This window comes from Kribbella koreensis (genome assembly GCF_039525325.1).
In the GTDB taxonomy this organism is placed as follows: domain Bacteria; phylum Actinomycetota; class Actinomycetes; order Propionibacteriales; family Kribbellaceae; genus Kribbella; species Kribbella koreensis.
The window spans coordinates 55,682-169,775 of record NZ_BAAAHK010000014.1 but is presented as its reverse complement, the minus strand read 5'-3'; the positions used below and the strand labels follow the sequence as shown (position 1 = coordinate 169,775).

Below are 114,094 nucleotides of genomic sequence, written 5' to 3'. Positions count from 1 at the left end.
CTCGACCAGCGTGTTGTCCAGGCCGGCGACGGCCAGGGCGTCTTGGAAGCCTTGCAGTCTGGCCATGCCGGCGCCCTCGTCGAGGCGGCCGGTGATGGTGGCGATCCGGCGGCGGCCGGCCGCGACCAGGTGCTCGGTGGCGAGTCGGGCGCCACCGCGGTTGTCGGCGTCCACGTAGTACCGGGGTTCGAAGTTGAGCGGGTGGCCACCGAAGACGACTGGCACGGAGGCGTTGGCGGCCAGGGCGGCCAGGGGGTCGTCACCGTGGAGGGACATGAGCATGACGCCGTCGGCTTGCCTGGTGCGGAGCAACTGCTCCAACCTCGCCTGGCCGCGGGAGGAGGTGGCGAGCGAGAGCATCAGTTCGAGCTCGGTCTCCTCCAGGACGGAGTTGACGCCGACGACCACCTCGGCGAAGAACGGGTCGGCGAACATGCCCGGGTCGTCGCCGGAGATCGCGAGCACGACCGAGCCCGCTTGCTGAGTCGCCAGCGCACGAGCCGTGGCGTTGGGCACGTAGCCGAGATCGTCGACGGCCCGGCGTACCGCCTCGCGTTTGGCGCGGCTGACGTGCGGCGCGTTGTTGATCACCCGGGACGCCGCCGATCGCGACACCCCGGCCCGCTCGGCGACCTCGTCGAGCGTGGGTTGCCGTCTGGGAGTCTCGGTCGTCACCTGGTCGTTCTCCTTCGTCTTGCCTGGTCCAGACTTTAACTCGGTCACGACCGTACGGCTCCGTCCATGATGCCGCCGATGATCTGGCGGCCGAAGAGGATGAACACCAGCAGCAGCGGGACCGTCGCGATCAGCGTGCCGGAGAACATCAGCGTGTAGTCGGTGTAGTACTGCGTGGCGAGCTGGCTGAGCGAGAACTGCACCGTCGGGTTGTCCGCCTCGAGGATCGCGAGCGGCCAGAGGAACTCGTTCCAGGTGCTCATGAAGGTGAACAACCCCAGTACTGCGGCGCCAGGGCGCAGCGCCGGCGACACCACTCGGACGAACAGCCCGAAGGTGCTGCAGCCGTCGAGCCGGGCGGCCTCGATGAGCTCGTCGGGTACTGCGCGTTCGGCGTACTGGCGCATCAGGAACACCCCGAAGGCGGAGACCAGGAACGGCACGATCACCGCCTGGAGCTGGTTCTGCCAGCCGAGCTTCACCATCACCATGTACAGCGGCACGATGCCCATCTGGACCGGCACCATCATCGTCGCGAGCACCGCGATCAGGAGTGTGTTGCGGCCCCTGAACCGCAGCTTGGCGAACGCGAAGCCGGCCAGCGACGAGAAGAAAACGACCGAGATGGTGACCGCGACCGAGGCGACCATCGAGTTGACCAGCCCGCGGGCGAAGTGGGCCTCCTCGGCGTTGAAGAGCCGGCCGACGTTGTCGCCGAGGTTGCCGCCCGGGAGCAGCGGCGGTGGCATCTGGCCGACGACGTCGTTGGAGCGGGTGGCGACGACGAACAGCCAGTAGAGCGGGAAGACCGACAGCACGAGGCTGACGAGCAGGGTGAGGTAGACGAGGGAGTTGCCTCGGGTACGCCGTCCCAGTTGGTACTGCCGTCTCATTGGGTACTACCGCCTCTCCAGCGCCTGGCGATCAGCGCGTTGGCGACGCCGGCGAGCACGGTCAGCAGGAAGATCGCCCACGCGATCGCCGATCCGTAGCCGTAGTCGAAGTTCTGGAAGCTCTGCTCGAACATGTACATCGCGATCGTCTGGAACTGGCGCAGACTGCCGCCGGAGATGTCGCCCTGGCCGAACAGCAGCGGCTCGGTGAACAGCTGCATGCCGCCGATCGTCGACATCACCACCGTGAAGATCAGCGCCGGCCGGATCAGCGGCACGGTGATCGCCCGGAACTGCCGGATCGCGCCGGCCCCATCGAGCTGGGCCGCTTCGTACAGGTCGCGCGGGATCGACTGGATGGCCGCCAGGTAGATCAACGCGTTGTACCCCGTCCATCGCCAGTTGACCATGCTCGCGACCGCGACCCACGACGACGCCTTGCTCGCCTGCCAGTCGATCGGCCCGATTTCGACCAGCCCCAGCAGACCGTTGACCAACCCGGTGTCGCGTCCGTAGAGCTGCCCGAACACGATCGCCACGGCCGCCACGGAGGTGACGATCGGCGCCAGCACCCCCAGCCGGAACATCATCAACGCCCGGATCGGCCGGTTCAGCAACCCCGCGATCACCAACGCGAAACACAACTGCGGAACGGTCGACAACACGAACAATCCCAGCGTGTTCCCCATCGCGTTCCAGAAGTCCGGATCCCCCACCAGCCGCGAGTAGTTCCGCAGCCCCACGAACCCCGCGTCCCCGGTGAGATCCCAAGCCCGCAACGAAACCCATGCGGTGTAGACCAACGGAAACGCCCCGAAGAGCGCGAACAAGACAAAGAACGGAGTGATGAAGAAGTACGGCGACCCATGGAGGTCAAGGCGATTCCGCCAGGACGCCGCAGCCTCGCCTCTCCCGGTAGCGCGCCGCACGCGCGCGTGCCCGGGCGGCAGCCCGCCCCCGCCGCCCGCCGCCTTGACGGCGGGCGGCGGGCTCTTACGCGGCGAGCGATTGACTGTTGCGCTCACTTCTCCACAGCCCGCTTGGCGTCCGACATCGCCTTCGTCCAGGCCTCGTCGGGCTGCAACTTGCCTTGCTCCACCGCGGTGAGGGCGTCGCCGATGCCGTCGCCGACCACCTGGTTGTCGGGGCCGAGGTAGACCGGCTTGAGCTCCTTCGCCGACTGGCCGAAGATCTTGCCGACCGGCGCCTTGTTGAAGTAGTCGTTGACCGCGCTGGAGACCGACGGGTCGTCGATGGCCTGCGGTGCCGAGGGGAAGTTGTTCTTGGCCTTGAAGGCGCCGATCTGGCCGGCGGGGCTGGTCAGGAACTTGGCCAGCTCAGCGGCTTCCTTCGGGTGCTTGCTCTGGGCCGGTACGGCGAGGAACGACCCGCCGCGCACCGCGCCTTCACCGGGGACCCGGGCGACATCCCACTTGCCTGCGTTCTCCGGGCCCGCCTGGTCCTTGATGACGCCGAGCATCCACGCGGGGCACGGGATGGTGGCGAAGGTGCCCTTCTTGAAGCCCGCGTTCCACGCCGGGCTCCACATCTGCAGCTTGCCCGACAACCCGGCGCCGACCATCGCGACCGACTGGTCCCAAGCAGCCCGTACGCCGGGGTTGCTGTCCGCGATCAGTTTGTTCGAGCGATCGAAGTACGTCGTATCGCCCTGCTGCATGAGGATGTTCTGGTAGACGCCGCCGACGGTGTCGAAGTAGCTCGCGCCGGTGCCCGCGGCAACGAACTTCTTGCCGGTGGCCAGGTAGCCGTCCCACGTCGGCCACAACGCGCCGACCTTCGCCCGATCGGTCGGCAACCCGGCCTTCGCGAACAGGTCCGTCCGGTAACACATGCCCTGAGCACCGATATCGGTCCCGAGACCGACGAGCTTCTTGCCGTCCGGCGTCAGCGCCTGCTGCCACTTCCAGTCCAGGAAGTTGCCCTTCAGCTCACCGGCGCCCTGGTCGAGCAGATTGACGAACTGATCGGGCTTGCCCATCAGCTTGATCAGGATGCCCTCCTCCAGCGCGACCACGTCGCCGGCGCCGCTACCGGCGGTCAGCCACTGCTGCAGCTTGGGCGTGTAGTCGGCGAGCTTGGCGATGTTGTCCTGCTTGACCTGGATGCCCGGGTGCGACGACTCGTAGGTCTTGATCAGGTCCTCGTAGCCGAACTGCCCGAAGGTCTTGATCGTCAGCGTGACCTTGCCGTCCGCCGCCTGCTCACCGTCGCCGCCACCGCAACCGGCCGCCAGCAGCGCCACGCTCGCGCCGATCGCAAGCCCTACGGCAAGCGCTTTCCTCTTCGCCATGATGGTGCCTTTCCGATTCCGTGCGACTGATTTTGGAAGCGCTCCCAGTGCGATGGACGCCGAGGCCACGGTGACGCCGCTGAGCCAGCGTCGGACAAAAACTGGGAGCGCTTCCGGCCGACCATAGGGCACCGGAGGCCAGTTGTGAAGGGCAGATTTCCCGCCTGTTTCAGTCTTGACACGCCCCGGAGGCGTCGGCACCATGCACAGGGACGCCGCTGACCCTTTGGCCAAAATCTGAAAGCGCTCCCAGCGCGATCCCTCCGGAGGCAGCTGCATGACCACACTCCGAAGGCGCTCAGTGACCACCCTGACCGCCTTCCTCCTCGTCCCAGCGACCCTTGTCCCGGCGACCCTGGCCGTCCAGGCCGCGGCGGCCGACGGCCCGCAGTACGAACGGATCCTGAACGGGAACTTCGACAGCGGCGTGAAGGCGCCGTGGTGGACCAGCGGGAACACCCCGTCGACCGTCACCGACGGGCGGTTGTGCGCCCAGGTCCCCGGCGGCACGGTGAACGTGTGGGACTCGATGATCGGGCAGGACGACGTCCCGGTGGAGAACGGCCAGCCCTACACGCTGCGCTTCGAGGCGTCGGCCAGCCTCGCGACCACCTTCCGCGCCGTCGTGCAGACCTCGTCCAAGCCGATGGCGACGGTGATGAACAAGACGGTCAACGTCACCACCGGCACCCAGACCTTCACCTTCACCGGCACCTCGCCGACCACGTCCGAGCACACTCAGGTCAGCTTCCAGGCCGGCGGCGGCAGTACGCCGTACACGCTGTGCCTGGACAACATCTCGCTGGTCGGCGGTGTCGTACCACCTGGTGGGGTACGGGACTTCGGCTCTCCGGTCCGGGTCAACCAGCTCGGCTACCTGCAGAGTGGACCCAAGCGGGCCACCTATGTCACCGACGAGACCAGCCCGCTCGACTGGCGTCTGCTCGACGCTACGGACGCCGTCGTCGCCCATGGCAGAACCATGCCCTACGGTGCCGACGCGATGTCCGGAACCAGCGTCCAGCTGATCGACTTCAAGCGGTACGAGGGGTCCGGCGACGGTTACCGTCTCGCGGTCGGCGACCAGCTCAGCGAACCGTTTGCTATCGGCAACAACATCTACCAGTCGCTGTCGCAGGACGCGCTGGAGTACTTCTACAACAACCGCAGCGGCATCCCGATCGAGGCCCAGTACGTCGGCGCGGAGCGCGCGCGGGCAGCCGGCCATCTCGGCGTCGCGCCCAACAAGGGCGACACCTCGGTCCCCTGCCTGCCGGGGACGTGCACGTACAGCCTCGACGTACGGGGTGGTTGGTATGACGCGGGCGACCACGGCAAGTACGTGGTGAACGGCGCGCTGGCGGCGTGGCAGCTGCTCGATCAGTACGAGCAGTCCGGTGACGTGACGCTGAAGATTCCTGAAGCAGGCAACACGATTCCCGACCTGCTCGACGAGGCGAAGTGGGAGATCGACTTCCTGCTCCGGATGCAGGCGCCGTCGGGTTTGGTGCATCACAAGATCCACGACGAGAAGTGGACCGGCCTCCCGCTCAGGCCGGATGCCGACCCGCAGCAGCGTTACCTCTATCCGGTGTCGACCGCGGCCACGCTGAACCTCGCGGCGGTGGGCGCCCGCTGTGCACGGGTCTATGCGCAGTGGGACAAGGCGCTGGCCGGCCGTTGCCTGACCGCGGCCGAGAAGGCGTGGAAGGCAGCGGTGCAGAACCCGGCCATCTATGCGCCGGACGGCGGCGAAGGCGGCGGTGCGTACGACGACACCAAGGTGACCGACGAGTTCTCGTGGGCGGCGGCCGAGCTCCTCACCGCCACTGGTCAACAGTCCTACCGGAAGGCGATCACCACCCGCTTCGACGCTGCGGAGGGCTTCTCCTGGCGGGACACCGGTGGCCTGGCCGATCTCGCGCTCGCCAGAGTGCCGAGGGCCTTGCCCCGGGCGGAGTACAAAGCCGTGGTCGACCGGATCGCGCGGGCTGCGGGCGTGTACCTCGACGACCTGCAGGCGCAGGGATACCCCAACCCGTATCTCCCGGCGGACGGCAAGTACGTCTGGGGATCGAACAGCGCTGTCGCCAACAACGCGATGATCATGGGGCTGGCCTACACGCTGACCGATCGGAGCAGGTACCTCGAAGGGGCGCTGGAGTCGCTGGACTATCTGCTCGGGCGGAACGCGATCAATCAGTCGTACGTGACGGGGTACGGCGAGCGGGACAGCCACAACCAGCATCACCGGTTCTGGGCGAAGTCGCTCGACCCGACGCTGCCGTCGCCTGCTCCTGGATCGCTGGCCGGTGGGCCGAACTCCGGCCTGCAGGATCCGGTGGCTCAGCGCGGGTTGCAGGGGTGTGCGCCGGCGACCTGCTATCTCGACAACATCGGTTCGTACTCGACCAACGAGGTCGCGGTGAACTGGAACTCGGCGCTGGCGTGGATCACGGCGTTCGCTGACCGTCAGTCGCATGAGCAACTGAACACTCAGGCGTCGCCGGCGAGTCCGATCGATCTGACGAGTGGGTTCTACGTCAATCCGGACTCGACGCCCAAGGCCTGGGTGGACAGTCATGGGAGTGACTCGAGGGCCGCGACGATCACCACCAACATCGCGAGCAAGCCGACGGCCAAGTGGTTCGGCCAGCCGCCTTCCGGTACGACGATCGGCGCGATGGTCGGTGGGTACGTCGGGGCGGCCGACAATGCGGGCAAATTGCCGGTACTGGTCGCGTACAACCTGCCTGGGCGGGATGCGTGTGGCGGGCTCTCCGGCGGCGGGGCAGGGTCGCCTGCGGCGTACCGGTCGTGGATCTCGGCGTTCGCGGACTCGATCGGTACTCGCCCGGCAGTGGTGGTGATCGAGCCGGACGGGTTGGGTGACTTCGAGTGCATGACGGCGGATCAGATTGCCGAGCGCAACGGGATGCTTGCCTTCGCCACGCAGCAGTTCCACGATCGGGCGCCGAACACGTGGGCGTATCTCGATGCGGGTAACGCCGGCTGGGTGCCGGCGGCAACGATGGCCTCGCGACTGCAAGGCGCGGGGATCGCCACCGCACGCGGCTTCGCGGTGAACGTGTCCAACTACTACACGACCAGCGCTTCGGTCACCTACGCCGACAACGTCCGCAGCAGCCTCGGTACGGCGACACCGTTCGTCATCGACACCAGCCGCAACGGCAACGGCTCGAACGGCGAGTGGTGCAATCCAGCCGGCCGCAAACTGGGCACCCCCGCCCAAACCGGCGGCGGCGCCGAAATGCTCCTCTGGGTGAAGGTCCCCGGCAATTCAGATGGTCCCTGCGGGATTGCTCCAACCACCCCCGCAGGTCAGTTCGACCCCGACCTGGCAGTCCGTCTGATCAACGGCAGTTGATTACGGGAAGCGGGTGGCCAAGGCGATGCAGGCGCCGGCTGCCAGCAAGGTGAAGAGCATGGCGATGCCGGCGAAGCGGGAGGTGACCTCTTTGTTGACCTTGTCGTAGCCGACCGAGGAGCCGATGTCCTTGTAGACGTCTTCGAGTTCGCCGGCGGATTCGGCCGTGTAGGCCTCTCCGCCGGTGATCTCGGCGACGCTGCGGAGCTCGGCGCGGTCCGGAGGGACGCGCTGACGGATGCCGTCCATCTCGATGAAGCCTGAGTCGGTACCGAAGGTGATCGTGTAGACCGGCGTGTGCTTCGCTTTGGCGGCCTGCGCGCCTTCCTGGGCGGTCCGGCCGACAGTGCGCTTGCCGTCGGACAGCAACACAATGCGCGCCGGAGCGGGATCGTTCGGGTGCTCGGGATCAGCCGGTACCTGGGTAAGCGCCTGCAACGAGGTGAAGATCCCCTCGCCGGTAGCCGTCGACTCGGCCAGCTCCAGCCCGTCGATCGACCGCTGCACGGTGGCCCGGTCCGTCGTCGGCGGCACGATGATCGACGCGGTCCCCGCGAAGTTGACCACCGCCACGTTGAACTTGGCCGGCAACTGGCTGACGAAGTTCTTCGCCGACCGCTTCGCCGCCTCGAGCCGGTTCGGGTCGACGTCGGTCGCCATCATCGACAGCGACACGTCGATCGCGACGACGATGGTGGCCCGCTCGCGCGGCACCTTCACCTCGTCCTTCGGCTGCGCGAACGCGATGATGCACGACGCCGTCGCGAACAGCGCCAGGACGACCGCCAAGTGCCGGCGCCATTGCGGCCGGCGTGGTGCGACCCGGTCGAGCAGCGCGATGTTGGTGAACCGCAGCGCGTACTGCGCTCGCCGGTGCTGCAGGAAGATGTACCCGGCGACGACGACCGGGATGAAGAGCAGGAACCACAGTCTGGCCGGAGACAGGAACTCCATCAGCGAGCCACTCCCTTCGGCGGTTGGTGCAGGCGGGGCGCCATTCGCCGGTAGGCGAGGACGAACCGCACGGTGTCGGCGACCCAGTCTCGGTCGGTCCGCAGGACCAGGTGTCCGGCTCCTACCCTACGCAGGGCCGTCCTGGTTCGTTCCCGCTGCGCCAGCGCGGCGACGGCGAACTCCTCGCGCACCCGGCGCTTGCGGGTGTCGATCTCCCGGATCGCTCCGGTCTCCGGGTCGCCGATCATGACGACGCCGATGTTCGGCAGTTCGAGTTCGCGCGGGTCGACGATCTCGACCGCGAGCACCTGGTGCTGGGCGGTCAGCTTGCGCATCGACCGCTCCCAGGACGGCTCCATCCGGCTGTCGATCTCGCCGTCCTCGGGGGTGAGGAAGTCCGACACGATCACCCGGAGACCACGCTTGCGCTGGGTCCGGGCCATCGAGTCCAGGGCGCCGGCCAGGTCGCTGCGCGCCTGGTGCTCACCGTGATCGGTCTCCGCGAGCAACGCCCGCAGCAGGCCGTACAGGGCGAGCCGCCCCGACCGGGCCGGCCAGCGGCGCAGGGTCGAGTCGCGCAGCATCAGCCCGCCGAAGCGGTCACCGAGCCGGTGGGTCAGGAAGCCGACCGTGGCGACCGCGGCCACGGCAAGCTCCCGCTTCTCCAGCTGCGACGTACCGAAGTCCATCGAGGCCGACAGGTCGACCATCGCCCAGGTCTCCAGCTCGCGGTCCGCGATCAGGTCGCGGACGTGCGGGACCGTGGTCCGGGCGGTGACCGCCCAGTCCATCCGGCGGACGTCGTCGCCGACCTGGTACTCGCGGGCCTCGGCCAGCTCGGTACCCGGGCCGGGCAGCAGACCGAGATGTTCGCCGTGCAGGAACCCCTCGAGCCGCCGGACCACCGTGAGCTCGAGCCGGCGCAGCGCGCGCTCGGGCGCGAGCTGCGAGATCGTCATCGCAACCCGTGGGTCTGGTCGGTTGGCCATCTGGTTAGACGAACTCGGGGCGGCCGCTGCCGTCGCTGCCGTCGCGCCAGACCGGCTGCGGCGGTGGGACGGTGGCCAGGATCCGCTCGACCACCGCGCGCGGGTCGATGTTGTCGGCGACCGCGTCGAAGGTCAGGCCGAGCCGGTGGCCCATCACGTCGAGCGCGATCGTCTGGATGTCGCTGGGCAGCAAGTAGTCGCGGCCGTGGATCAGCGCCAGCGCCCGGCCGGCCGAGACCAGGCCGAGGGTCGCGCGCGGGCTGACGCCGAGCTCGATGATCGGCTCGAGGTCGGGCAGATGGAAGTCGGACGGCGTCCGGGTCGCCATCACCAGGCGGACCGCGTACTCCGCGACCAGGTTGTGCACGAAGACCTGCTCGGCCGAGCGCTGCAGCTCCATGATCGTCTCGGGCTTGAGCACCTGGCGGGCCTGCGGCGGGTCGACGCTCATCCGGCGGAGGATCTCGAACTCCTCGTGCCCACGCGGGTGCGGTACGTCGATCTTGACCAGGAACCGGTCCCGCTGCGCCTCGGGCAGCGGGTAGACGCCCTCGGACTCGATCGGGTTCTGGGTGGCGATCACGATGAACGGCTTCGGCATCGGGAAGGTCTGGCCGCCGATCGACACCTGCCGCTCGGCCATCAGCTCGAGCATCGCCGACTGCACCTTGGCCGGCGCCCGGTTGACCTCGTCGGCCAGGACGAAGTTCACGAAGGTCGGACCGAGCTCGATGTCGAACGCCTCGCGGGTCTGCCGGTAGATCCGGGTGCCGACGATGTCGGACGGGACCAGGTCGGGGGTGAACTGGATCCGGGCGAACGAACCACCGACCACCGACGCGAAGGTGCGGACCGCGAGCGTCTTGGCCACGCCGGGCACACCTTCGAGCAGGCAGTGCCCCTTGGCGAGCAGCGACACCATCAGCGTCTCGACCATGTGCTCCTGGCCGACGATCACCCGTTTGATCTCGCTGATCGCCTCGCTGACCAGGTGTGACTGCTGGGCCACCGACCCGGTCGGCACAGTGGTTTCGGTCATGCCTGTCCTTCCGGGGTCCGCGGTGGACCATGTCTGCGCACGGGAACTGCCGCCCATTCCATCAGATCGCCGACCCAGGGCACGCGCGCGCCCCGCCCTGCTCCCCTCCTATCCTGCCCAGCCGCTCAAATCCGAACACCCCGGTACGCCGGGCCGCGGCGCCCAACAGCACCCGGTACGCCGTACGCGGCGGGCGCGGGCGACATGGCTACCGGGGATGTGGTGGGATTGGAGGTGATGACCGCGACCGACTCCCAGACCGACACGGCGGCGCCGACCGAGCCTGAGGCTCCTGCCGAGGTGCCCGCCGAGGCTCCCGCGCGGGCCGTGCCGGACGCGTTGCCACTGCTGCCGGAGGACCCGCCGCGCGTCGGCGACTTCTGGCTCCGCGGCCGCCTGGGCGCCAATGCGGCCGGTTATCTCTACATCGCCGCCGACGAGACCGGCCGTGGCGCGGTCGTCGCGATGATGACGGAGGGCTCCTCCGACGACGCGGCCGCCCGCGACCGGTTCATCACCGCCGTCGACAAGCTGCCCGACGGCGCCGTGCTCGGTCACAACGACGAAGACGACGAGGACGTCGCGCTCTGGGCGGCCATCGGACCGGTCCGTGAGTACGACGGTTCGAGCGCCGCCGACGACGAGCAGCTGATCGCGGAGCGCCGCGGCGAGGACATCCTGTCGGCGGTCCTGATGGACCGGATCCCGCCGATCGGCCGCGTCCGCGGACCGGACTTCCGCCACTACTGGGAGAACCGCCGCCGTCCGGGCCTGTTCCGCATCTGGCCGCTCCCCTGGCCGTCCGCATTGCGGCCGGCCTCCTGGCTCGCGGTCGCGCTCTCGCTGCTGACCATGGCGGTACTGATGGCAGTGGCGATCCTGGTCGCCTGGCTGATGTTCCGGCACTCCCCCGAGCTGGAGCCCGACCCGCTCATTCCGCCGCCGACCAACACCTTCACGGTGACCGTCACCCCGACCACCCCGCCGCCCAACTCGAACAGCACGGAGAGCCCGACCACGCCCGGCGGATCCCCGCCGGACACCGTCACGGTTCCCCCGCCGGGCTCGCCTACTTCGGGTTCCCCCGGCACCCCGGAGCCAGGCGACCGCTTCTAACTCACCGTGGTGGGCTTGGCGGTCCGGAGCAGGCTCACCAACCCGATCAGGCTGACGATCCCCCAGCTGCCTTCTAGCAGCAGGAAGCCCCAGGAGCTCTCAGCGGCCGCGATCACGGCCAGTACGGCCGAACCGATCAGGTTCAGCAGCTGGTAGGACAGGGTCTTCTGCTCGAGCCGACCCGCCTGCGCGGCCGCGAAGGCCACCAGCACGGTCAGGGCACCGACGATCTCGATCACATCGACGACATGCATGGACTCGGCCCCTCCAGGGACCGGCGTCGTCTTGTCGTGAACCGGGTACGGCGCCTTCTCGTCCGGAGGCCCGCCGGATCAGCGGGCCTCCGTCCACAGTACCTACAGGGCGTGCCGGATCGCAGTTGCCTTCGTCACCAACTGGCTCGCGGCGGGCGCCGGGATCTTCGCGGGGGAATTGGCCTTCACCTCGACCACGAACGCGACCAGCAAGACCCTCGCGACCAGCTTGTTGTTCGCCTTCAGCGCGGTCCGGGCCTTCTCGAGCTTCAGCACCAGCGACGTCTCGAGCGCCTTCTGCAGGTGCAGCCCCTTCACCTCTGCGATCAGGTCGGTGAGCATCTTGTCCGGGCTCGGCGACTCGGCGAACTCGACCGACCCCGCGTCACAGTTGGCGCCCAGCGGGCGAGCCTGCAGGCGCTGGTCGTCCACGGTCGTGCAGCTGGCGACGGGTACCCGCCCACCGAGTGGGCTGGTCGCGGCGGGCAACCGGCCTTCGGGGTAGCCGTTCGACAAGGCGCCGAGTTGCGGGTCGGCGGCCGTGACCAAGTCGGAGGCGATTGTGCTGCAGGTGGCGTCGCGTAGTACGGAGAAACCGCCGGAGACGCCGTGGAAGGCGCCGCCGACGCCGGCGCACGCGGTACCGGTGATCGGCAGGACCAGGGCGCTGCGACTGATCGCGACCGTGGCGGACGGTACGGCGGCGATGTGCGCGCCTGTCGTCGCCTTGTCGTCGGCCATCGTCACGTGGGTGAGGTCGACGTGCGTCGCCGTGGTGAAGTTCAGGCCGCCACCGGTGGTCGCGGTGTTGCCGTTGACTGTGCTGTTCAGCATGCTCGCCGCGATCGCCGAGATCCGCGCGCCACCACCCGTGCCTGCGGCCGGTACGACGGAGTTGTCGTTGATCGTCGCCTTGTCGAACTTCACCGACTCCGCGGCCAGGTCGAGGCCGGCTCCGTTGGCCGCGTGGTTCCCGTAGTACTTGCCGCCGTCGAACGTGGCCTGGTAGGCGAAGCCGACCTTGACGCCACCGCCGTTTCCGGTCGCCGTGTTGGCGGAGATGATCGGCTGGAAGCCGCTGACCGATCCCGCGCTGAAGGCGTAGACACCGCCACCATCGGTACCGGCCGTGTTGTTGTTGACCTCCGTCGAGTCGAGCGACATCGATGACGTCGGCACCACGTCCGGTCCGACCGTGAGGAAGGCCAGACCGCCACCACGCTGAGCCGCCGTGTTGCCGATGAAGCTGCCCTTGTAGGCACTGAAGTCACCGACGCCGATCACCGCGCCACCGCCATCACCCGCCGAGATGTTGTTGTCGATCGGCGTCCGGTCGACGTACGTCGAAGCGGTGTTGCCGCCGTCCTCGACCAGGACCGGTGTGACGGACAGCCCGCCGCCGGACACGGTGCTCTTGTTGCCGGTGATGCCCGACAGCATGATGTTGATCCCCGATGCCGGGGTGCCGCTGCGCTGAGACATCGACATCGAGATGCCGCCGAGCGCGTCGACCGCGGTCAGCCCGTTGTTGGCGACGCTGGCGGAGTACAGGTTCAGCCGGCCGCAGTTGACGCAGCGGATGCCGACCCGGCCGTTGTTCTCGACCTGGCTGAAGTTGAGTTCGGTCTTGTTGGCCGGGAAGCCCTGGCCGGTGTTGCTGATCCCGGCCCGGGTGTTGTTCGAGATCGTCGAGTTGTCGACCAGCAGCGGGTAGCCGTCGACGAGCGAGATGCCCGAGCCGACGTTGTTCGAGATCGTCGTACCGTCCAAGTGCGCCGAGCAGTTGTCACAACTCACGATGCTGCCGGTGTTGTCGTGCAGGTTGCTGTTGTTCAGCGTCAGCCGGTACGGCGTGATCCCGTGGTCGAAGCTCGACCAGACGACCGTGCCGCCCGGCGAGAGCACGTTGCGGATCTCGACATTCGACAGCAGCAACTCGCTGTCCGAGCGGACCGCGGCACCTTCCAGCGCGACCGCTCCAGGGTTCGGGCCACCGTCGATGATCAGGTCCTGGAGCTCGAGCCGGCCCGCGTGGTTCGTGCTGTCGATGATGCCGACCGCGTTGCAGGACTGGTCGATCGTCGAATTGTTGCCCTGGACAATGAGTTCGTGGCCGTCGGCATGGGTCAGCGGACCGGCGCAGTTCGTCAGCGGGTAGGTCAGCCCGGCGCCCAGCGAGATCGTGTCGTCGGCACCGTTCGCACCGGCCGTCGTGAACGCCTCCCGCAGCGACGTCAGACCGTCGCCGCCGTTGACGACGTCGGCCGTCGTGGTGACCGTGATGGTGGCGGCCGAGGCGACCGGCGCGGCGACCGCGACCAGGCCGGAGCCGAGCAGCCCGGTCAGCACGGCGGCGCGCAGACAGGACGAAATGATTCTGGACATGTGCCATCCCCCCACAGGAATCGAACGACCAGAATCACCTAGCGGGAGGTCACTGACAAGAGGTTGCTAGTCGAGAAGCCGGAGGAGTTCCTTGTCACGCCAGAGGTCACCAGGAACCGATTGCCGGACCAGCGCCGCGTCGGCCCGGATCTCGGCCTGGCTGGCCGCGCCGATCAGGACCGAGGCGACCGCGGAATGCCTGCCGGGAAAGGCCAGCGCGGCCTGCGGCAGCGATACGCCGTACCGCTCGCAGACCGCCGAGATCCGGCGCGCGAGGATGATCGCGGGGTCAGTCGTTTGTTTGGATTGGTCGACCTGCAGCACTTGCTTGCTCAGTACGCCGGACACGATCGCCAGCACTCCCCTGGCCTGACAGCGGTCGAGCAATGGCGTCGCCGACCGATCCAGTAACGAGTACTGCCCGGCGAGCAAGACCGCGTCGAGTTCGGTGTCGCGGACGAGCCGATCGAGTAGTTGCCAGTCGCCGGCCGCCGCCCCAACAGCGCCGATGTCTCTTTGAGCCCGCATTTCGTCGAGGACCGGGTAGGCCTCCTCGATCGCCTGCTGCCAGTGCTCTCCCGGGTCGTGCAGCAGGACCAGATCGATGCTCAGGCCGAGCCGCTCGCGACTCTCGGCCAGCGACCGGCGGATGCCCTCGGCGGAGAAGTCGGGGGCGCCGTCGATCGTCCGGCCGACCTTGGTGGACAGCAGATACTCGTCTCGGGGGCGGCGGGCCAGCGCAGTACCGAAGCGCCTTTCGGAGCGGCCGGCGCCGTAGCTCGGTGCGGTGTCGAAGTACCGGATGCCGGCCTGGTACGCCGCATCGATGGTTGCCATCGCGACCGCGTCCCCGGCCGGGTCCGGCAGATCACCGATCGGCGATCCGCCGAGCCCGAACCGGGGCAACCGGAACTTGGTCGAGGTCAACGGGCTGAGAACGTGGCTCGGAGCGGTCATCTGACTGGCCCTCCCTGGTCGGCACCACTACCAGGATGCGTGGTTTGCGACCGCCTCGCATCTCGAATCCGTTGACCCGCTTCGATCAGCGCCCGGAGGCGTACAGCGCGCGCACCTCCGCATCGTCGAGGGCCCGGTCGAAGAAGTGCACCTGGTCGACGGTGCCGTCCAGGTAGTCGACCGAGTTGCCGCCGAACTTCGCCCGGCCGATCACCGCATGCCCGGTCGAGGTGGAGTCGAGGCTGCAAGCGCTCTTGGTCGCGGCCAGCTCGCCGTCGACGTACAACCGGAGCTCACCCTTCGCGGCATCCCGTACGCCGGTGAGGTGGTACCACTGGTCCGGGTTGGGCTTGGTCGGCGCGAGGGCGCGCTGGCCGGGGAAGCTCATCGCGAATCGCTGGTCGGCGCCGGAGTACTGCAGGAAGAAGGCGCTGTCGCGATCGCCGTCCTGACTGACCACGGTCTGGAACGATCCGTCGGCCTTGTTCAGCTTCACCCACGCCGTCGCGGTGTAGTTGCCGGACGTGTCGAGCAGCTGCGCGCCGGTGTCGATGAACTGGTTGGACCCGTTCAGGGCAACGGCTTCACCGGTCTTGCCCGGGGCGAAGACCGCGCCGTTCTGCAGCGTCGCGTCGTTGGTCCCGACAACATCATCCGCGTTTCCATCGAGCGGGTAGAAGTGGATGCCGTCGGCACCTGGCGTGCCCGGTGGGAGCTGCGGCCCACTCGTGCCGGTGCCGTCAGCGCCCTTGATGATCGCGGTGTTCACCGCCTTGACCTGGGCGAAGTCCATCTTGGGGATCTGCCGGTCGTAGGTGAAGAAGCCGTTCAGCTCGCCCTCGACGTCGGTGATCTGGGTGTACACCGAGCCGCTGATGCCACAGGAGTTGGCGGAGCGCAGGACGTCGCGCTGGTTCTCGACGTACCGGCGGGTGAGCGTCGCCTGGTCGGGCGTCATCTCATAGGCGAACCCGTCGCCGAACCACATGTGGTCGGTCGTCTTGAGGCCGAATCCGCCGTGCTCGCCGTCGACCGCCACCCGATCACCAGCCGGGGTGGACGTCGCCGGGCCGAGGTACGCGTGGTGGTCGATCATGTCGCCGCGACCGGAGTCGCCGAGCGAGTCGCAGCAGTTCATCCCGCTGTGCGCGTTGACGAGCCGGGACGGGTCCTGGGCCTTCACGCTGTCCGCGATCCGGCCGGTCTCGGCCAGGTCCCACTCACCCCAGCCCTCGTTGAACGGGATCCAGGTGGTGATCGAGGTGAAGCTCTTGTGCTCGTCGACCATCTCCCGCAGCTCGGCCTTGAACTGGTCACGCCACGGGCCGGCCGGGATCGGGTCCGGCTTGGCGGCCGGCATGTCCTGCCAGACCATCAGACCCAACTGGTCCGCGTGGTAGTACCAGCGGTCCGGCTCGACCTTGATGTGCTTGCGCACGGTGTTGAAGCCGAGTTTCTTGTGCTGGACGAGATCGAAGGCGAGCGCCTCGTCGGTCGGGGCGGTGTTGAGACCGTCCGGCCAGAAGCCCTGGTCGAGGGTCGACAGGTTGAAGAGGATCTTGCCGTTGAGGGCGAGCCGGAGCTTGCCGTCGGCACCCTTCACCTTGCCGACCGATCGCATCCCGGAGTACGAGCCGACCTCGTCCTGGGTCTTCCCGCGGTCGATCAGCTTGACCTTGAGCGTGTAGAGGAACGGGCTGTCCGGCGACCAGAGCTTGGGGTTCTTGATCGGCAGCTCGAGCTCGGTGTCGGCCTTGCCCGACACCCTGCCGACGAGCTTGCTGCCGTCGTACGCCGAGGCTTCCACGTCGAGGCCGGCAGGGCCGCTGGTGTCGGCGGTGATCTTGAGTGAACTGCTCGGCAGGTCGGGGGTGAGCTGCAGGCGGTCGATCGAGGAGGTGGCGACGGGCTCCATCCAGACGGTCCGCCAGATGCCGGAGCTGCCTTGGTAGAAGATGCCGTGGTCACTGACCTCGCGCTGCTTGCCGATCGGCTGGAACGTCTCGTCGGTGAGGTCCTCGGCCCAGACGATCAGCTCCTGCGGGCCGGACCGTTTGAGCACGCTCGTGACATCGACGTCGAAGCCGTCGTAGCCGCCGCGGTGGGTGGCGACCTGGCGGCCGTTCACCCAGACCTTCGCGTCGTAGTCGACGGCGCCGAAGTGCAGCAGCAGCCGCTGCCCCTTCCAGCTGCTCGGCACGGTGAAGGTCCGGCGGTACCACATCCGGTCCTCATGGCGCTGTACGCCGGACAGCGCCGACTCGATCGGGTACGGGACCAGCACCTGCTCGGCCAGCGTCTTGCCGAACGGCGGCGCCTCCCCCGTGGCCGCCGGGGCGAACTCCCAGAGTCCGTTGAGGTTCTGCCACTTCTTGCGGGTGAGCTGCGGCCTCGGGTACTCCGGGAGCGCGTTGGTGGGCGACACGTCGTCGGTCCACGGTGTGCTCAGCGGCGGGGTCCCCTTGTGCCAACCAGTTTGAGCGGCCGGTTGCCCGACTGCCTGCTGGGTGCCGGAGGCGAGCGCGGTCGCGGCCAGGAGGCCGGCGACCGCGGCTGCCACCGCGCGTCGTCTGAAATGCATGGGCTTACCTCTCGTGGGCGGAGAAAGGTCAGTCCACTGGAAACGCTTCCATGACGAAGCGTGACCGGGCGGACACGCTCGTCATTCAAGGCCGACGGGAACAAAAAGGCAAGAGTTCAGTCAGAATCAAACATCAGCTGACCGGTAGTGGTCAGCCTGGCAGGACGCAGACCGGGATGGGGGCGGTGAACGAGCTCTTCTGGGTCAGCCCGCCGGTCTGGACGTCGACCGCCAAGGTGGTGATGTTGTTCGATCGCTGATTGGAAACGAACATCAGCTTGCCGGTCGGGTCCAGCGTCACGTGGCGCGGCCAGTCGCCGCCGCAGGACGGCGTACCGATCCGCCGCAGGCTCGCTCCCCCGGACTCGACGGCGAAGATCGCGACGCTGTTGTGGCCGCGGTTGGTGAGGTAGACGAACCGGCCGTCCGGCGAAATGATCACCTCGCCCGGGTAGTTCGCCGGGCCTGCGGGGGCCGTGGCCTGGGCCGCCCCCGGGGTCACCTTGCCGGTCGCGCCGTCGTACTGGCAGACGGTGATCGTGCTGTTCAGTTCGGCGGCGACGTACGCGTAGCGGCCGTTGGGGTGGAAGGCGAGGTGGCGCGGGCCGGCGCCGGTCGTGAGCTTCGCCTGGCTCTTGAGGGCGAGCTTGCCATTGGCAATCGTGTAGGTGTAGATCGTGTCGGTGCCCAGGTCGACGGCCAGGACGTAGTTGCCGGTCGGGTCCTGCAGGACCTGGTGCGCATGCGGGGCCGAGCCCACATGCTTGACCAGGTCGGTCCGGGCGCCGAGGCTGCCGTCGGTCCTGACCGGGTGGACCGAGATGTCGCCGGAGCCGTAGTTCGCGCTCAGGAGGTACTTGCCGTTGGCAACGAGAGTCAGATGGCAGGGTGCGTTTCCACCGTTGGGCTGGCGATTGAGCACGCGCAGGTGGCCGGGTGAGTCGACAGCGATGGCGGTCACGCCGCCGGACGACTGCTCGTTCACGGCATACAGGTTGCGGCCTGACGGCGAGAGGATCAGGAATGACGGGTCCTGGACGCCGGCCAGTACGCCGGTCGAGGTGAGCTTGCCGGTCGTTGCGTCGTACGACGCGATCCCGATGCCGGTACCACCGCCCGACTCGGAGGTGTAGGTGCCGAGGTACAGCGTGCCCGTGGCCAGGCAACTGGCGGTTGCCTGAGCTGGGGTCGCTACACCGACTGCTGCGCTACCGACGGCAGCGGCGGTGAGTCCGAGGAACTGGCGGCGGCTCGTACCCATGACACATCCTCCGAGCAATTAGGTAATGATCCGACCACAAAGAGTGGCCTAGCTCGGCGGATGTGGCAATAGGCACAACCTAGGTTGCAAATTACGCAACTGGGACCGTCAGCGATGACGGGTTGCCGGCGGGCGAGCTGAAGGTGGCCGAGCTGCCGAGGCTGCTGTAGCCGAGATAGCGCGGATCGACGGTGTCGACGACGAGCACCAGGTGATGCCCGGCAGGCACCTCCCAGCTGGTCGCCTCGAGCCTCAGGTCGACGGTCTCGGGCTGCCCGGCCGTTGCCCCACGCAACGTGTACGGCTTGTGCGAGACGAGCGAGCCGACGCCGAGCGCGTCCACGTCGTACAGGTAGGCGAACAGCGAGGTGTCACTCGCGCTGGGCGTCACCGTCAGGTGCAGCTTCGGAGCACCGTTGACCACGGTTCTGCTGCTGTACGCCGGACCCGACCACACCCCGGCGAAGGTCCGATCGACGAGTGGCGTGGCGACGCCGACCGGGATCGAGAGCAGGCCTTGGAACGCACCCGAGAGCAGCGCGACGCCGCTGTCGGCGACCGTCGGAACGCCGGCGCCGATGCCGTTGGACCAGCCGGTGGAGGCCTGGGATTGCAGGGCTCCGGTCCGCGACAGGCCGGTCGGCTTGGTCAGGTACGAGGTCTTCTCGGTGCCGACCGACGCCCAGTCGGGGTAGCTCCGCCAGACGTTTCGCTGCGACTTCAGCTGGACCGGAGCCTCTTGGTCGGCGCCGTTGTCCGCGCCCGTGAGGAAGTGCCGCAGCCAGGGTGCGAGCTCGTCCCAGACCTCGTTGGGCAGGCCGATCGCGCCTGTCACCTCAGGGGTTGCGTGGTCGCCATGCGCGAGCAGAAGGCGCTTCGGCCCGGTCAACTGGGTGAAGAAGTCGGTGTACTGGCCGGGCGGGAAGATCGAGTCCTCGAAGGCGTTGGCCAGGAAGACCGCGGGGTGGTTCGCGTTGATCTGGCCGACCACGGTCTTGGCCGACCGGATGGGCGCGAGCGCCGTCGCGTCGGTGATCGCGCCGTCGAAGTCGCCGGTGATGAACTTCGTCTGCAGCGCCTGCATCTCCGGGCCCGGCCGGCCGGTGATGTTGCCGGCGGCAAGCAGACCGGCCACCGCTTGGAGACTGACGGTGTCGTTGGGGTGGATCGACGCGATCAGATCGGCCCAGCCGCTGAGTGCGCCGACCGCCTTGATCCGCGGATCGTGGGCGGCCGCGAGGAGCGAGACACCGGCGCCGTACGAGATACCGACGGAGGCGACCCGGCTGGTGTCGGCCGGCGTGTGGCCGGCCGCCCAGTCGATCACCTCGGTGACGTCGGCGACGGTCGGCGGGCCGGCGATGTCGATCCCGCCGGCGGAGTCCCAGAAGCCACGGCTGGTGTACGAGATGACCTGGAAGCCGGCCGTGGCGAGTTTGCTGCCCTGGCCGACGTACTCGAGGTTCGGCACGCCCCAGCTCGACGGCATCACCACGAGCGGGAACGGGCCGGCGCCCTGCCCGGTCGGGGTGAGCACGACGGCCCCGAGCTCGGTCCCGCCGGCTCCGGGGATGCGCTGGTACGACGTACTGAAACCGGCCGCTTGGGTCTGGGCCTGCGCCGGGGCGGGAGCGAGGCCGATGCTCGCGACGAGGACTGCTAGGGCGACCACGAGTCTGCGCATCGATGACCTCCGGGCGGGGTTACTCCTCGGTTTTACCGAAGGGTAACCACGAAGTTACCGGTGTGTCATTAGTTCGTTGCGTTGCGTCAGAACGCGTCGACTCCGGTGGCCTCGACCGACCAGGCCCAGAGTTGCTGGGCGAGTTGCGGGTCCTGGGCGGCCTTGCTGGGGTGCACCAGCTTGGGCTTGCCGCGGAACTCGAAGAAGGACGGGCCGTAGTACGACCCGGACGGTACGGGCGCCGTCGCGGCGTACAGGCTCGGCCAGGCGCCCGCGGCCGCGGACTGGGCGACGAGGCTGGTGCCGATCGCGAGGAGCCTTGCCTCCAGGTTGGCGCCGCCTAGTTGGGGGCCGGATGACTGCAGATGGGTGCGGGCGTAGCCGGGGTGGGAGCCGACGCTGACGAGGTTCGAGCCTGCGGCGCGGGCGCGGCGATCGAGCTCGCTCATGAAGAGCAGGTTGGCGAGCTTGGACCTGCCGTACGCGTCCCACTTGGCGTAGCCGTTCTCGGCGCGAAGGTCGGCCTGGCGGACCGTGTTGACGGTCTTGTGCATGAACGAGCTGACCGTGACGACCCTTGGATTCTTCGCCTTGTGGAGCAGCGGCAGCAGGCGGGCGGTGAGGGCGAAGTGGCCGAGATGGTTGGTGCCCAGCTGCAGCTCGAAGCCGTCGGCGGTCTGCCGGAAGGGCGGTGCCATCACGCCGGCGTTGTTGATCAAGAGGTCGAGGCTGTCTTGCGACGCGCTGAGGCTCTTGGCGGCGTCCTCGACACTGGCCAGATCGGCGAGGTCGAGCGCGAGGATGTCCGGCTCTTCGCCGGTGGCGGCCTTCAGCTTCGCGGCGGCCTGCTCGGACTTCTCCGGATTGCGGGCGGCGATCGTCACCTCGGCGCCGTGCTTCAGGAGCTCGAGGGCGGTCTCGTAGCCGAGCCCGCTGTTCGCGCCGGTGACGAGGGCGCGGCGGCCGGTCAGGTCAGGGATGTCCGAAGTGCTCCAGCTCATGCGCCCACAGTAGTCGTGGGCGCATGAGCCTCGGCTCGTACTGGTCGTACTAGAGGATCTTGCGCGCCTTGAAGGCGGTGGTCACCTGGGCGGCGGCCGCCTTGCCGTAGAGCAGGCGTGCGGACTGCACGGTCACCCGGGCAGCGTCGGCGAACGAGGTGTCGGGCGCGTAGAAGAACGTGCCCTGCAGGATCACCTTGTTGGCCTTGTTCCGGCCGAGTGCCTTCTGGATGTCCCAGAGCGCGTTCGACCAGATCTCGCCGTCGTCGTGCACCTCACCGTCGATGTCGTCGGTGGTCTTGCCGGTGTCGGTACGGCGCAGGCAGTGCTTCGGGCCATCCGTGTACGACGTCGCGTCCCAGTCCATCACGCACGGGATGTCGTAGCCCTTGCTGACCGGGATGGACTGCTGCACGGCCCAGTAGTCGCCGAAGCCCTCGCCGATCGCTCCCGCCTGCTCCGACTCGCCGAAGCCCGGGACGACGTCGTCCTGGATCGCGTGACCGTACTCGTGCCAGATCACCTCGGCGTCCTCGGCGTCGTCGACGCCACCCTCGCCCATCGTGATGACGTCGGTCGACGGGTCGTAGAAGGAGTTGTCGCCCTCGAAGGTGTTGATCGAGAAGTCCTGCGACTCGCTGTTCACGTCGCTGAAGCCGAGCGAGTGGATGTACTCCTGGGTCTGGTTGACCTGGTAGTACGCCATCACCTGCTCGAACTTGTCGTTGGCGCGCTGGTACACGAAGTGGTTGTTCTTGTTGACCGCCACCCCGCCCTTGGCCTCGGCGATGTTGACGTAGCTGCCGTTCAGCTTGCCCGAGCCGTCCAGGTTGCGCAGGATGACGTTCTTCTGCGCCAGGAACAAGGCGTTCTGGTTCTTGTCGTCCTGGTCGGTCAGGTCCTCGTTCTTCAGCGTGACGACCGGGTTCGGGTCGAAGACCGAGCCGGTGCCGTCGATGTTGTCGCTGATCACCTTCGACTCCACGACCGTACCGGTCTTGGCGTCGACCAGTGAGCGGCTGACGCCCTCGGTCGAGCGCGAGGTGACGTTCCAGACCAGCTTGGCGTTCGGTCCACCGAGCACGGCCAGCTGGGCCGCACCGGTGGCCGCGGCCGGTACCGGGGTGGCGTCCTTGCCGCCGGTGGTCCGGCTCCGCGCGGCGCGTGCGGTGACGGCGGTGTTGGCGCTCTTCGTCGCGGTGGCCGGGGCGACCTTCGCGCTGACGTCGAGGTTCGCCGGTACGGCGTCGCGGCCGTCGGTGATCTGCACCTTGCCCGACTTGTCGACGTGCTGCGCGTAGTACCCGCCGACGACCGGCAGGCCCTTGAAGGTCTGCTGGTACCAGTAGTGCTTGCCGAGCAACGAGGTCTTCGTCTTGATCAGCTTCAGGTTGCCCGGCACCGCGCTGGCGGCCGACGCGCTCGCCGGCGCTGCCCCCGCCGCGCTGGTGAACGACATCCCGAGTGCCAGCACCACTCCAGTGGTGGTGATGGCTGCGATCGCCTTCCGGCGACGCGACTGCTCACTCATACTCATTCCCTCCCAAGGTGGGCGAACGACCGTGGTGAAACGACTACGATCCGTCGCGACCCTAGTTCGCCCGGCACCGTCAGGGGAAGCAAAACTTTGCGTGATCCCGGCTCGGCAAGGGAAAACATCTAGCGGTTGCCTCCTGCCAGCAACCGGATGACTGCCGGCAGGACATCGATGCCGACGTCTGGGTCGATGGCTCGCTGGACGCCCAGGCCGACGCCGAGGCTGAGCAACGCCGTGGCGCAGTCCTCAGCGGGCATGGGGAGAGTGATGTCGAACTCCTCGGCGTGCGTCGTGAGCAGCTCGGTGACCGCGGCCCGGATCTGAGCGTTGCGCAGGGCAAGCTCCCGGCGGACCACGTCGTCCTGCCGGGCCCGGGTCGCGAACTCGACCTCGAAGACCGTCCAGGCCACGTCGCCGATCGTCTCGTCGGCCCAGCGCTGGAACCCGTTGAGCATGGCTTCCAGGGTGGCGGCGCCGTCCAGCGCCCGGGCCATCTTGTGCGCCTGGTCGAGGCGGATCGCGTCGACGACCGCCAGACAGAGCTCGTCCTTGTTGCGGAAGTTGGAGTAGACCGCGCCCTTGGAGAAGCCGGCCTCGTCGGCGACCTTCTCCAGGCTGGTCGCCGCGTACCCGTCCCGCAGGAACAGCTCGATGGCGGTCGCGACGAGCGTCTCGCGGGTGCGCGCCTGGCTCTCCGCGCGGGTCAGTCTCGGCATCTTCACCTTCCATTAGTATTCAGATACTACTAGTATTTGAAACATGGCTGACCACGAAGTACTCATCGTAGGAGCGGGCGCCTCCGGCATCGGAGCGGCGATCCGCCTTCGTCAGGCCGGGATCACCTCCTTCGCCGTACTGGAGAAAGCCACCGCCCTGGGTGGCACCTGGCGTGACAACACCTACCCCGGCTGCGCCTGCGACGTACCGTCGGCGCTCTACTCCTATTCGTTCGCGCCGAACCCGTCCTGGACCCGCGCCTTCGCCGGCCAGGCCGAGATCCAGGCGTATCTGGAGTCGACGGCCGCGCGGTACGGCGTGGTTCCGCATCTTCGTTTCGGTGTCGAGATGCTTCGCGCGTCCTGGTCGGATGCTGATCAGCATTGGGAGGTGTCGACGTCCTCGGGTCCGGTGACGGCACGTGCGTTGATCACTGGGACCGGGCCTTGGCATGAGCCGTTGATGCCGTCGGTACCCCTTGATTTCGACGGGCCTTTGTTTCACTCCTCCCGGTGGGATCACTCCGTCGATCTGCGCGGCAAGCGGGTCGCTGTGATCGGTACCGGAGCGTCCGCGGTGCAGTTCGTGCCGGCCATCCAGCCCTTGGTGTCGTCGCTGCAGCTGTATCAGCGGACGGCGCAGTGGGTGTTGCCGAAGCCCGATCACTACGTGCCCTCGGCCGAGCGGTGGCTGATGCGGCGGGTGCCTGCTGCTCAGCGTCTGCTGCGTGCTGTGGAGTATGGCGGCATGGAGGCGTTGGGGGTCGGCTTCCGGCATCCGGCGGTGATGCGGCAGATCCAACGGGTGGGTGCTTGGCACTTGCGCCGGTCGGTGCGTGATCCGTTGCTGCGGGCCGCGTTGACGCCGTCGTACACGCTGGGGTGTAAGCGGATTCTGATGTCCAACGACTACTACCCGGCGGTTGCTTCTTCCAACGTTTCTGTCCACCCATCTGGTGTCGCCTCTGTGTCTGGCTCCTCGGTGGTCGGGGTGGATGGGTCCGTGACCGATGTCGATGTCGTTGTGCTGGGCACCGGGTTCAAGATCCTCGATCTGCCGCTGGCCTCGCGCGTTTTCGATGCCGATGGCAAGAGTCTCGACGATCACTGGCAGGGGTCGCCGTCGGCGTACCTCGGTACGACGGTGAGTGGGTTCCCGAATCTGTTCAACCTGCTCGGGCCGAGTCTGGGGACCGGGCATACCTCGGCGTTCATGATCTTGGAGGCGCAACTCGAGCACACTGTTGCCGCCTTGACCTCTTTGCGCGATCGGGGGTGGTCGAGCATCTCTGTCCGGCCGTCGGTGCAGGCTGCCTTCAACTCGGCCGTGCAGTCCGCGCTGCCGTCGACGGTTTATGAGACCGGTGGCTGCGCGAGTTACTACCACGACGCGAATGGGCGGAACAGCTTCAACTGGCCGTGGTCGTCGCGGCGGCTGCGGGCTGAGGTCGGGCGGTTCTCGCCTGGTGACTATGCGATCCGTTCGGGTGTGGAGGTGGCGTCGTGAAGATCGATATCGCCCGGTCGGTGGTGGTGGTCACGGGTGGGGCGCGTGGGATCGGGGCGGCGACGGCGTCGGCCTTCTCGGCGCTGGGGGCCTCGGTCTATGTGGGTGATCTGGACGGTCCGCGGGTTCTGGATGTGACTTCGCGGTCGTCGTACGCGGGCTTCGTCGACGCGGTTGTCGGGGAGGCGGGGCGGATCGACGTACTGGTCAACAACGCGGGCGTGATGCCGCTCGGGCCGTTCCTCGACGAGCCGGACGAGATCAGCCGGGCGACGCTCGACGTCAACGTATGGGGGCTGATCCACGGGATGCGGCTGGTGGTGCCGGGGATGGTTGCCCGGGGCCACGGGCATGTGGTCAACATCGCTTCGATGGCGGGCAAGATTCCGTTCCCGGGGATGGCGGTTTACAACGCGTCGAAATTTGCTGCAGTGGGGCTCTCGGCAGCGGTGCGGCGGGAGTTGCATGGGACGGGGGTGAGCGTTATTGCTGTGTTGCCGAGCGCAGTACGGACGTCCTTGTCCTCCGGAGTGCGGTTGGGTGGGATCTTGCCGACGGTGGATCCGGAGGACGTCGCGGCGGCTGTCGTGCGGACCTGTCGCACTCGTCGCGCCGAGACGCCGGTACCGGGCTTCCTGACCGGATGGGGGCTGCTGGACGGATTGGTGCCTGCGCCGCTGATGGCCTGGTGCATGCGCCTACTTGGTGACGACCGGGGGCTGGCTGTGGATCCCGCGGCGCGGGCGGCGTACGCGGCCCGGATCGAGGCGTTCAGCCGCCGCGAGTAGCGGACTCGCCACGGCCTCTTCTGCTCCTAGTGTTGACCTCCCGCAAAGGAGAGGATCTGCCATGACCAAGCTGAGCCTGCGAGCCCAGAACCGGGCCACCCTGGACCGCCAATGGCTGATCTCCCGCCGGTCCGCCACTGCACTCGAAGCGATCGAGCACCTGGTCGGCATGCAGGCCCAGGCTCCCCAAGCCCCCTACGTCGGCCTCTGGACCCGCCTGGTCGACTTCGACCCGATGGAACTGGCCAACCTCCTCGAGACCCGCCAGGCCGTCCGCGGCTCCCTCATGCGAGCCACCATCCACCTGATGTCCAGCCGCGACTTCCTGGCCATCCGCGGCCTCATCCAGCCCCGCCTGGAACGCGAGGTCTACTCCAACACCACCTACGGCGGCAAACGCCTGGAAGGCCTGGACATGCAGTCCGTCCTAGCCGCCGGCACCGCCCGCCTCTCCGAGGCCCCAGCCACCGCCGCCGAACTCCGCGACCACCTGGCCCCCCTCTACCCAGACCGCGACGCCCCGTCCCTCGCCCACGCCGTCCGCTGCCTACTCCCCACCATCCAAATCCCACCCCGAGGCGTCTGGGGCAAATCCGGCAACCCCACCATGTCCACCGCCGACCTCTGGCTAGGCACCCCCATCACCCAAACCCCCGACGTAGACGCCCTAGTCCTCCGCTACCTAGCCGCCTACGGCCCCGCCACAGTCGCCGACGCCCAAACCTGGTCCGGCCTGACCCACCTGGCGGAAGTCTTCGACCGCCTAGACCTCCGCACCTACACAGACCCGGAAACCACCCGCCCCCTCTACGACCTCCCCGACCAGGCCCTCCCCGACGAGCAAACCGAAGTCCCCACCCGCTTCCTCCCCGAATACGACAACCTCCTCCTCTCCCACGCCAACCGCACCCGCTTCCACCCCACCCCCGCTCCCCCCACCCGCCCCCTCCTAGAAACCCTCAGCAAAGGCTCCATCCTCCACAATGGCTACCTAACCGCCCTCTGGCGCCGCCCCAAACAATCCAAGAAAACCGAGATCCTAGAAATAGAACCCCTCACCAAACTCACCCCATCCACCCGCACCGCCATAGAAACCGAAGCCCAAACCCTCCTAACCTTCACCTCCCCCACAGCCACCACAACCGACATCCGCTTCCTCCCCTAACGCACGAACAGCCCGACCCCAAGGGGTCGAGCTGCACGTGGCCAGCGCCTACGAGCGCCGAATCTGCAAAAGCAGAGCCGACACCGCAGCCACAAGCGGCAAAAGCCCCGGAGAGAACACCGCAACGGCGGCAACCACGATGAGGACGACCTGAACGGTCTGCCGAAGCAAACCAGTAAAGCTCGCAATCAACGAGGTCAGCGCAACCAAGTTGGTGTTCCAACGCTCAACTCTCTTGACGAAAGCAGTGCGCGTACGGCGAGTGTTTGCGGCAACCATAGGATCCGACTCCTGTGAACAGGTGAAAGATCGCCAAAGGTTGCGCGAACAACCACTCGGCGAATCGATCACGAATGAACGAAAGCACCGAGTAGTACTTTTGTCTGTAGCCCCAGGTTAACAAGCCTACGGAGTCACTGCCAGTCACTCGCCAGCTCTGGAGTCAGGTAAGATTGCAACGGTCGGCGGAGGTGCGCGAACACCGTTGAAGCTGATGAGACCGCGGCGCATTTTGGATCCGACTCCGTGCGCCGCGGTCTGCTTATGCTCTGAGGTTGACGAGAACCGGACCGACCCGAGCTCCGTTCGAGCGTGCCAGCGAAATCAGTGCGTGGCCGGCCGGGACACCCGTGATGATGTCTGACACGGTCCATCGCGCACGCTCAACCCTACGGATGCTGTAACCAGATGTCTGGCTGTTGCTGCGGCCGTCCGGCATCCCGCGCTGGTTGTACTGCGTTCCGGACTGGGCACTGCGACTGATGGTCGTCTCGTTGACGTACTGGTCGCCGAACCACTTCGAGAACACGTCGGCGTCCTGCGGGTCGATGCCGCCGAACACCGCCTTGCATCCGGTCGAACCGAAGACCGTCGCACGAACCTCGATCGGGAAGTCCGACATCGTCTGTGAGAGCAGGACGAGGCCCGCATTGTTCGACCTCAGCTTCTGGACCCCCCTCGCCACGTAGTCGTCGACGAACCGTCCGGCCTCGTCGATCACCAACGCCTTGAAGATCGAGCGATCGGTCTCAGAGGATGAGGTGATCTGAACGAACTGCGACACCACCAAACGCGCCAGGATCCGCGAGGCATCCGGATACTCCGCCTCAGGCAGTGAAACTCGGACTCTCACAGGCCTGTTGAGGTCGCGCATCTGGAACGTCGGGCCGGGGTGATCCAGCAGCCTCCGAAGCGCGGGGCGGTCGAGCAACGCAAATCGTTCCACCAGGCTCGCGGCGGGGTCGGCGGTTCGGAGGGTCTGGTTCTTCCGGGTATCGAGAAGCGCTTTCATCTCCTTCGCTCCCGGACCCTTGAGGCGTTCCTTCACGCGGTCGATCGAAGACTGCTCTGCACGGAGTAGACCAAGCAACTCGGGAACCGTGGGCCAACGCTCGTACGCCGCTTCGAACGGCGCCAAACACGCGTACAGAGCGTTCTTCGAAGCGTCGATGAAGTAGGCCTTGTCGTCGCTCACGGCAGGCGGGAGCAGAGCCGACGCAAGCCGGTCTGCCGCAACATCCGCCGTTCGCGAACCGCCGAAAAGGCTGAACCCGCACGTCGGGTTCAAAGGATCGATAGTGACGTCGAACCAGCCGTCGTAGGCGAAGTCCGTTCCCTTCGGGTCGACAACGACCATGCTCGCCTTGCCGGTGAGCGCCGCCAACGAGAGGTGCTCGACGATCGGCGTCGCGATACCGCGGGTCTTGCCCGAACCTGGAGGCCCGATCACCAGGAGGGAGGTCCTCAGCACATCGAGGTCAATGCCGAAGTCCCCGGTGATCTCGAAGTCCCCTCGGTGGTCCGGTACGACCTCGCCAAGTCGGACCTGGCCCGCCAAGAGGTTGTGGCGCGCGAACCGCCGGCCAGGAAGATCTCGCTGTTGCGATGGGTGGACCAAGGCAGCACTGCGATCACGCTCGATCGTCTGTGCCAGTCGTTCGAGCTCGGGCGGGTTAGCTACTTGACCACGGATCGCATTGATCAGGCGCGCGCGGTCGACGTCGTTGAAGTCGGCGCTCGCCGCAAGCTCGTCCAATTGCTCGGCAAGGCGGGGGTGCGTAACTCGAATCGACTCCCACGGGGGCGCGGCGGGTCCCGCCGGGGCCTGCTTCGGAGCATCAGCGGGGCGAGAAACCGACTCGGCGATCGCTGCCAGTTTCTTCTTCAGGTTGTCGAACTGCTCGCGGCGTTTGGTCATGGTCGACTGTTCTGGATGTAGCGCTCGAGTGCTCTGATGCGGTCTGCAACGGACGGGTGCCTCGAGTAAACAGCGCCTCTCCAACCGGCTGCTCGTCTTGCGACGTCTTCTCCCTGTGCCTGCAGCTCGTACAGGAAAGCGACGGTGTCACGTGCGTACCCGAGATCTGCTGCGACCTGGTCCGCCATCAGTTCGGACTTCCTGGTGAACCAGGCGAGTGGAATCGGAACCAGGAACGGCAGAACCGCATAGAAGGCCCAGCCCCAACTGCGATGGAAGATCCATGAATCGAGGGCCAGGCCGACAGCGCTGAGGAACAGAAAGGCGGCCACCAGACACCCGACGACCGGGTTGCTGCCGGAGATCGCCCGCACCAGCCCTGCTACCGACCGGCCAGGCAATGCGTACCAGAAGACCACCAGCGCCGTCCACGTGTTCCCGCCTCGATGATGACCAAGCTCGTGAGCCAGGACGGCCTGGAGCTGGCGCGGCGGTAGGGAGTTGAGAGCCCAGCGGGTCACCGCGATCGACTTCCCAGCCATGGCATAGCCATTGATGTCGTCCGACTCCTCGATCCACAGCTTGTAGTACTGGGGGTCGACGTGGACCTGCGAGCAGACCGCACGCCAGGCCACATCCAACTTCTGTTGTTCGAGCATCGTCGGCTGGCGAAGCCGGAAGAGATACCTGGCCAGATAGTCCTCGGTGTGGGGCCAGAAGATCACCAGTCCGGACAGGATCCAGATCACCACCGGGATCACGGTGGCGAAGCCGTCGAAGAACATCGCCGACAACGATGAGACGACTCCGAGACTCCAGATCACCCACGGAATACCGAGCAGCAGTTGAGCCGCCGCCGGAACCGTGATCCTTGGCCCATGAGGGGTGATGGGAGTCGACGAGACGGGATCACTGAAGGAGAAGGACCCGGGTGCATAGTCGGGCGCATCCGGCGCACCACCTTGAGGTCCCCCGGCCGGCGGTTGCCACTCGTCAGGTGAGAACCCACCCGGCTTGTCACCGTTGCCGTTAGAGCCGCTCATGGGATGCCTTCGATCCGCCGGACGGCTGCACAGTTGAGGATCCCTTCACTGAGTACGTTTCCATGTTCGTCGACCCGCCTGAGGGTTGCCAGTCGTCAGTACATCGACACATGCACGTGGTCGTAGTGACCACCAGTCGCATCCGTCGGATTGTAGACGCCGCCGCCGTTGTACGGCCGCCACTGGCCAGTTCTCGCGCTCCAGATCTTCCCGTACCAGATGACGTAACGAACTCCCGTGGTCGCCGCCGTCTGGAGAGTCCAGTTCGCTATCTGGTCGCCTTTGGCCTTGGCCGGCGGCGACTTGCGGGAATCGGCGCCGACCATCACGTCGCACGCCTTGCCCTTGGGATGGTCACTGGTCGGATTCCATACGTGGGCGTCCCAGCATGAGATGCTTGGATTCGGCAGCGCCGCCCTGGCCTTGGCCACCCAGGCTGCAGTTCTGGGTGTCACCATCCCGCCGGTGCCGGTCGGGTCTGGAACCGACTGCTCCTCTGGCGGCCAGACTCCACCGATGGGGCGCCCGCTGACGAGCCCACCACCGCACTGAGCCGCAGCATCCGCCGCCGATGGGACCGCGCGAACCGGAAGCGGGCCGGGGCGCCCGCGTCCTGCGTAAGGATCGCCGGCCCTGTTCAGATCGATACCGGCCTCTTCGGCGATGTCACGAGCGGTGTCCTCGTGACGGGCATAGGCGTCCGGAAACGCCGAGACCTGGACTGCCTGGGCCGCAACCGTGTACGGCATCGCATCCCATCCATTGATGTCCACCAGTCCTGGTGGGCTCGGCGGCTGAGAACCACCGAAGAAGGCCTGAGCAGCGTAAACAGGATCCATGATCTGTTCCACTGTCCCCCAGCCCGCGGCCGGCCGCTGCTGGAAAAGGCCAACGGAGTCCCGATCGCCGTAGGAGAGGTTCTGCAGCTGCGACTCTTGCAGGGCCGTCATCAGAGCAACCAGAGTGGCCTGTCCTGGAAGTCCTCGCGACACAGCTACGCCATCGATGATCTTCGCGTACGCGATCTGAGTGATCCGCAGCGGTCCATCCGGCATCGGATCACGAGCGCCTCCGGCGACTCCGGGGGGACAGGCAGCGTTGATCTGATCCCCTCTCGCCCCGAAAGGCGCCAGCATCACGACGACCATCAGAATCAACAGACCGCCGGCTGCCGCGACCTTGGTCGCGACTCCGCTCGAACTACCGAGTCCAGCGGCACCAGCCAGATCTCTTGCGCTATACATCGCGCTCACCAAGGGCGCTCATGGCCCGGTACCACCGTCCACGGCGCTGACCAGCCAGCGACCCGCGTCCGGAGTCATCGTCAGGAGAAGCGGAATCTCGAACTGCGAAGCGTCCTTGCCCGTGGTCGCAACCGTGACCGTGACTAGTCTGGTGATCCGGGTCGGGGTGTCGACCGGCGCGGTGTCCGGGTGTGGCGGACCAAGGGCGATGGATACGACCTTCGAGGTCCCATTCGAGGCTTTGAGCGCGTCATAAGTCGCGTCGCCCGTGCTCGAAAAGCTCGATTCCAGCTCCGACGTCGTGAACTCAGCCGCTCGACCCACCAACTGCCCATAAGTCTCGGTTGCTGGCGTACGCGTATAGAACAGCGCGGCCCATTTCTTCGCCGTGTCGTCCGCCGAAGTGGTCTCCAGCGCGCCGGGTCGCTGCGTCTGGATCGGTGGCGTGGTCATGGATTGCGTAGCGCCAGGGCTGCCACTGGACAGCGAACTGCCGGGATTCTGTGGTGCCTCCGTACCGGACCCACCAGGCGTCAGCACACCGATCGGTCCCTGTTCCTCCGAGCCACGGTGGAGCAGCCGAGGCAAACCGCCGCCGATGCCGAGGACCAAGACCGCAAGCAGCAGGATGACGACGATCACCCCAACTGGACTCGCGGGTTCGCTCGTTCGCCGATCGCGCAGTGTCGCACGTTGCCTGGCAAGATCTTCACGTCGGCGATCCCGCCGCGAACGACGGCCACCATCGCCGTCGGGAGAGCCTCCGCTGATCCACGGATCGTCGTCTTCAGGCCGATCCTGCCGGCTTCCCTCCCTACGCCCTGGCCCTGAGCCCACCTTGGATCACCGTCCGCCCGGGGAGCGATGGCTGGTCGGCCCACTGCTCCGCGCAGCCGAGTACTCCCGGTAATGCCGCTGGGAAGCCGCAACCCGGCGAACCTCCCTCGGCGCCTTCGGCGGGCCTTCCCGAAGACTTGCGGAATGGATGAGCCTTCTGGGCTCGTACCGTCCCTGACGCAACTGTGCGGCAGTCGACGACGCCTTCGCGTGCCGACCTGAACTGCGTTCGGTCGAGTTCTTGCTCGAATTCACAGTGACCGGCTTGGGCGCCTCGACGGTGCCACCTTGGAAGATGTCTCTGGACACCCGCTTCGTCGAGGGCTTCGGCCCGCCGGGCGCGGGAAGGCCGCCGGGCCGACTGGTCCCGTCGCGACGATCGCCAGGCTTCTTGGTACCAGGGCTGCTGATACCAGGCCTGTTCGGATCTCCCGGCCTGCCAACCCTCCGCTCCGAGGACGTGTCGGCCTGTCCCTCGGACTGCTGCCCACGACTCGATCCCGGGGCCGGCATCTTCCGGTAAACACGAGTCGTATCGGTGCGGCCGTCCGCTTCTTGCCCTCCTCCGCGCTGCGTCGTCGGACGACTTCTCTCGCCGTCCGCAGTAGCAGGCGCAGCGCCGCGGCTCCGGATAGCCGTGACTACGCGCCGTACCGCCTGTACCGCTCCCCGGCGGGCAAAAGAACCCATCATCATGCTGCCTACGCCGGGCCGCATCATTGTTGTCATCGACTCGAGCAAGCGCCGTAGCCGGAACGCAGCGATCAGCACCACCAAGGCCAACCCGGTAACAGGCAACCAGCCAAGACTCTGGCTCAGGCTGAAGACAGCCGTGAGCAGTGACAAAGCGACTCCGAATACCAGCATCGCCGCCACGGATTGCAGAACCAGTCCGAGTAACGCCTCCAGCCAGTTCATCCCCCACTGCCGAGACCTACCGGGAATGATGAAAAGGCAGGCGAAAACAACGCCGACGACAAGCATTATCAGACAGCCCACGAAGGCCATCAACGCGGTCGCGGCAAGCCCGATGTTGAGAAAGGCGAACAGCGTCGCGGCGACTGCCGCAATCAGCAGGACACCGATCCGCCCGAAAGGATTCTCACCCTTGGCCCACTTCACGGTCGGAGTGTCGCCACCGCCCTCGGCTTTCGCGATGTCGTTCTTCACGTAGTCCATACGCTTGTCTTTGTCGACCCCGACATCAAGCATCGCTTTGCCGTAGCGTCCGCACGCCTCCATCGATCCGAACTCCGCGATACACCACGGCGTGACGGCGAAACCTCGCCAGGCCGCGTCGCCGGATTTCCTCAGCATGGTGTCGCGAGGCGATCCTGGGAATGCAGGCTCCGGCATCTCGAAAGGTGTCTTCAGGGTCCCCCCGACTACCTGCCCAGATGCCCCCATGACAGTCTCAGCTCCGACCTGCCGAGCACCGTCCACGCCCTTCAGCCAGGTCGCCGGGCCGGCTGCCAAGCTGATCGCCAACAGGCCGGCCGCGAACACCCACACGAGCTGCCCGAGCGCGGAACCGCTCGACTTACGCTGAACGTAAGCCGCGACCGCCCCCAGGGCGAGCGCGGAGGGGAGCAACCAGCCGGACAACTGCGTGCTGACATCGCCGATGGCGCTCGACGTCGAATCCATCAGAGCGCGAACGTCGGTGAACGAGAACAGCCACCAACCGATCGCGATCGCCGCACGGGTGGCCGCGACGACATACAGCATCAGCAACTCGGCGAACGAGTTGAACACCGGCCGAAACGGATCGCTGAAGCTTCCCTCGAATTCGAGGCTGTAGGCCATCGGGTTGTACTGCTCGAACAGCGTCCGGGTATCCCCGTGGGTCAGATCGGGTGCCGGCAACAGGTCGCCGAAGCCTGTCGGCGTGGTCTGTTGCTGCGGATCTGCCGCCAGGGCGAGTTGAGCCGTGATGATCAGGGAGAACGTCAGGACGGTCAGCGCCGTTCTGATCCGGCGCGACCACTTCATGCGACGTGCTCCTTCTTGCCTGAACCATTGCTCGGGGACTTGTCCGGGTCGGGCTCGTTGGCGGGGTACATCGCTTCGTTGTAGGCGGCTTCGTCGGCTTCTTGGTCGTAGACCTCGTCGGGGCCGATTGGTTCTTCGTAGCGGGGTGGGTGGTGGTGGTCCACGCCGTTGGGGGCTGTGCCGTTCGACGGGGCGGGGGCGTCGGCGGGGGCGTGGTGGTTCGAGGTTTCTACTACTGGAACCGATGGGAGAGGGGTGTCCTGGACCGGTTCCTGGGTGTGGGCTTCTGCTTGGGAGGCGGCGGCCGCGGCTGGTTGGAGGGCGGCGTCGGCGCGGTCTTCGTCGTCTTCGGCGAAGGGGTCCGGGTCCTCGTAGGGCGGGAGGATCGGCTGGGTGGGTTCGAGGTCGTGCTCGGACTCCGGGGTGGTGCGGAGGAGTTCGGCTACGCGCTGGCTGGGGATGTCGATCTGGACGGTGGCGACCTCGTCCCAGCGGTCCCGCATGATGCAGTGGCCGTGGCGGATGGACTTGCCGTTGGCGGCGGTGTTGATGCCTCGGACGAGGGTTTGGTACGGCGCGGTCTGCGGCCGGCCCAGCAGTTCGAGGAGCGAGTCGACCTGTTCGCGGGAGCGGAGGCTGAAGGCGAACAGGGTGGTGATCTGCTCGACCAGGCCGGGGAGCTTCAGGATCGACGCCGGGTCCTGGGTGTCCAGCACGAGCGAGGCGCCGAGAGCACGGCCGACTCGGGCGATGTAGTCGAGGAACGATGCGCCGTCAGGCGTCTTGGTCAGCAGGTGGACCTCGGGGACGATGACGACCTTCGAGCGGCCGCGGAACTCGCGACGGCCGGTGGTACGGACCATCCAGGCGAGGCAGCCGCGGAGGCAGGCCATGCCGACGCGTTCGATCGGCGACCATGACTCGGGCGCCGACTCCGGCGAGGGCAGGGTGAGGCCGGGCATCTGTACGACCCAGAGGCCCGGGTTCGTCGTCAGTGAGGACAGGCCCGACGGCGGTCCGGCGACGACCGAGCCGAGGCCCGTCTCGACCAGGTCGCGCAGGGCGAAGCCGACGGTCCGGGTGGTCTCCGACTCGGCCGCGCACAGTCGCTGGATGACGCCCCACGAGGACGGATCGGGCGACTGGATCTCCGCCCGAGTCGCCGCCATGACCGGCGCTTCGGCTGCACCCCGCAGATGCGGCGGCAGCAGCAACATGAGCTGCGACGGCGCCTGCAGCAAAGCGTCGTCCACAGGCAGCACGCGCAGCAGGTCAGCAGCACCGGAGAACTGTGCGGTGATCTCGATGACAGCAGTCGGTACGCCGTACTCCGCGGCGACCGCCGACACCCCAGCAGCATCACCCTTCAAATCCAGCAGCGGAACCCAGGCCCCTGCGAAGGCAGAATCCAACCCGCCCAGCATCGCGGCAGTCGTCTTCCCTCGACCCGACCGCCCGAGGAACAGCGTCGTCGTCGCGTCACCCAACGCCGACCCAGCGGCCGCGTCGAAACGCACCAACCCAGGCGTGGACCCGGTCAGATACCCGATCGCCGGACCGGTCGCGTCACCGATCGACGCCCCGCCCCAGAACCACGAGCCGAAGAACGCCGTCGACTCGCGCACGTGCCCCAGATCGGGCACCCGGAGCTGGTCGCCTGGCAGCGATTCCAGCCACAGGTCCCGCTGCTCGTCCGCACCGGCGGCCACCGTGATGCCGCGGTCCGCGTAGTGCGCGATCACCGCGTCGACATACGCGTCGAGGTCCTCGCGAGTGTCCGCGCTGACCAGCAGTCGCGGGTGGTCCTCGACCAGCGTCAGGCCACTGCGGTTGATGTCCCGCTTGACCTCACGCATGATCCGCTCGGTCTCGACGATCTCGTCGGCCGTCTCCTCGGCGGTGCCCTTCGCGGCCGACCGGCGCTGCTCCTTGGCCGACTTGCGGGTCTCGTCGACGAGGTGCCGCGCGGTCTTCTTGGTCAGTACCCGGAACCGGACCGAGGCCTCGACGGTGACGTCGATCTCGTCGCCGTCGTCGTCGATCGCCTTGATCTCGGACAGCGTCCGCAGCCACTCCCCCGCGCCCGGGGTCTCGAGCTCCTCGGGGAAGTCGGTCATCGCCAGCACACTCGTGTACGCCGCGATCTGGCCGCGGGAGTCGTAGATGCGCAGGTGATCGGTGTAGGGCACGACCCGGCCGGACGTCAGCCGGGCCAGCGAGGCGCCGGTGATCAGGCCGCGACGCGGTGCGGCCACCGCGCCACGGTGCATCTCGCGGCTGATCAGCCAGGAGATCACCTCGGCCGGAGCCGTGTGCGCGCGCCAGACGGTCGAGCCGAGCTGACGGGCGAGCTTGTGGACGCGCTCGTCCAGGTGCGCGAGCTCGCGCGCGCTCACCCGCCACGAGGTCGTGCCGAGGGCGTCGCTGATCGAGCCGCGGACCTGCGCGGTCGCCCGCGGGTCGCGGTCGCTGAGGTGCACGCCGAGCGCGACGTACCGCTCCGGCATCCGCATCTCGTCGATCCGGTCGGCGCGGGTCTGCGCCCAGCCCTCGTGGTCGCCGATCCGGTAGTGGCCGGCCACGCTGTCGATGTAGTCCAGACCGGTCGAGCGGCCCCAGACCACCTTCAGGTGGCTGAGCCGGTCGCCGAGGATGGTCGCGGCGGCGCTGACCGCGGCGTCGAGCGCGGCGTCCTGCTCGCCCTCGGTGGCCAGGTCCGTGTTCGCGACCGAGATCAGGAACCACGCCTCGGCGCTGCGCTCGGTCACCAGCAGACCGTCGGCGATGGCGACCAGGCGAGGCGGCGGCAGGCCGCGCTCACGGCCGACACCGACCAGGTTCAGGAGCTTGTCCGCGATCTTCATCAGTGCCCCTTGTTCTTCGATCGGCTGAGCCCGGACGACGTCCTGCGACTGACCCTCTGCACGTGGTCAGCTCCGAGCAGGCGGGCTCGTTGGTTCACGGTGATCTCCGCGCCGGCCCGGACCTGTGGGTCGAGCTCCACCACGTCCTCGCGTTCCCATTCCGGCGTCAGTCTGGCCTTCGCCAGGTTGGCCACCTTCTGGGTCGCGACGCGCTCACGCCATGGCAGGTACTCCGTCTTGTCGGCGGCCCGGGCGCCGAGTCCGATCACCGGGCGATGGGCGCGCAACGCGTAGCGGACGGCGAGCGCCCACTCGGTCACGCGGCGGCGGCGTTCGTGGTGTTTGCCCGCCCGCCAGCCGAAGGCGGTGATCACGAACGGTGGAACGATGTACAGGCTGACGGTGGCCTTCTGGGGCACCCCGATGAACGGGACGAGCAGGGCGATCCAGACGATGATGATGACCGCGCCGAAGATGATCATCCGCCGGCGGGCGCCTTCTCCCAGATCGATTCCGAGCAGGTCGTACTGCCGGGTCTCGATCTCGAAGTGGTGGGTCAGGGTGCGGCCGACACGCATCAATTACCTCCGGCCAGCAATCCCCAGAAGCCCTTGAGCACGTTGATGGTCTGGTTGTTGGCGTAGATCAGCCCACCGACCAGCACGCCGGCCGCGATGTGACCGAACAGCTCGCCCCACTCGCGCTTGAAGTAGTGGCCGATCGCGCGCAGCACGAGGATCGCGATGAAGATGTTCCCCGCGATGACCAGGACCCAGTCCTTGAAATCCGCCCCGGTGGGGACGTTGCTGTCGGCCATCGGCGCGGTCAGCTCCACCACGCTCGCGACGAGTTGGTGCGTCATCATTGCGGTATCTCCCTTGGTGCTCTGGTCATCCGACGGCAGTCTGCTGTGGTCATCCGACGGCAGCCACTTGCCATCGCTGTGCCCCGTCCGCGGCGACAGTACGCCGAAGAGTGAGCGTGTAGGTCTGCTTGAGGGTCGCGTCCCCGGCCCCGTCCCAGGTAACGGCGGCCGTGGCCCGGCGCTCGTTGTCGTCTCCGGTGTAAACCTGCCACGATTCCAGGTCGTCCAGCTTGACGACCCCGTTCAGGCTGTGGATGGCGGCACCGGGCGCCGCCACCGCCTCGACCTTCTCGTCGGATTCGGCGTAGGCGCTGAAGAACGCCTCGGCGTCCTTCGAGGTGGCCGCGGTCAGGTCGTCGTCCGGCTGACCGGTCCCCGGCATGTTGTCGGGCAACGCTGCCCGCTCGTCGGCGACGAAGGTGGGCGGGCCGCTGGCGACGACCCGCGATGCCGTCCGCGCCACCGGCACGGAGACCCTTTGCCACGTGTAAGGGCCGGGCACGAACGTACGGCCCGACTTGGTGAACGCCCGGACCTGCACCCGGACGTCGACGACCGCCGTGACGCCGGACGGGTCGACCTTGACCTCACCCGGGTATGCCTTGTCGGCGGTCTGCTTGCCCTGACCGTTCCAGCCCGCCCGGGCGTCCAGCTTGTCGGCCAGGTCGAGGGCGATCGAGGCCGGCCGCGCGTCGGGGTTGGTCTCGTCCCAGTTCAGGTACGAGACCGCGTACCGGGTCGCGACCGCTCTGGCCTCGTCGGCCGGGAATCCGGATTGAGTGGTCTGGCCGCCGGTCGTGGTCGAGGTGTTCGGGCGGATCCAGGACCGCACGCCGCTGATCGCAGCGAGCAGCAGGACGGCCACCACCAGGCCGCGGAAGAACCGCCGCGCCCAGGTGGAGAAGGAGGACTCGGGCTCGGTCGCCCATGGAGTCTGGCTGGGCTCCAGGATCGGCTCGCGGACCGGGCCGGGCGCCGCGTGGGCGCCGTGCGGTGACCGCTGCCGGAGCCGCTCGGGCTGCCTGGTCCCGCCCTCCGGTGGCTGCCCGGTACTACGGGCTGCCGCCGACGACTGACCAGGAGGCGCACCCGGAGGCGCCTGGCCGGCCGGGGGCTGGGCGCCCGGCTGCTGCGGGCGACGCGGAGGGGCCATCACACCACCGGAGTTCGGCGGTTGGGGTTGGCTGTACTGCGCTGCCACCCCCTGCGCCTGGCGAGGCGTGGGTGACACCGGTCCATCGGGGTGGGACCACCACTCCGGTGCGGTGTTCTGCGGGCGTTGTCTGCCCGACCTCTTCGTGCGCCGTTGGTCCGCCCAATGCTCACCTTTTGGCGGCAGATTCAGCAACGTTCGCCACCAACTCATCGCTACCCGCCCCTCAGACAGCAGTTACGCGGACAGTAGCCGGGAGGATACGGCAAGCAACTGTCCACCGGGAGACCTGAGACCAGGATCCGGAAGCTCCATCGCTCCCCGCAGCCATACTGTTACCCGCTTCTGCGCTCGATGCACATCCACGGGTGAAGCGTGACACCTTCGGTACCGTCGCCATAACTCCTCTCTCATGCCCGACCCGATCGATCAGGCAGCGCAAACCATGCCACACGGAACCGACGTTCGAATATCCGTGCGAACAACCATGGTAAGCAGAACGATCCAACTGATCACAGATAGTAACCGATCACCCGGTGCGCCCTGTGGAAAACTCTCCCGTGGCGCGGGGTCAAAGTACTAGTGTTTGACGCATCCGAGGACCTTTGAGAGGACATGCGATGGAGACTCGTCGACTAGGGCGGCTGGAGCACCAGAGCTCGGTACTGATCTATGGCGCGGCATCACTGGGTGGGGTCGACCAAGATCGGGCCGACGCGTCGATCCAGGAGGCCCTTGACGCCGGGATCAACCATTTCGACGTGGCCGCTGACTACGGTGAGGCCGAGCTGCGGCTCGGGCCGCGGATGGCGGAGATCCGGGACCGGATCTTCCTGGCCACCAAGACCGGACGGCGCACGTACGACGAGGCCTGGGCGGAGATCAACCGGTCGCTCGAGCGGTTGCAGACCGATCACGTCGACCTGATCCAGATGCACGCCGTCTGCGATCTGGAGAACCTCGACCTGGTCACCGGCAAGGGTGGTTCGCTCGAGGCCGCGATCCGGGCCAAGGAAGAGGGCATGGTGTCGGCGATCGGCATCACCGGGCACACCGCCGAGGCACCGAGTGTTCATCTGGAGGGCCTGCGCCGGTTCGATTTCGACAGCGTGCTGACGCCGCTCAACTACAAGTTGTCCACCGATCCGAAGTACGCCGATGACTACGCTGCGCTGGTCGAGGCGGTCAGGGCCAGCGACGCCGCGCTGATGACGATCAAGATGATCGCCCGGCGGAACTGGCAGGACGGCGAGGAGAAGGCGTACGACACCTGGTACCGGCCGTTCGACGAGCAACGGTATGTGACGGCCGCCACAGCCTGGCTGCTGAACGGGCATCCGGAGATCACCGGCCTGGCGACGGCCGGCGAGACCCGGCTGCTGCGCCAGATGGTCCAGGCCGAGAAAGAGCGGGCCGAGCTCAGCCCGGACGACGCGGCTGCCATCCTGGACGAGGTGCAGGACTATCAGTCGCCGTTCGTCGACATGCCCATCTGATCCCCTGCGCGGCACCGCGCGCGGCCCCGGGAACACTCGCGGGGTCCACGCTGTTATGCATGACGAATTCGTCTAACTTCGGAGGTCGTAGTGGCAACGGTCGAGCTGTCCCAGGAGAACTTCGACAAGGTCGTCGGTTCCGACGGGCTCGTCCTGGTGGATTTCTGGGCGGAGTGGTGTGGTCCGTGCAAGATGTTCGGGCCGGTGTTCGAGAAGTCGTCCGAGAGGCATGAGGACATCACCTTCGGCAAGGTGGACACCGAGGCGCAGGTCGAGCTGGCCCAGGCGTTCCAGATCCAGTCCATCCCGACCCTGATGGCCGTTCGCGACGGCGTGGTCCTGTACTCGCAGCCGGGTGCCCTGCCGGCGCCGGCGCTGGAGGACCTGATCACCCAGCTCCGCGCGGTCGACATGGAAGAGGTTCGCGCCCAGATCGCGGCGCACGAGGCCGAGCACGGCACCGAGCCGCACACGCACTGAGTCAAACGCTCTATATATAAGGAAGCGGTCCAGACCCGTACTTCGGGTCCGGACCGCTTCTCTTTGCCCGTACTACGTACGCGGTGCTCAGGTCAGTGGGTAGGCGCGGTCGAGGGCGTCGAGGCCGGCACCGACGTTGGCGCGGATGGCGTCTTCGATGGTGGTGATGGGGTCGGCGGCTACCAGGCCGGTGACGAGTAGCTGGTGACGGAACGCGAGCAGGCCGACGAGCATGGCTGACCAGGCTGGTGAGTTGGTCACCGTGGCCAGCGGCGTAGCCCAGGAGTTGATGATGACCAGGCGGCGGGCCCTGAGGGTCGGGGAGTCGTTCTCGCAGCTGTGGAAGGCGCGGAGGCCTTCGTAGATGGTCTGGTCGACGACGGGCCAGGGGCAGTTGAGGTCGAGCATCGGGCCTTCGAGGAGCAGGGGGCGGACGGCGTTGGTCCAGGACTCGTCGGGGTGGTCGCGGAGGGCGGTCAGCAGGTTCTCGAGGGCTTGCGGCTCGGCGTCGAAGAACAGGTCTTCCTTGCTGCCGAAGTAGTTGAAGATCGTCTTCACCGAGACGTCGGCGGCGGCGGCGATCTCGCTCAGCGTGACTTGCTCGAAGCCGCGCTGCTCGAACAGGCGGGTGGCGGTGTCCGACATCGCTTGGCGAGCGGCCGCCTTCTTGCGCTCACGCAGATTGTTCATCGATTAAAACTTTACAACCATGCGATCTTTTGGGCAAGGTGGACGGCATGGATGCGAAGGATGGACGGAGTTGGCTGGTCACCGGGACGAGCAGCGGGCTCGGCCGGGCACTGGTCGAGGTGCTGGCCGCGCGAGGTGAGCGGGTGATGGCTACTGCTCGGGAAGTTGGCCGGATTGCTGAGCTGGAGGAGTTGGCGCCGGGGCGGGTGCGGGTGGCGCGGCTCGATGTGACGGATGGGGCGAGTGTTCGGGCGGCGGTGGCTGCGGCCGAGGAGGCGTTCGGCGGGATCGGCGTACTGGTGAACAACGCGGGGTCTGCCTTGCTCGGGGCGTTCGAGGAGCACGGGGACGAGGAGTTGCGGGCTGCGTTCGAGACGAATCTGTTCGGGGCGTTGGCGGTCACCCGGGCGGTGCTGCCGGGGATGCGGGCGCGGCGGTCGGGGCATCTGGTGCAGATGTCGTCGGTGGTGGGCGTGACGTCGGGTGCGGGCGGTTCGGCGTACGCGGGGCCGAAGGCTGCCTTGGAGGCGATGTCGGAGGCGCTGGCGGCGGAGGTTGCTGCGCTGGGGATCCGGGTGACGATCGTCGAGCCGGGGCCGTTCCGGACGGACTTCGGTGGGCGGTCGTTGAGTTGGGGGCAGCCGCTGCAGGACTACGCGGCGCTGATCGGGCCGGCTCGGGCTGCCTTCGAGGCGTCGCATGGGACGCAGAGTGGTGATCCGTTGCGCGCGGCCGAGGCGATCATCGAGGCCGTTGAGCGGGACGATTCGCCTTTGCGGTTGCCGCTGGGGGCTGAGGCGTACCAGTGGATCCGGGGTTATTTGAGCAGACGGCTCGACGAGCTTGAGATGGCTGAGCCGATCGGTGCGGACACGGCCCTGCGGAATTAGATAGAGCGTGGCTCCCTTGGGAGCCACGCTCTCTTCTGGCTCGGGCGTCATTGGCCGGGCCAGGCGGTGCAACGGTCCTCCCGCCCGAGGACCGCTGGTGCGCTGGCCGGAAGGTCCATTGCTGCTTCCGGGGCCTGCGCTGGTGGTGCGGCCGGCTCCCGCGCGGCATCGCGGGAGCCGGGTCTTGCGTTCACGGTCCCGTCAGGCGCTCGGGTGCTGGACCGCTACCGGGTTCCGGAGGTGAGGCTCCGCGGAATCCGGGTACTGCGCCGCGGTCTCCCAGCAGGGTGGGAGTCGCGGGTGGTGCTGCCGGTGTCCGCAGAGCAGGCGCCGTACGGATACCGGGTGGTGCCGGCGGATCTGCCGGTTGCTGCGGGAGATCCGCCGTGGTGCTGGCAGGTCCGCTGGGTTCTGAACGGGTCTGCCGGTGCGACTGGCCGGCCGTTGGATGCGGCCGCCGGTGGTGCTGACGACTTCCCGACAGGGGCCGGGACGTCGCCGGTACTGCTGGCCCGGGCCTGTGGTCCCGGGATGGTGCCGCCGGATCGCGGTGAGCAGTCCGGATAGAGCTGCCGGGTCCTGGAGCGATCCGGGTGATGCGCCGGGTCTTGGTGAAGGACCCGGGTGGTGCACCGGGCCTTGAGCGACCCGGGTGGTGCGCCGGGTCTTGGTGAGGGGCCCGGGGTGGTGCGCCCGGATCTGTGGTTCCGGGGTGGTGCTGCCGGGGCTGTGGGGTCACAGGCCCGGGTGGTGCTGCCGGGGACCGCGGAGCCGCGGGCCCGGGGTGGTGCTGCCGGAGCCCCGGGAGATAGCGGGGCCGGCCGGTGGTCTCCTGCAGGGTGGAGGCCGTCTGGTCCCGTCGCGGAAGAGGCGGCTGGGGTACGGCTCGGCCGCGACGGGAGTTCGTGGGTGGTCGGTGGGGAGGGAGCCCGGCTGCAGCTGGGCTCTTGAGTCTGGTCGGCTGGTATCTCCACGCAGCCGGCCGAGGATCTGCTGGCCGGTGGGTCAGCGGAGGGGGTTGAAGGGGGCCAGTTCGACCGGGGTGCGGCCGGTGGTGATGGTTTCGGCGAGGAGCTGGCCGGTGATCGGGCCGAGGGTGATGCCCCACATGCCGTGGCCGCCGGCGGCGAAGACGCGCGGGGACGAGGTCGCACCGATCAGGGGCAGGCCGTCCGGGGTGCAGGGGCGTGGTCCCACCCACTCGAAGGTGCGAGCGTCCAGGTCCGCGTCCCGCAGCAGCGGCCGGGCCGCTTCCACGATGGCGTCGATCCGGCGCGGGTCGAGCTTCGCGTCGGGCTTGCGGAACTCCATCATCCCGGCCACCCGGAGCCGGTCGCCCAGCGGCGTACAGGCGATCCGTTGCGCCGGGAAGTACACAGGTCCGGCCGGCACGTGCGCGATCGGGACGCTGAAGCTGTAGCCGCGTCCGGCCTGCACGACGGTCCGTACGCCGAACTGCCGCGCCAGATCGCCGAGCCAGGCGCCGGTCGCCATCACGACCGCGTCGTACGGCGTGCTCTCACCGTCCGCCGTGACGATCCGGACCCCGCGGATCTCGTCCACGATGTCCTTCACCGTCACGCCCGTGACGATGGTGCCGCCGCGGGCGCGGACCGAGTCGGCGAGCATGTTCACGTACTCGCCCGGGTTGATGAAGCGCTGGCCGTGCAGCCGGATCGCCGCGCCGATCTCGTCGGACAGCGACGGCTCGATCTCGCGGGCGTCGTCACCGGTGATGGCCTCGAACTCGATGCCCTGGCCGGCCGCGTGGATGTGCTCGATCTCCTCGAGCAGCACCGAGCGCTCGGCCTCGGTCCGGTACGCCGCCAGGAACGACTTGGCCTCGTACGTCTCGGCCTCGACCCCCGCCTTGGCGAGCGCGTCGAACCCGTTCAGCGCCTGCCGGTTGATCGGCACCAGCGCCTCCATCGCGGTCTTCCAGCGTCCGGCGGTGCTGTTGCGAGCGAAGCGGGTCAGGAACGAAATGAGCCGCGGGCTCGCCGTCGGCGGTACATAGACCGGCGAGGAGGGGCTCAGCACCGCACGGACGCCGTACTTGAGAACGGCCGGCTCCGGCAGCGGAGTCGCCAGGCCGGGGGTCAGCCAGCCCGCGTTGCCCCAGGAGGCACCCGCGGCGACGCCTTCGCGATCCAGCACGGTGACCTCGATGCCGGCCTCCTGGAGGAACCAGGCGGTGGCGAGACCGACCATGCCGGCGCCGACGACGGCGACCCGGTCCGGGACGATGTGAGTGCCTTGCACGGAAGCGACCATGTATCGATGGTGCGGCCGCCCGGAACCGCTGTCATGGTGCGATCGCACCACAGCTGGCACTGATGACAGTGGCAAGAGCACAATAACTTCATGATCACCGTCCCTGACCTGGTCGTCGCCGTCGGACCGGCCCTCTTCGAGATCGTCGTCGCCGGGCAGGGCGACGGTGAGGTGCGCGATGTTTTCCTCGCCGATCCGCAGGAGGCTTCGACCGGTCAGCCGGGCGACCTCGTCCTTGGCTTCGGCCTGGGCAGTCCGGAGGAGGCGGTAGAGCTAGTAGAGCGCTGTGCAGTCGGCAACGCCTCGGGGATCATCCTGCGGACGACACTGGCCCAGGACCCGGCCGTGATGGCTCATGCGGACAAGCGGCGACTCACCCTGGTCGCGCTGCAGCCGTCAGTCACCTGGGCCCACGTGGTGTGGCTACTGCGAGGTGTGATCGACAGGGCAGCCGCACCGGACTCCCCCACTGCCGGAGACGCCGGGGTGCACCAGGAGCTCTTCGCACTGGCCGATGCCGCTGCAGCCATCGTCGACGCGCCGGTGACCATCGAGGACAACCAGTCCCGGGTACTGGCGTACTCGAGCCTCCATGACGTCTCTGACACGGACCCGACCCGGGTGTCGACGATTGTCGGCCGCCGCGTACCTGCTGAGGTCATTGCGCACTTCCGGGCCCGAGGGATCTTCCGGCGGCTGGCCCGGTCGAGTGAGCCGTTCCTGGTGCCGGATGGGCCGAACGGCATTCGGCCGCGGCTAGTAGTACCCGTCAGGGCCGGTGGTGAGTGGTTGGGGTCTATCTGGGCCGTGGTGGATGGGCCGGTGAGCGCAGAGGTGACTACTGAGCTCAGCAACGCGGCGTCGGTGCTCGCGCTGCACATGCTGCGGCTCAGGGCTCAGGCGGACGTCGCCAGGCGCAGTGCGATCGACAGGCTGCGCACTGTCTTGCGGCAGTTCTCCCCTGACACTCCGCTGGACGTACGGCTGCCGCCTGCGCCGTGGCGGGTGGTAGCGCTGGGTTCGCCGGCCGCGTACGACGTACCGCAAGAGCTGGACCTCTGGGAGTCGACTGGTCGCCGCCATGGCTGGAGTGAGCCGCAGCTGGCCGACCTGGATGGGACCGTCCTGGCAGTCGTCTCGGATGGCGACGGACCTGGATCGTGGCGCTGGTTGCGCAAGCTGGTCATCGACCTGGCCAAAGACTTCCCCGGTACTACGGCCGCGGCCGGCGGGCGTGCCCGTGGCGCGGCGGACCTGCCGAGCTCTCGCGCCGAGGCGGTCGAGCTGCTGGGACTGGTACGGCGTGAGCTTGCGCCCGGCCCGGCATTGCGGGTCGAGCAGGCCTGGCACGTCCTCACTGTTCACCGAGCGGTCACCTCGCTCGACACGACGAAGCTGGATGGGCCGCTCGCGACTTTGTTACGGCATGACATCGAGCACGACACCGCGTTCGTCGACACCCTGCAGGCGTGGCTGAACTATCCCGGGCAGCCGCAGCAGGCGGCGCGAGAGCTGCATCTGCACACGAACACGCTGCGGCACCGGATGAAAAGGATCGGGGAGATCGCCCGGCTCGACCTGTCCAGCCCGCGCGAGCGGCTGGCTCTTCAGTTGCAGATCGCGGCCGTGCGGACCGAGCACTGAGACGTAGGTCACCGGGCTAAGTAACAAGGCTTCATATTCCGGCAACGGATGGGCAACATGCGGCTGGCAATCTTTAACTCAGAAACACCGAGAACTTGTCCCAGCCTTTCACCAGGAGGCTGGGGCCAGATCGTTCCAGCCTTTCACCAGGAGGCTGGAGCAACCCGAGCGAGCATTTCACCAGGATGCTCGGTCGCGTGTGGGCCCGGCGATTGTCTGAGCGATCGCCGGGCCAACGCGCGTTCTGGGGCAGGCGTTACGCGAGTTGGTTGACGATGGCACCGAAAACCTTCGGCAGTCGCGCCGCGGCCGGGACGATGCGGGGAGCCAGCAACGATCTGTTGCGGGCCCAGAGCAACGAACCCGTCAGGAACCGGCACTCCCAGGACACCCGCCGCCAGGCCGCGTCGTACGCCGCTGGGTCGTTCCGCTCGACGCACCGGACCAGTTCGGCACTGGTCCGCAGAGCCACGGCGATCCCCTCCCCGGTCAACGCGTCGACATACCCGGCCGCATCCCCAACCAACATCACCCGCCCGGCAACCCGCCCTCGGACCCGCTGGCGGAGCGGGCCGGCTCCCATGACGGAGGAGGCTTCGGAGGCACCCACCAGGCGGCGCTTCAAGGCGGGGAAGGCTTCCAGATGACTGTCGAAGGAGCCCCGCTCGGAGGTGAGGATGGCGACCCCCACGAGGTCGTCGGCCACCGGAGTCACGTAGGCCTCGCCGAGGCGAGACCAGTAGACCTCTACGAGGTCACACCAAGGCCGCACGCTGTAGTGCCGACGCAGCCCACGCCGCGGCTGCGCCGCGTCGCGGGCTGCGGAAAGGCGGGGCAGGGTCGGGAGCCTGGGCAGGTGGGGCAGGGCCCACGGTAGGCGGGGTGGGGCGATAGAGCCGGGCTCGCTGTCAGCGTCCTGCAGTCGGGCGTCGCCCGCCGCTGGGAACCGGGCTTGCTCGGCTGGACTCAGGCGCTGGCTGCTGCCAGCTCCTAGGCCGAGTTGGCGGCGGGTTGGGGAGTGGAGGCCGTCGGCGGCGGCTAGGTAGTGGGCGGTTAGGCCGGCGGCTGTTACCGAGTGCTGGTTTTGGGTGATGGTTGAGATCCGGGTGGGGATGACGGGGATGTTCAGGTCGGCCAGGCGGGTGGCCAGGGCGCGCTGGAGGGTTGTGCGGCGGACTCCGAGGCCTGGTCCCTGGCGGAAGCGGGCATCGACCACGTGCGACGAATCCAGGTAGCGGATGCCGTGGAACGGGCGGCCGTCCAGTTCCACGCCCAGCCGTCGAAGGTATCCGACAGCAGAAGAAGAGATGCCCTCGCCGCAGGCTTTGTCGATCGGCATCGAGCGAGGCTCCACGACGACGACGGAGAGGCCGGCCAGGGCGGCTCGGATGGCGGTGGCCGCGCCCGCCGGGCCGGCGCCGGCGACGAGGAGGTCGATCACTTCGTCAGCGCTGAGTCCAACGCTGCTTCCTCCGCGCGGATCCGGACCGTCAGCAGCGGGATGTTCAGCAGCAGGAACAAGACCGCCGTCACCCACGCCGTGTGCACCAGCGGCAGCGCGATCCCCTCCGCGACCACCGCCACGTAGTTAGGATGACGCAACCACTTATAGGGGCCAGCAGCAACCAACGAGAGCCCCGGTACGACGATCACGCGCGTGTTCCACTGATGTCCGAGCACCGAGATGCACCACCACCGCAACCCCTGCGCCAGCACCACGACAGCAAGCATCGTCCACCCGAGCGCCGGGATGAACGGCCGATCCGCCACGATCGCCTCGACCAGACACCCCGCCAGGAACCCAGTGTGCAGCACCACCATGAACGGGTAGTGCCCCTTGCCCGACTCCACCCCACCCTGCTTGAAGCTCCAAGCGGCATTGCGCAACGAGACGACCAGCTCGGCCACTCGCTCGAGCCCCACCACGAGCACCAGCGCGACGTACCACCACAACGACGAGTCCATCACCACTCCAGGAGTACGAGCTCGGAACAGAAGCCTGGGCCCATCGCGAGCAACACGCCCATACCCGAAGGATCCAGCCGGAGGGTGTCACCGAGCACGTGCAGTACCGACGACGACGACAAGTTGCCGACCGCGTCGAGCGATTTCCACGTCAGGTCGAGGGCCCCCGGCCGCAACGACAGCGTCTCCGCGACCGCCTCGAGCACCTTCGGCCCACCCGGGTGGCTCACCCAGGTACCGATCTCCGGAATCGTCAGCCCATGCGCGGCCAGAAAGGCAGTGACGTCACCACCGAGGTACTGCCGAACCACCTGCGGTACGTCGGCCCCGAGCACGATCCGAAACCCACCGGACCCGACGTCCCACCCCATCACCCGCTCCGAGTCCGGATAGAGCCGCGACCGCGTAGCCACCACAGATGGCCCGGCCGCAGCTGGATGCTCCGACCCAGTCAGCACCACTGCCGCTGCCCCGTCACCGAACAGAGCGCCGCCAACCAGGTTGGGCAGCGACGAGTCATCCCGCTGGAGCGTCAGGGAACACAGCTCCACCGACAGCAGTACTGCGACATGCCCCGGCCAGGCCTTGAGATAGTCATGCAGGCGCGCAACCCCAGCCGCTCCCCCGACGCACCCCAGCCCGAACAACGGCATCCGCTTCACGTCCTGCCGCAGCCCGAGCCGTACGGCGACCCGCGCGTCGATCGACGGCGCCGCGACCCCCGTCACGGTGGTGAACATCAGCACGTCGACGTCATCCACCGTCAGCCCGGCCGCCGCCAGTGCCCCCGACACCGCTTCGGCGCCCAGGTCGACCGCCACCGAGATCCACGCGTCGTTGGCCTCGCCGAAGTCCTTCAGCGCGGCGTACCGCTCCAACGGGAGCGCCAGATGGCGATGGGACACGCCGGCGTTGGCATGCAGCCGGCGGAGCAGACCGATCCCCTTGCCGTCCGGGAGACAGATCTCGGCGAACGCGTCGGTGAGCTCGTGTTGGGCGTATCGGTTGGGCGGCAACGCGGCCTGCACCGCGGCGATCCGCGTCATCGTGGCATCGTTGGGTCGGTGAGCGGGCTGAGAGTTCTCAAGGGGCTCGCGATGGCGAGCCATCCCGGCCCGACCGTTGCCGTCACCACCCTGGTCACCGTCGTCGCCTGGTCGGCAGGCAGGAACGCCTCCGGATGCCTCTTAGTCGCCGCAGCAATCCTCACCGGCCACCTCTCGATCGGCTGGAGCAATGACGCGATTGACGCACCCCGCGACACCAGTGTCCACCGGAACGACAAACCAATCGTGCTCGGACTGGTGAGTCGGCGGACCCTGTGGATCGGCGCGATCTCGATGGTAGTTGCCTGCGTCCCACTCTCGCTCGCCAGCGGCGTGCTGGCCGGCCTCGCACACCTGATCGGCGTGGGCGCCGCCTGGGGCTACAACCTCGGCCTGAAGTCGACCCGGATCTCCTGGCTCCCGTACGCCGTGGCCTTCGGTCTGCTCCCGTCGTTCGTCACCCTCGGTACCGCCGGCACCTGGGCCCCTTGGTGGGCCACCGCCGCCACCGCCCTCCTCGGCGTCGGCGCCCACCTCGCCAACGTAGTCCCCGACTTAGCCGACGACCTGGCCACCGGCGTAACCGGCTGGCCCCAACGCCTGGGCAAGCTAGCCCGGTACGCCGCGCCGCTCCCCCTCGCGATCGCCACAGCCCTCCTGGTCGTCGCCCCACCCGGTCCGTTGGGCGCAATCGGCTGGCTCACCCTGCTCGTGGTCGCCGCACTGCTCACCCTGATCGTCCTGTGGAAGAAGGCACCCTTTCTCCTGACCATCGGCGTAGCCGCGATCAGCATCCTCACCCTGGTCGCCCGCGGCGACGCCCTAATCCGCTAGCGCGAGCGCGGAGCGTAGCCCCTGGGGCGCGCACGGGATGGGCGCGCTCAGTCGGCTGGTTTGAGGGGGGCGTTGTTGCTGAGGATTGCGGAGGTCAGGGCCTCGGCGGGTTCCTTGGCTGCTCTTGGGTTGGTGATCAGCACCAGATCGATGGCCGGCAACTCTGGCAGTCCCGCACTGGGCGGCGGCTCGACCAGGTCAGCCGGCATCAAAGACCGCGCGAAGATGGCTATGCCTAGGCCGGCCCGGACCGCGGCGAGGACTCCGTTGACGCCTCGGACGATGCAGGTGATGCGGCAGGAGCGGCCGGCCTGCTCGAGGGTTTGGACGCCTAGGGAGCGGCTGAGGCTGGGGGCTTGGTAGGCGACCAGCGGGACCGGGCCGTCGGGGGCGATCCTGGTGCCGGCGATGCCGGCCCAGACGAGCGGGTCCCGCCGGACGACCCGGCCGTTCGGTTCGTAGCCGCCACCAAGGCTGTGCTTGACGTAGGCCAGATCCAGATGACCCGACTCGACCCGCCGCAGCAGATTGGGGCTCTGGGCAACGGTCAGTTCGAGATCGATCCGCGGATACAACTGCCGGAAGTCCCGCAGGATCCGCGGCAACGGCGTCAGCGCAAGGTCATCCGTCACCCCGAAGCGCAGCCGCCCACGCAACTCCGACCCGGTGAAGTACCCAGCAGCCTCTTCGTGCGCCGCCAGGATCGTCCGGGCAAAACCCGCCATCGCCTCCCCGTCAGCGGTCAGCGTGACGGTCCGCGTGTCGCGGACGAAAAGCGGCCGCCCGACCGCCCCCTCGAGTTTGCGGACGTGCTGGCTGACCGTCGGCTGGCGGATGCCCAGCCGTTCCGCGGCCTGGGTGAAGCTCAGCGACTGCGCGACCGCCAGGAACGTGCGCAACTGGTCCGGATCGTAGGTCACCAGAACCCCTCTCATTGCGGGACGCAATAAGACTAATAGGAGTAATTCGCTGTCAGAATCCACCCCCGGCCGGTGAGGATGGAGGAGACCTCCCCTGACACAAACTTCCGTAGGGATGACTCTTGACCACCCGGGCCACCGGTTCTGTCCACCCCGTCCCCGACTTCCACACCCATCGCAGCACCCCGATCGACCCGCACGCCGCGCTCAAACGGCCGGGCTTCCGCGACACCTTCAGTGCTCTGCAGGTCCGTAACTTCCGCCTCCTGGTGAGCGGATTGTTCGTCAGTTCGACCGGCGGCTGGGTCCAGCGGATCGCCCAGGACTGGCTGGTCCTGACACTGACCGGCAGTGCCACCGCGGTCGGCATCACCACCGCCCTGCAGTTCCTCCCGACCCTCCTGCTCGGCCTGTACGGCGGCGTGATCGCCGACCGTTTCCCCAAGCGCAAGGTCCTGCTCGTCACCCAGTCCACGATGGGCCTGGCCGCCGCGATCCTCGCCACCCTCGCGTTCACCGGCAGCGTCCAGGTCTGGCAGGTCTACTCGCTCGCTCTCTTCCTCGGCCTCGCGACCGCCGTCGACAACCCCACCCGGCAGTCCTTCGTCACCGAGCTCGTCGGCAAGCAGCGACTGCGCAACGCGATCAGCATGGTCTCGTCGACGTTCCAGCTCGGCAGCCTGATCGGCCCGGCGCTCGGCGGCGCGCTGCTCGGCACGGTCGGCACCGGCTGGGCCTTCGCACTCAACGCGATCACCTTCTTCGGCTCGATCACCGCGCTGACGATGATGCGCGAGAGCGAGATGCCCGGCCTGCAGGCTGCCCGTAAGGCCGGCGCCGGGATCAAGATCCGCGATGGGCTGAAGGACGGCGTGAAGTACGCGTTCCACGAGCCGGCCGTGCGCTGGGCGATCGCGCTGGTCGGCGTCTACGGCATGTTCACGATCAGCCTGCCGGTCACGTTGACCGCCTTCGCGGATCGCGTCTTCCACACCGGCGCCACCGGGTACGGCGTACTGAACTCCGTCGTTGCGGTCGGCTCACTCGCGGGGGCGTTGCTCTCGGCAAGGAGAGTGCGCCCGACCCGGCTGCGCAACCTCGTCGCGATCGCCTCGATCCTCGCGGTGACCGAGATGGTGGCCGCGATCCAGCCGTCGCTGTGGACGTTCCTCCCGCTGCTCGCCGCGCTCGGCATGGCGACGCTGATGTTCCTCACCGCCGCCCAGTCGATGGTCCAGCTCACCACTCCCGACGGACTCCGCGGCCGGGTCGCCGGGATCTACAACCTGGTCTTCATCGGCGGCGGCGCGATCGGCGGACCGACCGTCGGCTGGATCGCCCAGCATTGGGGTGCCCGCTTCGGGCTGCTGCTGGCCGGGATGATCCCGGCCGTGGCGACGATCGCGATCGGGATCAAGCTCGCCCGGACCGGCCGGTTCCGCGTGGTCGTGGTCCGCTCGGACACCCGCTCACCGTGGCTGCAGCCGCCGCGACTCGGGCTGACGCAGACCGAGGTACGGGTCGAACGGCCGGCGGCACCGCGGATCGAGCGGCCACGCACGATCGCCCGGCGGCATCACCAGCGCGACGTCAATCACCCGCACCCCCGGCGTACCAGGAAGAAGCCCTTGCACTACTGAGTCAGGTAGAACTCGGTCAGCCAGGATTGCCAAGCGTCCTCGAGGCGCTTGGCGTCCTGGCCAGGTCCGTAGTAATGGTGGCCGAGGGCAACGGGCATGCCGAGCAGGCTGCGGTTGTGGAAGCGGAGCAGCGCGTACTCCGTGGTGATGCCGAAATGGCTCGGCCCGTCGTAGTCGACCTCGCCGACCACCACACCCAGCCCGTAGACATCCAGCTCGACCTTCGTGCCGACCTCACCGCCGACCGCCTCGCGCAGTTTCTGCCAGGCCTCCGCGGTCCCAGACCATGCGGGGCCCTCGGCAACCACATAGGTAGCAGGCGCGCCATGGAAGCCGGACACATACAGCTGCAGCGTGTGGAAGTACAGGTCCCAGCCGCGCGCGGTCGCCTCGTACTCCGCCTCCCAGTCGTCCCCGAGAAAACCGGTCTGGACGAAGCGCAGGATCGACGAGCCGTCGTCCTGCTCCTCGATCAGGTACTCGAAGGCACTCGTCTCGGTCTGAATGGCGTAGCCGAGACCAGGCTCCCAGCGCAGCACGACGCCGTCGGCGGACAGTCCGTTCTCGTCCGGCGCCGGGTCCATCGGCGCGAACCACGCGGTCAGGCCGGGCTCCGTCGCGATCGCGTCCCACACCTCGGCGGGGGTCGCGTCCAGCGGGATCTCCGCCTCGATCCGGCGTTCCTCGGTCATCGTCGCTCCAGGGGTGTCGGCTACTGCCATTCCACCACCCGTACCCAGAACCCGGGCAACGCAAAGGCGGCCCTCCCCCAGGAAGGGCCGCCCATGCATTCAGCAACTAACGGATCACGGAACGTCGATCAGACCGACCGGCGGAACCTTGACCGTGCGGTGGTGCGCGGTGCCGCCCAGGATCACCTTGCGGAGGGCGACGTTGTTCGTGGTGCTCGACTCGATCAGCCGCTTCTCCGGGTTGGCCTGCACCTGGATGTAGTACGTGCCGTTCGCCAGGCCGGTGATGTCGAAGGACTGGCCGGGACGGAACTGCTCGTAGGTGTCGCCGGACCCGACGTCCAGCACCTCGCGGACCGACAGCGATCCGTGGTTGCCGCACGCGGTGTGCAGGTCGGTGTTGGACGGGTGCCAGTTGGCGTTCTTCACCGTGTAGTCGATGGCGTCGGTCGCGGCCAGGCAGAAGGCTTCCTTCTGGCTGCGGACGACCTCGGTCTGCTTTGCGCTCAGCAGGCTGTAGCGGGCGAAGTCGGTGAAGTGCCAGTGGGTGTGGCCTTCCCGCGGGTCCCACTCCATCGTGCCCGTGTTCTGGTACCCGACCTCCTTGCCGTTCGCGTCGTAGAAGTACTGGTACGCGTCCATCAGGTCCTTGCCCTGCTGCCGGAAACCGTCCAGCACCAGCGGCGACGGACCCGCGTTCCACACAGTTGCCGAGAACGCCAGGTAGTCCTTGTCGGCCTCCGGCGTGCCTTCCTCGCCGGTGGTGACCTGGATTCCCCAGGCCGGCACCGACCGCAGGTCCGGCTTCGGACCGGCCGGAACCGACGCCTTGCCGACCGGCCGCTGCGCGTGCGGCTTGGCCTGGATCTTGGCCGGCTTCGGCGCGACACCGGTCTTGGTGAGCGCCTTCGCCTGCGCCTTCGCGAAGGCCTGCTTGCAGCCCTCAGCGACCCCGTGGCCGCAGTCCTCGACGTTCTTGACCGTCACCTTCAGCGTCACGGCCGAGTCGTACGCGCCGATCTTGAAGAAGTCCTTGTACACCTTGTTGACGGTCAGTTTCGCGGTGTACTTGCCCTCCGGCAGGTCGACGTTCTCGTCGTTGCCGTAGTAGCTCGTGGTGTTCGACGACCAGCCGGCCTGCAGACCCCAGACCGCGCCGAGCGTGAACGGATTCGCGCTGCAGCCCTCCGGGTACGGCGAGGTGGCCGGCGCGTCCGGCCGGGTCCGCGAGCCTTCGCCGTTCAGGCAGAAGGTGCGGTCCTTGTCGTAGACCTTCTTGCCGGTGGCATCGGTGATGGTCAGGTGCAGGAACTTGGCCAGGCCGCCGAAGTCCGTCACCGAGCCGGCCGGCAGTGCCTTGGGTTTGCCGTTGACGATCTGCACGCCGACGACCGGGTCCTTGTACGACTTGCGCGTCGCCCGGACCTCGATCGGGTTCTTGCCCGCCACCAGGTGGGTGCCGAGGTCGAGCACGATGCCACCCCCTTCGGGATAGCGGTCGAGCGTCACGTCGGTACTGCCCGCCACCAGCTTCAGCTGCGGCTGGGCCGCCGCCTGCCGGCTCGAGGTCGCTGCTCCCGCGGCCCCCGCCGCGAGCGCGACGAGTGTCGCCGCTCCGGTCACGGCCACCGCCGTACGACCGAACTTCCGTGAAATGTTGATGATCAATCCCCTCCCGTTCGGGCAGACCCGCCTCACACGGGTCATCGATCCCTTACGTGAATAGAGACCCCCAGCCCCCTGCCAAGGTTGATCTCAGTTGGATGGCAATCGTGTTACAGCACTTACTCACGGTTATTGAGGCTTGTTACTTGACCTAGTAAATTAACCGGTCCTAGGCTCGGCGCACGTTCCGCCCACAACGGAGGACTCCTATGTCTGTACGCCGTATTGGCATTACTCTGCTGGCCGCCGTCGCCCTGGTGTCGGCAGCGGCCTGGATCGCGCCCGCGAGTGCCACCGTCCCGATCGAGGTGCCGACCGCCAAGGCGCCGGTACCAGCGAAGTACCCGCAGATCGCCGCGAAGCCCTACCTGGGCTGGAGCAGCTGGAGCCTGCAGTCCACCAACTACCCCGGCGTGAACCCCGACGGCCCGGGCAGCTTCATCAACGAGAAGAACATCCTCACCCAGGCCAACGCGCTGGCCACCAAGCTGAAGCCCTACGGCTACGAGTACATCAACGTCGACGCCGGCTGGCAGGGCGGCGGTGACGAGTACGGCCGGCCGATCGCGAACCCGGCCCGCTTCCCCCGCGGCATGAAGGCGGTCGGCGACGACATCCACAAGCTCGGGCTGAAGTTCGGCATCTACACGGTCGTCGGCCTCGGCTTCGACGTCTACCGCGAGGGCAACACCCCGATCTTCGACGCGCCCGGCTGCTTCACCCGCGACATCGTCTACCCGGATCTGCGCACGACGAACGGCTGGGACCAGGCGTACAAGATCAACTACGCCAGCCCGTGCGCGCAGAAGTACGCGGACTCGATCGCCAGGACCTTCGCGAGCTGGGGCGTCGACTTCATCAAGATGGACGGCGTCGGCCCCGGCTCCTGGAAGGGCTCGCCGGACGACCCGAACCACAACAACACCGAGGACGTCGAGTCCTGGTGGCGCGCGGTCCAGAACGCCGGCCGCCCGATGCAGTACACGCTGTCGTGGTCACTGAGCCACCGGTACGCCGAGACCTGGAAGGCGAACTCGAACGGCTGGCGGATCGACACCGACGTCGAGTGCTACTGCGACACGATCGTCCGCTGGACCGGCTCCGTCGTCCAGCGCTGGTGGGACGTCGCGCAGTGGGTCGACGACGCCGGACCGGGGCACTGGAACAACCTCGACGCGCTGAACGTCGGCGTCGGCGCGATGGACGGCATCAGCGAGACCGAGCGCCAGTCGTACATGACGTTCTGGGCGATCAACTCGGCGCCGCTGTTCGCCGGCGACGACCTGACCAAGCTCGACGCGTACGGGCTCAAGCTGCTCACCAACCGCGAGGTGATCGCGATCGACCAGGCCGGCGTCCCGGCCCGGCCGCTGAACCAGGACCAGCTGCGGCAGACCTGGTTCGCCAAGAACACCGACGGGTCCGTCACCGTCGGGCTGTTCAACCTGGGCGAGGAGCCCGCCACGGTGACCGGGAAGTTCGACGAGCTCGGGATCACCGGCAAGGCGCGGGTGCGGGACGTCTGGGCGGCGCAGAACACGAACAACGTGAGCGGCCAGGTCAGCGCGGTGCTGCCGGCGCACGGGTCGAAGCTGTACAAGATCTTCCCGAACAGCCTCGGCTCGGTCAGCAAGCCGGCCAACGTCAAGGCGACCGATGTCAGCCGGACCACGGTCTCGCTGGCGTGGCAGCCGAGCACCGGCGCCAAGTCGTACAAGGTCTTCGCCAACGGCAAGCAGGTGGCGACCAGCACTGGGCCGAGTGTTGTGGTGACCGGCTTGCTGCCGCAGACGCAGTACAAGTTCGAGGTGAAGGGTGTCAACGGCAACAAGTCGTCCGAGGCGAGCGCTCCGGTCACGATGTTCACTTCGAAGTCGGGTGGGCCGGTCCGCTACGAGGCTGAGGCCGCCAACAGCACCCTCACCGGCAACGCCAGCGCCAACGGCTGCACACTCTGCTCCGGCGGCAAGAAGATCGGCAACATCGGCTACGACGCCTCGGTGACCCTCAACGACATCACCGTGCCCACCACCGGCACCTACCTGGTGAAGATCGCCTACACCGACGGCGACACCAGCCGCCAGAGCATGCTGACGATCAACAACGCCGACACCTACTGGGTCAACTACCACGGCCTGGGCGACAACGACTGGGGCACACCCCAGGTCGTCTACCTCCCGATCAAACTCACCGCAGGCACCAACTCCATCAAGGTCTCCAACCCGTCCGGCTACATCGCCGACATCGACTGGATCGCCGTCTGACCCAAAGCCGTGCGAGGGGGACGGACCACCTGCCCGGGGCCCGTCCCCTTCTCACGCCCCCTGCGCACCTGAGGCCACTCCGCACACTCGAACCTGGCGGCGCTCTGTGCTTTCCCCGCTCTTGAACCGGTCGAGGTGACGCGAAGCGTCATGGGGCCTAGATGACGGAGGCGACGCCGCCATCCATGGGGATGACGGCGCCGGTGATGTAGCTGGCTCTGGGTGAGGCCAGGAAGACTGCTAGGTCGGCTACCTCGGCCGGCTCCGCCGCCCGGCCGAGCGGGATGTCGGCGACCATCTCGGCGAGTAGTTCTTCCTTCGGGCGGCCGGTGGAGCGGACTGCCGCTTCGAGGCCTTCGTCGACGCGGCCGGTGCGGGTCATGCCGGGGTTGATCACGTTCACCCGTACGCCGCGATCGGCGTACGCCTTCGCATAGCCGACCGACGCGAGCATCAGCGCCGCGTTGGCCGCCCCACCGCCGATGTGCAGCGGGTTCGCCGCGCGACCACCCTGCCCGACGATGTTCACGATCGCCCCCGTCCCCCGCTCAGCCATCCCACGCACGACCGCCTCGGTCGCGTGCATGTACGTGAAGTACTTGGCCTCCATGGCCGCATGCAACGCCTTGCTGTCCAACTCTGCCACCGGCGTACGCCGTGCCGCCCCCGCACAGTTGATCAGAATGTCCGGAATCCCGATCCGCGAGAACACCTCCGCCGAAGCCTCCGGATCCGTCAGATCCACGGCCTCGACATCGAACCCCAGCCCCTTCTCCGCCAGCACCTTCTGAGCTGTCGCGAGGTTGCCCGGATCCCGCGAGATCCCGACCACCTGCACCCCCTCCCGGGCCAGCGCCTCGACACAGGCCAGCCCGATCCCCTTGCTGGCTCCCGTGACCACCGCGATCTTCCCGGACAGTTGCAGATCCACTCGTCGTCCTCCCAGGACCTCGTGCTGCGCGTTTGTGTGCCGATCGCGAGCCTAGCTCCCACTAACGGAGCCCCAGGCAACGAATTCGAATTACTGCTCGTCTGCCCTTGATCGCCCGGCTACTATGAGTGCTCAGATCGACACTCTTTGTTTCGACGTTCTGTTGCTGTCAGCACCCAACGCCGGAGGACCCGTGCCGACCATCTCACCCAACCACTCACCGCCTCCGTCCGAGGCTGCGCCCGAGCGCAGCTCGTGGAGGTCCATCGTCCGACATGACGTACCGGCCTCGCTGGTCGTCTTCCTGATCGCGATCCCTTTGTCACTGGGGATCGCAGCCGCTTCCGGGGCCCCGCTGATCGCCGGGCTCGTCGCCGCCGTCGTCGGTGGCATCGTCGCCGGCGCGCTCGGCGGCTCCCCCTTGCAGGTCAGCGGTCCCGCGGCCGGTCTCACGGTCGTCGTGGCCGGGCTGGCCACGCAGTTCGGCTGGGCCGCCACCGCGGCGATCACCTGCGCGGCCGGCCTGCTCCAGATCCTGCTGGGCGTCACCCGCATCGGCAGGCTCGCGCTCTCCCTGTCCCCCGCCGTGGTGCACGGCATGCTGGCCGGTATCGGCATCACCATCGCCGTCCAGCAGCTGCACGTGGTGCTCGGCGGGCAGGCCCAGAGCTCCCTGATCGCCAACGTGGCAGGGCTTCCCGCGCAGTTGCTGGCGCACCATGCCGGCTCCGTGCTGATCGGCATCCTGACCGTGGCGATCCTGCTCGTCTGGCCGAAGATCCCCAAGGCCAGGATGGTCCCCGCGCCGCTGGTCGCGGTGGTCACCGCCACCGCGGCGGCCGCCGTCTTCATGGTCAACGTCACCCGCGTCAACCTGCCGGACGCGCCACTGAAGGAACTCATCCCACCCGCGCTGCCCGGTGGCGGCCCGCTCGAGATCGCGACGGCCATCCTGACCGTCGCCCTCGTCGCCAGCGTCGAGTCCCTGCTCTCGGCCGTTGCCGTGGACAAGCTTCACCGCGGCAAGCGCAGCAACCTCGATCGCGAACTGATCGGCCAAGGCGCCGCCAACGCGATCTCCGGTGCCCTGGGCGGGATGCCCGTCACCGGCGTGATCGTGCGCAGCTCCACCAACGTGGCCGCCGGTGCCCGCACCCGGGCATCAGCGATCCTGCACGGCGTCTGGATCGCGGTCTTCGTGCTCGCAGCGGGCGCGATGCTCGAGCTGATCCCGATGGCCGCCCTGGCCGGCGTGCTCCTCGTCACCGGCCTGCGGTTGGTCCAGCTGGCCCACATCCGCACCCTCCGCAGACACGACGAACTTCTCGTGTACGTCGTGACAGCGGCAGGCGTCGCCACCCTCGGACTGGCCGAGGGCGTGCTCGCCGGGCTCATCCTCGCGCTCGGCCGGGTGCTCTATCGGTTGGCCAGGGCAACGGTCACCACGGCCGAGGAGGACGGCGTGTGGATCGTCCGGATCCGCGGCACGCTGGTCTTCCTCGGGGTGGCGTCGCTGGTCCGGACACTGCGCACCATCCCGGTCGGCGCGCCCGTCCGGGTGGATCTCCAGGTCGATCACCTGGACCACGCGGCGTACGAGGCGATCGAGGACTGGCGACGCGGGCACATCGCGCGCGGCGGTTCGGTCGTCCTCAACCGGGCGGCGTTCCGGGCCGCGATGCGTGGCGACACGGGCCGCCGGCTCATCCCCTGGCAGCCACAACGCCAGTTGGTGGCCGAGGTCGACCAGCGGGCCGCGATGCTCGACGGGATCCTCGAGTTCGAGGCGTCCGCCGATCCGATCCGGCCGATGATGGCGCGGCTCGCGGCCGACGGCCAGCAGCCGACGCAGCTGTTCATCACCTGTGCCGACTCGCGGATCGTGCCGAACATGATCACGACGACCGGACCGGGCGACCAGTTCTGCGTTCGCAATGTCGGCAACCTCGTCCCGCCGTACGGGTCGAACAGCAACTCCGTCGACGCGGCGGTCGAGTACGCGGTCGACATCCTCGGCGTCGCGCAGATCGTGGTCTGCGGTCACTCGCACTGCGGTGCGGCCGCGGCGGCGCTGGATGCCTCGACCGACAACGGTTCCGCGTTGCACACCTGGCTGAAGCATCTGGAGGTGTCGGTACGCCGGTCCGCCGCGCTGCCCGACATCGTCGACCCGGTGACCGGCATCAAACTGTCACCGGCCGACAAGTTGTCCGTCACCAACGTGGCGGTCCAGCTGGAGAACCTGCGCAGCTTCGCCTGCGTCCGCAAGGCCGAGGAGGCCGGCCGGCTCGAACTCGTCGGCCTGTACTTCGACATCGGCGCGGCCGCCGCCCGGCTGGTCGTCGAACGCGAGCCCTACCTGGTCCGCGCCGACGAGGAACTGGCCACCACGGCGAGACCGCCGGCCGACAACTGAGACAGGTCGGCGGGTGTGCTGTCCCGGCGCACCCGCCGGCTGTCGAAGATCAGCACCAACGGGACCGCCAGCGCGAGCGCGACGAGCCCGTCGAGCCAGTAGTGGTTGGCCGTCACGACGACCACCGCGAAGGTGATCACCGGATGCGCGATCCACAACCACCGCCACCGCGACTTCGTGGCACGAATCAGGAACACGGCGACCATGAACGCCCACCCGACGTGCAGGCTCGGCATCGCCGCGAACTGGTTGGCCAGCCCGCTCTCGGCATCGGCGCTGTAGACCGACTGGCCGAGTAGTTGCGCGGTGTCGACCAGCCCGTACTGCGGGAACATCCGCGGCGGCGCGAGCGGGAAGACCAGGTGCCCGATCAGGGCCAGACCGGTCAGCGATGCGAGAGCCCACCGTGCTTTCGCGTACTCCGCCGGCCGGCGGATCAGCAGCCAGATCAGCACCGCGGCCGTCAGCGGGAAGTGGACCATCGCGTAGTACCGGTTGGCCGTTCGCGCCAGGTCGGGGATCTGCAAGGCGACGTGCTGGACCTGCGCCTCGGTCGGCAGGCCGAGCCAGGCCTGGAAGTGCCGCACCTCGTCCGCGTGGATGAAGGCCGAGCCGGCGTGATGCGCCGAGATCAGCCGGCCGAGGTTGTAGATGCCGAAGAGCACCGCCAGCAGGGCGATCTCGCGGACGACACGCTTCAGCTTCGCGTGGTGCTCGGCGGGCGGGGACAGCGACGGCAGGTCCTCCAGTGGTCGACTCAGAGTCACCTGCGCCATGTCGCCCTCCCCAGAAACCGAACGCTCGTTCTCTACCGTCCAGCCTGCGCCCGCGAGCCCGTGGAGATCAAGAACGGTCATTCGTTTTAGCTTGTGATCTGACTTACATCTTCGAAATTATCGCAATCTGCTGATAGTTGCGAAGAATATGAAGGAGATCACACCGGCACTGCCCTTTCAGACCACCGAGCGGCGGGAAGCGGTCAGGGTGCTGGCTGAGTAGCCGTCGGCGCGGAGGAGTTGGCCGGGAGTGACGTCGACGATGTCGATGCTGATGGGGTCGCCGGCCAGGTCTTCGGAGCTGATCGGGCGGTCGTCGAGGTAGAGGTCGACGCGGTCGAGACCGTCCACGCCCAGCTCGACGGTCAGCGTCGTGCCGGTGAGCTTGGTGGTGACGTCGAGGCGGCGGTTGGGCATCGCCGCGAGGAGGGCACCGGCCGCGTCGAGCAGGTCGACGTTGCCTTCGAGGAGGTCTCGCCGGGTCATCTGGTGGGTCGAATCAGGCCGTACGCCGAGGTCTTCGACCGGCGTGCCGGCCAGGTCGCCGACGCGGAGGGTGCGGCGGATCGCGACGCGGAGGTTGGCGCCGTTGGGCAACGCGACGTACGGCGAGGTCTCGTCGGGTGGCGGCGGCTCATTGAGCAAGGTGGCGAGCAGGCCGTGGGTCCAGACGTTCGCACCACCGGCGCCGGTGTTCTCGTCGACGCCGAGGATCCGGCCGATCTGGTGATCCGCGAATCCGGCGGTGAAGATGTCTGTCGCCGAGTACACGCGGGCGTCGGTGATGAGTACGACCGGGCCGTAGTAGGTCTGGCCGATCGCGTTCGCGCCGTCCTCGGGGGTGATCGGCTTCGCAGCGGAGTACGCGGCGCCGGTCTCGGTGGCGAGGTCGAGCGAGTCGAACCAGGGACCGAGGTCGATGCCGGCCGGGTTGTCCTTGTGGCGACGGCAGATGCGCAGGTTGAGCGGCGTACTGATGAACTGCACGGGCTCGGGCGAGATGTGCCGGGGCGTCAACGTCTGCAGGGTGAACTCGCTCGCATAGATGTGCCCGCCGCCGTTGTCGCGGACGTCGACGATCAGGCCGTTCTGCGGCAGTGCGGCGGCAAGCCGGACGAACTCGTCGCGGAAGGCGATCGGGTCGGTGACGCTGAAGGTGAAGATCCGCAGGTGGCCGAAGGTGCCGCTCGCGGTGACCACCTCGCGGGCGCGGAACACACCGGGCATCGTCGTCGGCAGGTCGTCGCCACCGACTGCTTTGGGGTTCTTGAGCTCGGCCGAGCTCTGGCCGCGTTCCAGGTCGACGACCTCACGGACATACAGGGCCTTCTTGGCTCGCGACTTCTCGTCCGAGTCCAGGTCGAGGCCCATGGAGGCCGAGGCTGGAGTGAGCGCGTCGAGGTCGGTCATCGGCGGCAGGTTGGTCGTCACCTTCCATTGCTCGCGCAGTTCCTGGGAGGAGCCGTCGAGGCCGACATAGGTCAAGGTCACCCAGTCCTCGTCGGGCGGCGACTGGATCACCAATGGGCGCAGCGTCAGGGATTCCAGTCCGCGGGCGAGGTTCGCGGCGTCGTTGCTGCCGGCGAACTGGGCTCCGTTGAGGGCGACGGCGCGAGCGATCGGCGTACCGTTCCAGTGCGTCACCTCGGCGCCGGCCCCGAACTGCGGCGCGGTGTAGCCGGTGACGGTCCGGGTGATCAGGTACTGCTCGCCGCCCGCCTCGTCGACGCACTTCTCGATCATGAACGGCAGGAACGCGATCTTGCCCGCGAACGGCGCCGGCAGCAGGTAGTTGGTGTGCAGGTCCCGGACCGAGTGGAAGATGCTCGACATCTGCCGATGGAACAGCCACTCGGCCTCCATCGTCTCGGCGGTCTGCCGCTCCATCCGTGCGCGCATCACCCGCAGCCGTTGCAGCGGATTGACCGCGTGCATCGCGACCTTGAGCTGCAGATGCACATAGTTCTGCTCGAGCAACAACAACGACTGATCGACGAGCAACTTCCGCTGATCGAGCGTCAGCGTCCCCGCCGAGTCGAGAAACTGCGACAACGGTACGACGGCAGCAGCCTTCATCATCTCCCCCTTGCCCTCACCGTCCTGCGCGACCGGATCGCTGTCAACGCCTCGTTGTCCAGATGGCCAACGGCGCGCGGCTCGACCACCATCGGGTGATGAGGATCAGACGTTTGTTGCTGGCCATCGCGGTGGTGACGGGCGTCTGTACGGCGCCGGCCGGGGCTGCCGCTTCGTTTCCGAGGATCGACGCGAGCGGGATGCAGCTCGTCGCGGGCGACACGTTCGCGACGTACGGCGGGCGGATCGCGGCGTTGGAGCAGAAGCCGTCGCTCGCGCCGGTCGGCGTCAGCGAAGTACTGGCTGCCTCCAACCGGACCGGGCGGAACCTGTGTCATCCGACGTACCTGACCGCGTCGCTCAATCCGCAAGGGTTCTGCTGGCAGGACGGCGAGGACGATGACGAGAACGTCTGGATCCCGCAGGGTGTCACCGGGTCTGGCGACGCGCAGCCCGGCGGTGGAGCGCGGAGGGTGGTCGCCGCGACCTGGCACAACGGCAACGACAGCGCGATCCGGGTGTCGTTCCTGGACCTGGCGACCAACAAGTACCGGCAGGTGTTGCTCGTCGAGCCGACCAGCAACGGCAACTTCGCCGCGATCGCCGGTCATGGGCACGGTATGTATTGGTCGGGCAACACCCTCGTCGTCGCCACGGGCGGATCGGTACTGCGAACCTTCGACCTGCGGCACATCTGGCGCACCGACACCAGCACCGGCGAGGTCGGATTAGGTGCCGACGGCAAGTACCACGCACTGTGGCATGCGTTCGCGCTGCCGCAGACGGGCGCCTACTGGTACGCCGGTGGCGGGTGTGCCAACACGACCGGCATCAAACCGTGCTTCGCGAGTCTCGGGCTCGACCACACCGGATCCTTCGTGGCGGCCGAGCACACTGAGCGCGGCGGCGGGCGAATCGTCCGGTGGCCGGTCGACCTCGCGACTGGGCTCCCGCCGGTGAATGCGGCTGGCGTAGTACCGGCTGTCGAGGCGTTCAACTCGCCGGTGTGGGGAATGCAGGGCGCGGTCTCGTACGGCGGGAAGTTCGTGATCACCGGGGTCTGTCCGGAGTACGCCGACAACATCGGCGACGGCGTCGACTACCCGAGCTGCCTCCACCGTGGCACCGCCGGAGTCTCCACTACGGTCTGGACCAAAGCGCCCAAGAACACCGAGAACCTCTCCTACTGGCCGGCCACCAACGAACTCTGGCTGCTCAGCGAACAGCTGCGGGAGCGGGTGACCGTCCACATCCCCTGGAGCTGACCTCACCGGGTGCCTGCAAGGATGGGGTGATGGGCGAGGTTTGGGACAACATCACGAGCACCCAGCCGGGTGCTTCGGGCACGGTCGTGATCGTGACCGGCATCGTCGCGTTGCTGCTGATCGCCTGGCGGCCGGTCTGGCGGCAGGCGCGGCAGGTGGTGACGATCGCGCACGAGGGCGCGCACGGGTTGATCGCGTTGCTCGTCGGGCGGCAGCTGGCCGGGATCCGGTTGCACTCGGATACGTCCGGCGTCACCGTCTCGCGCGGCAAGCCGGATGGTGTCGGGATGATCGCCGTGTTGCTGGTCGGGTATCCGGGGCCGGCGCTGTTCGGGATCGCGGCGGCTTTCGTGCTGAAGCAGGGGTATGCCGTGGCGTTGCTGTGGGGACTCCTCGCGACGCTGCTTCTGCTGTTGCTGCAGATCCGCAACCTGTTCGGGCTCTGGTCGGTGCTGGCGTTCGGTGCGATCGTGTTCGGTGTGTCGTGGTGGGGCTCGGAGCAGGTGCAGTCCGGGTTCGCGCACTTGCTGACCTGGTTCCTCTTGCTTGCGGCGCCGCGCGCGGTGCTGGAGTTGCAGCGGTCGCGGCGGCATGGCGGCGGGCGGAGCTCGGACGCTGATCAGTTGCGGCGGCTTACCGGCGTACCGGCGATTCTGTGGGTCGGGTTCTTCGGCATTCTCACTCTTGCTTGCCTCGCGCTCGGGGTGGCCTGGTCCGGAATCCTGCCGAGCTGATGAGCGGGCCGCGGTCCTTCGATCCTGTCGTGGTGGGAAACCGCGAGACGGATGCCTGGGTCGCGTACTACCGGCACGACTGGATCAAGTTCCTGCGGAGCTCGGTCGGGATGGTCGCGGCGGGGTTCGGGATGAGTCGGGCGCGGACGCTTGCCGGCGCTTGGTACGTGCTCAAGGCCAACCAGCTCTGGGCGCCCTTCCCGGACAACCAGCCGGATGGGGCGCGGGCGTATATGCGTCGCTTCTACGAATTGGTGGCCGACTCGGAGCACTTCGATCCGGCCGAGGCGGCGCGGCTCGAGGTCGAGTGGTGGCGGATCCATCGGGCGCATCAGCACGACTCCTCGGTGACCCGCGTGCAACTCGAAGACGCGCTGGTGGAGCTCTATTCCTATGTCTACAAAGCCGACAAGGAAGCGGTACGGCCGGCTGCGGCGCATCGCGTCGACGCGATGGACTACTCGGACCGCTGGGTCGCGGCAGGCTGCAAGCTCGACGACCGGTTGCTGGTCGAAGAGCGGCGCGCGCTCGTTGCGTCGTACGCCGCTCTTCGAATCGCAGTCGAGGATTAGGCGCGGCCGCCGGTGATTGGGCGGTCGCGTTGGTCGACGCCTGGACCGCCGTACGGGTAGTCGGCCGCGCCCGGGTCGCTCGCCTCGTCGAGGCGCTGGGTCTCCTCGGGGGTGAGGTGCAGACCGGCCGCGGCGAGGTTGTCGTCGAGTTGCTTCATGGTGCGGGCGCCGAGGATGACCGAGGTGATCGCCGGCCGATCCACCAGCCACGCCAGCGCGACCTGCGCCATCGAGACACCCCGCGCCTCCGCGATCGCGCGGACCGCCTCGACCACATCCCGTACGCGCTGGTTCTTGCTCCGCCGGAACCAGGACTCGACACCGCGGTTCGGATCGTCGCCCAGCCGCGTGTCGCCCGTCGGCTCCTCGTCGAAGGAGTACTTGCCGGTCAGCCAGCCACCACCGAGCGGCGACCAGGGCAGCAGCCCGAGACCGTTCTCCTGCGCGGCCGGGATGATCTCCCACTCGATCTCCCGCACCAGCAGGTTGTACTGCGGCTGCAGCGTGACCAGTGGCGACCACCCGCGCCGGTCGATCAGGTCGCACGCCTTCTGCAACTGCCAGCCGGTGAAGTTCGACAGGCCGCCGTACAGGATCTTCCCGGCCCGTACTGCGTCCTCCAGGAAGCTCAGGCTCTCCTGCAGCGGCGTGATCGGGTCCCAGGCATGGAGCTGGTACAGGTCGACGTGATCGACACCGAGCCGGGTCAGCGACGCGTCGAGCGCCTGCCGCAGGTGCCGCCGCGACGTACCGAGATCGTTCGGCCCGTCGCCCATCGGGAAGCGTCCCTTGGTCGCGAGTACGACGTCGTCGCGCGCGCCGGACTTGGCCAGCCAGTGCCCGATGATGTTCTCCGAGGCGCCGGCCGTGTACACGTCGGCGGTGTCGACGAAGTTGCCGCCGGCCTCGACGTACCGGTCGAGCTGCTCGTGCGCGCCGTCCTCGTCGGTCTCGTTGCCGAACGTCATCGTGCCCAGCGCGTACGTCGACACGACCGTGCCGCTGCTGCCCAGAGTGCGGTATTCCACGACTGCTCCTCGCTCGAGAACCAATGTCCTGACCAGACTAGACTCCCCGTGACGAAGGACAGCGCTTGATGGAAGGCAGCTGATGAACACCAGTGAACTGTTGCTCGACGCCTTCGGCCGGATCCAGGAGGTCGTGCACGAAGCCGTCGAAGGGCTCGACGACCTGACGCTCGGGACGCGACCCGAGGAGACCGGCAACTCGATGGGGTGGCTGGTCTGGCATCTGACCCGGATCCAGGACGATCACCTCGCGGACGCGGGCGGGTACGAGCAGACCTACACGGCTGATGGCTGGCACGATCGGCTCGGCCTTCCGTTCGACGCGGCCGACACCGGCTACGGGCACTCGGCAGAAGACGTCGCCGCGGTCAAGCTGTCGGGCGAGCAGTTGCTCGGGTACTACGACGCCGTACACGCCCGCAGCCTCGAGTATCTGAAGACGCTGACCGCCGACGACCTCGACCGGATCGTCGACAAGCGCTGGAACCCGCCGGTGACGCTCGGGGTCCGCCTGATCAGCGTCTTGTCCGACGACCTCCAGCACGCCGGCCAAGCGGCTTACGTCCGCGGCCTGATCAGCTGAAGCCGGCAGCTCCGGTCAGGGCGCTCAGTTGAGGGTGGTCTTCCAGAGGGATGCCGGCTTGTCGGCAGGACCAGCGAGCAGGTAGAGGGTCTTGCCGACCAGCGCGGCGTCTTTCACCACGCCCTCGGGACCGGTCGACTCCTGCACCGTCCAGGTGCCGTCGTGCCCGCTGACCACCTTCACCTTGTTGCCCTCGGCAATGAGCTGGTAGGTCCGCCCGTCGGCGACCACCGGCGGCGGCAGCTTGTCCTTGTCGCCGACCGGGATCGCCGGCACGTTCGCCAGCCGCTTGCCCCGGTCACCGTCGAGCTGCCAGATCGCGAGCTTGCCGTCGACGAATCCGGAGATCGTGCAGGCCGTCGCGCTGGTACAGGTCGCCGTGTTGCCCTGACTGCGATCGCCCAGCTCCGGGAGCTCGATCCGGCTCCACCCTTCGTTGACCTTCGCCGAACGCCAGACCGCGGTCTCCTGCTTGACCTTCGAATCCAACCGGACCTGTGATCCGACCAGCAGAATCCCGTCGCCGGCCGCGGTGCCGTAGCTCGGGCTCAGCAGCAGCGTCTTCACGCTCTCCAACGGAGTCTTCGCCGACGACTGCCGCACCCACTTGCTCGTCCCCTGCGGCAACCAGATGGCACCATCGAGCCCGGTGTTCGCACTTCCCCACGTACCAGCGAGCGCTTCACCTGCCGGCGTGATGATCGCCGAGTACAGCCCGCCAGCGTTCTGCCCGCCGAACGTGTTGAACTCCTGCGGGTACTCCGTCAGCGTCTTCCCCGACCCCGTCCACACCGTCCACCGCGTGTTGGAGTGCGCCCCACCCGAAGCCCCGCCGAGCGCCAGCAGCCGCTTCCCGTCATACGCAACGGATTGCCAGGTCGCGAGGAGCGCGTACGGACTCTTGGCCTCGACCTTGATCTCCTGCCGGCTCCCATCCGCCTGCTGGAGCAGCAACCTCGGCACAACCTTCGCACTGCGATCCCGCAGCCCGATGAGCAACTCGTCGCCATGCCCAGTCAGGACCACAGGCTCAGCCGGCAACTCGACCTGCGTCCACCCCACCGCCTGCGGGGGCGACGCACCCTTGTCCTCCGAACACCCCACGACAAGAACTGAGAGTGCACTGACAAGTGCAACCAGGCGGAGGCCGTTCATTCAGCGGTTCTGGGGGAGCTTGGTGGTCTTCTTCTTCGCGCCGCGTGGTGCCGACGGCGGCGGTACGACCGGACCGATGTCGCCATCGGGCGCAGTGTCCAGATCGATGATCACCGGCGCGTGGTCGCTCGGCCCGGTCCCCTTCCGCGCCTTGCGGTCGATCCACGCCGCCTTGACCCGCTCGGCCACCGGCTCCGACGTCAGCATCAGATCGATCCGCATGCCGAGGTCTTGGTGGAACATCCCGGCGCGGTAGTCCCAGTAGCTGAACACCCGCTCGGTCGGCCATCGATCGCGAACGACATCGTGCAATCCAGTCGACATCAGATCTGCCAGCGCCTGCCGCTCCGGTGCCGTGACATGCGTCGACCCGACAAAGGCAGCGGGATCGAAGACGTCCGCATCGGTCGGCGCGATGTTCATGTCGCCACAGACGATCTGCTCAGCCGGCCCCGCCGCGACGACATCCTTCAACGCGGCAAGCCACGCCAACTTGTACTGGTAGTGATCCGAGTCAGGCTCCCGCCCGTTCGGCACGTACAGCGAGTGGATCCGAACCCCGCCACACGTCGCGGCGATCGCCCGCGCCTCCGGGTCCGGGAATCCCGGCGCTCCGGCAACTCCAGTGACGACGTCCTCCAGCCCGACCTTCGACAGCAGCGCGACACCGTTCCACTGCGCCTGCCCATAGACAGCGGACTCATACCCGCGCCCCGACAGCTCGTCCCCCAGCAACTTCGTGAAGGCATCGTCCGCCAGCTTGGTCTCCTGCAAACAGACGACATCAGGCTGCCGCTCGTCCAGCCACTCCAACAACCGCGGCATCCGCTGCTTGACCGAGTTCACGTTCCAGGTAGCTACTCGCACCCGCCTACGTTAGCTCCCGTTCAGCTCGCCGAGAGCATGGAACACCTGCTTCGGCCGCCACCCGCCGTCCGGATCCACCGCGACCAGCCCGTACGCCGACAAGTCCAGGTCATGCATCGGGTCGTCAGCACGGTGTGGCAACTCGTACCCAGCGAAGCTGAACCAGAACGCCGCCTCAACCCCCACCTCCTCGAACGTCGCCGCCAGCTCCCGGAGGTACCGCACCTGCTCGCCCTCGTCGCGGACGTACTCCCCCTTGATCGCCGGCGGATCCACCGAACGGTCGACGATCAGCCACCCCGTCCCACCCTGATCCGCCGCACCCCGGAACGTGCAGCAGCCGAACTCGGTGACCACCAGCGGCTTCCCCCACTTCAACCGCCCAGCGAGCTCATCGCGGAAGGTCGCCGCGTTCTGCGCATCGCGATAGGCATCGACCGCGACGAAATCGAAGAGATCCCAGTTCACCTCTTCCCACATCCCCGCCGCATAGGTGATCCGCCCACCGAAGACCTCACGAGCCGCCGCGGCCAGCTGCTCCTGCACAACACCCCAACGCTGCAGCCCCGCCATCATCCGGCCCATCATCACCGGATCACTCCAGGTGCCCGGATCCATCATCGTCGCAATCCGCTCACCCATCGTCTCCCCCGGCACGAACCCCTTGCAGGACAAGGAGATCTCGAAGCCCAGAATCAGCACAACCTCGAGCCCGGCACCTTCCCCGACCCCTTGCGCGGCGTGCTGCTCTGCCTCTACCCGCAACCGCTCGGCGTCCACTGCAGCGCCGGTCAGGAACGTAACCAGCTCGTCGGGTTCCAGATCCATCGCGATCGGCGAGTACCAGAGCTCCAGCCCTGCCTCCAGCGCCTCCGCTCCGGCGACCGCCAGCCGCTCCGGATGGCTTCCCGTCACCCGGACGGCCTCCGCGTGCAACTCCCCCGCGATCGTCCGCAGCTCGCGCCGCGCCGTCTCCCGATCGAAGACCGAGCGGGTCGAGCGCCCTTCCAGGTCGAGTCCGGTGTCGTAGTTCACCCCGATGCTGCGCATGCCGTCACGATAGCAAACAAACTCATACCCAGTATGTCTTTTGTCCGAGTAAGCTTTCTGTATGAGTCAACCTGGTCTGCGCGAACGCAAGAAGGTGGCGATCCGGACCCACATCTCCGACGTCGCCACCGCGCTCTTCCTCGAGCACGGCTTCGACGAGGTGTCCGTCTCCCAGATCGCCGAGGCAGCCGACGTCGCCCGCCCGACCGTCTTCGCCCACTTCCCGCGCAAAGAGGACCTGCTCTTCGACCGCTACCCCGAGGCCGAAGCCCTCGTCGTCGCGGCAGTCGCCAATCGCTCGCCCCGCACCACCGCCACCCGAGCCCTGACCACCCTCCTCGTCACTCTGGCCGAGCAAGGCCACCCGCTGTCGGCCATCAGCGCCGACTTCGCCCCCTTCTGGCGGCTGGTCACCGGCTCCCGCGCCCTCCAGGCCCGCGCCCGCGAACTCCTGGAAATGCTGGAGAACGCAATCGCCACCGCGATGGCAGCAACAGCAGTACCGGAGCCCAAGCTGACCGCGGCCCTGGTGGTGGCGGCCTACCGGACCGTGCACGTCGAGTCGATCCGCCGGATCCTGGCGGGCGAAGACGGTCCGACGGTCGCCGCCGACCACCTGGTCCGGATCCGCCGTACCCTCGCGCAACTCGACTGAGGACAATGGGCCGGTGCCCAGACTTCCAGGACTTGTCGTCACCGACCACGTGTTCACCGTGCCGCTCGACCACTCGCAGCCGGACGGGCCGACCATCGAGGTGTTGGCCCGTGAGGTCGTCGCAGCGGCCAAGGTCGACGCGGACCTTCCCTGGCTCATCTACCTGCAGGGCGGCCCGGGTGGCGCGTCACCGCGACCCATGAGCGCCAGCGGCTGGATCGGCCGCGCCGCCAAGGACTACCGGGTGCTGCTGCTCGACCAGCGCGGCACAGGTCGCAGTACCGCGGTAACAGCCCGTACGGCGTCCAGCCGAACGCCGGCGGAGCTAGCGGCGTACCTGCGGCACTTCCGCGCCGACTCGATCGTGCGGGACGCCGAACTCATCAGGGCACAGCTCAGCCCCGACAAGCCGTGGACGACGCTGGGCACGAGCTACGGCGGCTTCATCACCCTCACCTACCTGTCACTCGCCCCCGAGGGTCTCAAGACCTGCCTGATCACCGGCGGACTGCCCGGCCTCGACACGATCGCCGACGACGTCTACAGCCGGACCTATCCGCGGGTCCGCGCCAAGGTGGAGGCGTTCTACCAGCGCTATCCAGAAGACGTCGAGCGGGTACGCCGGATCGTGGATCACCTGCGCGACAACGACGTACGACTTCCCGACGGCGACCCACTGACCGTCCGGCGCTTCCAGACGCTCGGCCTCAACCTCGGCATGGGCGACTACGCCGAGACCCTGCACTGGCTGATCGACGGAGCCTGGGACGACGGCGAGCTGGGCGCTGAATTCCTCTACGGCGTGATGGAGCGGACGCAGTTCGGCACCGGCCCGCTCTTCAGCGTCCTGCACGAGAGCATCTACGGACAGGACGACCGCCCGACCAACTGGGCCGCTGACCGCCTGCGCCCGGCCGAGTTCGACGGCGACGCCGAGCACATCCTGTTCACCGGCGAGATGATCTATCCCTGGATGTTCGACGAGATCGCGCTGCTCGAGCCGTTCAAGGAAGCCGCCGAGCTACTCGCGACAGCGACCGACTGGACTCCCCTGTACGACGTACCGAAACTGCAGGCCAATCGAGTGCCGGTCGCGGCTGCCGTCTGGCACGACGACATGTACGTCGACGCAGGGCTCTCGCTGCAGACCGCTGCTCGCGTCGGCAACCTCAAGACCTGGATCACCAACGAGTGGGAGCACGACGGCGGCCGCGCGTCCGGCGGCTCGGTCCTCGACCGGCTCCTCACCATCGCCGCAGACCTGCCGCCCGCATGAGCCCGGGTTCGCCGCTGAAGGTCAGCGCCGAGGAGCTCAACCGGGCGACGCTTGCGCGACAGTTGTTGCTCGAGCGGGAGGCGCTGGATCCGGTCGAAGGGACGCGGCGAATCGTCGCCATCCAGGCGCAGCAGGCGGCATCGCCGTACATCGCGCTCTGGAACCGGCTCGCCGACTTCAAGGCGGCCGATCTCGACACGGCGTTCACCGAGGGCCAGCTGGTCAAGGCGACGCTGATGCGTTTCACCTTGCACGCGGTGCATCGCGACGATCACCTGCCGCTGCACACCGCCATGCAGGCGACCTTGCGCGGTCGTCTGACGCAATCCCGCGCCGGCGGCCTGCCGCTCGGCGACGCGCACGACCTGATCCCCGGGCTACTCGAGTTCACCAAGGAGCCGCGCACCAACGCGGAGATCGAGCAGTGGCTCGGCGAGCAGGGCGATGTCCCCGGCAAGGACGTGTGGTGGGGACTCCGCAGCTTCGTCCCCGTCGTGCACGCACCGACCGGCGGCCCCTGGTCCTTCGGCCAACGCCCCCTGTACGTCGCCTCGCCACAACCTTTTCCGTACTCCGAGGAGCTGGCGACCGCAGCGCTCGAGACCCTCGTCTGGCGCTACCTCGAAGGATTCGGCCCGGCGTCGATGGCCGACGTGGCCCAGTTCGCCTCCGTCCACCGCACCCGCGCCAAGGCTGCCATCGCGTCGCTCCTCGACAAGCTGATCGTCCTCGAAGGACCGGCCGGCGAGCAGCTGTACGACGTACCGGACGCACCACGCCCGCCGGCCAAAACGCCCGCTCCCCCACGCCTGATGGCGATGTGGGACAGCACCCTGCTCGCCTACGCGGACCGCTCGCGCATCGTGCCGACGGAGTACAAGTCCATCGTCACCCGCACCAACGGCGACGTACTGCCGACCATCCTGGTAGACGGCCACGTAGCCGGCCTCTGGCGCCCAACCCCCGCAGGCATAGAAGCCATAGCCTTCCGCCGCCAACCCGCCAAGGTCTGGAAGGCCTTACGCGCCGAGGCTGAGTCCCTCACCGCGCTCCTCGCCGACCGCGACCCAGCCGTCTACTCCCGCTACAACAACTGGTGGTCCAAACTCCCCGCCGGCCACCACCGCATGCTGACCAGCTAGTCGACCTGAGCTGGTCGACTCCCCAGCTAGTCGACGCAGAGGCAGAACGGGTGGCCGGCCGGGTCGAGGAAGACGCGGAACGTCGTACCGGGCTGGTGCTCGGGCTTGGTCGCACCGAGTTCGAGCACGGCGGCCTCGCCGGCGTCGAGGTCCTCGACCATGATGTCGTGGTGCATCTGCTGCGGCACGTCCTGCCCCGGCCATGCGGGCGCACGGTAGTCCTCGACGCGCTGGAAACCGATGCAGTGCCCGTAGTCCGCCCGGATCTCACTCCAGCCGTCTCTGTTCTCCACCTTCCAGTCCAGGATCGCGCCGTAGAACGCGGCCAGCGCCGCAGGATCCGGGCAGTCGAGAACGACACTGGGAAACTGTCCAATAGCCATGCCCAGCACGGTACCCAGCTACCCGGACGAAGCGCGTCCGGATAGCTGGGTGGGTCATCACCAATAGGTGTTGAGGTCCGCGAGCAGGTTGCGGACGGCTCCGCCTTCGGGTTTCTGGTAGAAGTCGAGGGCTACGTAGTTGGGTTTGCGGCCGGCGGCGGGGCCGCAGATGCGGCGGATGCGGTCGGCCAGCTTGGTGCCGTTGTCGCTGCCGGCGGAGCCTTCGGACGGGATGTCGCGGTAGTGGTTCATCGAGTAGAGGCGGCGGAAGCCGGGCTCTTCCTTCGCGAGCGGGACCTCGTCCCAGCGGCTGTAGCACTGGACGTCGTTGCCGCTCGAGCCGAGCGACCAGTAGTTCTCGGCGGTCCAGTCGCGGTCGAACATCACGCCGTACGAGTCGCGCCCGGAGCGTTGCGAGAAGACCAGCAGGCGGCGGTTCTGGGCGACCAGCTCGGAGACGCGCGGCCAGCCGGTCTGCCGTACGCCGGCCTGCGCGGGATTGAGGACGCGATCCGCGAACCCGTTGACCCGGGCAACGGCCGCGCGCAGCTCCTCGACGCTCGTGTAGTCCTCGATGAACACCGTGACGATCGCGTCGCGGTTCGCGTTGAGGAAGTCGACCACGTCCTGCAGGCCCGCGGTCAGCGTCCGTTCGTTGCCCCAGCAACTGCCGTGGCACATGCGGACGTCACCCTGGTACGGGTAGGCATCGATCTGCAGCCCGCGCACTCCTTGGCTGAGCTGGTCCTTCAGACGATATGACTGGTTGGGGAACCGGCCCCAGAAGCCCTCGTCCGTGTTGGCCATCGCGTTGTGCGCGGCCAGGAAGGTGACCTGGTCGAGCCGCGGGTCAGCCGGCATCGGGCGACGCGGTACGTCGATGCCGTTGAGGTACCACTCGGCGCCGGCCCCCGAGTCGGCGCTGGTGACCAGCTCGCGACCGTTCGACGGACCCGTGGCGACGACGTGCAGGTAGCCGCCGGCTAGGTCCTTGAGCCGGAAACGGCCGCCGAGGTCTTCGACATCCCAGGCAGAGGAGTTGTTAGTGCAACTGCGAAGTACGACCCTGGCCTGGTCCCGCGACAAGCACCAGGCGTGGTTGCTCTCGAGTCTGATCTTGTAGTGATCGCCATCCCGCTGCACCAGCCATTGCTGGGCGACCGAGCCGTTCGCGGGCCACTCCTGGATCTTGTGGCCTTCGTCGACTCCGCCGCCGTCCAGGTCGGCGACCCGGCCGTTCGGCACGCTGACGATGAAGACTGGCCAGCTCGGCGGCTCGGCGTCCTGCTTCGCCTCGGCCTGCGTGGAACCCAGAACACTGGTTCCCAGGGCGCAGGCCCCGGCGAGCAGGACAGCCGTCAACAGTCGGACCGTTCGAAGAACCATCTCAGGTACCTCCGGCGTCTCGCCTGGATCCGGCTGGGCGGTGCGGATCCGAGGCGTCCCGCACACAGCGTGCCCAACCATGCGCACCCCGTCAAAACGACCCGGTCAGTCGCGCTTGCGGTCGTACAGGAGGCAGAGGGCTCCGCTGTCCGTCGGGGTCGAGTCGACGAGCGCCCAGGAGCCTCGCGTGACCGTCTCGTCGAAAAGCTGGACGCCTCCGCCAACCAGCTCCGGGCACAGTGTCACCGACAGCCGGTCGACCTCGTCCGCCGCGAGCAGCGCCTTGATCACGCTCGTGCTCGCCAGGACGACGATGTCACCGCCGCGCTGCCCACGCAGTTCCTTCACCGTCGTGACCGGGTCGCTGGTCGCAATCCGGCTGTTCTGCCAGGCGGCGTTGCGCAGCGTGGTCGAGAAGACGACCTTGTCGACCTCGTTGAGCCAGCGCGAGAACTCCCGGCACTCGGCCGGCGCGGTCTCGTCGTCGGCGACGGTCGGCCAGTAGCCGCCGAAGCCTTCGTAGTTCTTCCGGCCGAGCAGCGCGGTGGTCGCCGGCCCGGTCACCCGGGTCATGTGGCTCAGCGCGACCTGGCTGACCGCATGCGGCACGACCCAGCTCTGGTCGTAGTCGCCACCGGGGCCGTTCACCCGTCCGTCCAGGGTCAAGGAGATGTTCGCTACGACGGTACGGTGCGAAGTGTCGGTCATTTCGGGTTCCTCCATCACGGGTTGTCGTTCCGATGGCTCAACCCTGGCTGTCGACCCCTGGTCCGGTCGTCACTTGATCTGATGACATCCGATCCCGATCCCTCCGGGTGCGACCATGGGCGGCATGCCGACGACAATCGTCAGTCCGGAGCTGGTCGGGCGCAGCGACGAGCTGGCCGAGATCCTGGCGGCGTACGAGAAGGCCGCCGGAGGCGAATCGGTGACGGTGCTCGTCTCGGGTGAGGCCGGCATCGGCAAATCGCGCCTGACGTCGACCGCGCTGGCGTCCTTGCCGGGCGATCCGCTCGTCCTGTCCGGCGGCTGCCTCGAGCTCGGCGCCAGTGGTACGCCGTGGGTCCCGTTCGTCGCCGTACTCCGTGACCTCCTGCGCACTTGGGGGGCTGAGCGATTGCGTGCGCAGCTCCCGTCGGACGGTACGGCGCTGGCGGCCTGGCTTCCGGAGCTCGGATTGACGCCTGCTGACGGCGGGCAGATCCGGCTGTTCGAGGAGCTGGTGGCGCTGCTCGACCTGGCGGCGCGCGACCGGGCTGTCGTCGTACTGATCGAAGATCTGCAGTGGGCTGATGCGTCGAGTCGGGAGTTGTTCGTCTACCTGGCGCGCAACCTCGGGCCGCGGGCTGTGCTGTTGGTGGGCACGGTTCGTACTGGCGACCTGGCGGCTGCGCACCCCACTCGGCAGCTGCTCGGCGAGCTTGGGCGACGCGCCGAGATCGTCCAACTGGAGTTGCAACCGCTGAGCCGCCAGCAGGTCGGCGCGCTGCTCTCCGCGATCGAGGGCCAGCCGGCACATCCGGTGGTCAGCGCCGAGATCCACCGACGCAGCGCCGGAAACCCCTTGTTCGTAGAGGCTCTCAGAGCTTCCGGTACTTCGCCCGCCGGGCTCGCCAACCTCACCACGCTGCTGCTCGACCGTGTGGCGGACCTGTCATCGGATGCTCGCCAGTTGCTGGAGACCATCGCGGTTGCCGGTGCCGAAGTGACCGACGAACTGCTGTCCGAGGTCTGCGACGGCCCGCCCGACAACGCGTTGCGCGAACTGATCGAACGCAACCAGCTGATCGCCACGACCGACGGCTACGCGATCCGGCACGACCTGATCCGCGAAGCTGTCTACGGCTCACTTCTTCCCGGGCAACGGCGTCGACTCCATGCGCGCTACGCACATGTGCTTGGGGACCGCACGAATCCGTCGGCAGCGCTGGCGGAGCATTGGGCAGCGGCTGGTGAACCGGCTTTGTCCCTGGCAGCGGCCTGGCAGGCAGCGGCGGTCGCTTCGCAGCAGCATGCCTACGACGAACAACTGCATTTGCTCGAACGCGTCCTGACCTTGTGGTCGGCGGCTTCTGCCGCCCACATCGAAGCCGATCGAGTCGACGTACTCCTGGCGGCGGTCGAAGCTGCCTATGCCGCCGGTCGATCGACCTCCGGCGTCGCCTACGCGACCGAGGCGCTGGCCGACCTCGATGCCTCGTCAGCGCCCGCGCAGGCAGCTCGGCTTCTGGGGCTCAGAGGGCTGCTGCGGAACCGGATCGACAACAGCGGGATCGAGGACCTGACCGCCGCTGTCGAACTCGTACCGGCAGGCGCGGACGACGTACTGCGAAGCCGCTTGCTGTCTTCACTCGCCTACTTGCACTGCATCGACGGACTGCAGTCGCGCGCCCAAGCCTGCGCCACGGAGGCCTATGAGCTCGCGCGCGGAGACGACAGCCTGCGAGCGGCGGCGCTGCTGGTGTTCGGCTGGGTCGACGACCGCAACGGCGACGTACCGTCCGCCTTGCAGCAGTACGCCGATTGCCGCGCGGCGGCGGAGGCGGGCGGCGACCACTACACCTATCTGACTGCCGTGCAATGGGCCGGCCTGACCCTCAACAAGAACGGTCATCGCGAGGAGGCGGTCGCCCTCATCGCGGCCGCGCAACAGTCAGCCGAACGCTGGGGGCTCGGTCGCGCCCGAGGCAGCATGCTCGCTCAGAACCGTGCCTACGCGTTGTTCTACCTCGGCCGCTGGGACGAGGCCCTCGACGTCGTCGACGACGCCCTCGCGGACGGCCCACCGCCGCGCCACGACGCTGCTCTGCGATTCCTGGTCGCCCAGATCGCCTGCAGGCGTGGAGATCTCGACTATGCCGGCGAGTTGATCAGCATCGCTTCGGACACCTTCGGCGAGCGCCGCCCGGCCGCCTTCGAGCACTTCTTCACCAGCCTGCGAGTGCTCGTTCTGGCCGGCCAGGGTGACCTCGACGCCGCCGAGAAGGTCCTCGCCGACCACTTCGACAAGGTCCTCACGAGCACCGACGTCCTGTACTACGAAACGGCATGGGTACTCCTCGTCGGCGTCTACTTCGAGCGGCTCTCCCGCTCCCATCGCAGACAACCCGCCACGCGGCTGCCCGAAGTACGGGCTCTACTGGCCGACGGCGAATCCCGCTGGCCGACGGTCGCCGCCGCCCTCCGCACCGCCGAGGCGGCCGAATCCAACACTCTCAAGTCCTGGGATGCTGCCGTGGCTGCGTGGCGCGCCCTCTCCGAGCCCTACGAACTCGCGATGACCCTCACCGCCGCCGCCTCGGCAGCCCTTGCCACCAGCAACAAACCTGGCGCCCGCCTCCGCCTGACCGAAGCCCAGGCGCTGGCCACCGACCTCTCCGCCACTCCCCTGCTGACGGAGATCGCCGCCCTGACCACTCGCGCCGGGCTGGCCGAGGCTCCCGTCGTGGCCAACGCGTACGGCCTGACCGCGCGAGAACTCGTCGTTCTGAAGGTCCTTGCCCGCGGCCTGTCCAACGCCGAGATCGCCCGCGAACTCTTCGTCTCCTCCAACACCGTCGCCACCCACGTCGCCCGGATCCTGCGCAAGCTCTCCGTCACGACGCGCACCGAGGCAGTCGCGTCAGCGCACGGCAACGGGCTGTTGACGCCCTAGCCGGATCGCCGAGACGAGGAAGAAGATTCCACCGAGTACGGCGTACCCGGCGATGTTGGTCAGCTTCGGGTCGTCCGCGGAAGCGCCGGCGACGAACGAGAGCCCTGCCAGGATGGAGATTCCACCGCTCAGCATCATCGGCCACTGGCCACCCAGCTTGCGACGGCCGGCGCCGACGATCAACTGGATCAACCCGGAGACGACCGCCCAGGCACCCCACACGCGCAGTACGGCCGGTACACCGGAAATGCCGGCGATCGCCAGACCGATCGCGGCCAGCAGGCTGATCGCGATGTTGATGTAGAGCCCGCGGGCCGGGCCGGTGGTGCGGATGTCGACTACTGCTGCCGCGACGTCGAACAAGGGGTAGATGACGATCAACGCGACGCCGAGCGGGCCGAGGTCGGACTTGGTGGCGAACATCAGTCCGGCCCAGACGATGGCGAACGCGAAGCGTCCGAAGTACAGGCGGCGCAAGGCCGGGGCGATCCCGGCGGTGGTGGCTTCGATCGTGGTCATTGGGGTGAGCCTTTCAAAAGAGACCGAACGTTCTACCTCTCTCAACCATGGGTGACGGTCGACTCCTTGTCAAGACAGAACGTTCTACCTATCTGCTACGCTCGGTCAGATGGTGAAGGTTTCCGAAGCACGTCTGCGCCTGCTCGACACCGCGACGCGGGTCTTCTACACCGAGGGCATCCACTCCGTCGGCATCGATCGCATCGTCGCCGAGGCCTCGGTCACCCGCGCGACCCTCTACCGCCACTTCACCGGCAAGGAAGAACTGGTCGTCGCCTACCTGGAGGGCGCGGCTCAGCTCGAGCGCGACCAGCTCAACCAGGCCATCGCCGGCGCCGACTCAGCCGCCGACAGCATCCGCGCCGTAGCCAAAGCAATCACCACCACCATCACCTCCGACGGCTTCCGCGGCTGCGCCTTCCTCAACGCCGCCGCCGAATACCCAGACCCCGACCACCCCGTCCACCAAGCAGTCCTGACCCACCGCGCCTGGTTCGCCACCACCATCGCGACTCTCTTCACCGACCTGGGCGACGCCGACCCCCACCCCCCAGCGCGCCACTTCATCATGCTCCGAGACGGAGCCATGTCCGCCGGCTGCCTCGGCAACCCCACCGAGGTCTGCAACACCTTCCTCCAAGGAGTAGAAGGCCTACTCACCTACCGAACAGCCCAACCCCGCTGACCCTGCGGCACTCTGCCAGCTGCCCGGCGGACGCCCTACCGTGGGATGAGGCGCATCCCCGGCGATGAGGTGAGGGATCAGCATGCGGATCGGTGACATCGACATCCAGCCGCTCACCGACGGAACCTTCCGCGCCTCACCGGCGTACTTCGGTGAGCATGTTCGACCCGACGGGCACGAGGACCTCTTCCAGCAGCGGGACGGAATGGCCTGGTTGCCCATCGGGTCGTTCCTGGTGCGTACCGGCGAACGCGTGATCCTCGTCGACGCCGGCATGGGTCCTGCGCTGAACGACACGGACCCACGCCGGCTCCTGGTCGGTGGCCAACTCCCACTCGGCCTGCGAGCGATCGGGGTCGCGCCCGCCGACATCACCGACGTCGTCTGCACGCATCTGCATTCGGACCACTGCGGCTGGCTTTTCGACTTCGACGCAGTACCGGTCTTCCCGAACGCCACCATCTGGTTCGGTACCGCCGACTGGACCCATTTCGTCGACGGCCCGCACGCCCGCATGGCCGAGCACCTCCGGCAAGGCCTCCGTACCGCCGCCGAAACCGGCGACCACCTCAACCTGCTCACCCAGGACACCACCATCGCGCCCGGCCTCACCCTGATCATGACCGCAGGCCATACGCCCGGCCATCTCTGCGTCATCATCTCGTCCGGCGACCGGCGCGCCCTGCTCCTCGGCGACGCGATCATCTGCCCGGTCCAGCTCGACGAGCCGACCTGGAGCTCGCTGGGCGACGTCGACCCCGCGCTCGCCCAGACGGTCCGCGACCGCCTGTTCCGCGAACTCGAAGACCCACGAACCGTCGGCGTCGGCTCCCACTTCCCCGAGCTCGCCTTCGGCCGCGTCCTCACCGGAGAAGGCCGTCGCTGGTACACCTGACTGCATGCCCGCAACCGTCTACCTGATCGTCGGCCTCCCAGGCGCCGGCAAAACAACCCACGCCAGACACCTGGAACTCACCGCCCCGGCCCTGCGCCTCACCCCCGACGAATGGCAGATCGCCCTCTTCGGCGACGAGAACCCAGAAGACAAACGCGACCTGGTCGAAGGCAAACTCATCCAGCTAGGCATGCGAGCCGCCCAACTCGGCACCGACGTCGTCCTCGACTTCGGCTTCTGGAGCCAAGCCGAGCGCTCATCCCTCCGCTGGATCGCCTCCACCGTCGGCGCTCACAGCCAAGTCATCTACCTCCCGATAACCCCCACCGAACAACGCCGCCGCGTAACCCACCGCTTCGCCACCACCCCCGACCAGACGTTCCAGATGACCGACGCAGAGCTCGAGCACTGGAGCACTCTGTTCGAGACGCCGGACGACGAAGAGCTTCTGGGTACCGACCTCCCGCCCGCCCCTGCCGGCTACCCAACCTGGTCGACCTGGGCCTCCCAACGCTGGCCATCCCTACCCGACCAGTACGTGGCCCCATAGGATCCGACCCGTGGATGATCCGAATCTGGTGACCTGGCTGGGAGATCTGCAGGAAGCGTCGTTCAGCAAAGGCGGGGCCGTACGCACGGCATACCCACCGGAACGAAGGCTGACCGGGGCGCAGGTGGCTGTCTATCTGGACCGCCGGAGCTATGCGCTCGCCTCCACCACCCGAGCCGACGGCCGGGCCCACGCCGCCCCGACGCTCTTCACGACCTATGCAGAGTCCTTCTGGCTCCCCACCCTGGGCAACGCGATCCGCGTCCGCAACGTACAAGCCAATCCCTGGCTGGCCCTCTCAGTCCTGGAAGGCGAACACGAAACCCACGCCGCCGTCCTCACCGAAGGCCCCGCCGAGGTCCTCACCGAAGCCCCTCCCGAAGTCATCGACCTCACCAACCAACGCAACAAAGGCGGCACCCTCGACTGGGCAACAGCCTGGCTGCGCATGACCCCCCACCGCCTCTTCAGCTTCGCCGAACACGCTTGGCGGGAAGCCCCCTAGCGCAAGGACCTCAGTCCGGTTCACGAAGCCGGCGGCGTCGCAACCGGGCGGGGCCTGACAGGGGTACAGGCTCCCTCGGCGCCTCACCTCGGCGGAGGTACTCGACCGTTTGCTGTACCGCTTCGTGCAGGTCCTCGATCGAGGTCACTCCGGCCGTGTACAGCTCCACCTCGCGGTCCAGACGGCTCTCGACCTCAGCGGGCACATACGCCGCTCGCAGCATCAGCCGAATCGTGTCGATCCGCCGCATGATGTCTTGGGAGTACAGGTGTTCGGCTCTGATCCGTCGCCGCCTCAATTGCCACGCATCGATACTTCGCTTGACGCCGAGCGCACCGGTCGCCGCGGTGATGCCCACGACGCCGGGAGACATGAAGCCGACCAGACTCAGCCCGGCCTCGGCGACGAACCCAGCCGTTCCCGCCAGCAGCACAACGGCCATGTCGGCCGGGTTCGAGGCCTGTTTGAGCAGTGTCTCGAGGTCGTCGATCACGGGCGGTCCCCGACCAGGTACGACAACAGAACCCGCTGCGACCTCGTAGCGATGGCGATCTCCGACATCAGCCGGGCAACCTGATCGGGGGTCCAGAGTTCAGTACTCTCCAGCAGTTGCTTCATCCCCCGCTGCCGGTCCTCCGGCGGAACGGAGTCCCATCTCAGCAGCAGGTCCACCAGGCTGTCGACGCCGTCATCGGTGAGGTCGTTCCGGAAACCCACGATCTGATCGGCCAGCCGGGTGAACACGAAGTCTTCCAGCTTTTCGTCGCGCTCCGGCGAGTGGCTGTTGCGGTTGTCCACCGCGACGGCGACGAGCAGAACCAGGACGACGAGAGCGACGAGGCCGCCCGCGCCGATCCAGAAGCCTTGCGGGCCGGTCAGTCCGTTCGGCAACGCCTCGGTCAGCAGGAACAGCAACAACCCCACGGTGATCGCCAGCCCGAGCACGTCGGGACGCCGCCCAGGCAGCTCCAGGCGCTGCCCGTACGTCGCGTGTACCTCAGCCATCTCGCTCCTGGCCGACTCCTCCCAACCACTCACCACCTGCACCGGCTGGCGACGGTGACGGTCGCGGGAGCGTTGCCAGCCGTACAAGAGCACACCGACGATCGTCAGGGCGGTCACCGCTACGCCGACGTACGAGGTGGTTCCCATGGAGACATTCTGGCAGGTGAACAAGGCCCTTGCGCCGCGTGTCGTCCGTGCGCGGAACGCCAACCGGCGGGTCCGATCGGAACTCGGCGGGGATGGCGGCCGTTGGCGAATTGTGGACACGCCTGGGCCGGAGGTCGTCGCGCGAGCCTTCGATCTCGGGCGGACGCTGACGGACCTGGTGCTCGTCAGGCGGGGTTCGACAGAGACTTGGCGACTCGACACGGATCGGGGCAGCTACTTCGTGAAGGGCGCCTGGGACGGGCTGGGCCTGCAGTTCACACCTGGTGGGGTGCCCGATCAGCTTTCCGCGGCGATGGCTTTCGAGCGCCGCGCCCTCGAAGCCGGCATCGCCATGCCGGAGCCGATCTCACCGGTCGATCCATGGCTGGATTCGGTTGCCCGAATCAACGATCGCCTCTTCCGTGTCTACCGGTGGATCGACCACCGCCCGCTGCGCCCCGACGACGACCTCACCGACTGGATCGGCCGGACGATGGCGCGGATCCACCAACTGGAACCGATGGTCGGCGTCGGCCTTCCGGACTGGTGGCGAGGTCCGGTCTGGCCCCGAACGTACTGGGAAGAATGGATCGACGAAGCCCAGCACCTCGATCGCCCTTGGTCGTCGCTCGCCCGGGAGCGCCTGGCCGGTGTACTTGACCTGTCGAACCGGATAGCGGAGCTCTGCGAAGTCGCGCCCGACCCAGTGACGACCCATGGCGACTTCAAGACCCACAACCTGCTGATGACCCCCACCGGCCCGGTTCTGATCGACTGGGACAGCGTCCGCATCGACAGCGCCGCCCTCGAAGCCGGCCGGGTCGCCCACATCTTCGCCGCCGGCGACCCAGCTCAGCTCACCCGAATCCTCACTGCCTACACGGCCGCAGGCGGCGACATCTCCTGGCCCGGCCCGGACCTCTTCATCAGCGTGCTCAGACACGACCTACAAGTCCTGTACGACCGGGTCCTCGTCTCCCTCAACCGAAACCCACCCACCTGGTGGATGGGCGACAACCACGCAATCGAGTCGAGCATCGAGCAACTGCTGAACCAACTGCCCATCCGAGTCGACGAGCTCCGCCGCCTCGCCCTCTCAATCAACAGCGGCTGACCTGAGCTCAGTCGCGCGCGTAACACCCAGGGCATCGATCCGAACATATGTTCGATTGAAATGTAGAAACGACACCCCCACCTCTGGACTGCCGGTGGCTGCGGCGTCACCCTGGAGAGGTGGATGTGACTCGGGTAGCCGTCGAGCTGTACGGCCTGACACCAGAAGAGTTCACCCCTGCGCGCACCCGGCTGGCCAAGAGCGCCGACGCCACGACCGCGGCCGCGATCAAGGCCCTGCAGAAGCCGACTCGGGCGGCATGGCTGGCCAATCTGCTCGTCCGGACCGACCCCGACGGGGTCAACGACCTCACCGAACTCGGCGAGGAACTGCGTGCTGCCCACCTGTCCGCGGACGGCCCCCGGCTGCGCGCTCTGACCCGGAAACGACATGCCCTGGTCAGACAACTGGTCGCTTCCGCCCGAAGGGAGGCCAAACAGTTAGGCCGGACCGTGACCCCTACGGTCGCCGACCGCCTCACCGAGACCCTCGACGCAGCGCTCGTCGATCCCGGTTCGGCTCAACTCCTCCGCAGCGGCCAGCTGACGAGCGCTCTACGACACATCGGCTTCGGCGTCATCGACGAAACCGGCCAGCCGGCCAAACTCCCTCCAACGAAGCCCCGCGCCGTACGCAGCACGCCGGCCAAGAAGACGAGGACCGCCCGGACAGAGGCCGGCCCAGACCACTCCGGAGCCGAGCATGCGCTGCAGCGCCGCCGGGCAGAACTGCAAACTCGCGCGAACGAGGTCGAGACCGACTACCGCGAAGCCGAACAGAAGCGCTCCGAAGCCGAAGCCGCGCTCGACGCCAACCAGCACCACGTCGCAGACCTCCAAGCCACGCTCCAACGGCTGACCGACGAACTCGACCACACCAGGCAGCAGTTGCAGTCCACCCAGCGCGAAACCTCAAAACTGGAACGCGCACTCGACAAAGCCACCCGCGCCGCCGCTTCGGCCGAACGCCGAAGAAACGCGCACCAGCAGCGACTCACCGCCCTGACCCAGTGAGGTCGGCGCCCGCGTGCCGAGCACAACAGTCCGGGCCGGGCCGCCTCCTCATCGTCCGCCGCTTGCCGGTCAGGGCGCCTCCGGGCGGACGGTCCGGACCGTCCCGTTCACTCGTACCTGGACGGGACGGCGCGAGGCTGCACGGTCGGCCGTGATCCGGAACGACTGAACCCTGCCTGCGGCCCACCTGCAGTCGACCCGATAGCCACCGCGGGCACGAAGGCCGCGGAACGACCCGTCGGCCCACGAGGCCGGCAGTGCGGGCAGGAGCGAGATCTCGCCAGTGTGGCTCTGCAGCAGCATCTCCGTCATCGCACCGGACACGCCCAGGTTGCCGTCGATCTGGAACGGAGGATGGGTCGCGAACAGGTTCTGGAGGGTGTTGAAGGTCAGCAGCCCACGGAGCATGATCGCCGCACGCTCGCCGTCCCCAAGACGTGCGAACAGCGCACATCGCCACGGCCAGGTCCACGAACGACGGCTGTCCCCGGACACCGTGGCCGCGGTGAACGGCTCACCTTCCTTCTCGCCGCAGCGCGCCTTCAGCGACACCAGGGCCGCCGCGGCGAGCTCCGGCGAACCAGCCGGCGTGATCTGCCGACCTGGGTAGACAGCGAACAGGTGGGAGGTGTGCCGGTGGATATCGGCCGGATCGTCACGGTCGGTCTGCCATTCCTGAAGCTGCCCCCAGCGGCCGACCTTGTTGGGCGCCAGCCGGGCCTGCAGGTCCGTGACCGTCCGGCGATACTGCCCATCGACACCCAGAACTCCCGCGGCGTCGATGTAGTTCTGGAACAGATCCCAGATGATCTGCTGGTCGTACATCACGCCGTCCTCACGCGGGCCGTGCTCCGGCGACCACCCGTCGGGCGAGACCAGCCGGCCGTCGGCGTTCTCGACCAGCCGGTCCTCCCAGAATTCGCAGATCTCCTTGATCAGCGGATAGGCGTCCTTGCGCAGATAATCGAGATCCTGGGTGAAGGCGAAGTGCTCCCAGAGATGCTGCGCGTACCAGGCACTCGCGACCGTGTTCCATTCCCAGGCGTTGCCGCCGAACACACTCTGGCTGGTTCGGGCCGTCCACCCCCGGGCGTTCGCGCCGAACGCGTGTCTGGTGGCGACTCGGCTCGGAACCGCGACCTGACCGATGAAGCGGGTGAGGGCTTGATGCGAATCCGGCAGATCCGTCGTCTCCGCACCCCAGTAGTTCATCTGCACGTTGATGTTCGTGTGATAGTCCGACGCCCACGCAGGCTGGTCCTGGTCGTTCCACAGTCCCTGCAGATTCGCCGGCAGTCCGTCCGGCCGCGACGAGGAGGTCAGCAGATAGCGGCTGTAGGTGAACAGAGTCTGCTCGAGTGAGGGATCTGCCGCACCGTCGGCGTACCGGGTGAGTCGCTGGTCTGTCGGAAGTGCGGCGATGTCGGCAGACGTGGTCCCCCAGTCCACGGCGACGCGGTTCATCCGCGCACTGAAGTCCTCCTGATGCTTGCTCAACAGGGCATCCGCGCCTCGCCGGACAGCAGTCGCAACGGACTGCTGCACCGCAGGTCCTGGGGCGCTCCCACGCCACCCGTTCGCCGCGGACATCGCGTAGTCGGTGCGGCCGTCCACGTAGAGCACCAGCTCCCGGCAGTCCTGTACTTCGATCGAGGTGCCATCTGTCGTCACCGACCCACCCCGCGGTACAACGCGCACCTCGCAGGCGTACCGCAGTCCGTTGCCCATGGCACCACTGAATCTCAGCGTCGTCCGGTCCGCGGTCGTTCGCGCGCCTTGCCCGGCCAGCAACGTCACCCGGCCCGACAGCTGCCCGACGTACCGCAGCACGAGTACATCACCGGCAAACGCAGTACTGCGGAACCGCACACCACGCTCGTCGACGTACTCGGTGCTGTGCACACCACTCACCAGATCCAGCGAACGCCGGTACTGCGTGACGTGCGGCGTGTCGTGCGGATCCACACCGTCAAGTGCGATCTCAGCGACCTGGAAGTGGCTTACCCCGGCGACCGGTGTGAACGTGAAACGGTAGAGCCGGTATGACGCGGGGGCCGCGACGCCGAAGTGTCTGGTCTCCAGCCGCGCGCCGAACGGACCAGCCAACTGCTGCCGATCCAGCACTGTCCAGACCCGGCCGTCGTTCGATCCCTCGAGCACCCATGCCTGCGGGTCCCGTTCCGGGACGTCGTTCGCACTCGTCAGGCTGTAGCCGCTGACGCTGGCCGCCGACCGCAACGCCAACTGCCAGACCACCGTCGCCGGCGGTGAGATCACGCACCATTTGGTCTCCTTCCGGCCGTCGATCGTATGCTGCACCGTCTCGGCGGCGGACGTCTCGTACGGCCCGCCCGGCGCGGTCAGCTCGGTGACTCCACCGCCCAGCTCGACGTACAGGTCACCGAAGTTCCGGTACGAGCCGAAGCCACTCATCGACGTGTCGAACGCGTCGTCGCCGACTCCGGCCAGACCGTTGTCGTAGTCGTTGACGCCACCCCACAAGCTCTGTTCGCTCAACTGGACGCGATCGCGGCCAACGCCCCCGAAGAGCATCGCTCCCAGCCGGCCGTTGCCGATCGGCAGCGCCCCCGACTCCCACGCCCGAGCCGGCCCGTCGTACTCGAGCCGCCCTGGCCGAACCGTCGGCAACACCGGTCGAGCCGACGCCACGCCCACCCCACCCGCCCAGGCCGCGCTCGCCAGACCACCAGCAGCAAGAACAGCACGACGACTTAACTCAGGCATGGCGGCCTCTCCAGGAGATCGGGTGAATCTGCCCATTTCTGCACAGATCCCAGACTTCCGAGCGAGAATGCCGAATCCGAGATCGGATGTCTACCCTTCACCGACACTTTCCCGACCTCCTCCGCCGCCGCGGTGTGGTGGGTCAGAGCTAGCAACAGACCGAGGAACCGAGCAATGCCGACGGCGAGTCATGGCAAGGCGACGTCGACCTCACCTACGTCAAACAGCACAAGGACACCTAACGAACGGCTGCCTGGGCCTTGCGGCTTGTGGTTCCGAGATTCGCTTGCCCGTCAACATCGGCCACATCCAAGCACCACTCGATGAGCAGGGCGACCGTTGCCATGTCGAACCGCTTGTTGTTCAAGGGATCCCAGCCCGAGTGCACGCGGACGCGTAGCGAACCCGATTGGGGTGAGCCGGTATCGCGAGGTACCAGACCGTGCCGTAGTCACCGCGACGGAGAAGCGGCAAGAAACGGGCGGGCGGGAGCGACCGGAGCGGGGGGCGACGTAGGAGCCTGCGGCGGAGGGCGCGTGGGGTCTTTGGCTGGGGGGTGCTCTGAGTGGGTGGTGCTGGTGGGGCGGGTGGGACTCGAACCCACGACCCAGGGATTATGAGTCCCTTGCTCTAACCGGCTGAGCTACCGCCCCCGTGCGTGGTGATGGTATCGGATTCCAGGGGTAGGTCAGGGGGATGACGGAGGGGTTTTGGGGTGGGGGTGCGGGATGATGGGGGCTAGGTCCGATGGAAGGAAGTTCGATGGGCTTTTTCATCTTGCTGGTGGTTGTGGTGGTTGCGGTGGCGGCCTACAAGTTCCGGGTGCCGTTGATCGCGAAGCTGACCGGGCAGCCGCAGCACCGGATTCAGCGGGCGATTGAGCGGCGTAAGGAGAACAAGCGGCGCTGACCAAAGAGCACCGCGACATCGGGCAGGTTGCTGCGTAGCCGGCAGGTTGCTCCGCGGAGGGCTGCGGCAGCGTGCTGCAGCGGCGGGGTCAGCGCGGGTTGCGATGTGAGCAGAGCGCAGTAGACATGCGAAAGGCCGGTTCCTGGTGTGGAACCGGCCTTGATTGTTGCTCCCGCGACTGGACTCGAACCAGTAACCTGCCGGTTAACAGCCGGCTGCTCTGCCAATTGAGCTACGCGGGATCGTGGTGCTTCTTTGTGCTCGATCCCGAGGACTTGAGTAGGTTAGCAGGACTGGGACGAAGTACAAAAATGGGATTTGGGGTGGCTTCCGGGTCAGACTCCGAACTCGTCCCGGACTGCCGCCAGGGCGGCTTCGGCGCTGTCGACGAGGCCGGGCTGGGTGGGCTCCAATCCCTTGTCCAGAACGAAGTTCCAGCTCACGGGGGCGTTGGGGTCGGAGGGGTTGCGGCGGCCTACTACGCGGACGCCCTTCTTGCCGGCCAGTGGGACGTGGCGCTGGACCAGGACGCTGGCGTCGATGCGTTCGCGCAGCAGCTGGCCGAAGCGGCCTGGGTCTTCGACCTTGAGTTCGGTGGCGCGTAGCGGCGTACCGAAGGAGGTGGTCTCGTAGACGCGCAGGACTGATTCCTCGGAGTCCCAGCCGGCTCGCTCGATCTTTTCCCAGCCGACGCGGCGTACTGCGCCTTCGGTCTCGGTCGGCAGGTAGAGGGCCGCACGGCTGCCGGCGACCCAGTTGCCGTCGATCAGCTGGACGGCGGCCAGGACGTCCTCCTTGCCGCCCGGAGAATGCCTGGAGGCGACTGCAACCGCTTCGGTCAGCTCGCGCGGCCATGACGTACGACGAAGTCTCAGCACACCGCCATGATCGCAGCCCGCTCCAACCACCGGACAGAACCGTCCCATCAGGCGGCGTAGTCGCGCAGGCCGATCGCGCAGCGGGGGCGAAGAGCGCGGAGGGCTTCGGCCTCGAGGGTGTGCACCTCCTCAGGGGTGATTCCAAGGGCCAGGGCTGTCTCCTCGACTGAGGCGGCGGTTGGGCGGGTGAGGCCGAAGCGGAGGGTCAGGACCTCCCGTTGCAGGTCGTCCAGGAACTCCAGTTGGTAATGCAGATCACGTCGGAGCGCGGCTTGCAGGACGATCGCCTCGTCGTCGACGTACTGGTCGGTCTCCTCCAGGTCGAGGACCTCGGGGCGGACCTTCCAGGCGTACGCGCGCTCCACGCGTGCGACGGTGAGGCAGGCGCCGGCGGCTACCTCGGCGGTCGTCGGTTCGCGGCCGAGCCGTTGGGTGAGGTCGCGTTGGACGGCGATCACGCGGCCGGCGTCGGTGTAGGCCTGGGCGGGCATGCGGACGAGTCTGGAGCGGTCGGAGATGGCTCGGCCGATGGCTTGCCGGATCCACCAGATCGCGTACGTCGAGAAGCGGTGGCCCAGTTTGTGGTCGAACCGTTCCACCGCGCGCATCAGCCCGAGGTTGCCTTCTTGGATCAGGTCGAGCAACGACATGCCCTTGTTCGTGTATCGCTTTGCGAGTGACACCACGAGGCGCAGATTGCCCTCGATCATGCGCCGGCGTGCCTGCTCTCCCAGCACGACGATGGCTTGCAAGTCATCGCGCAGCTCGGCCGAGGGCGTGAGGTGGTCCAGGCGGTCGGCGGCCAGGAGGCCGGCTTCTATCCAGGTGGCGTGGTCGGTGACCTCCTCGGTGGTCAGCAGTTCGTGGCGGCCGATGTCGCGGAGGTAAGCGATCAAGGCGTGCAGGTCGGCCGGGTCGCAGTCCAGGTCAGGCATGGCAGTCTCCCTCTGTCACTAGGGATAGTGCCGTGATCACCGGGGGTGACCGGCTTGTAATTCAGAAGCTGTGGATAACAGCCCGCCGACGAAGCTCAGATCGCGCCGCTGATCGCCTGTTCGCGGAGCTCGGCGCGGTACCGCTCCAAAGCGATCAGCTCGCCGAACATCCGGTTGTAATCGTCGGCCCGGTCGATCGGGTTCGTTCGCTGCAGCTTCGACTTCAGGTCGGCGATCCGCCGCAGACAGGTGAGCTCCTGCAGCCGCGCCAGATGCGCCCGCGCGTAGATCTCGTCCGGGTCGCGATCCAGACGTACCGGATCGACAGCGAGCGCGCTGACCACGGCCGCCGCGGGATCGATCCCCATCGCCTCGCGGACCGCGACCACCCACGCCTCCCCCGGCGCCGCGTTCGCCGGCCCACCGGTCTTGGCCATCGCACCACGCACGGCCGCGAGCCACGGATGGGTGAAGTCCTGGTCGTCCAGCTCGTCGAAAGCAGTCCCCATCAAGTGCGGATACTGCATCGCGATCTTCAGCACGTCCCACTCGATCACGAACCGCTGGTCCCGCGGCGACGGCAGATCCACCCGAGGCGGCGCGACCGGCGCCTCGCTCGTCGTCTGCACCGGCCCACGGTCGACCACGGCAGCCGGAGCCGGGGCAGGACGAGAAGCAGCACGATGTACTTCGGTACGCACCTGATCCACCTCCATCCCCAGATGCCCGGCCAGTTCGCGCGTGAACGCGTCCACCTTCGACCGGTCCCGAATGCTCACCACAAGCCGTGCCGCGTCCCGCAGCGCATCGATCCGGGTATCCGCCCGATCCAGGTCGTACTTCGACAGCACGTTGGACAGTACGAACCGATACAGCGGCACCCGTCGCCCGATCAGCTCCCGCACCGCCGCGTCGCCCTTCTGCAGCCGCAGATCGCACGGGTCCAGCCCGTCCGGCTCCACCGCCACATAGGTCTGCGACGCGAACGCCTGATCCCCCTCGAAGGCCTTCAACGCGGCCCGCTGCCCCGCGCTGTCCCCGTCGAAGGTGAAGATCACCTCGCCACGGAACTGGTCATGATCCAGCAACAGCTGCCGCAGCACCCGCGAGTGATCCTCACCGAACGACGTGCCACACGTAGCGACAGCGGTCTGTACTCCGGCCAGGTGGCAAGCCATCACGTCGGTGTACCCCTCGACGACGACCGCCTGCTTGCCCTTCGCGATCTCCCGGCGCGCGAGGTCCACGCCGTACAGGACCTTCGACTTCTTGTAGATCGCGGTCTCACCCGTGTTGAGGTACTTCGCCTCGATCTTGTCGTCGTCGAACAGCCGCCGCGCCCCGAACCCGATCACGTCCCCGCCGGCGTCGCGGATCGGCCACATCAGCCGGCCGCGGAACCGGTCGTACAACCCGCGTTGACCGTCCGAGCAAAGACCCGACGCGAGCAGCTCGGTGTTGGTGAAGCCGCGACCGCGCAGATGCGCCACCAGCGACTCCCCGCCGCGCGGCGAGAAGCCGACGCCGAAGGTCGCCGCAGCGTCGCGGTCGAAGCCGCGCTTGTCGAGGAACTGCCGCCCGGGCATCGCCTCGGGTGCGGTGAAGAGTTGCTCGGCGTAGTACTCCGCGGCGACCTTGTGTGCCTCGACTAGCCGTGGCCGCTGGTTGTTCTGCGAGCGCTGGATCGGCGCGCCGGATTCGTCGTACCGGAGCTGGATGCCGACCTTGGCGGCCAGTGTCTCGACGGCCTCGTGGAAGCTGATCTGATCGATCTTCTGGATGAAGTCGATCACGTCGCCGCCCTCTTGGCAGCCGAAGCAGTAGAAGAAGCCGCGGGCCGGGGTGACGTTGAACGACGGCGACTTCTCGTCGTGGAACGGGCACAGCCCCTTGAGCGATCCGCCACCCGCGTTCTTCAGGGTCACGTAGGAGCCGACGATCTCGTCGATCCGAGCCCGCTCGCGCACCAGCGCGATGTCCTCTTCCTTGATCCTGCCCGCCACGCGCCGAGTCTACGGTCCACCGGAAGCCGGTGACACAACGGAGGTACAACGACGGTACGACGACCACCCGAAAAGCAGTTCGGATCGCGGGCCGACCAAGAGATACTCGCCTGCGAGGTGAGGTGGAACCGGATGAAGACGAGACTACGGACGCTGCGGATCGGCGCTCGACGGTGTGCCTGGACCGCCCGGATCACGCATGCGGCCGGCGAGCACGACTGTCATCGAGCCATTCGGCTGCGGGTCTGGGGCAACGGCACGAACAGCCGCACGCTGCAAGTGGACCTGCTGTCCACCACACCACCCGGGCCGTGGGGTGCCTGCGCGACGGACACCGCCTATCCGACGTCCGGGGATGTCCGGGCGATCGTCGACTACGCACTGGTCAACGGCTGGGAGACGGACGAGGTCGGCGGAACCTTCGTACTAACCGAGCACGAGCATGCCGCGGCGTTCGAACTGCCGGACTTCCTGATCACCGATCGACTGAACAACCCCAGCGCGCCGGACCCGACTGAGCGGGTCCGGGCGGCAGGGGAACGGTCAGATGTCGGCGAGTTCCACTGAGGTGTCCGCGAGGCGCGCCGGGTCGACGGGCTTCTTGGAGCGGATCAGGGCCTTGATGGGGTCGATGACATCCCAGCCGCTGTTCATCTGCAGGCCGGCCAGGACGTGGTTGTCGTCGGCCAGCCAGAACGCCAGGTAGGCGCCAGAGGCGGGGTCGCCGCGCAGGACGACCTGGTACGACGTATCGCGCGGCACGTCACCCGTGTACTCCATGCTGACGTCGTACTGGTCGCTGAAGAAGTAGGGCAGCGCGTCCTGCGACACGTCCTGACCGAGCATCGCCTTCGCGGCCGCCTTGCCGCTGTCCATCGCGTTCTGCCAGTGCTCGACGCGGATCGACCGGCCCAGGAACGGGTGGTCCCAGCGGACCACGTCGCCGGCGGCGTACACACCCGGTACGGAGGTCTGCAGGTCCGGGCCGGTGAGGATGCCCAGCCCCTCCTCGCGGCTGGCCACCTTGATCCCGGCGGCCTCCGCGAGCTCGGTGTTGGGCTGGATGCCGACACCCACGACCACCAGATCCGCGGGCAGTACCTCACCGCTCGAGAGCCGGACGCCGCTGACCTTGTCATCGCCTTCGAAGCCCTCGACGCCGGTGTCGAACCGCAACTCCACGCCGTGGCTGCGGTGCAGTTCGGCGAAAAGGTCGCCGACCTGCCGGCCCAGCACGGAGGCGAGGGCAGTCGGCTGGGGCTCGACGACGGTGACCTCGCAGCCCCGCTCCCGCGCGGTCGCGGCGGTCTCCAACCCGATCCATCCGGCGCCGACGACGACCACCCGCGGCTTCGCGGCGTACGCCTCGGCGAGCGCCTTCGACTCCGCCACGGTCCGCAGGTAGTGCACGCCGGTCAGCTCGCCACCCGGTACGTCGAGCTTGCGCACCCGGCTTCCGGTTGCGATCAGCAGCTTGTCGTATCCGGCCTCGGTCCCGTCGGCCAAGGTGACCTTGTGCGCGGCGGTGTCGATCGCCGTCGCCGCGACACCCAGGCGGAGTTCGATGTTCCGTTCGTCGTACCAGGCCTGGTCGTGCAGCTGGGAGACCTCGGGCTGCTCCTTGCCGAGCAGAACCGTCTTGGACAGCGGCGGGCGTTCGTAGGGGAGCTCAGGCTCGTCGCCGATCAAGACGATCTGCCCGGTCCAGCCCTCCTTGCGCAGGGTGTCCGCAACCCTGGCGCCGGCCAGGCTCGCTCCGATGATGACAATGCGTTCCGAGTCGGTCATGGCACTGAGATTAAGCCTTCCGGCTCGCTCGCGTCAGGCAGCCGCGTCGGCGTACATGTCCGGTATGTGAGCGGTGACGGCAGGCGCCGGACATAGGATGAATCGGCCGGGGTTCGGCGTACTACGGGAGGCGCGATGCGGGTGCGGGCGGGGGCTGCTCTGGAGGAGCGGATCATCGAGCTGATCCATGAGCGCGAGCTGGCGCCGGGGGCCGCGATGCCGACCGAGCCGCAGCTGATGGAGTTGCTCGGCGCGAGCCGGAACAGCGTGCGGGAGGCGATCCGGGCGCTGCAGGCGTTGGGGATCGTGGATATCCGGCACGGGTACGGGACTTTCGTCGGGCAGGCGTCGCTGACCGGGTTGACGACTTCGCTGGCATTTCGGGTGCGGTCCAGTGATGGGATCCGGGCGATCCGCGATCTGGTGGAGGTCCGGGAGTTGCTGGAGACCGGGCTGATCGGCGAGGTTGCGAAGGCTCGTACCAGCGAGCCGAAGCTGTCGGCGCTGGAGGCGCTGGTGACGGCGATCGCGCACGACTCGGGGGCTGACCGGGCCTTTCATGCATTGCTTTACGAGAACTGCGGCAACGAGTTGGTGCTGCAGTTGATCGGGCTGTTCTGGGACACGTACCACGAGGTCGAGCATCTGCTCGGCGAGCCGGCCGACCGCACCGGTGACCTGATCGCCAACCATCGGCGGATCGTTGACGCCTTGCGTGATCGCGACTCGAAGGCTGCTCGTGATGCGATGCGGCTGCATTTCCGTGATGTCCGGGCGCGGATCAGCCGGGCAGAGGAAGAGGCTGCGGCCGCGAGCACCACGGCGTCCTGACGTCGAGGCGCGGGCTCAGCGCTTTGGGCCGACCAACCTGGTGTGCCAGCTGAGAGCGGACGGGTCGGTCAGGGAGGCGACCTGGTCGATGATGACGCGGAGGCGGGCGTCGTCGTCGGGGGCGTCCTTGAAGTCGGCGGCGAAGGCGACGTCCAGGTCCCGGGGTGCTGAGTCCCAGAGGGCCTCGACCAGTTCGGTGAGCAGCTCGCGTTGGCTGGCGCGGCGGGCTTGGCGTTCGGGCGAGTTGAGGACGTGGAACATACCGATGCTCTTCAGCAACGCGATCTGTGTGCGTACGCCGTCGGGAACGACCAGGTCCGCCTCGTAGCGGATCAGCCGCGATCGCCCGAACCGCGCGTGCGTCGCCTGCTCCGCCGCCGTGACGAGCCGGCCGATCAGTTGGCTGGTCAAGTCCTTCAGCCCGCCGAGCGCGCGGCGGCTGTCGTCGAAGGCAGCGCGCGGCCAGTACGGCAGGGCGGTCAGTCGCTCCCAGCTGTCGTCCAGCTCCGCGTCGGTTGCCTCCGGCAAGTAGATCCGCCGGACGGTCTCCCAGTACGGCGCCCGCTCGGCGTCCACCTGGCCGAGGTCGATGTGGTGCGCGACGATCCCGTCCTCGACGTCGTGCACCGAGTACGCGACGTCGTCGGCGAAGTCCATCACCTGCGCCTCGAGACAGCGCCGCTCGCCGCCCGGGTCCCGCCCGGATCGCGCGCCGGCTTCGCCAGAATCGCGTCGTTGTGTTCCTTGCACGTCAGCCGCCGGCGCTGCGAAGGTGACCGACGTCGACCCGCCCGCCTCGACGCCTTGTCGCAGCCAGTCGAAGACCGCCGCGTCGTCGTCGTACACGCCGAACTTCCGTTGCCCCGGCTGCCGCAGCCACGGGTACTTCGTCGCTGCGTCGAGTGTCGCGCGACTGAGATTCAGCCCGACGCTTCGACCGGCCGCGTCGAACGTCTTGGACTCCAGCCGAGTCAGCAGCCGCAGCGTCTGCGCGTTGCCCTCGAATCCGCCGATCTTCTCGGCGAGCTGGTCGAGCGCCCGCTCCCCGTTGTGCCCGTACGGCGGGTGGCCAAGGTCGTGCGCGAGGCAGGCCGCGTCGACGATGTCCGGATCGCAGCCGAGCGTGCTGGCCAGCTCGCGGCCGATCTGGGCGACCTCGAGACTGTGGGTCAGCCTGTTCCGGACGAAGTCGTCGCTCCCGGCGGTCGCGACCTGGGTCTTGGCCGCCAGCCGGCGCAGGGCGGCACTGTGCAGCACGCGCGCTCGATCACGCGCGAACGCGGTCCGGCCCGGCCGCTTGACCGGCTCCGCGACCCAGCGCTCGGCGTCGTGCTCGTCGTACCACTCGTGCTGCTTTCTCATTACTAGTCACACTAGCCATCGCCACCGACAGTTTCGCCAACTTCGACGGAACTCTCGGCCACGCAGTACCGGAGCCAGGTGACGCCGGGGAGGAAGGTCTCGACGTTCGCCAGTGAGAGGTCGAGGTGGCGGGTGAAGGAGTCGTGCCAGCGCGGCGCGTCGCCGATCAGGACGGGATGGACGAGCAGGCAGAGCTCGTCGACGAGGCGTTGGTCGATCATTGCCCCGAGCAACCCGCCACCGCTGTCGACGCGGACGAGCTTGGCGCCTCGGCGGCCGAGATGGTCGAGGCACTCGGCCAGGTCGACGTGGTCATAGCCGGTGACGAGCTCGCGGATCAGGCTGTCGGCTCGATGGGCCGGTGTCAGCTCGGAGTACAGGGCCAGTACGTCGGACCAGTAGCCGAGCTCGCGAAGCGCTTCGAGGTTGTGGACTCGGTGCCTGCTGTCGACGACTGCGAGGAGTGGGCCGGCGTCGCGGGGGCCGGGGCGTAGCGCAGTACGGACTGAGCTCTCTTGGGCGAGCAAGGTGTCTGCCCCGATGAGGGTGACGTCCTCTTGCCAGAGGGTCGCCAGGGCATACAGGCGCGCGTGATCGGCCTCGAAGCCGGTTGTCGCGCCGTCGAGTGAGACCGCCAGTTGAGCCACCACGTGAGGTCGCATGTCTTCGACGCTAGGAGTGACCACCGACAGAAATGTTTACAGAGGAGTCTTTGCAGAGGAGTCTCTGCATGTTAGCGTCGCGGGCATGGAGAAGCCGATGCGCAGGATCGACGCGCGGAGTCTGCGAGGGCTCGCGCATCCGTTGCGGATGCGGATCATCGAGGCGCTCGAGCTGGATGGGGCAGCAACGTCGACCGGTTTGTCGGCGCGGCTGGGTGAGAGCACGGGGACGATCAGCTGGCATCTGCGGTTGCTCGCTGAGCACGGGTACATCGAGGAGGAGGTCGAGCGCGGCACCAAGCGGGAGCGTTGGTGGCGGATCCCGCCGGGTCGTACGGTCCTCAATCCGGCCGACTTCCGCGACGATCCCGAGACGAGCGGCGCGCTGAAGGTCTATCTGGAGGATCTGGTCGAGCGCTACTACGACCGGGTACGCCGGTACGTCGACGAGAACTGGCCCGGCGAATGGCAACACGCCGCCGCGCTGTCCGACTGGCGCGACCTCAAGCTCACCCCCGAACAACTCTTCGCCCTCAACGAAGAACTCGGCCAGGTCATCGACCGCTACACCGAAACAGCACCCAGCGATGACGCCCTTCCAGTCATAGTCCAGCTCCAGTCCTTCCCCCGGCGCCCGGCATGAACAGCCTGCTGACCAGGCATCGGGATTTTCGCTGGTTCTGGGTTGGGGAGACGGTCAATCGGTTCGGTAGCGCGGTGTCGACGGTGGCGTTGCCGTTGATTGCGGTTTCGGTGCTTCAGGCAACGACATTCCAGGTCGGGCTGTTGAGTGCGGCCGCCTGGCTTCCGTGGTTGCTGATCGGGCTGCCGGTCGGCGCCTGGGTCGATCGCTGGTCGCGTCGGCCGATCATGCGGCTCAGCTCGGCGACCTCGTTGGTCCTCTTCGCAAGCATTCCGATCGCCGCGCATACCGGCGTACTGACGATCGAGTTGCTGCTCGCCATCGCAGTACTGACCGGTGCTGCCGCCGTCTTCTTCCAGACCGCCTACACCGCCTACCTGCCCAACCTCATCCCCCACGCGGATCAGGCCGAGGGCAACGCCAAACTCCACGGCAGCGCCTCGGCCGCACAGATCGCCGGAGTCGGCTGCGGTGGCGTGATCGTGCAGGCAGCCGGCGCCGTCAACGGTATGTACGTCGACGCCTCGACCTTCCTGATCGCATTGCTCTGCATCTCCGCGATCCGGTACCGCGAACCGCGCCGCCCCGACGTCGCCCACACCCCACTCGCCACCGAGGTGCTGGCCGGCCTGCGACTCGTCGCCGGTGACGTCTGGCTCCGTACGCTCACCATCTTCGGCGGCATCTCCAACCTCGCGCTGATGGGATACCAGTCGATCATCGTCGTCTTCCTCGTCCGCGAGGTCGGCATCTCCCCCGGCGTCGTCGGCGCCCTGATCGCGATCGCCAGCAGCGGCGGAGTCGCCGGCGCGTTCCTCGGCCGCCGGGTCGCCACAGCCATCGGTACCGCCCGCGCAACCCTCTTCTTCGAGCTGGCCCTGCCGGCCCTCGCCCTGCTGGTCCCCTTGACCACAAGGGGTCCCGGCCTCGCCCTCTACACCGTCGGCGCCTTCTGCATCGGCGTCGGCGTGGTCGCCGGCAACACGATCAAGCAGACCTTCCACCAGTCCTACTGCCCACCCGAACTCCGCGGCCGCCTCGCCGCCAGCACCTCCTTCCTCAACTACGGCACGATCCCTTTAGGCGCGTTGCTCGGCGGCACCCTGGGCGAAGTACTGGGCCTCCGTACCGCCCTATGGATCACAACAGCCGGCATACCCCTCGCCGGCCTGATACTGCTCCTCTCCCCCATCCGCCATCAACGCGACCTGCCTGCCAGCGAGTTGGTCGCGGTCGGCTCAGCGAATCCGGGGTCGCCCAACTGAGGAACTGCGGATCCCGCGACCGGGCTGCATGAGTGTCCTGGACGACACGCAACTGAGAACCACCGCAACAAAGGAGCGACGGGTCGGCGTCCACCGCCCAGCGAGTCGGCGCCCATCGCCCAGCGAGTCGGCGTCCGGCGGGTCGGCGCCCGTCACCCAGCGAGTCGGCGTCCAGCAGGTCGGCGCCCGTCGCCCAGCGGACCCGCGCTACGGCCCTAGATGGGACGGCCGGCCCTGCGGGGACAGCGCGGACGGCAGCGCCCGGACCGCCATGCACGCACAACCCTCAGGAATAACCCCGCCACGCCGGGGGTAACCGCTCGCCCAGGGAGTTGTGCATGCACTGACAACCGTCAAGGCCCACATCAGGCCACGGCCCCGCGCGACAGCCCCGTCCCACCCCAGCCCCCTACCTCACCGTGCCCGATCCTTCGTGCCGGTGTGGCACTGGGCCCCGACGGCAACTTGGAGAGGATTATCTGGAAACCGGGGAGACAATTACCCCAATTCGAGAGCAAGACCCTCCCCAACCCCCTTACCCTGAAGGATTTTCCTCCCAACCCCCCGCGCCGCCCACCATCACCCCCGCAACCCGGCCGACCCCGCCATCGCCACCCTGCAACCCGGCCGATTTCGCCATCGCCACCCCGCCACCCATGCCGCCCTCACCCCGCAACCCGGCCAACCCCGCCATCGCCACCCCGCCGCGCTTGCCGCCCTCACCCCGCAACCCCGCCATCGCCACCCCGCCGCGCTTGCCGTCCTCACCCCGCGACCCGGCCTACCTTGCGATCGGCACCCCGGGACACGACCCGCCTCACCCAAGAGACCCTTGGGCCCAGACTCCTGCGCGGGATCCCGATAGCTGCGTCCTTCCCTGGTCGAGACAGTGCGGGTCAAGAGTCGAACTTGTTCGATCCCGAAGGGACGCGAAGCGCTCTTGACGCGCACCGTCTCGACTAGCACACTCCCGCAGCGGGAGCCCGCAACCACAGTCCCCTCAGCTCAGCACCACCCAATCCACAGCCCCTGGTGCTCAGTACCACCCAAACCACAGCCCCTGGTGCTCAGCACCACGCCATCCGCAGCCCCTCAGGCCCAGCACTCCACAACCACAGCACCCTCGGCTCAGCACCACGCAACCACAGCTCCTGGTCGCAACCGACGCTAGCTTCGACGGAGCCATCGGCCCGCCGTCCAGCCGACGCCGAACGATGCGCGGACAGCTACTCGCGATGACGGGGCACCCCAGGACCACGCTCAGCACCACGCAATCCACAGCCCCTTTGGCTCGGCACCACGCAAGCCGCAGCCCTCGGGCCCAGCACAATGCAACTCACGGCAGGTCGGCGGAGCTGGAATCACCACGGCAGTGGAGTGCCGGCTGTGGTGGCGGACTCGAGTCGGGCGCGGATCGAGTGACGGGCGCGCTGGTAGATGGCGCCGTCGTCAGTGCGGAGTAGTGAGGCGAGGTTCGCCGAGTCGTAGTAGGCGTTCAACTCGAAGGCGAGTTGGACCGGATCCGCCGCCAGCTCGCCCGCCGCGATCGCCTCGGAGATGGTCTGCTCGACCAATCCGATCCACTCGTGATTGACCTCGGCCAAGTAGTCGTGCACGGCTCCGGTCCGCGCGCCGTACTCATGGGAGGCCTTCGCGAAGAAGCAGCCGCCCGGGAAGACGCGGCGCTCGGAGTAGTCGAGCCAAGCCTCGCTCAACGCCCACACGCGACCAAGGCCCGGCTCAACCGCGAAGGCAGGCTCGACCACCGCTTCGGCATAGATCCGGCGAGCCGCGCGGACCGTCGCCAGTTGCAGCTCTTCCTTGGACCCGAAGTGAGCGAAAACCCCGCCCTTGCTGAGCTCCAGCTCCTTGGCCAGCCGTCCGATCGACAGGCCCTCCAGCCCGTCCACCGAGGCGATGTCGACTGCCTTGGCCAGCACGATCCGCCGGGTCTGGTCGCCACGCACCAGCCGTCCGTCGACACGCGTCTCCACCGCCACCTCCTGTGCCGGAGATCTTAGTTCGCTTGACGCCACCGCATTCACGATCTAATAATACGACCGTTCGTATAGTTTTCCTAGGATCGGACTTCCGATGACCTCTGTACTGCGTGACCTCGATCCCCGAAGCCTCGATCGAGCAGCCACCGACCTCTGCCTCACCCAGGTGAGCGCCGTCCGGCCCGCCCAGCTCTCCTATCCGACCCCCTGCGACGAGTGGAACCTCGGCGAACTGGTCGCCCACCTCGTGGCCGAGAACCGCGGCTTCGCGAGCAACGCCTCCGGGGTGGTCGACCGGCTCGCCTGGCAGCCGGGTCCGCCGGAGGTCGCGCTGGTCGAGTTCCCAGCATCAGTCGAACTGCTGGCGAAGGCGTTCGCCGATGACGAGGTGCTGCAGCGGATGGTCGAGGTGCGGGAGTTCGGCGTGTTCCCGGGGCCGGTCGCCGCGGCGATGCACCTCCTCGACTACCTCGTGCATGCCTGGGATGTGGCTCGGGCGATCGACCTGCCCAACCCGATTCCGGTTGAGCTGGCTGCCGCGGCGTTGAGGTTGAGCGCGCTGCTTCCGGCGGCGCGGCCCGTGGGTGGGGCGTTCGCGGCCGTAGTACCGGTGGGTGAAGGGGCTGGGGCGGTCGAGCGGTTGCTGGCGCTGACCGGGCGCGATCCGGAGTGGAGTGCGCGGTGATCGTCGAGGTGGTGCGGGCGAGTTTGAAGGTGTTGCCGCCGAGGATCGCGGGGCGGGTGGCGTTCGAGTTGTGGCGGCGGCCGTTGGCGCGGGGCAAGGTGCGGACGGTTGAGCGCGCGGTGAACGAGGCGGCGAAGACCCGAGTGGTCGACGGGGTAGTGACGTACGCGTGGGGTGATGGCGAGCGGCCGGTCCTGCTGGTGCATGGCTGGCGGTCGCGGGCTTCGCGGTACTACGCGTTCGTCGAGCGGTTGGTCGAGCTCGGCTACAGCCCCGTCTCGTACGACGCTCCCGGGCACGGCGACACCATGCTCAAGGCGGGCACGATCCTCGATCACCAGCGGATCATCAACAAGCTGGCCGACGAGTACGGGACCTTCGAGGGCGTGATCGCGCACTCGCTCGGCGTCCCGTTCGTCCTGTACGCGCTCCGCGAGGGGGTGCGGGCCAAGCGGGTAGTGACGATCAGCGGGCCGGCCGAGTTCGGGTATCTGGTCGATGCGTTCTGCCGCGAGCTCGAACTCGATGCCAAGGTCAACGCCGAGCTGAGGAAGGCGATCGAGCGCGGGCTGTTCGAGGGCGACGAGACGATCTGGACGAAGTACTCGGTATCGGAAGGCGCGACGGAGCTACTGGCGATCCACAACGACGAGGACGAGGTGGTCGATCCGGGTCAAGCGCCGATCCTGCTCGAGAGATACGGAGCGAAGGCGCACTTCCTGCAGACGAACGGCCTCGGCCACCGCCAGATCATGGTTGATCCAGAGGTCGTCACCGAGGCCGTCGCCTTCGTCCAGGACGAGCAGAGTGTGCAGGACTCAGATGTCGCGGAACGTCTCGATCTGGGCGCCTAGCGAGTTGAGCCGGGCGGCGAGTTCCTCGTAGCCGCGGTTGATCACGTAGACCGAGCGCAGCACCGACGTACCCTTCGCCGCCATCATCGCGATCAGCGTGACGACCGCCGGCCGCAGCGCCGGCGGGCACATGATCTCGGCGCCGGAGAAGTGCGTCGGGCCCTCGACCATCACCCGGTGCGGGTCGAGCAGCTTGACCCGGCCGCCGAGCTTGTTCAGGTCGGTCAGGTAGATCGCGCGGTTCTCGTAGACCCAGTCGTGGATCAGCGTCTGCCCGGTCGCCGTGGCCGCGATCACCGCGAAGAACGGCAGGTTGTCGATGTTCAGGCCCGGGAACGGCATCGGGTGGATCTTGTCGATCGGCGCGTGCAGCGTTGATGGCCGGGTGGTCAGGTCGACCAGCCGGGTCCGGCCGTTCTCGGCCAGGTACTCGTCGCTGCGGCTGTAGTCGAAGCCCATCTCCTCCAGCAGCGCCAGCTCGATCTCGAGGAACTCGATCGGCGCCCGCCGGATGGTGATCTCCGAGCTGGTCACGATCGCCGCGGTGAGCAGGCTCATCGCCTCGATCGGGTCCTCGGACGGCGCGTAGTCGACGTCGACGTCGATGTCCGGGGTGCCGTGCACGGTCAGCGTGGTCGAGCCGACGCCGTCGATCTTCACGCCGAGCAGGTCGAGGTAGAAGCACAGGTCCTGGACCATGTAGTTCGACGACGCGTTGCGGATCACCGTGACGCCGTCGTACCGGGCGGCGGCCATGATGGCGTTCTCGGTCACGGTGTCGCCGCGCTCGGTCAGGACGATCGGCTTGCCCGGCGTGATCGCCCGGTTGACCAGCGCGTGGTACTCCCCCGCGGTCGCCTTGATCTCCAGGCCGAACGGGCGCAGCGCCGACATGTGCGGCTCGACGGTCCGGGTGCCGAGGTCGCAGCCACCGGCGTACGGCAGGGCGAAGGTGTCCTCGCGGTGCAGCAACGGGCCGAGGAACATGATGATGCTGCGGGTCCGGCGGGCCGCCTCGGCGTCCATCCCGGCCAGGTCGAGGTGCGCCGGCGGCACGATCTCCAGGTCGCCGGCGTCGTTCAGCCAGGTCGTCTTCACGCCGATCGAGTTCAGTACTTCGAGCAGCCGGTTGACCTCCTCGATCCGCGCGACCTTGCGCAGCGTCGTGCGGCCCTTATTCAAAAGACTGGCGCAGAGCAGCGCCACACCGGCGTTCTTGGACGACTTCACGTCGATGGATCCGGACAGCCGGCGTCCACCGACGACACGGAGGTGGACCGGACCGCCACCGAGAGAGACAATCTCGGAGTCGAGTGCCTCGCCGATCCGGGCGAGCATCTCGAGAGTGAGGTTCTGATGACCCTTTTCGATCCGGTTCACCGCACTTTGACTGGTGCCCAGCACGTCGGCGAGCTGGGTCTGCGTCCAGCCACGGTGCTTGCGGGCGTCCCGGATGAGATTGCCGATCCGGCTCAGGTAGTCATCAGTCATGCGCCGGACCTTATCTCACATGTGAGATACCCCTGCACCGACCCGCCGCTCACAGCGTAGCCAACGTCACGACGCACCGCCCGCCAACCCCCGGTGCGTCCCCCGCGTCATAGTCTTAGCCATTCCGACCGCCCGGAGAGGAACACCAGTGTCCCGTCAGCGAGGTAGCTCGAACGATGGAGGTGTTCAGGTGCGTGCATCGCGGCGCTTGAGGAGCGTCCTCGATGCGGAGCATCGTGGATGCTGCTCAAGTGTCGCGAGGTGCGCGCCTGGGCGCCTCCAGCGTCGAGCTACCTCGCTGACGGGACACTAAGATGCCCGACGACGTTCACACCGCGGGTGTGACCGAGTTCGAGGCGGAGTCCTGGCCGCTGGAGGCAGCGGCCGAAGGCCTGCACCAAGTGATCGACGGTTTCCAGAACGGTGACACCCGGCCGCTGGTGATCGGTGACGGCGACCAGCCGGTGCTGGTCGTGCTGGCGATCGCCGATCTCGCCGACTTCCGGGCCCGGATCGCCGAACTGCTGGGCAACCCGGTCGACGCCGGCTGGTTGCGCTACTACCTCCGCTCCACCTTCGACATGAGCTCCGAGACCCTCGTCGAGCAGCTCGGGGTGGACGCCGACCACGGCCTGTCCTCCCTGGCCAGCCAGGTCAACGTCGAGCAGGCCGCGCTGCTGCTGCCCGACCACCTGCGACGGACCGAGGCCGGCGGCAACCCGCTGATGCTGATCGGCGACGGGATGCTCGCCACCGCGGCCCTGATCGCGTTCCCCGCGTTCTCGGTGCTGCTCGCGATGGAGAGCGACGGCAAGACCGAGGACGACTCCTGCGCGCACGACGAGGAGGAGAAGCCGACCACCCCGCTCGAGGTGCTGGCCGAGCGGCTCGGGCCGATCTCCACCCAGCTCGTCGCGCGGATCAACGCAGGACGCGAGCCGGGACTCCCGAAGTACGACCTGCACTTCGAGGACGACCTGGTCGAGCACCTGCGCGACCTGGAGAACCGGGCCCAGGCGGCTCCGGGCGGCGGCGCGTACGACGAGCTGAACGACCTGCTGCACTCGTTCGACCAGATGCGCAGCGGCGAGCTCGCCGAGGAAGAGGACGAGTACGAGGACGACGGGACCGAGGCGCCGTACATCGAGGTGAACGATCTGCCGGCCGCGTTCCCCGAGGTCCGGGACGCGTTCCGCTCGGGCGCCGACGACCCGTACCTGATCGGCATCGGCGGCAGCCCGCTGGCCGGCCTGATCTCCTACGACCTGTACGAGATGCTGCAGAAGGTCTCGGTCGAGATGGACGGTACCGACGAGGCGCCGGTCCTGCCGCTGCCCGCGCCGCTGTGGGACGACGGCCCGGAGATCGTGCCGTTCGACGCCGCCGTCGCGGTCTGCCCGGCCGTCGTCGAGGACATCTCGAACGGCGACGCGTCGATGCTGTTCGTCGCCGACGACGAGACGGGCGAGCCCGAGATGGTGCTCGCCCCGCTCGTCTGGCTGTGGGCCTACGTCGACTACCTCGAACTCGAGCCGACCGAGGTCTGAGGACCTGTACTACGTCCCGCCGGCCTTCAGGCCGGCGGGAACCTCTTGTCCCACTCCTGCAGCGTGACGACCTCGTAGACGTCGGCCGCGGTGTAGGGGTCGTTGGCGATGATCTCGCGGACCTCCGCCTCGTCGGCGACGTCGTAGATCAGCAGGGCGCCGCTCGCGTCGGCGAACGGTCCGGCGGCGTGCAGCTTGCCCGCGGCGTACAGCTCGGCGAGGTACTCGCGGTGGGTCGGCATCACCTCCAGCCGGCGGGCCGGGTCGGTGAACTTCAGCTGGAGCGCGAAAAGGGCCATGACCTCAACCCTACTCAGGGAGGTCACGGCCCGCTCGCCATCTCAACGTTGGTGCGGGAAGGGAGTCACGAGCCGCCACAGCGGCTGGTTCAGGTCGGACCCTAAAGTCGACGGTGATCGCCCTTCCCGCTCGGTTATTTTGACCACCGGATCAGCCGGATGCAAGAGGTTGGTTAAGGCGATTTGCAGCGGTCAGTCTCGTCAGGTAACCCTTCGTGATCGACCCCCCGGCGGCGTTGATGAGAGCGCTTACACACTCGTACAGTCCGTTACGCCGTTCAGATGTCAAGACCCGATGACCAGAATAAGAACTCAGCAGATCGAGGTACTCCGCGGCCGAATAGCGCTGTTCCCACTCGTACTGACGGACGACGACCGGCCCGAACCGCCCACTCGCGTCGATCTCGACGGTGTCCTCCTGCGGCACTTCGTCCGCCGTGAGCATCTCGACCTCGACCGGATCGTCGGTGAAGCGCCGATAGCAGTCCTGTACGTCGATCCAGAACTGTTCGGAGCCACCGGCGATGTGATGCGTCGAGACGATCGCGAGCAGCCCACCCGGCCGAAGCGCGTCGGCCGACTTCGGCACCCGGACGACCGGGTCGATCCAGTGGAACGCCGTCGCCGACAGCACCAGGTCGAACTTCTCGGCCGGCAACGGCCAGCTCTCGAAGGCGGCCGTGATCACCTCGAGTTCCGGCAGCTTCGTCCGCGCCACCCGGCCGAGCTCCGGGCTCAGCTCGACCGCCTTCACCGACCAGCCACGCTCCAGCATCGGCTTGGTCGCCTGACCGGTCCCACAGCCGATCTCCAGCACCCGCGGCCGCTGCGGCTCCTGCAGCAGGGTGGCGATGTCGTCGTACAGGCGAGGTGGGTACGTCGGCCGGACCCGGTCGTAGAGTTCCGCGTCCTCCCCGAACGTCTGGCGCAAGCTCTCCCGGCTCATTGCTGAAGGCTAGTGCGCCGTGTCGGGAGTAGCGCAACTGAACTTCCGACACGGCGCACTAGCACCCGACGTACGGAGAGGTGAGAGGTCAGTCCAGAGCCGCGCGGCCTGCTTCGAGGCGGGCGACCGGGATGCGGAAGGGCGAGCAGGAGACGTAGTCGAGCCCGGCCTCGTGGAAGAAGTGGATGCTGTCCGGGTCGCCGCCGTGCTCACCGCAGATGCCGAGCTTCAGGTCGGGGCGGGTCGTCCGGCCGCGCTCGGCGCCCATCTTGACCAGCGCGCCGACGCCTTCGCGGTCGATCGACTCGAACGGCGAGACCGCGAAGATGCCCTTCTCCAGGTACGTCGAGAAGAACGAGCCCTCGACGTCGTCACGGCTGAAGCCCCACGTCATCTGGGTCAGATCGTTCGTACCGAAGGAGAAGAACTCGGCTGCCTCCGCGATCTGCTCCGCCGTCACCGCCGCCCGGGGCAGCTCGATCATGGTGCCGATCGGTGTCGACCACTCGACGCCCTCGGCCGCGGCGACCTCGGTCAGCACCGCCTCGACCTCGTCGCGGCTGAACTGCAGCTCCTGGACCGCGGCGACCAGCGGGATCATGATCTCCGGCCGCGGATCCTTGCCGGCCTTCTTCAGCTCGGCGGCCGCCGACGCGATCGCCCGGACCTGCATCTTGAACAGACCGGGGATCACCAGCCCGAGCCGTACGCCGCGCAGACCCAGCATCGGGTTCTGCTCGTGCAGCCGCTCGACCGCGGTGAGCAGGAGGGCGTCGCGTCCCGGGTCCTCGCCGCGCTCCTTCGCCAGCGCGACCTTGACGGCCAGCTCGGTCAGCGGCGGCAGGAACTCGTGCAGCGGCGGGTCGATCAACCGGATCGTCACCGGCAGCCCGTCCATCGCGTCCAGCAGCTCGAGGAAGTCCTTACGCTGAAGGGGTTCCAGTACTGCGAGCGCCGCGTCGCTCTCCTCCGCCGAGTCCGCCAGGATCAGCCGCTCGACGGCCTCCCGGCGCTCACCCAGGAACATGTGCTCGGTCCGGCACAGACCGATGCCCTGGGCACCGAACCGGCGAGCCCGGGCCGCGTCCTCGGCGGTGTCGGCATTCGTCCGTACGTCGAGACGCCGGGTCTCATCGGCATGCGTGATCAGCCGGTCCACGGCCGCGACGAGCTCGTCGCCGGCGTCGGCCGCGAGCGTGCCCTCGAAGTACTGGACGACCGGCGACGGCACGACCGGTACCTCGCCGAGGAACACCTGACCGGTGGTGCCGTCGATCGAGATCATGTCGCCCTCGGCGATCGTCTTGCCGTTGACCTTGATCGAGCGCGCGGCGACGTCGACCTCGAGCTCGTCGGCGCCGCAGACACAGGTCTTTCCCATGCCCCGGGCAACGACTGCCGCGTGCGACGTCTTGCCGCCGCGGCTGGTCAGGATGCCCTGGGCGGCGATCATGCCGTGCAGGTCGTCAGGATTCGTCTCCCGGCGGACGAGGATGACCTTCTCGCCCCGGTCGGCGGCCTCGACAGCGGCGGCGGAGGTGAAGACCACCTTGCCAGAAGCGGCACCCGGCGAGGCGCCGATCGCCTTGGTGAGCAGGTCGGTGGCCGCGTCGCCGTCGAAGCGCGGGAACATCAGCTGGGCCAGCTGCGCGCCCTTCACCCGGCGCAGCGCCTCGTCGGTGTCGATCACGCCTTCGTCGACCAGGCTGGTCGCGATCCGGAAGGCCGCGCCGGCGGTCCGCTTGCCGACCCGCGTCTGCAGCATCCACAGCTTGCCGCGCTCGACGGTGAACTCGATGTCGCACAGGTCGCGGTAGTGGCCCTCGAGCTTGGCCATGATCGTCATCAGTTCGTCGTACGACGCCTTGTCGATCTGCTCCAGATCGGCCAGCGGGACCGTGTTGCGGATGCCGGCGACGACGTCCTCGCCCTGGGCGTTCTGCAGGTAGTCGCCGTACACGCCGGGCTGGCCGCTCGACGGGTCCCGGGTGAACGCGACCCCCGTCCCGGAGTCCATCCCGAGGTTGCCGAAGACCATCGAGCAGATGTTCACCGCCGTGCCGAGGTCGGTGGCGATCCGCTCCTGGCGGCGGTACAGGATCGCGCGCTCGGAGTTCCAGGAGCCGAAGACGGCCTCGATCGCGAGGTCCATCTGCGCCCGCGGGTCCTGCGGGAACTCGCGGCCGGTGTGCTCGTGCACGGCCGCCTTGAAGGTCTGTACCAGCGCCTTGAGGTCGTCGGCGTCCAGGTCGAGGTCGTTCTTGGTGCCCTTGGCCTGCTTGGCCGCCTCGATCGCGTCCTCGAAGATGTCGCCTTCCATCCCGAGCACGGTCTTGCCGAACATCTGGATCAGCCGCCGGTAGGCGTCCCAGGCGAACCGCGGGTTGCCGGAGTGGTGCGCGAGACCGTTCACCGAGTCGTCGTTGAGGCCGACGTTGAGCACCGTCTCCATCATGCCGGGCATCGACACGGCCGCCCCGGAACGGACCGAGACGAGCAGCGGGTCGTCGGCCTGGCCGAGCTTCTTGCCCATCTTCTGCTCGAGCTCGGCGACGTGGTGGTCGATCTCGTCGGCCAGCTCCGGCGGTACCGAACCGGTCTTCAGGAAGACCTTGCAGGCATCGGCGGTGATGGTGAAGCCGGGCGGTACCGGCAGACCCAGATTGGTCATCTCGGCGAGGTTGGCCCCCTTGCCGCCGAGAAGCTGCTTCATGGATTTGTTGCCTTCGGCAAAGTCGTAGACGAGTTTCGGCACGGTGGCTCCCTGAGGTGTGGGCCCGAGATTGGACGGCGACTTGTCGCGGCGTGGTGACCGCTGGCCCGACGACTCCAATGGCGACGGCGTCTTTTCAGAGTAAGCCAGAAAACCAGTCCAGTTGAACACTGGTCTCACGTTGAGACGGGTGATGCTGCCCACATCCATCGGCCGGAAAACCCTTGCCACGTTGACAACGCAGGACAACGGCGGGTTTTTCCGAGGAAAAGCGAAAGCAGGCGCATACCCGCCTTCGGTGCTGGGTACAGGCCTGCCTTCGAGGTGTTCTTAGAGGTCGATGGTGACCTTGCCGGCCACGTGCCGCTCGGCCTGCAGCCCGACCGCGGCGCGGATCTGCTCGACCGGAAAGCTCTTAGCGATCGGCACCCGGAGCTGACCTGCCGCTACCAGTTCGGCGATCTCTTCGACGGCGGCCCGGGTCGTGTTGGCGCCGTTCGCCGGGGTGATCCCGTCGATCTGAGCAGCGATGGTGGTGATGCGCTCGTCCGGTACGCCGAGTTCGCGCGCCGCCTGCACTGTGTCCGTTCCGTGCAGGTCCATGGCTGCGGTGATGCCTTGGGGGACCAGCGCCCGGACACGGTCCACCAGACCATCGCCGTACGCGACTGGCTCGGCTCCTAATGCACGCAGGGCATCGGCGGAGGTCGCCGAGCCCGTACCGATCACTCGGGCACCGGCAAGCCTTGCGAGCTGGACGGCGAACACACCTACTCCGCCGCCCGCGCCGCCGATGAGCACCGTGTCGCCCGGACCGGGGTTGATCACAGCGAGAGCCGCGGCCGCCGTACGGCCCGCAATGGCGAGCGTGGCAGCGGTGCGATCGTCGACGCCGTCCGGGGTGTGGATCGCTTCGCCGCCTTGAGCGATGGCACCCACCTCGTCCACAACAACGTAGTCGGCGACCGCGCGGGACAGGGCGCCGCCGAACACCCGGTCGCCGACAGCGAACTCGCTGACGCCGTCACCGACCTGATCAACCACGCCCGCATAGTCAGTGCCGAACCCGCAGGGCAGGCTCAAGCCGAATCGCGCGGCGGTCTCGGCGTCGGAGGTCATGAACCAGTCCATCGGGTTCAGGCCGGCCGCAGTGACCCGCACGCGGATCCGTCCTGCTCCGGCCTGCGGCACGGGCACCTCGCGGATGATCAGAGCCTCCGGTCCACCGAACGACTCGAACTGGACCGCCCGGCTCATGCTCGCTTCTCTCATGCTCGTCTCTCTCCTGCAGCTGGCCTCATAAACGGAGTATGCTCCGTTTCTATATCCAAGCTAGCATAAGTGGAGCGTGATCCGTTTTGGCTGCCGCCGAGAGCCGTCGACCGCGGGCCGACGCGACCCGCAACCGCCAGCAGCTGCTGGACGTGGCGACCCGGATGTTCGCCGCAGCGGAGACCGAGCCGTCCATGCGGGCGATCGCTGTGGAAGCCGGGGTCGGCATCGCCACTCTGTACCGGCACTTCCCCACCCGTGAGTCGCTCGTCGACGCGGTCTACCGAGACCAGGTCTCCCGACTGACCACCGGCGCCCGCGAGCTACTCACTCAACTGGACCCAGCCACAGCCCTGCGCCGCTGGATGGACCTCTTCGGAGACTGGATCGCCACCAAGAACGGCATGATCGACACCCTCGTCACGATGATCGAATCGGGCGATCTCCCCCACGCCGACACCCGCGCCGAACTCCTGGCCGCCATCGACCACCTCCTCGAAGCCGGTCGCGCCACCGGCCAACTCCGCCCCGACGTCCCCGCCACCGACATCGCCGCCACCCTCATCGGTATCTTCACCGTCGCCGGCTCCCCCGACCAGCAACCAATGGCGGCCCGCCTCCTGGACCTCCTGCTGACCGGCCTCCGCCCTGCGACGCCTGACCGACTTCGAGCTGCGCCCGACCGACCTCTCGCTGCGCCCGACCGACCTGAGATCGTCTGCATCTGCGGCTCGATCCGATTCGCCGACGAGATGCAGGCGGCGAACCGCGCCCTGACCATCGCAGGCGCCATCGTCCTCGCCCCAGCCGTCTCCGCGCGCCCCGACGATCCCCTCACCCCCGAACAGAAGACCGCCCTGGGCGCCCTCCACCTCCGCAAGATCGACCTGGCCGACCGCGTCCTGGTGGTCAACCCCGGCGGCTACCTCGGCGAATCCACCACCAGAGAAATCGCCCACGCCCGAACCACCGGCAAACCGATCTCCTTCACCGACCCGCCGGAGTGCTAGTGTTTTTGCCGCAGGCGCGGGGTTCGAACCCGGTCGTAGGGCGCAACGGCACAGCAGCCGAAAGGGCAAGGCCCACCTACTTCACCACCGAAGAGGGAGCGCCATGCCCAAGCTGGAAACGTACAAGAAGCAGGCGAAACTGCTCGTCCGCTGGCACCGCGAAGGCAACTTCTCGATCGGCGGCCGCATCCGGCAACTCGCCCGCTATCGCACCCTGTCCGACCGCGAAGCACTCGCCCTGAAGTTCCCCCTCACCGAAGCCCAAGAAATCATCGCCCTGGAAGCCGGCCACGCCACCTGGGCCGAACTCAAGGCGAGCACGGAAGCCGCGCCCACCAACGCACAACCGGCTCCCCAGCACCCGACGCCCGCAAGCGCCAAACCGGTCCTGTACGTCGCCGACGTAACTGCCTCGGCCACCTTCTACCGTAACCAACTCGGCTTCCAAACCGACTTCCTCCACGGCAACCCACCGTTCTACGGCTCGGTCTCCCGCAACGGCGCAACTCTGCACCTGAAGCAAGTACACGAGCCGGTCTTCACCCCCGGCGCCGCGGCCCGGGAAGGCCTGATCATGGCGTTCATCAACACACCGAACGTCCGCGACCTCTACACCGAATACCTGGCCGCCAACGCCGACATCACCCAAAAGCTCACCAAACAAGCCTGGGGCGGCACCGACTTCATCCTCCGCGACCCAGACGGCAACGCAATAGCCTTCGCCGGCTGACCCTCGACGCGACCGAGGATCAGACAGTCCATCACCGCACATCCCTACGTCGCGGCACCGCGCCAACCACACGCGGTGCCGCGACCATCCTCTTTGTTCTTTGCTAGAGGCGGCGGCGGGTTCTCAGGTAGTCGCCTACTACGGCTGCGCCTAGGCCGTCTGGGTCGGGGGCTAGGACTCGGCCGCCGCTGCGGCGGGCCAAGAGGTCTACGAATTGGTTCAGGCGGGGGTCGTCGCCAAGGCGGAA

100 protein-coding genes, 2 tRNA genes and 1 riboswitch (2 of these 103 cut by a window edge) are annotated in these 114,094 nt (G+C 67.7%); of the genes, 39 read left to right on the top strand and 63 right to left on the bottom strand.

All coding sequences use genetic code 11. The annotated features are described in order from the left end of the window. The 4 genes in view from ABD116_RS29250 to ABD116_RS29235 are tightly spaced (each overlapping or abutting the next) and all read right to left on the bottom strand, a layout consistent with a single transcriptional unit that may run on beyond the window. Positions 1-723: the 5' portion of a LacI family DNA-binding transcriptional regulator gene (locus ABD116_RS29250; protein WP_343977315.1), read on the bottom strand. It extends 339 nt beyond the left edge of the window; only the first 723 of its 1,062 coding nucleotides appear in the window; its start codon is at positions 721-723; its stop codon lies off the left edge, out of view. Further along, positions 720-1,568, bottom strand: a complete 849-nt coding sequence (locus ABD116_RS29245) for a carbohydrate ABC transporter permease (protein ID WP_343977312.1) — start codon at positions 1,566-1,568, stop codon at positions 720-722. The genes ABD116_RS29250 and ABD116_RS29245 overlap by 4 nt, the downstream gene beginning before the upstream one ends. Further along, entirely contained in the window at positions 1,565-2,593 is a 1,029-nt protein-coding gene (locus tag ABD116_RS29240; RefSeq protein WP_343977310.1) for a carbohydrate ABC transporter permease, read from the bottom strand. Before ABD116_RS29240 ends, ABD116_RS29245 begins: the two co-directional genes overlap by 4 nt. After that, positions 2,590-3,879, bottom strand: coding sequence for an ABC transporter substrate-binding protein (locus ABD116_RS29235; RefSeq protein WP_343977307.1), 1,290 nt, complete (start codon positions 3,877-3,879; stop codon positions 2,590-2,592). Before ABD116_RS29235 ends, ABD116_RS29240 begins: the two co-directional genes overlap by 4 nt. Positions 3,880-4,180: 301 nt before the next feature. Between ABD116_RS29235 and ABD116_RS29230 the strand changes: the two genes are divergently transcribed. Continuing rightward, entirely contained in the window at positions 4,181-7,267 is a 3,087-nt protein-coding gene (locus ABD116_RS29230) for a glycoside hydrolase family 9 protein (RefSeq protein WP_343977304.1), read from the top strand. Here ABD116_RS29230 and ABD116_RS29225 read toward each other — a convergent pair whose 3' ends face one another. Genes ABD116_RS29225 through ABD116_RS29215 form a run of 3 tightly spaced genes read right to left on the bottom strand, consistent with a single transcriptional unit; the run spans position 7,268 to position 10,249 of the window. Further along, positions 7,268-8,221, bottom strand: a complete 954-nt coding sequence (locus tag ABD116_RS29225) for a VWA domain-containing protein (RefSeq protein WP_343977301.1) — start codon at positions 8,219-8,221, stop codon at positions 7,268-7,270. It abuts the gene before it with no gap. Further along, positions 8,221-9,210, bottom strand: coding sequence for a DUF58 domain-containing protein (locus ABD116_RS29220; protein WP_425552175.1), 990 nt, complete (start codon positions 9,208-9,210; stop codon positions 8,221-8,223). The genes ABD116_RS29225 and ABD116_RS29220 overlap by 1 nt, the downstream gene beginning before the upstream one ends. Positions 9,211-9,214: 4 nt before the next feature. Then, a complete protein-coding gene (locus ABD116_RS29215) occupies positions 9,215-10,249 on the bottom strand; it encodes an AAA family ATPase (protein WP_343977299.1) in 1,035 nt (344 codons plus the stop codon). A 237-nt stretch (positions 10,250-10,486) separates the two neighbouring features. Between ABD116_RS29215 and ABD116_RS29210 the strand changes: the two genes are divergently transcribed. Further along, positions 10,487-11,365, top strand: a complete 879-nt coding sequence (locus tag ABD116_RS29210; RefSeq protein ID WP_343977296.1) for a hypothetical protein — start codon at positions 10,487-10,489, stop codon at positions 11,363-11,365. Here ABD116_RS29210 and ABD116_RS29205 read toward each other — a convergent pair. The 9 genes from ABD116_RS29205 to ABD116_RS29165 all read right to left on the bottom strand — a co-directional run bounded on the left by ABD116_RS29205 (position 11,362) and on the right by ABD116_RS29165 (position 23,741). Beyond that, positions 11,362-11,619 (bottom strand): CBU_0592 family membrane protein, encoded by a 258-nt coding sequence (locus tag ABD116_RS29205; RefSeq protein ID WP_343977293.1) that lies wholly within the window; start codon positions 11,617-11,619, stop codon positions 11,362-11,364. The two genes, ABD116_RS29210 and ABD116_RS29205, sit on opposite strands and share 4 nt — an antisense overlap. A gap of 20 nt (positions 11,620-11,639) precedes the next feature. Continuing rightward, positions 11,640-11,710, bottom strand: a riboswitch (guanidine-III (ykkC-III) riboswitch). A gap of 11 nt (positions 11,711-11,721) precedes the next feature. Then, positions 11,722-14,004: a right-handed parallel beta-helix repeat-containing protein gene (locus ABD116_RS29200; protein WP_343977290.1), complete on the bottom strand. Its 2,283-nt coding sequence runs from the start codon at positions 14,002-14,004 to the stop codon at positions 11,722-11,724. 66 nt (positions 14,005-14,070) lie between these two features. Further along, complete coding sequence (locus tag ABD116_RS29195) at positions 14,071-14,961, bottom strand: aldo/keto reductase (protein ID WP_343977287.1); 891 nt, start codon at positions 14,959-14,961, stop codon at positions 14,071-14,073. An 85-nt stretch (positions 14,962-15,046) separates the two neighbouring features. Continuing rightward, positions 15,047-17,542, bottom strand: a complete 2,496-nt coding sequence (locus tag ABD116_RS29190) for a LamG-like jellyroll fold domain-containing protein (RefSeq protein ID WP_343977284.1) — start codon at positions 17,540-17,542, stop codon at positions 15,047-15,049. A 151-nt stretch (positions 17,543-17,693) separates the two neighbouring features. Further along, positions 17,694-18,803 carry a lactonase family protein gene (locus tag ABD116_RS29185; RefSeq protein ID WP_343977281.1) on the bottom strand — a complete coding sequence of 370 codons (1,110 nt, stop codon included), beginning with the start codon at positions 18,801-18,803 and terminating at the stop codon, positions 17,694-17,696. A 91-nt stretch (positions 18,804-18,894) separates the two neighbouring features. After that, positions 18,895-20,487 (bottom strand): CocE/NonD family hydrolase, encoded by a 1,593-nt coding sequence (locus tag ABD116_RS29180; protein ID WP_343977278.1) that lies wholly within the window; start codon positions 20,485-20,487, stop codon positions 18,895-18,897. Between the two features lie 86 nt (positions 20,488-20,573). Then, positions 20,574-21,488, bottom strand: a complete 915-nt coding sequence (locus ABD116_RS29175; RefSeq protein WP_343977275.1) for an oxidoreductase — start codon at positions 21,486-21,488, stop codon at positions 20,574-20,576. Between the two features lie 49 nt (positions 21,489-21,537). Next, on the bottom strand, positions 21,538-23,019 hold the full coding sequence (locus ABD116_RS29170; RefSeq protein WP_343977272.1) for a M4 family metallopeptidase: 1,482 nt from the start codon (positions 23,017-23,019) through the stop codon (positions 21,538-21,540). 128 nt (positions 23,020-23,147) lie between these two features. Further along, a complete protein-coding gene (locus tag ABD116_RS29165; RefSeq protein WP_343977270.1) occupies positions 23,148-23,741 on the bottom strand; it encodes a TetR/AcrR family transcriptional regulator in 594 nt (197 codons plus the stop codon). A gap of 43 nt (positions 23,742-23,784) precedes the next feature. Here ABD116_RS29165 and ABD116_RS29160 point away from each other — a divergent pair, with 43 nt between their 5' ends. The 3 genes from ABD116_RS29160 (at position 23,785) to ABD116_RS29150 (ending at position 27,201) form a co-directional block, all read left to right on the top strand. Next, positions 23,785-25,248, top strand: coding sequence for a flavin-containing monooxygenase (locus ABD116_RS29160; protein ID WP_343977267.1), 1,464 nt, complete (start codon positions 23,785-23,787; stop codon positions 25,246-25,248). Beyond that, on the top strand, positions 25,245-26,036 hold the full coding sequence (locus tag ABD116_RS29155) for an SDR family oxidoreductase (protein WP_343977264.1): 792 nt from the start codon (positions 25,245-25,247) through the stop codon (positions 26,034-26,036). Before ABD116_RS29160 ends, ABD116_RS29155 begins: the two co-directional genes overlap by 4 nt. Positions 26,037-26,097: 61 nt before the next feature. Beyond that, positions 26,098-27,201, top strand: a complete 1,104-nt coding sequence (locus ABD116_RS29150) for a winged helix DNA-binding domain-containing protein (protein ID WP_343977261.1) — start codon at positions 26,098-26,100, stop codon at positions 27,199-27,201. Positions 27,202-27,249: 48 nt separating this feature from the next. Here ABD116_RS29150 and ABD116_RS29145 read toward each other — a convergent pair whose 3' ends face one another. The 5 genes from ABD116_RS29145 to ABD116_RS29125 all read right to left on the bottom strand — a co-directional run bounded on the left by ABD116_RS29145 (position 27,250) and on the right by ABD116_RS29125 (position 32,138). After that, positions 27,250-27,480, bottom strand: a complete 231-nt coding sequence (locus ABD116_RS29145) for a hypothetical protein (RefSeq protein ID WP_343977258.1) — start codon at positions 27,478-27,480, stop codon at positions 27,250-27,252. 262 nt (positions 27,481-27,742) lie between these two features. Further along, complete coding sequence (locus tag ABD116_RS29140; RefSeq protein WP_343977255.1) at positions 27,743-29,398, bottom strand: type IV secretory system conjugative DNA transfer family protein; 1,656 nt, start codon at positions 29,396-29,398, stop codon at positions 27,743-27,745. Next, positions 29,395-30,441: a M48 family metalloprotease gene (locus tag ABD116_RS29135; protein ID WP_343977252.1), complete on the bottom strand. Its 1,047-nt coding sequence runs from the start codon at positions 30,439-30,441 to the stop codon at positions 29,395-29,397. Before ABD116_RS29135 ends, ABD116_RS29140 begins: the two co-directional genes overlap by 4 nt. 95 nt (positions 30,442-30,536) lie before the next feature. Next, positions 30,537-31,589 (bottom strand): VldE C-terminal domain-containing protein, encoded by a 1,053-nt coding sequence (locus ABD116_RS29130; RefSeq protein WP_343977249.1) that lies wholly within the window; start codon positions 31,587-31,589, stop codon positions 30,537-30,539. A gap of 114 nt (positions 31,590-31,703) precedes the next feature. Next, complete coding sequence (locus tag ABD116_RS29125) at positions 31,704-32,138, bottom strand: hypothetical protein (RefSeq protein WP_343977246.1); 435 nt, start codon at positions 32,136-32,138, stop codon at positions 31,704-31,706. Between the two features lie 117 nt (positions 32,139-32,255). Between ABD116_RS29125 and ABD116_RS29120 the strand changes: the two genes are divergently transcribed. Then, on the top strand, positions 32,256-32,516 hold the full coding sequence (locus ABD116_RS29120) for a hypothetical protein (protein ID WP_343977244.1): 261 nt from the start codon (positions 32,256-32,258) through the stop codon (positions 32,514-32,516). Between the two features lie 12 nt (positions 32,517-32,528). On the opposite strand, the gene ABD116_RS29115 is transcribed toward ABD116_RS29120, so the two are convergent. From ABD116_RS29115 to ABD116_RS29095, 5 genes are read right to left on the bottom strand one after another with little or no spacing between them, the layout of a single operon-like run. Continuing rightward, positions 32,529-34,514, bottom strand: a complete 1,986-nt coding sequence (locus ABD116_RS29115) for a type IV secretion system protein (RefSeq protein ID WP_343977241.1) — start codon at positions 34,512-34,514, stop codon at positions 32,529-32,531. Continuing rightward, positions 34,511-37,378, bottom strand: coding sequence for an ATP-binding protein (locus ABD116_RS29110; RefSeq protein WP_343977238.1), 2,868 nt, complete (start codon positions 37,376-37,378; stop codon positions 34,511-34,513). Before ABD116_RS29110 ends, ABD116_RS29115 begins: the two co-directional genes overlap by 4 nt. Then, complete coding sequence (locus tag ABD116_RS29105; protein ID WP_343977235.1) at positions 37,378-37,956, bottom strand: hypothetical protein; 579 nt, start codon at positions 37,954-37,956, stop codon at positions 37,378-37,380. The genes ABD116_RS29110 and ABD116_RS29105 overlap by 1 nt, the downstream gene beginning before the upstream one ends. Further along, a complete protein-coding gene (locus ABD116_RS29100; RefSeq protein WP_164597436.1) occupies positions 37,956-38,243 on the bottom strand; it encodes a hypothetical protein in 288 nt (95 codons plus the stop codon). Before ABD116_RS29100 ends, ABD116_RS29105 begins: the two co-directional genes overlap by 1 nt. A gap of 49 nt (positions 38,244-38,292) precedes the next feature. Next, positions 38,293-39,396, bottom strand: coding sequence for a conjugal transfer protein (locus ABD116_RS29095; protein WP_343977231.1), 1,104 nt, complete (start codon positions 39,394-39,396; stop codon positions 38,293-38,295). A 620-nt stretch (positions 39,397-40,016) separates the two neighbouring features. Here ABD116_RS29095 and ABD116_RS29090 point away from each other — a divergent pair. Both ABD116_RS29090 and trxA read left to right on the top strand, forming a co-directional pair. Beyond that, positions 40,017-40,892: an aldo/keto reductase gene (locus ABD116_RS29090; RefSeq protein WP_343977228.1), complete on the top strand. Its 876-nt coding sequence runs from the start codon at positions 40,017-40,019 to the stop codon at positions 40,890-40,892. 90 nt (positions 40,893-40,982) lie between these two features. Further along, positions 40,983-41,372, top strand: a complete 390-nt coding sequence (gene trxA / locus ABD116_RS29085) for a thioredoxin (RefSeq protein WP_343977225.1) — start codon at positions 40,983-40,985, stop codon at positions 41,370-41,372. Between the two features lie 87 nt (positions 41,373-41,459). On the opposite strand, the gene ABD116_RS29080 is transcribed toward trxA, so the two are convergent. Beyond that, the gene (locus tag ABD116_RS29080) at positions 41,460-42,062 is read right to left on the bottom strand and encodes a TetR/AcrR family transcriptional regulator (RefSeq protein ID WP_343977222.1); all 603 of its coding nucleotides are present in this window, start codon (positions 42,060-42,062) and stop codon (positions 41,460-41,462) included. A 47-nt stretch (positions 42,063-42,109) separates the two neighbouring features. Between ABD116_RS29080 and ABD116_RS29075 the strand changes: the two genes are divergently transcribed. Continuing rightward, on the top strand, positions 42,110-42,952 hold the full coding sequence (locus ABD116_RS29075; RefSeq protein ID WP_343977219.1) for an SDR family NAD(P)-dependent oxidoreductase: 843 nt from the start codon (positions 42,110-42,112) through the stop codon (positions 42,950-42,952). A 240-nt stretch (positions 42,953-43,192) separates the two neighbouring features. Next, entirely contained in the window at positions 43,193-43,519 is a 327-nt protein-coding gene (locus ABD116_RS29070) for a hypothetical protein (RefSeq protein WP_343977216.1), read from the top strand. 438 nt (positions 43,520-43,957) lie between these two features. Here ABD116_RS29070 and ABD116_RS29065 read toward each other — a convergent pair whose 3' ends face one another. Then, positions 43,958-45,226: an NAD(P)/FAD-dependent oxidoreductase gene (locus ABD116_RS29065; RefSeq protein WP_343977213.1), complete on the bottom strand. Its 1,269-nt coding sequence runs from the start codon at positions 45,224-45,226 to the stop codon at positions 43,958-43,960. A 90-nt stretch (positions 45,227-45,316) separates the two neighbouring features. On the opposite strand from ABD116_RS29065, the gene ABD116_RS29060 reads away from it, so the two are divergent. Continuing rightward, positions 45,317-46,870: a helix-turn-helix domain-containing protein gene (locus tag ABD116_RS29060; RefSeq protein WP_343977211.1), complete on the top strand. Its 1,554-nt coding sequence runs from the start codon at positions 45,317-45,319 to the stop codon at positions 46,868-46,870. 256 nt (positions 46,871-47,126) lie between these two features. Here ABD116_RS29060 and ABD116_RS29055 read toward each other — a convergent pair whose 3' ends face one another. From ABD116_RS29055 to ABD116_RS29045, 3 genes are read right to left on the bottom strand one after another with little or no spacing between them, the layout of a single operon-like run. After that, the gene (locus ABD116_RS29055; RefSeq protein ID WP_343977208.1) at positions 47,127-48,311 is read right to left on the bottom strand and encodes an NAD(P)/FAD-dependent oxidoreductase; all 1,185 of its coding nucleotides are present in this window, start codon (positions 48,309-48,311) and stop codon (positions 47,127-47,129) included. Next, a complete protein-coding gene (locus ABD116_RS29050; RefSeq protein WP_343977205.1) occupies positions 48,308-48,835 on the bottom strand; it encodes an isoprenylcysteine carboxyl methyltransferase family protein in 528 nt (175 codons plus the stop codon). Before ABD116_RS29050 ends, ABD116_RS29055 begins: the two co-directional genes overlap by 4 nt. Continuing rightward, positions 48,835-49,881, bottom strand: coding sequence for a type III polyketide synthase (locus ABD116_RS29045; RefSeq protein WP_343977202.1), 1,047 nt, complete (start codon positions 49,879-49,881; stop codon positions 48,835-48,837). Before ABD116_RS29045 ends, ABD116_RS29050 begins: the two co-directional genes overlap by 1 nt. 18 nt (positions 49,882-49,899) lie before the next feature. Between ABD116_RS29045 and ABD116_RS29040 the strand changes: the two genes are divergently transcribed. After that, positions 49,900-50,715, top strand: a complete 816-nt coding sequence (locus ABD116_RS29040) for a UbiA family prenyltransferase (protein ID WP_343977199.1) — start codon at positions 49,900-49,902, stop codon at positions 50,713-50,715. Positions 50,716-50,762: 47 nt separating this feature from the next. On the opposite strand, the gene ABD116_RS29035 is transcribed toward ABD116_RS29040, so the two are convergent. Next, a complete protein-coding gene (locus ABD116_RS29035; protein WP_343977197.1) occupies positions 50,763-51,635 on the bottom strand; it encodes a LysR substrate-binding domain-containing protein in 873 nt (290 codons plus the stop codon). 122 nt (positions 51,636-51,757) lie between these two features. Here ABD116_RS29035 and ABD116_RS29030 point away from each other — a divergent pair, with 122 nt between their 5' ends. Continuing rightward, positions 51,758-53,275: an MFS transporter gene (locus ABD116_RS29030; protein WP_343977194.1), complete on the top strand. Its 1,518-nt coding sequence runs from the start codon at positions 51,758-51,760 to the stop codon at positions 53,273-53,275. On the opposite strand, the gene ABD116_RS29025 is transcribed toward ABD116_RS29030, so the two are convergent. Further along, a complete protein-coding gene (locus ABD116_RS29025; RefSeq protein WP_343977191.1) occupies positions 53,269-53,997 on the bottom strand; it encodes an SRPBCC family protein in 729 nt (242 codons plus the stop codon). The two genes, ABD116_RS29030 and ABD116_RS29025, sit on opposite strands and share 7 nt — an antisense overlap. Before the next feature lie 84 nt (positions 53,998-54,081). Then, positions 54,082-55,590, bottom strand: a complete 1,509-nt coding sequence (locus ABD116_RS29020) for a lysyl oxidase family protein (RefSeq protein ID WP_343977188.1) — start codon at positions 55,588-55,590, stop codon at positions 54,082-54,084. 251 nt (positions 55,591-55,841) lie between these two features. Here ABD116_RS29020 and ABD116_RS29015 point away from each other — a divergent pair, with 251 nt between their 5' ends. Further along, positions 55,842-57,896, top strand: a complete 2,055-nt coding sequence (locus ABD116_RS29015) for a fibronectin type III domain-containing protein (protein WP_343977185.1) — start codon at positions 55,842-55,844, stop codon at positions 57,894-57,896. A gap of 157 nt (positions 57,897-58,053) precedes the next feature. Here the strand turns inward: ABD116_RS29015 and ABD116_RS29010 are convergent, their stop codons facing one another. Further along, positions 58,054-58,827 (bottom strand): SDR family NAD(P)-dependent oxidoreductase, encoded by a 774-nt coding sequence (locus ABD116_RS29010; protein ID WP_343977183.1) that lies wholly within the window; start codon positions 58,825-58,827, stop codon positions 58,054-58,056. Positions 58,828-59,020: 193 nt separating this feature from the next. Between ABD116_RS29010 and ABD116_RS29005 the strand changes: the two genes are divergently transcribed. Next, positions 59,021-61,243: a bifunctional SulP family inorganic anion transporter/carbonic anhydrase gene (locus tag ABD116_RS29005; RefSeq protein ID WP_343977181.1), complete on the top strand. Its 2,223-nt coding sequence runs from the start codon at positions 59,021-59,023 to the stop codon at positions 61,241-61,243. On the opposite strand, the gene ABD116_RS29000 is transcribed toward ABD116_RS29005, so the two are convergent. After that, entirely contained in the window at positions 61,183-62,019 is an 837-nt protein-coding gene (locus ABD116_RS29000; RefSeq protein ID WP_343977178.1) for a phosphatase PAP2 family protein, read from the bottom strand. The genes ABD116_RS29005 and ABD116_RS29000 overlap by 61 nt on opposite strands. 177 nt (positions 62,020-62,196) lie before the next feature. Beyond that, complete coding sequence (locus ABD116_RS28995) at positions 62,197-64,095, bottom strand: S41 family peptidase (protein WP_343977175.1); 1,899 nt, start codon at positions 64,093-64,095, stop codon at positions 62,197-62,199. Between the two features lie 98 nt (positions 64,096-64,193). Here ABD116_RS28995 and ABD116_RS28990 point away from each other — a divergent pair, with 98 nt between their 5' ends. From ABD116_RS28990 to ABD116_RS28980, 3 genes are read left to right on the top strand one after another with little or no spacing between them, the layout of a single operon-like run. Then, positions 64,194-65,360 (top strand): hypothetical protein, encoded by a 1,167-nt coding sequence (locus tag ABD116_RS28990; protein WP_343977172.1) that lies wholly within the window; start codon positions 64,194-64,196, stop codon positions 65,358-65,360. Positions 65,361-65,389: 29 nt separating this feature from the next. Next, positions 65,390-66,094: a M50 family metallopeptidase gene (locus ABD116_RS28985; protein WP_343977169.1), complete on the top strand. Its 705-nt coding sequence runs from the start codon at positions 65,390-65,392 to the stop codon at positions 66,092-66,094. Positions 66,095-66,126: 32 nt separating this feature from the next. Continuing rightward, positions 66,127-66,666, top strand: a complete 540-nt coding sequence (locus ABD116_RS28980; RefSeq protein WP_343977166.1) for a hypothetical protein — start codon at positions 66,127-66,129, stop codon at positions 66,664-66,666. Here the strand turns inward: ABD116_RS28980 and ABD116_RS28975 are convergent. Then, positions 66,663-67,694, bottom strand: a complete 1,032-nt coding sequence (locus ABD116_RS28975) for an aldo/keto reductase (RefSeq protein WP_343977162.1) — start codon at positions 67,692-67,694, stop codon at positions 66,663-66,665. The genes ABD116_RS28980 and ABD116_RS28975 overlap by 4 nt on opposite strands. Positions 67,695-67,776: 82 nt before the next feature. On the opposite strand from ABD116_RS28975, the gene ABD116_RS28970 reads away from it, so the two are divergent. Next, on the top strand, positions 67,777-68,277 hold the full coding sequence (locus ABD116_RS28970) for a mycothiol transferase (RefSeq protein WP_343977159.1): 501 nt from the start codon (positions 67,777-67,779) through the stop codon (positions 68,275-68,277). Positions 68,278-68,301: 24 nt separating this feature from the next. Here the strand turns inward: ABD116_RS28970 and ABD116_RS28965 are convergent, their stop codons facing one another. Genes ABD116_RS28965 through ABD116_RS28955 form a run of 3 tightly spaced genes read right to left on the bottom strand, consistent with a single transcriptional unit; the run spans position 68,302 to position 71,349 of the window. Beyond that, positions 68,302-69,381 carry a hypothetical protein gene (locus tag ABD116_RS28965; protein WP_343977157.1) on the bottom strand — a complete coding sequence of 360 codons (1,080 nt, stop codon included), beginning with the start codon at positions 69,379-69,381 and terminating at the stop codon, positions 68,302-68,304. Between the two features lie 51 nt (positions 69,382-69,432). After that, positions 69,433-70,299, bottom strand: a complete 867-nt coding sequence (locus tag ABD116_RS28960; protein ID WP_343977155.1) for an exodeoxyribonuclease III — start codon at positions 70,297-70,299, stop codon at positions 69,433-69,435. A 9-nt stretch (positions 70,300-70,308) separates the two neighbouring features. Further along, positions 70,309-71,349, bottom strand: coding sequence for a glycoside hydrolase family 113 protein (locus tag ABD116_RS28955; RefSeq protein ID WP_343977153.1), 1,041 nt, complete (start codon positions 71,347-71,349; stop codon positions 70,309-70,311). Between the two features lie 61 nt (positions 71,350-71,410). On the opposite strand from ABD116_RS28955, the gene ABD116_RS28950 reads away from it, so the two are divergent. Genes ABD116_RS28950 through ABD116_RS28940 form a run of 3 tightly spaced genes read left to right on the top strand, consistent with a single transcriptional unit; the run spans position 71,411 to position 74,422 of the window. Continuing rightward, positions 71,411-72,004, top strand: a complete 594-nt coding sequence (locus ABD116_RS28950) for a helix-turn-helix domain-containing protein (protein ID WP_343977150.1) — start codon at positions 71,411-71,413, stop codon at positions 72,002-72,004. 13 nt (positions 72,005-72,017) lie between these two features. Further along, entirely contained in the window at positions 72,018-73,280 is a 1,263-nt protein-coding gene (locus tag ABD116_RS28945; protein ID WP_343977147.1) for an alpha/beta fold hydrolase, read from the top strand. After that, entirely contained in the window at positions 73,277-74,422 is a 1,146-nt protein-coding gene (locus ABD116_RS28940) for a winged helix DNA-binding domain-containing protein (RefSeq protein ID WP_343977144.1), read from the top strand. The genes ABD116_RS28945 and ABD116_RS28940 overlap by 4 nt, the downstream gene beginning before the upstream one ends. Before the next feature lie 26 nt (positions 74,423-74,448). Here ABD116_RS28940 and ABD116_RS28935 read toward each other — a convergent pair whose 3' ends face one another. The 3 genes from ABD116_RS28935 to ABD116_RS28925 all read right to left on the bottom strand — a co-directional run bounded on the left by ABD116_RS28935 (position 74,449) and on the right by ABD116_RS28925 (position 76,899). Further along, a complete protein-coding gene (locus ABD116_RS28935) occupies positions 74,449-74,805 on the bottom strand; it encodes a VOC family protein (RefSeq protein WP_343977141.1) in 357 nt (118 codons plus the stop codon). A 57-nt stretch (positions 74,806-74,862) separates the two neighbouring features. Beyond that, the gene (locus ABD116_RS28930; RefSeq protein ID WP_343977138.1) at positions 74,863-76,191 is read right to left on the bottom strand and encodes a phosphoinositide-specific phospholipase C-related protein; all 1,329 of its coding nucleotides are present in this window, start codon (positions 76,189-76,191) and stop codon (positions 74,863-74,865) included. 105 nt (positions 76,192-76,296) lie between these two features. Further along, positions 76,297-76,899: a dihydrofolate reductase family protein gene (locus ABD116_RS28925; protein ID WP_343977135.1), complete on the bottom strand. Its 603-nt coding sequence runs from the start codon at positions 76,897-76,899 to the stop codon at positions 76,297-76,299. Between the two features lie 124 nt (positions 76,900-77,023). On the opposite strand from ABD116_RS28925, the gene ABD116_RS28920 reads away from it, so the two are divergent. Then, positions 77,024-79,846 carry a helix-turn-helix transcriptional regulator gene (locus ABD116_RS28920; RefSeq protein WP_343977132.1) on the top strand — a complete coding sequence of 941 codons (2,823 nt, stop codon included), beginning with the start codon at positions 77,024-77,026 and terminating at the stop codon, positions 79,844-79,846. Here the strand turns inward: ABD116_RS28920 and ABD116_RS28915 are convergent. Continuing rightward, positions 79,814-80,365, bottom strand: a complete 552-nt coding sequence (locus ABD116_RS28915; RefSeq protein ID WP_343977130.1) for a hypothetical protein — start codon at positions 80,363-80,365, stop codon at positions 79,814-79,816. The two genes, ABD116_RS28920 and ABD116_RS28915, sit on opposite strands and share 33 nt — an antisense overlap. A gap of 109 nt (positions 80,366-80,474) precedes the next feature. Between ABD116_RS28915 and ABD116_RS28910 the strand changes: the two genes are divergently transcribed. The 4 genes from ABD116_RS28910 to ABD116_RS28895 all read left to right on the top strand — a co-directional run bounded on the left by ABD116_RS28910 (position 80,475) and on the right by ABD116_RS28895 (position 83,000). Then, positions 80,475-81,050, top strand: a complete 576-nt coding sequence (locus ABD116_RS28910; protein WP_343977127.1) for a TetR/AcrR family transcriptional regulator — start codon at positions 80,475-80,477, stop codon at positions 81,048-81,050. 82 nt (positions 81,051-81,132) lie between these two features. Next, positions 81,133-81,945, top strand: a complete 813-nt coding sequence (locus ABD116_RS28905; protein WP_343977124.1) for an MBL fold metallo-hydrolase — start codon at positions 81,133-81,135, stop codon at positions 81,943-81,945. A gap of 4 nt (positions 81,946-81,949) precedes the next feature. Beyond that, entirely contained in the window at positions 81,950-82,495 is a 546-nt protein-coding gene (locus tag ABD116_RS28900) for a P-loop nucleotide/nucleoside kinase family protein (RefSeq protein ID WP_343977121.1), read from the top strand. 10 nt (positions 82,496-82,505) lie between these two features. Beyond that, complete coding sequence (locus ABD116_RS28895; protein WP_343977118.1) at positions 82,506-83,000, top strand: pyridoxamine 5'-phosphate oxidase family protein; 495 nt, start codon at positions 82,506-82,508, stop codon at positions 82,998-83,000. Between the two features lie 10 nt (positions 83,001-83,010). Here ABD116_RS28895 and ABD116_RS28890 read toward each other — a convergent pair whose 3' ends face one another. Both ABD116_RS28890 and ABD116_RS28885 read right to left on the bottom strand, forming a co-directional pair. Next, complete coding sequence (locus tag ABD116_RS28890) at positions 83,011-83,493, bottom strand: hypothetical protein (RefSeq protein WP_343977115.1); 483 nt, start codon at positions 83,491-83,493, stop codon at positions 83,011-83,013. Further along, a complete protein-coding gene (locus tag ABD116_RS28885; RefSeq protein ID WP_343977112.1) occupies positions 83,490-84,152 on the bottom strand; it encodes a hypothetical protein in 663 nt (220 codons plus the stop codon). The genes ABD116_RS28890 and ABD116_RS28885 overlap by 4 nt, the downstream gene beginning before the upstream one ends. Between ABD116_RS28885 and ABD116_RS28880 the strand changes: the two genes are divergently transcribed. After that, on the top strand, positions 84,151-85,266 hold the full coding sequence (locus ABD116_RS28880; RefSeq protein WP_343977109.1) for a phosphotransferase enzyme family protein: 1,116 nt from the start codon (positions 84,151-84,153) through the stop codon (positions 85,264-85,266). The two genes, ABD116_RS28885 and ABD116_RS28880, sit on opposite strands and share 2 nt — an antisense overlap. 119 nt (positions 85,267-85,385) lie before the next feature. After that, positions 85,386-86,279, top strand: a complete 894-nt coding sequence (locus ABD116_RS28875) for a hypothetical protein (RefSeq protein ID WP_343977106.1) — start codon at positions 85,386-85,388, stop codon at positions 86,277-86,279. Positions 86,280-86,348: 69 nt separating this feature from the next. On the opposite strand, the gene ABD116_RS28870 is transcribed toward ABD116_RS28875, so the two are convergent. Beyond that, the gene (locus ABD116_RS28870; protein WP_343977103.1) at positions 86,349-89,024 is read right to left on the bottom strand and encodes a glycosyl hydrolase family 95 catalytic domain-containing protein; all 2,676 of its coding nucleotides are present in this window, start codon (positions 89,022-89,024) and stop codon (positions 86,349-86,351) included. 576 nt (positions 89,025-89,600) lie between these two features. Next, positions 89,601-89,677 (bottom strand) — tRNA-Ile (locus ABD116_RS28865). A 109-nt stretch (positions 89,678-89,786) separates the two neighbouring features. On the opposite strand from ABD116_RS28865, the gene ABD116_RS28860 reads away from it, so the two are divergent. After that, entirely contained in the window at positions 89,787-89,933 is a 147-nt protein-coding gene (locus tag ABD116_RS28860) for a hypothetical protein (RefSeq protein WP_343977100.1), read from the top strand. Between the two features lie 169 nt (positions 89,934-90,102). Here ABD116_RS28860 and ABD116_RS28855 read toward each other — a convergent pair. The 4 genes from ABD116_RS28855 to dnaG all read right to left on the bottom strand — a co-directional run bounded on the left by ABD116_RS28855 (position 90,103) and on the right by dnaG (position 93,749). Beyond that, positions 90,103-90,175 (bottom strand) — tRNA-Asn (locus ABD116_RS28855). A 93-nt stretch (positions 90,176-90,268) separates the two neighbouring features. Further along, on the bottom strand, positions 90,269-90,811 hold the full coding sequence (locus tag ABD116_RS28850; RefSeq protein WP_343977097.1) for a hypothetical protein: 543 nt from the start codon (positions 90,809-90,811) through the stop codon (positions 90,269-90,271). A 47-nt stretch (positions 90,812-90,858) separates the two neighbouring features. Then, entirely contained in the window at positions 90,859-91,746 is an 888-nt protein-coding gene (locus ABD116_RS28845) for a sigma-70 family RNA polymerase sigma factor (RefSeq protein ID WP_343977094.1), read from the bottom strand. Between the two features lie 95 nt (positions 91,747-91,841). Beyond that, positions 91,842-93,749, bottom strand: coding sequence for a DNA primase (dnaG, locus tag ABD116_RS28840; RefSeq protein WP_343977091.1), 1,908 nt, complete (start codon positions 93,747-93,749; stop codon positions 91,842-91,844). 132 nt (positions 93,750-93,881) lie between these two features. Between dnaG and ABD116_RS28835 the strand changes: the two genes are divergently transcribed. Continuing rightward, entirely contained in the window at positions 93,882-94,316 is a 435-nt protein-coding gene (locus ABD116_RS28835; protein ID WP_343977088.1) for a hypothetical protein, read from the top strand. Here the strand turns inward: ABD116_RS28835 and ABD116_RS28830 are convergent. Beyond that, positions 94,293-95,537, bottom strand: coding sequence for an NAD(P)/FAD-dependent oxidoreductase (locus ABD116_RS28830; RefSeq protein ID WP_343977085.1), 1,245 nt, complete (start codon positions 95,535-95,537; stop codon positions 94,293-94,295). The two genes, ABD116_RS28835 and ABD116_RS28830, sit on opposite strands and share 24 nt — an antisense overlap. A 135-nt stretch (positions 95,538-95,672) precedes the next feature. On the opposite strand from ABD116_RS28830, the gene ABD116_RS28825 reads away from it, so the two are divergent. Then, a complete protein-coding gene (locus tag ABD116_RS28825; protein ID WP_343977082.1) occupies positions 95,673-96,368 on the top strand; it encodes a FadR/GntR family transcriptional regulator in 696 nt (231 codons plus the stop codon). Positions 96,369-96,383: 15 nt separating this feature from the next. Here the strand turns inward: ABD116_RS28825 and ABD116_RS28820 are convergent, their stop codons facing one another. Together ABD116_RS28820 and ABD116_RS28815 are read right to left on the bottom strand one after the other, a co-directional pair. Continuing rightward, on the bottom strand, positions 96,384-97,730 hold the full coding sequence (locus ABD116_RS28820; RefSeq protein ID WP_343977079.1) for a deoxyguanosinetriphosphate triphosphohydrolase family protein: 1,347 nt from the start codon (positions 97,728-97,730) through the stop codon (positions 96,384-96,386). An 11-nt stretch (positions 97,731-97,741) separates the two neighbouring features. Continuing rightward, the gene (locus ABD116_RS28815; RefSeq protein ID WP_343977075.1) at positions 97,742-98,392 is read right to left on the bottom strand and encodes a RibD family protein; all 651 of its coding nucleotides are present in this window, start codon (positions 98,390-98,392) and stop codon (positions 97,742-97,744) included. A gap of 85 nt (positions 98,393-98,477) precedes the next feature. Between ABD116_RS28815 and ABD116_RS28810 the strand changes: the two genes are divergently transcribed. Both ABD116_RS28810 and ABD116_RS28805 read left to right on the top strand, forming a co-directional pair. Further along, positions 98,478-99,035 carry a helix-turn-helix domain-containing protein gene (locus ABD116_RS28810; RefSeq protein ID WP_343977072.1) on the top strand — a complete coding sequence of 186 codons (558 nt, stop codon included), beginning with the start codon at positions 98,478-98,480 and terminating at the stop codon, positions 99,033-99,035. Then, a complete protein-coding gene (locus ABD116_RS28805; protein ID WP_343977069.1) occupies positions 99,032-100,300 on the top strand; it encodes an MFS transporter in 1,269 nt (422 codons plus the stop codon). Before ABD116_RS28810 ends, ABD116_RS28805 begins: the two co-directional genes overlap by 4 nt. A 1,361-nt stretch (positions 100,301-101,661) precedes the next feature. Here ABD116_RS28805 and ABD116_RS28800 read toward each other — a convergent pair. Next, positions 101,662-102,294: a TetR/AcrR family transcriptional regulator gene (locus ABD116_RS28800; protein ID WP_343977066.1), complete on the bottom strand. Its 633-nt coding sequence runs from the start codon at positions 102,292-102,294 to the stop codon at positions 101,662-101,664. A 100-nt stretch (positions 102,295-102,394) separates the two neighbouring features. On the opposite strand from ABD116_RS28800, the gene ABD116_RS28795 reads away from it, so the two are divergent. After that, positions 102,395-102,985 (top strand): TIGR03086 family metal-binding protein, encoded by a 591-nt coding sequence (locus ABD116_RS28795; RefSeq protein WP_343977063.1) that lies wholly within the window; start codon positions 102,395-102,397, stop codon positions 102,983-102,985. Next, on the top strand, positions 102,982-103,839 hold the full coding sequence (locus ABD116_RS28790) for an alpha/beta hydrolase (protein WP_343977061.1): 858 nt from the start codon (positions 102,982-102,984) through the stop codon (positions 103,837-103,839). The genes ABD116_RS28795 and ABD116_RS28790 overlap by 4 nt, the downstream gene beginning before the upstream one ends. On the opposite strand, the gene ABD116_RS28785 is transcribed toward ABD116_RS28790, so the two are convergent. Continuing rightward, positions 103,804-105,330 carry a helix-turn-helix domain-containing protein gene (locus ABD116_RS28785; RefSeq protein WP_343977058.1) on the bottom strand — a complete coding sequence of 509 codons (1,527 nt, stop codon included), beginning with the start codon at positions 105,328-105,330 and terminating at the stop codon, positions 103,804-103,806. The two genes, ABD116_RS28790 and ABD116_RS28785, sit on opposite strands and share 36 nt — an antisense overlap. A 314-nt stretch (positions 105,331-105,644) precedes the next feature. On the opposite strand from ABD116_RS28785, the gene ABD116_RS28780 reads away from it, so the two are divergent. Further along, positions 105,645-106,877: a hypothetical protein gene (locus ABD116_RS28780; RefSeq protein WP_343977056.1), complete on the top strand. Its 1,233-nt coding sequence runs from the start codon at positions 105,645-105,647 to the stop codon at positions 106,875-106,877. Positions 106,878-106,903: 26 nt separating this feature from the next. Here the strand turns inward: ABD116_RS28780 and ABD116_RS28775 are convergent, their stop codons facing one another. The 4 genes from ABD116_RS28775 to ABD116_RS28760 all read right to left on the bottom strand — a co-directional run bounded on the left by ABD116_RS28775 (position 106,904) and on the right by ABD116_RS28760 (position 112,107). Further along, on the bottom strand, positions 106,904-107,176 hold the full coding sequence (locus ABD116_RS28775) for a YciI family protein (protein WP_343977053.1): 273 nt from the start codon (positions 107,174-107,176) through the stop codon (positions 106,904-106,906). 151 nt (positions 107,177-107,327) lie between these two features. Continuing rightward, positions 107,328-108,122, bottom strand: a complete 795-nt coding sequence (locus ABD116_RS28770) for a class I SAM-dependent methyltransferase (protein WP_343977050.1) — start codon at positions 108,120-108,122, stop codon at positions 107,328-107,330. 88 nt (positions 108,123-108,210) lie between these two features. After that, the gene (ppdK, locus tag ABD116_RS28765) at positions 108,211-110,877 is read right to left on the bottom strand and encodes a pyruvate, phosphate dikinase (protein ID WP_343977047.1); all 2,667 of its coding nucleotides are present in this window, start codon (positions 110,875-110,877) and stop codon (positions 108,211-108,213) included. Positions 110,878-111,165: 288 nt separating this feature from the next. Then, a complete protein-coding gene (locus ABD116_RS28760; RefSeq protein WP_343977044.1) occupies positions 111,166-112,107 on the bottom strand; it encodes an NADP-dependent oxidoreductase in 942 nt (313 codons plus the stop codon). 86 nt (positions 112,108-112,193) lie between these two features. On the opposite strand from ABD116_RS28760, the gene ABD116_RS28755 reads away from it, so the two are divergent. Both ABD116_RS28755 and ABD116_RS28750 read left to right on the top strand, forming a co-directional pair. Further along, a complete protein-coding gene (locus tag ABD116_RS28755; protein WP_343977041.1) occupies positions 112,194-113,117 on the top strand; it encodes a TetR/AcrR family transcriptional regulator in 924 nt (307 codons plus the stop codon). A 103-nt stretch (positions 113,118-113,220) separates the two neighbouring features. After that, positions 113,221-113,847, top strand: coding sequence for a glyoxalase superfamily protein (locus tag ABD116_RS28750; RefSeq protein WP_343977038.1), 627 nt, complete (start codon positions 113,221-113,223; stop codon positions 113,845-113,847). 103 nt (positions 113,848-113,950) lie between these two features. On the opposite strand, the gene ABD116_RS28745 is transcribed toward ABD116_RS28750, so the two are convergent. Then, a protein-coding gene (locus ABD116_RS28745) for a vWA domain-containing protein (protein WP_343977035.1) crosses the window boundary here: on the bottom strand, positions 113,951-114,094 show its final stretch. 1,815 nt of this gene lie beyond the right edge of the window; 144 of the gene's 1,959 nt are visible here — the last part of the coding sequence; the start codon falls outside the window, past its right edge; the stop codon is at positions 113,951-113,953.

Coding starts and splice junctions, on each gene's coding strand:
- ABD116_RS29245 (WP_343977312.1), bottom strand. CDS start 1,568: ATGAGACGGCAGTACCAACTGGGACGGCGTACCCGAGGCAACTCCCTC.
- ABD116_RS29235 (WP_343977307.1), bottom strand. CDS start 3,879: ATGGCGAAGAGGAAAGCGCTTGCCGTAGGGCTTGCGATCGGCGCGAGC.
- ABD116_RS29225 (WP_343977301.1), bottom strand. CDS start 8,221: ATGGAGTTCCTGTCTCCGGCCAGACTGTGGTTCCTGCTCTTCATCCCG.
- ABD116_RS29220 (WP_425552175.1), bottom strand. CDS start 9,210: ATGGCCAACCGACCAGACCCACGGGTTGCGATGACGATCTCGCAGCTC.
- ABD116_RS29215 (WP_343977299.1), bottom strand. CDS start 10,249: ATGACCGAAACCACTGTGCCGACCGGGTCGGTGGCCCAGCAGTCACAC.
- ABD116_RS29210 (WP_343977296.1), top strand. CDS start 10,487: ATGACCGCGACCGACTCCCAGACCGACACGGCGGCGCCGACCGAGCCT.
- ABD116_RS29205 (WP_343977293.1), bottom strand. CDS start 11,619: ATGCATGTCGTCGATGTGATCGAGATCGTCGGTGCCCTGACCGTGCTG.
- ABD116_RS29200 (WP_343977290.1), bottom strand. CDS start 14,004: ATGTCCAGAATCATTTCGTCCTGTCTGCGCGCCGCCGTGCTGACCGGG.
- ABD116_RS29195 (WP_343977287.1), bottom strand. CDS start 14,961: ATGACCGCTCCGAGCCACGTTCTCAGCCCGTTGACCTCGACCAAGTTC.
- ABD116_RS29190 (WP_343977284.1), bottom strand. CDS start 17,542: ATGCATTTCAGACGACGCGCGGTGGCAGCCGCGGTCGCCGGCCTCCTG.
- ABD116_RS29185 (WP_343977281.1), bottom strand. CDS start 18,803: ATGGGTACGAGCCGCCGCCAGTTCCTCGGACTCACCGCCGCTGCCGTC.
- ABD116_RS29180 (WP_343977278.1), bottom strand. CDS start 20,487: ATGCGCAGACTCGTGGTCGCCCTAGCAGTCCTCGTCGCGAGCATCGGC.
- ABD116_RS29175 (WP_343977275.1), bottom strand. CDS start 21,488: ATGAGCTGGAGCACTTCGGACATCCCTGACCTGACCGGCCGCCGCGCC.
- ABD116_RS29170 (WP_343977272.1), bottom strand. CDS start 23,019: ATGAGTGAGCAGTCGCGTCGCCGGAAGGCGATCGCAGCCATCACCACC.
- ABD116_RS29165 (WP_343977270.1), bottom strand. CDS start 23,741: ATGCCGAGACTGACCCGCGCGGAGAGCCAGGCGCGCACCCGCGAGACG.
- ABD116_RS29160 (WP_343977267.1), top strand. CDS start 23,785: ATGGCTGACCACGAAGTACTCATCGTAGGAGCGGGCGCCTCCGGCATC.
- ABD116_RS29150 (WP_343977261.1), top strand. CDS start 26,098: ATGACCAAGCTGAGCCTGCGAGCCCAGAACCGGGCCACCCTGGACCGC.
- ABD116_RS29145 (WP_343977258.1), bottom strand. CDS start 27,480: ATGGTTGCCGCAAACACTCGCCGTACGCGCACTGCTTTCGTCAAGAGA.
- ABD116_RS29140 (WP_343977255.1), bottom strand. CDS start 29,398: ATGACCAAACGCCGCGAGCAGTTCGACAACCTGAAGAAGAAACTGGCA.
- ABD116_RS29135 (WP_343977252.1), bottom strand. CDS start 30,441: ATGAGCGGCTCTAACGGCAACGGTGACAAGCCGGGTGGGTTCTCACCT.
- ABD116_RS29130 (WP_343977249.1), bottom strand. CDS start 31,589: ATGGTCGTCGTGATGCTGGCGCCTTTCGGGGCGAGAGGGGATCAGATC.
- ABD116_RS29125 (WP_343977246.1), bottom strand. CDS start 32,138: ATGACCACGCCACCGATCCAGACGCAGCGACCCGGCGCGCTGGAGACC.
- ABD116_RS29115 (WP_343977241.1), bottom strand. CDS start 34,514: ATGAAGTGGTCGCGCCGGATCAGAACGGCGCTGACCGTCCTGACGTTC.
- ABD116_RS29110 (WP_343977238.1), bottom strand. CDS start 37,378: ATGAAGATCGCGGACAAGCTCCTGAACCTGGTCGGTGTCGGCCGTGAG.
- ABD116_RS29105 (WP_343977235.1), bottom strand. CDS start 37,956: ATGCGTGTCGGCCGCACCCTGACCCACCACTTCGAGATCGAGACCCGG.
- ABD116_RS29100 (WP_164597436.1), bottom strand. CDS start 38,243: ATGATGACGCACCAACTCGTCGCGAGCGTGGTGGAGCTGACCGCGCCG.
- ABD116_RS29095 (WP_343977231.1), bottom strand. CDS start 39,396: ATGGCCCCTCCGCGTCGCCCGCAGCAGCCGGGCGCCCAGCCCCCGGCC.
- ABD116_RS29090 (WP_343977228.1), top strand. CDS start 40,017: ATGGAGACTCGTCGACTAGGGCGGCTGGAGCACCAGAGCTCGGTACTG.
- ABD116_RS29080 (WP_343977222.1), bottom strand. CDS start 42,062: ATGAACAATCTGCGTGAGCGCAAGAAGGCGGCCGCTCGCCAAGCGATG.
- ABD116_RS29075 (WP_343977219.1), top strand. CDS start 42,110: ATGGATGCGAAGGATGGACGGAGTTGGCTGGTCACCGGGACGAGCAGC.
- ABD116_RS29065 (WP_343977213.1), bottom strand. CDS start 45,226: ATGGTCGCTTCCGTGCAAGGCACTCACATCGTCCCGGACCGGGTCGCC.
- ABD116_RS29060 (WP_343977211.1), top strand. CDS start 45,317: ATGATCACCGTCCCTGACCTGGTCGTCGCCGTCGGACCGGCCCTCTTC.
- ABD116_RS29050 (WP_343977205.1), bottom strand. CDS start 48,835: ATGGACTCGTCGTTGTGGTGGTACGTCGCGCTGGTGCTCGTGGTGGGG.
- ABD116_RS29045 (WP_343977202.1), bottom strand. CDS start 49,881: ATGACGCGGATCGCCGCGGTGCAGGCCGCGTTGCCGCCCAACCGATAC.
- ABD116_RS29025 (WP_343977191.1), bottom strand. CDS start 53,997: ATGGCAGTAGCCGACACCCCTGGAGCGACGATGACCGAGGAACGCCGG.
- ABD116_RS29015 (WP_343977185.1), top strand. CDS start 55,842: ATGTCTGTACGCCGTATTGGCATTACTCTGCTGGCCGCCGTCGCCCTG.
- ABD116_RS29000 (WP_343977178.1), bottom strand. CDS start 62,019: ATGGCGCAGGTGACTCTGAGTCGACCACTGGAGGACCTGCCGTCGCTG.
- ABD116_RS28995 (WP_343977175.1), bottom strand. CDS start 64,095: ATGAAGGCTGCTGCCGTCGTACCGTTGTCGCAGTTTCTCGACTCGGCG.
- ABD116_RS28990 (WP_343977172.1), top strand. CDS start 64,194: ATGAGGATCAGACGTTTGTTGCTGGCCATCGCGGTGGTGACGGGCGTC.
- ABD116_RS28985 (WP_343977169.1), top strand. CDS start 65,390: ATGGGCGAGGTTTGGGACAACATCACGAGCACCCAGCCGGGTGCTTCG.
- ABD116_RS28970 (WP_343977159.1), top strand. CDS start 67,777: ATGAACACCAGTGAACTGTTGCTCGACGCCTTCGGCCGGATCCAGGAG.
- ABD116_RS28955 (WP_343977153.1), bottom strand. CDS start 71,349: ATGCGCAGCATCGGGGTGAACTACGACACCGGACTCGACCTGGAAGGG.
- ABD116_RS28950 (WP_343977150.1), top strand. CDS start 71,411: ATGAGTCAACCTGGTCTGCGCGAACGCAAGAAGGTGGCGATCCGGACC.
- ABD116_RS28940 (WP_343977144.1), top strand. CDS start 73,277: ATGAGCCCGGGTTCGCCGCTGAAGGTCAGCGCCGAGGAGCTCAACCGG.
- ABD116_RS28935 (WP_343977141.1), bottom strand. CDS start 74,805: ATGGCTATTGGACAGTTTCCCAGTGTCGTTCTCGACTGCCCGGATCCT.
- ABD116_RS28930 (WP_343977138.1), bottom strand. CDS start 76,191: ATGGTTCTTCGAACGGTCCGACTGTTGACGGCTGTCCTGCTCGCCGGG.
- ABD116_RS28925 (WP_343977135.1), bottom strand. CDS start 76,899: ATGACCGACACTTCGCACCGTACCGTCGTAGCGAACATCTCCTTGACC.
- ABD116_RS28920 (WP_343977132.1), top strand. CDS start 77,024: ATGCCGACGACAATCGTCAGTCCGGAGCTGGTCGGGCGCAGCGACGAG.
- ABD116_RS28915 (WP_343977130.1), bottom strand. CDS start 80,365: ATGACCACGATCGAAGCCACCACCGCCGGGATCGCCCCGGCCTTGCGC.
- ABD116_RS28910 (WP_343977127.1), top strand. CDS start 80,475: ATGGTGAAGGTTTCCGAAGCACGTCTGCGCCTGCTCGACACCGCGACG.
- ABD116_RS28905 (WP_343977124.1), top strand. CDS start 81,133: ATGCGGATCGGTGACATCGACATCCAGCCGCTCACCGACGGAACCTTC.
- ABD116_RS28900 (WP_343977121.1), top strand. CDS start 81,950: ATGCCCGCAACCGTCTACCTGATCGTCGGCCTCCCAGGCGCCGGCAAA.
- ABD116_RS28880 (WP_343977109.1), top strand. CDS start 84,151: ATGGAGACATTCTGGCAGGTGAACAAGGCCCTTGCGCCGCGTGTCGTC.
- ABD116_RS28885 (WP_343977112.1), bottom strand. CDS start 84,152: ATGGGAACCACCTCGTACGTCGGCGTAGCGGTGACCGCCCTGACGATC.
- ABD116_RS28870 (WP_343977103.1), bottom strand. CDS start 89,024: ATGCCTGAGTTAAGTCGTCGTGCTGTTCTTGCTGCTGGTGGTCTGGCG.
- ABD116_RS28860 (WP_343977100.1), top strand. CDS start 89,787: ATGGGCTTTTTCATCTTGCTGGTGGTTGTGGTGGTTGCGGTGGCGGCC.
- ABD116_RS28845 (WP_343977094.1), bottom strand. CDS start 91,746: ATGCCTGACCTGGACTGCGACCCGGCCGACCTGCACGCCTTGATCGCT.
- ABD116_RS28835 (WP_343977088.1), top strand. CDS start 93,882: ATGAAGACGAGACTACGGACGCTGCGGATCGGCGCTCGACGGTGTGCC.
- ABD116_RS28830 (WP_343977085.1), bottom strand. CDS start 95,537: ATGACCGACTCGGAACGCATTGTCATCATCGGAGCGAGCCTGGCCGGC.
- ABD116_RS28825 (WP_343977082.1), top strand. CDS start 95,673: ATGCGGGTGCGGGCGGGGGCTGCTCTGGAGGAGCGGATCATCGAGCTG.
- ABD116_RS28820 (WP_343977079.1), bottom strand. CDS start 97,730: ATGAGAAAGCAGCACGAGTGGTACGACGAGCACGACGCCGAGCGCTGG.
- ABD116_RS28815 (WP_343977075.1), bottom strand. CDS start 98,392: ATGCGACCTCACGTGGTGGCTCAACTGGCGGTCTCACTCGACGGCGCG.
- ABD116_RS28810 (WP_343977072.1), top strand. CDS start 98,478: ATGGAGAAGCCGATGCGCAGGATCGACGCGCGGAGTCTGCGAGGGCTC.
- ABD116_RS28805 (WP_343977069.1), top strand. CDS start 99,032: ATGAACAGCCTGCTGACCAGGCATCGGGATTTTCGCTGGTTCTGGGTT.
- ABD116_RS28795 (WP_343977063.1), top strand. CDS start 102,395: ATGACCTCTGTACTGCGTGACCTCGATCCCCGAAGCCTCGATCGAGCA.
- ABD116_RS28785 (WP_343977058.1), bottom strand. CDS start 105,330: ATGACTGATGACTACCTGAGCCGGATCGGCAATCTCATCCGGGACGCC.
- ABD116_RS28780 (WP_343977056.1), top strand. CDS start 105,645: ATGCCCGACGACGTTCACACCGCGGGTGTGACCGAGTTCGAGGCGGAG.
- ABD116_RS28775 (WP_343977053.1), bottom strand. CDS start 107,176: ATGGCCCTTTTCGCGCTCCAGCTGAAGTTCACCGACCCGGCCCGCCGG.
- ABD116_RS28770 (WP_343977050.1), bottom strand. CDS start 108,122: ATGAGCCGGGAGAGCTTGCGCCAGACGTTCGGGGAGGACGCGGAACTC.
- ABD116_RS28760 (WP_343977044.1), bottom strand. CDS start 112,107: ATGAGAGAAGCGAGCATGAGCCGGGCGGTCCAGTTCGAGTCGTTCGGT.
- ABD116_RS28750 (WP_343977038.1), top strand. CDS start 113,221: ATGCCCAAGCTGGAAACGTACAAGAAGCAGGCGAAACTGCTCGTCCGC.